General features: G+C 63.6%; 99 protein-coding genes, 1 tRNA gene and 1 pseudogene (1 of these 101 running past the window's edge). 43 read left to right on the top strand and 58 right to left on the bottom strand.

The features are described from left to right. Positions 1-51: 51 nt before the first annotated feature. The 3 genes from AC3WVQ_RS20510 to AC3WVQ_RS20520 form a co-directional block, all read right to left on the bottom strand. Positions 52-807 (bottom strand): alpha/beta hydrolase, encoded by a 756-nt coding sequence (locus AC3WVQ_RS20510; RefSeq protein WP_113189104.1) that lies wholly within the window; start codon positions 805-807, stop codon positions 52-54. 161 nt (positions 808-968) lie between these two features. Further along, positions 969-3,356, bottom strand: a complete 2,388-nt coding sequence (locus AC3WVQ_RS20515) for a thiamine pyrophosphate-binding protein (protein ID WP_113189103.1) — start codon at positions 3,354-3,356, stop codon at positions 969-971. Between the two features lie 50 nt (positions 3,357-3,406). Next, entirely contained in the window at positions 3,407-4,426 is a 1,020-nt protein-coding gene (locus tag AC3WVQ_RS20520) for a 1-aminocyclopropane-1-carboxylate deaminase (protein WP_492382944.1), read from the bottom strand. A 142-nt stretch (positions 4,427-4,568) separates the two neighbouring features. On the opposite strand from AC3WVQ_RS20520, the gene AC3WVQ_RS20525 reads away from it, so the two are divergent. After that, a complete protein-coding gene (locus AC3WVQ_RS20525; RefSeq protein WP_034787587.1) occupies positions 4,569-5,045 on the top strand; it encodes an Lrp/AsnC family transcriptional regulator in 477 nt (158 codons plus the stop codon). A gap of 93 nt (positions 5,046-5,138) precedes the next feature. Here AC3WVQ_RS20525 and AC3WVQ_RS20530 read toward each other — a convergent pair whose 3' ends face one another. Then, positions 5,139-6,974 (bottom strand): ABC transporter ATP-binding protein, encoded by a 1,836-nt coding sequence (locus AC3WVQ_RS20530; protein ID WP_492382945.1) that lies wholly within the window; start codon positions 6,972-6,974, stop codon positions 5,139-5,141. 47 nt (positions 6,975-7,021) lie between these two features. Next, positions 7,022-8,221, bottom strand: a complete 1,200-nt coding sequence (locus AC3WVQ_RS20535; RefSeq protein ID WP_034787581.1) for an aminotransferase class V-fold PLP-dependent enzyme — start codon at positions 8,219-8,221, stop codon at positions 7,022-7,024. Positions 8,222-8,423: 202 nt separating this feature from the next. Here AC3WVQ_RS20535 and AC3WVQ_RS20540 point away from each other — a divergent pair, with 202 nt between their 5' ends. Continuing rightward, entirely contained in the window at positions 8,424-9,230 is an 807-nt protein-coding gene (locus AC3WVQ_RS20540) for an IclR family transcriptional regulator (protein WP_034787939.1), read from the top strand. Positions 9,231-9,245: 15 nt separating this feature from the next. On the opposite strand, the gene AC3WVQ_RS20545 is transcribed toward AC3WVQ_RS20540, so the two are convergent. From AC3WVQ_RS20545 to AC3WVQ_RS20565, 5 genes are all read right to left on the bottom strand, one after another. Further along, positions 9,246-9,761 (bottom strand): RidA family protein, encoded by a 516-nt coding sequence (locus AC3WVQ_RS20545; RefSeq protein ID WP_051659103.1) that lies wholly within the window; start codon positions 9,759-9,761, stop codon positions 9,246-9,248. A 22-nt stretch (positions 9,762-9,783) separates the two neighbouring features. Next, on the bottom strand, positions 9,784-10,995 hold the full coding sequence (locus tag AC3WVQ_RS20550) for an amidohydrolase/deacetylase family metallohydrolase (RefSeq protein ID WP_112975257.1): 1,212 nt from the start codon (positions 10,993-10,995) through the stop codon (positions 9,784-9,786). 3 nt (positions 10,996-10,998) lie between these two features. Beyond that, entirely contained in the window at positions 10,999-11,868 is an 870-nt protein-coding gene (locus AC3WVQ_RS20555; RefSeq protein ID WP_034787571.1) for an ABC transporter permease, read from the bottom strand. Next, positions 11,868-12,809 (bottom strand): ABC transporter permease, encoded by a 942-nt coding sequence (locus AC3WVQ_RS20560; RefSeq protein ID WP_162727289.1) that lies wholly within the window; start codon positions 12,807-12,809, stop codon positions 11,868-11,870. The genes AC3WVQ_RS20555 and AC3WVQ_RS20560 overlap by 1 nt, the downstream gene beginning before the upstream one ends. Before the next feature lie 115 nt (positions 12,810-12,924). Beyond that, positions 12,925-14,454, bottom strand: coding sequence for an ABC transporter substrate-binding protein (locus AC3WVQ_RS20565; protein ID WP_492382946.1), 1,530 nt, complete (start codon positions 14,452-14,454; stop codon positions 12,925-12,927). Positions 14,455-14,676: 222 nt separating this feature from the next. Here AC3WVQ_RS20565 and AC3WVQ_RS20570 point away from each other — a divergent pair, with 222 nt between their 5' ends. After that, the gene (locus tag AC3WVQ_RS20570; protein WP_492382947.1) at positions 14,677-15,375 is read left to right on the top strand and encodes an aspartate/glutamate racemase family protein; all 699 of its coding nucleotides are present in this window, start codon (positions 14,677-14,679) and stop codon (positions 15,373-15,375) included. A gap of 36 nt (positions 15,376-15,411) precedes the next feature. On the opposite strand, the gene AC3WVQ_RS20575 is transcribed toward AC3WVQ_RS20570, so the two are convergent. Both AC3WVQ_RS20575 and AC3WVQ_RS20580 read right to left on the bottom strand, forming a co-directional pair. Continuing rightward, positions 15,412-15,705, bottom strand: coding sequence for a hypothetical protein (locus AC3WVQ_RS20575; RefSeq protein WP_034787562.1), 294 nt, complete (start codon positions 15,703-15,705; stop codon positions 15,412-15,414). A 233-nt stretch (positions 15,706-15,938) separates the two neighbouring features. Continuing rightward, on the bottom strand, positions 15,939-16,886 hold the full coding sequence (locus AC3WVQ_RS20580) for a LysR substrate-binding domain-containing protein (RefSeq protein WP_034787561.1): 948 nt from the start codon (positions 16,884-16,886) through the stop codon (positions 15,939-15,941). A 140-nt stretch (positions 16,887-17,026) separates the two neighbouring features. On the opposite strand from AC3WVQ_RS20580, the gene ycaC reads away from it, so the two are divergent. Next, positions 17,027-17,653, top strand: coding sequence for an isochorismate family cysteine hydrolase YcaC (gene ycaC / locus AC3WVQ_RS20585; protein ID WP_034787558.1), 627 nt, complete (start codon positions 17,027-17,029; stop codon positions 17,651-17,653). A gap of 77 nt (positions 17,654-17,730) precedes the next feature. On the opposite strand, the gene AC3WVQ_RS20590 is transcribed toward ycaC, so the two are convergent. Beyond that, a complete protein-coding gene (locus AC3WVQ_RS20590; RefSeq protein ID WP_492382948.1) occupies positions 17,731-18,912 on the bottom strand; it encodes an MFS transporter in 1,182 nt (393 codons plus the stop codon). A gap of 310 nt (positions 18,913-19,222) precedes the next feature. Continuing rightward, a complete protein-coding gene (locus AC3WVQ_RS20595) occupies positions 19,223-19,639 on the bottom strand; it encodes a DUF2000 domain-containing protein (RefSeq protein WP_060517708.1) in 417 nt (138 codons plus the stop codon). A 142-nt stretch (positions 19,640-19,781) separates the two neighbouring features. Here AC3WVQ_RS20595 and AC3WVQ_RS20600 point away from each other — a divergent pair, with 142 nt between their 5' ends. Then, positions 19,782-20,267: an Lrp/AsnC family transcriptional regulator gene (locus AC3WVQ_RS20600; protein ID WP_192339315.1), complete on the top strand. Its 486-nt coding sequence runs from the start codon at positions 19,782-19,784 to the stop codon at positions 20,265-20,267. Between the two features lie 12 nt (positions 20,268-20,279). Here AC3WVQ_RS20600 and AC3WVQ_RS20605 read toward each other — a convergent pair whose 3' ends face one another. Then, the gene (locus AC3WVQ_RS20605; protein ID WP_034787550.1) at positions 20,280-21,185 is read right to left on the bottom strand and encodes a LysR family transcriptional regulator; all 906 of its coding nucleotides are present in this window, start codon (positions 21,183-21,185) and stop codon (positions 20,280-20,282) included. 130 nt (positions 21,186-21,315) lie between these two features. Between AC3WVQ_RS20605 and AC3WVQ_RS20610 the strand changes: the two genes are divergently transcribed. Genes AC3WVQ_RS20610 through AC3WVQ_RS20620 form a run of 3 tightly spaced genes read left to right on the top strand, consistent with a single transcriptional unit; the run spans position 21,316 to position 23,066 of the window. After that, positions 21,316-21,795, top strand: coding sequence for a carboxymuconolactone decarboxylase family protein (locus AC3WVQ_RS20610; protein ID WP_034787548.1), 480 nt, complete (start codon positions 21,316-21,318; stop codon positions 21,793-21,795). A 56-nt stretch (positions 21,796-21,851) separates the two neighbouring features. Continuing rightward, entirely contained in the window at positions 21,852-22,604 is a 753-nt protein-coding gene (locus tag AC3WVQ_RS20615) for an SDR family oxidoreductase (RefSeq protein ID WP_492382949.1), read from the top strand. Between the two features lie 54 nt (positions 22,605-22,658). Further along, on the top strand, positions 22,659-23,066 hold the full coding sequence (locus AC3WVQ_RS20620) for a cupin domain-containing protein (RefSeq protein ID WP_440657450.1): 408 nt from the start codon (positions 22,659-22,661) through the stop codon (positions 23,064-23,066). Between the two features lie 137 nt (positions 23,067-23,203). On the opposite strand, the gene AC3WVQ_RS20625 is transcribed toward AC3WVQ_RS20620, so the two are convergent. Then, positions 23,204-23,692, bottom strand: coding sequence for an RrF2 family transcriptional regulator (locus AC3WVQ_RS20625; protein WP_492382950.1), 489 nt, complete (start codon positions 23,690-23,692; stop codon positions 23,204-23,206). A gap of 115 nt (positions 23,693-23,807) precedes the next feature. Between AC3WVQ_RS20625 and AC3WVQ_RS20630 the strand changes: the two genes are divergently transcribed. Both AC3WVQ_RS20630 and AC3WVQ_RS20635 read left to right on the top strand, forming a co-directional pair. Beyond that, complete coding sequence (locus AC3WVQ_RS20630) at positions 23,808-24,710, top strand: M23 family metallopeptidase (RefSeq protein WP_060517702.1); 903 nt, start codon at positions 23,808-23,810, stop codon at positions 24,708-24,710. 85 nt (positions 24,711-24,795) lie between these two features. After that, the gene (locus AC3WVQ_RS20635; protein WP_060517700.1) at positions 24,796-25,440 is read left to right on the top strand and encodes a LysE family translocator; all 645 of its coding nucleotides are present in this window, start codon (positions 24,796-24,798) and stop codon (positions 25,438-25,440) included. Between the two features lie 59 nt (positions 25,441-25,499). Here the strand turns inward: AC3WVQ_RS20635 and AC3WVQ_RS20640 are convergent, their stop codons facing one another. Further along, on the bottom strand, positions 25,500-26,771 hold the full coding sequence (locus AC3WVQ_RS20640) for a GGDEF domain-containing protein (RefSeq protein WP_162727288.1): 1,272 nt from the start codon (positions 26,769-26,771) through the stop codon (positions 25,500-25,502). 190 nt (positions 26,772-26,961) lie between these two features. Here AC3WVQ_RS20640 and AC3WVQ_RS20645 point away from each other — a divergent pair, with 190 nt between their 5' ends. Continuing rightward, a complete protein-coding gene (locus tag AC3WVQ_RS20645; protein ID WP_492383295.1) occupies positions 26,962-27,531 on the top strand; it encodes a methylated-DNA--[protein]-cysteine S-methyltransferase in 570 nt (189 codons plus the stop codon). Between the two features lie 130 nt (positions 27,532-27,661). On the opposite strand, the gene AC3WVQ_RS20650 is transcribed toward AC3WVQ_RS20645, so the two are convergent. The 4 genes from AC3WVQ_RS20650 to AC3WVQ_RS20665 form a co-directional block, all read right to left on the bottom strand. Then, a complete protein-coding gene (locus AC3WVQ_RS20650; RefSeq protein ID WP_492382951.1) occupies positions 27,662-28,927 on the bottom strand; it encodes an alkyl sulfatase dimerization domain-containing protein in 1,266 nt (421 codons plus the stop codon). A gap of 122 nt (positions 28,928-29,049) precedes the next feature. After that, entirely contained in the window at positions 29,050-32,106 is a 3,057-nt protein-coding gene (locus tag AC3WVQ_RS20655) for an AsmA family protein (RefSeq protein ID WP_492382952.1), read from the bottom strand. 99 nt (positions 32,107-32,205) lie between these two features. Then, positions 32,206-33,150, bottom strand: a complete 945-nt coding sequence (locus AC3WVQ_RS20660; RefSeq protein WP_404524547.1) for a DUF817 domain-containing protein — start codon at positions 33,148-33,150, stop codon at positions 32,206-32,208. A gap of 161 nt (positions 33,151-33,311) precedes the next feature. Beyond that, positions 33,312-33,794: a hypothetical protein gene (locus AC3WVQ_RS20665; RefSeq protein ID WP_051659098.1), complete on the bottom strand. Its 483-nt coding sequence runs from the start codon at positions 33,792-33,794 to the stop codon at positions 33,312-33,314. A 541-nt stretch (positions 33,795-34,335) separates the two neighbouring features. Between AC3WVQ_RS20665 and AC3WVQ_RS20670 the strand changes: the two genes are divergently transcribed. The 8 genes from AC3WVQ_RS20670 to AC3WVQ_RS20705 all read left to right on the top strand — a co-directional run bounded on the left by AC3WVQ_RS20670 (position 34,336) and on the right by AC3WVQ_RS20705 (position 46,414). Next, entirely contained in the window at positions 34,336-36,078 is a 1,743-nt protein-coding gene (locus AC3WVQ_RS20670; RefSeq protein ID WP_060517689.1) for a hypothetical protein, read from the top strand. 129 nt (positions 36,079-36,207) lie between these two features. After that, positions 36,208-38,244 carry a type I secretion protein gene (locus tag AC3WVQ_RS20675; protein ID WP_244496837.1) on the top strand — a complete coding sequence of 679 codons (2,037 nt, stop codon included), beginning with the start codon at positions 36,208-36,210 and terminating at the stop codon, positions 38,242-38,244. Positions 38,245-38,265: 21 nt separating this feature from the next. Continuing rightward, on the top strand, positions 38,266-40,731 hold the full coding sequence (locus AC3WVQ_RS20680) for a type I secretion system permease/ATPase (protein ID WP_060517687.1): 2,466 nt from the start codon (positions 38,266-38,268) through the stop codon (positions 40,729-40,731). 6 nt (positions 40,732-40,737) lie between these two features. Then, entirely contained in the window at positions 40,738-42,078 is a 1,341-nt protein-coding gene (locus AC3WVQ_RS20685) for an HlyD family type I secretion periplasmic adaptor subunit (protein WP_034787518.1), read from the top strand. Between the two features lie 522 nt (positions 42,079-42,600). Continuing rightward, positions 42,601-43,011, top strand: coding sequence for a hypothetical protein (locus AC3WVQ_RS20690; protein ID WP_090297111.1), 411 nt, complete (start codon positions 42,601-42,603; stop codon positions 43,009-43,011). A gap of 118 nt (positions 43,012-43,129) precedes the next feature. Next, positions 43,130-44,101 carry an aldo/keto reductase gene (locus tag AC3WVQ_RS20695; RefSeq protein ID WP_060604505.1) on the top strand — a complete coding sequence of 324 codons (972 nt, stop codon included), beginning with the start codon at positions 43,130-43,132 and terminating at the stop codon, positions 44,099-44,101. Between the two features lie 122 nt (positions 44,102-44,223). Beyond that, a complete protein-coding gene (locus tag AC3WVQ_RS20700; protein WP_492382953.1) occupies positions 44,224-45,975 on the top strand; it encodes an adenylate/guanylate cyclase domain-containing protein in 1,752 nt (583 codons plus the stop codon). A 58-nt stretch (positions 45,976-46,033) separates the two neighbouring features. Continuing rightward, complete coding sequence (locus AC3WVQ_RS20705; RefSeq protein WP_112771494.1) at positions 46,034-46,414, top strand: VOC family protein; 381 nt, start codon at positions 46,034-46,036, stop codon at positions 46,412-46,414. Positions 46,415-46,481: 67 nt separating this feature from the next. Here the strand turns inward: AC3WVQ_RS20705 and AC3WVQ_RS20710 are convergent, their stop codons facing one another. After that, complete coding sequence (locus tag AC3WVQ_RS20710; RefSeq protein ID WP_060604512.1) at positions 46,482-46,907, bottom strand: OsmC family protein; 426 nt, start codon at positions 46,905-46,907, stop codon at positions 46,482-46,484. A 173-nt stretch (positions 46,908-47,080) separates the two neighbouring features. On the opposite strand from AC3WVQ_RS20710, the gene AC3WVQ_RS20715 reads away from it, so the two are divergent. Further along, positions 47,081-47,563, top strand: a complete 483-nt coding sequence (locus AC3WVQ_RS20715; protein WP_159415689.1) for a methyltransferase family protein — start codon at positions 47,081-47,083, stop codon at positions 47,561-47,563. A 211-nt stretch (positions 47,564-47,774) separates the two neighbouring features. Here AC3WVQ_RS20715 and AC3WVQ_RS20720 read toward each other — a convergent pair whose 3' ends face one another. Continuing rightward, positions 47,775-47,921: a hypothetical protein gene (locus tag AC3WVQ_RS20720; RefSeq protein WP_156400696.1), complete on the bottom strand. Its 147-nt coding sequence runs from the start codon at positions 47,919-47,921 to the stop codon at positions 47,775-47,777. Between the two features lie 282 nt (positions 47,922-48,203). Here AC3WVQ_RS20720 and AC3WVQ_RS20725 point away from each other — a divergent pair, with 282 nt between their 5' ends. Both AC3WVQ_RS20725 and AC3WVQ_RS20730 read left to right on the top strand, forming a co-directional pair. Continuing rightward, positions 48,204-49,580 carry a GntP family permease gene (locus tag AC3WVQ_RS20725; RefSeq protein WP_034787501.1) on the top strand — a complete coding sequence of 459 codons (1,377 nt, stop codon included), beginning with the start codon at positions 48,204-48,206 and terminating at the stop codon, positions 49,578-49,580. Beyond that, complete coding sequence (locus tag AC3WVQ_RS20730; RefSeq protein WP_113080262.1) at positions 49,577-50,086, top strand: gluconokinase; 510 nt, start codon at positions 49,577-49,579, stop codon at positions 50,084-50,086. The genes AC3WVQ_RS20725 and AC3WVQ_RS20730 overlap by 4 nt, the downstream gene beginning before the upstream one ends. 136 nt (positions 50,087-50,222) lie before the next feature. Here the strand turns inward: AC3WVQ_RS20730 and AC3WVQ_RS20735 are convergent. The 7 genes from AC3WVQ_RS20735 to fdnG form a co-directional block, all read right to left on the bottom strand. Beyond that, positions 50,223-50,318 (bottom strand) — tRNA-Sec (locus AC3WVQ_RS20735). Continuing rightward, complete coding sequence (gene selB, locus AC3WVQ_RS20740) at positions 50,319-52,223, bottom strand: selenocysteine-specific translation elongation factor (protein ID WP_492382954.1); 1,905 nt, start codon at positions 52,221-52,223, stop codon at positions 50,319-50,321. It lies immediately after the preceding tRNA gene. Continuing rightward, complete coding sequence (selA, locus tag AC3WVQ_RS20745) at positions 52,220-53,596, bottom strand: L-seryl-tRNA(Sec) selenium transferase (protein WP_192356953.1); 1,377 nt, start codon at positions 53,594-53,596, stop codon at positions 52,220-52,222. Before selA ends, selB begins: the two co-directional genes overlap by 4 nt. Beyond that, a complete protein-coding gene (gene fdhE, locus AC3WVQ_RS20750; protein WP_060585583.1) occupies positions 53,596-54,507 on the bottom strand; it encodes a formate dehydrogenase accessory protein FdhE in 912 nt (303 codons plus the stop codon). Before fdhE ends, selA begins: the two co-directional genes overlap by 1 nt. Positions 54,508-54,609: 102 nt before the next feature. Continuing rightward, a complete protein-coding gene (locus AC3WVQ_RS20755; protein WP_034787487.1) occupies positions 54,610-55,299 on the bottom strand; it encodes a formate dehydrogenase subunit gamma in 690 nt (229 codons plus the stop codon). Further along, positions 55,299-56,285 carry a formate dehydrogenase subunit beta gene (gene fdxH, locus AC3WVQ_RS20760; RefSeq protein WP_060517666.1) on the bottom strand — a complete coding sequence of 329 codons (987 nt, stop codon included), beginning with the start codon at positions 56,283-56,285 and terminating at the stop codon, positions 55,299-55,301. The genes AC3WVQ_RS20755 and fdxH overlap by 1 nt, the downstream gene beginning before the upstream one ends. After that, positions 56,282-59,368, bottom strand: a complete 3,087-nt coding sequence (fdnG, locus tag AC3WVQ_RS20765) for a formate dehydrogenase-N subunit alpha (RefSeq protein ID WP_492382955.1) — start codon at positions 59,366-59,368, stop codon at positions 56,282-56,284. The genes fdxH and fdnG overlap by 4 nt, the downstream gene beginning before the upstream one ends. A 194-nt stretch (positions 59,369-59,562) precedes the next feature. Between fdnG and selD the strand changes: the two genes are divergently transcribed. After that, complete coding sequence (gene selD, locus AC3WVQ_RS20770) at positions 59,563-60,609, top strand: selenide, water dikinase SelD (RefSeq protein ID WP_371813662.1); 1,047 nt, start codon at positions 59,563-59,565, stop codon at positions 60,607-60,609. Between the two features lie 212 nt (positions 60,610-60,821). On the opposite strand, the gene AC3WVQ_RS20775 is transcribed toward selD, so the two are convergent. Then, positions 60,822-60,953 (bottom strand): hypothetical protein, encoded by a 132-nt coding sequence (locus tag AC3WVQ_RS20775; protein ID WP_256436337.1) that lies wholly within the window; start codon positions 60,951-60,953, stop codon positions 60,822-60,824. Next, a pseudogene (locus tag AC3WVQ_RS20780) lies at positions 60,932-61,877 on the bottom strand (adenylate/guanylate cyclase domain-containing protein); the annotation flags it as partial. The gene AC3WVQ_RS20775 and the pseudogene AC3WVQ_RS20780, both read right to left, overlap by 22 nt. Before the next feature lie 169 nt (positions 61,878-62,046). Between AC3WVQ_RS20780 and AC3WVQ_RS20785 the strand changes: the two are divergent. Continuing rightward, a complete protein-coding gene (locus AC3WVQ_RS20785) occupies positions 62,047-62,502 on the top strand; it encodes an SRPBCC family protein (protein WP_112975237.1) in 456 nt (151 codons plus the stop codon). Between the two features lie 196 nt (positions 62,503-62,698). Then, a complete protein-coding gene (locus tag AC3WVQ_RS20790; RefSeq protein WP_162728707.1) occupies positions 62,699-62,857 on the top strand; it encodes an intracellular growth attenuator family protein in 159 nt (52 codons plus the stop codon). Positions 62,858-62,955: 98 nt separating this feature from the next. On the opposite strand, the gene AC3WVQ_RS20795 is transcribed toward AC3WVQ_RS20790, so the two are convergent. Further along, positions 62,956-65,025: an ATP-dependent helicase gene (locus AC3WVQ_RS20795; RefSeq protein WP_192357078.1), complete on the bottom strand. Its 2,070-nt coding sequence runs from the start codon at positions 65,023-65,025 to the stop codon at positions 62,956-62,958. Positions 65,026-65,400: 375 nt separating this feature from the next. Between AC3WVQ_RS20795 and AC3WVQ_RS20800 the strand changes: the two genes are divergently transcribed. After that, the gene (locus AC3WVQ_RS20800; RefSeq protein ID WP_034789801.1) at positions 65,401-65,580 is read left to right on the top strand and encodes a hypothetical protein; all 180 of its coding nucleotides are present in this window, start codon (positions 65,401-65,403) and stop codon (positions 65,578-65,580) included. A 206-nt stretch (positions 65,581-65,786) separates the two neighbouring features. Here AC3WVQ_RS20800 and AC3WVQ_RS20805 read toward each other — a convergent pair whose 3' ends face one another. The 9 genes from AC3WVQ_RS20805 to hmpA all read right to left on the bottom strand — a co-directional run bounded on the left by AC3WVQ_RS20805 (position 65,787) and on the right by hmpA (position 77,840). Then, the gene (locus AC3WVQ_RS20805; RefSeq protein ID WP_112771487.1) at positions 65,787-66,101 is read right to left on the bottom strand and encodes a hypothetical protein; all 315 of its coding nucleotides are present in this window, start codon (positions 66,099-66,101) and stop codon (positions 65,787-65,789) included. Further along, positions 66,095-67,567 carry a siroheme synthase CysG gene (gene cysG / locus AC3WVQ_RS20810; RefSeq protein ID WP_192356947.1) on the bottom strand — a complete coding sequence of 491 codons (1,473 nt, stop codon included), beginning with the start codon at positions 67,565-67,567 and terminating at the stop codon, positions 66,095-66,097. The genes AC3WVQ_RS20805 and cysG overlap by 7 nt, the downstream gene beginning before the upstream one ends. Then, a complete protein-coding gene (locus AC3WVQ_RS20815) occupies positions 67,539-70,196 on the bottom strand; it encodes a nitrate reductase (protein ID WP_192356946.1) in 2,658 nt (885 codons plus the stop codon). The genes cysG and AC3WVQ_RS20815 overlap by 29 nt, the downstream gene beginning before the upstream one ends. Before the next feature lie 2 nt (positions 70,197-70,198). Beyond that, positions 70,199-70,534 (bottom strand): nitrite reductase small subunit NirD, encoded by a 336-nt coding sequence (gene nirD / locus AC3WVQ_RS20820; RefSeq protein WP_370689609.1) that lies wholly within the window; start codon positions 70,532-70,534, stop codon positions 70,199-70,201. Between the two features lie 4 nt (positions 70,535-70,538). After that, positions 70,539-72,989 (bottom strand): nitrite reductase large subunit NirB, encoded by a 2,451-nt coding sequence (gene nirB, locus AC3WVQ_RS20825; RefSeq protein ID WP_192356944.1) that lies wholly within the window; start codon positions 72,987-72,989, stop codon positions 70,539-70,541. Positions 72,990-73,006: 17 nt separating this feature from the next. Further along, positions 73,007-74,263: an MFS transporter gene (locus tag AC3WVQ_RS20830; RefSeq protein WP_112985563.1), complete on the bottom strand. Its 1,257-nt coding sequence runs from the start codon at positions 74,261-74,263 to the stop codon at positions 73,007-73,009. 325 nt (positions 74,264-74,588) lie between these two features. Continuing rightward, positions 74,589-75,803, bottom strand: coding sequence for a CmpA/NrtA family ABC transporter substrate-binding protein (locus AC3WVQ_RS20835; RefSeq protein WP_192356941.1), 1,215 nt, complete (start codon positions 75,801-75,803; stop codon positions 74,589-74,591). Further along, positions 75,800-76,402, bottom strand: coding sequence for an ANTAR domain-containing response regulator (locus AC3WVQ_RS20840; RefSeq protein ID WP_060528979.1), 603 nt, complete (start codon positions 76,400-76,402; stop codon positions 75,800-75,802). Before AC3WVQ_RS20840 ends, AC3WVQ_RS20835 begins: the two co-directional genes overlap by 4 nt. 223 nt (positions 76,403-76,625) lie before the next feature. Beyond that, on the bottom strand, positions 76,626-77,840 hold the full coding sequence (gene hmpA / locus AC3WVQ_RS20845) for an NO-inducible flavohemoprotein (protein WP_192356940.1): 1,215 nt from the start codon (positions 77,838-77,840) through the stop codon (positions 76,626-76,628). A gap of 288 nt (positions 77,841-78,128) precedes the next feature. Between hmpA and AC3WVQ_RS20850 the strand changes: the two genes are divergently transcribed. Beyond that, positions 78,129-78,638: an Rrf2 family transcriptional regulator gene (locus tag AC3WVQ_RS20850; RefSeq protein ID WP_404524521.1), complete on the top strand. Its 510-nt coding sequence runs from the start codon at positions 78,129-78,131 to the stop codon at positions 78,636-78,638. A 109-nt stretch (positions 78,639-78,747) separates the two neighbouring features. Here the strand turns inward: AC3WVQ_RS20850 and AC3WVQ_RS20855 are convergent, their stop codons facing one another. After that, positions 78,748-79,209, bottom strand: a complete 462-nt coding sequence (locus AC3WVQ_RS20855; RefSeq protein WP_089043044.1) for an Lrp/AsnC family transcriptional regulator — start codon at positions 79,207-79,209, stop codon at positions 78,748-78,750. 145 nt (positions 79,210-79,354) lie between these two features. On the opposite strand from AC3WVQ_RS20855, the gene AC3WVQ_RS20860 reads away from it, so the two are divergent. After that, positions 79,355-80,251, top strand: a complete 897-nt coding sequence (locus tag AC3WVQ_RS20860) for a DMT family transporter (RefSeq protein ID WP_348646563.1) — start codon at positions 79,355-79,357, stop codon at positions 80,249-80,251. An 18-nt stretch (positions 80,252-80,269) separates the two neighbouring features. Here AC3WVQ_RS20860 and AC3WVQ_RS20865 read toward each other — a convergent pair whose 3' ends face one another. From AC3WVQ_RS20865 to AC3WVQ_RS20875, 3 genes are read right to left on the bottom strand one after another with little or no spacing between them, the layout of a single operon-like run. After that, positions 80,270-81,421, bottom strand: a complete 1,152-nt coding sequence (locus AC3WVQ_RS20865) for an efflux RND transporter periplasmic adaptor subunit (protein WP_060606087.1) — start codon at positions 81,419-81,421, stop codon at positions 80,270-80,272. A gap of 15 nt (positions 81,422-81,436) precedes the next feature. Then, on the bottom strand, positions 81,437-84,580 hold the full coding sequence (locus tag AC3WVQ_RS20870) for an efflux RND transporter permease subunit (RefSeq protein ID WP_192356939.1): 3,144 nt from the start codon (positions 84,578-84,580) through the stop codon (positions 81,437-81,439). Then, complete coding sequence (locus tag AC3WVQ_RS20875; RefSeq protein WP_255381203.1) at positions 84,577-84,711, bottom strand: hypothetical protein; 135 nt, start codon at positions 84,709-84,711, stop codon at positions 84,577-84,579. The genes AC3WVQ_RS20870 and AC3WVQ_RS20875 overlap by 4 nt, the downstream gene beginning before the upstream one ends. A gap of 326 nt (positions 84,712-85,037) precedes the next feature. On the opposite strand from AC3WVQ_RS20875, the gene AC3WVQ_RS20880 reads away from it, so the two are divergent. Next, complete coding sequence (locus AC3WVQ_RS20880) at positions 85,038-85,640, top strand: TetR/AcrR family transcriptional regulator (RefSeq protein WP_060528976.1); 603 nt, start codon at positions 85,038-85,040, stop codon at positions 85,638-85,640. 10 nt (positions 85,641-85,650) lie between these two features. On the opposite strand, the gene AC3WVQ_RS20885 is transcribed toward AC3WVQ_RS20880, so the two are convergent. The 4 genes from AC3WVQ_RS20885 to AC3WVQ_RS20900 form a co-directional block, all read right to left on the bottom strand. Continuing rightward, complete coding sequence (locus tag AC3WVQ_RS20885) at positions 85,651-86,973, bottom strand: MFS transporter (RefSeq protein ID WP_060528975.1); 1,323 nt, start codon at positions 86,971-86,973, stop codon at positions 85,651-85,653. A gap of 48 nt (positions 86,974-87,021) precedes the next feature. Then, a complete protein-coding gene (locus AC3WVQ_RS20890) occupies positions 87,022-87,297 on the bottom strand; it encodes a metal-sensing transcriptional repressor (RefSeq protein ID WP_089042985.1) in 276 nt (91 codons plus the stop codon). A 450-nt stretch (positions 87,298-87,747) separates the two neighbouring features. Continuing rightward, positions 87,748-88,206, bottom strand: coding sequence for an SRPBCC family protein (locus AC3WVQ_RS20895; RefSeq protein WP_192356931.1), 459 nt, complete (start codon positions 88,204-88,206; stop codon positions 87,748-87,750). Positions 88,207-88,287: 81 nt separating this feature from the next. Then, complete coding sequence (locus AC3WVQ_RS20900) at positions 88,288-89,649, bottom strand: dicarboxylate/amino acid:cation symporter (protein WP_034789738.1); 1,362 nt, start codon at positions 89,647-89,649, stop codon at positions 88,288-88,290. A gap of 397 nt (positions 89,650-90,046) precedes the next feature. Between AC3WVQ_RS20900 and AC3WVQ_RS20905 the strand changes: the two genes are divergently transcribed. From AC3WVQ_RS20905 to AC3WVQ_RS20925, 5 genes are all read left to right on the top strand, one after another. Then, complete coding sequence (locus AC3WVQ_RS20905; protein WP_268087983.1) at positions 90,047-91,399, top strand: LLM class flavin-dependent oxidoreductase; 1,353 nt, start codon at positions 90,047-90,049, stop codon at positions 91,397-91,399. Positions 91,400-91,408: 9 nt separating this feature from the next. Continuing rightward, positions 91,409-92,293, top strand: coding sequence for an ABC transporter permease (locus AC3WVQ_RS20910; RefSeq protein WP_060528972.1), 885 nt, complete (start codon positions 91,409-91,411; stop codon positions 92,291-92,293). A 35-nt stretch (positions 92,294-92,328) separates the two neighbouring features. Continuing rightward, positions 92,329-93,312, top strand: coding sequence for an ABC transporter substrate-binding protein (locus AC3WVQ_RS20915; RefSeq protein WP_192356930.1), 984 nt, complete (start codon positions 92,329-92,331; stop codon positions 93,310-93,312). A 9-nt stretch (positions 93,313-93,321) separates the two neighbouring features. Continuing rightward, positions 93,322-94,092 carry an ABC transporter ATP-binding protein gene (locus AC3WVQ_RS20920; protein WP_034789724.1) on the top strand — a complete coding sequence of 257 codons (771 nt, stop codon included), beginning with the start codon at positions 93,322-93,324 and terminating at the stop codon, positions 94,090-94,092. 113 nt (positions 94,093-94,205) lie between these two features. Continuing rightward, positions 94,206-94,592 carry a hypothetical protein gene (locus AC3WVQ_RS20925; protein ID WP_268087980.1) on the top strand — a complete coding sequence of 129 codons (387 nt, stop codon included), beginning with the start codon at positions 94,206-94,208 and terminating at the stop codon, positions 94,590-94,592. Between the two features lie 112 nt (positions 94,593-94,704). On the opposite strand, the gene AC3WVQ_RS20930 is transcribed toward AC3WVQ_RS20925, so the two are convergent. The 4 genes from AC3WVQ_RS20930 to AC3WVQ_RS20945 form a co-directional block, all read right to left on the bottom strand. Further along, a complete protein-coding gene (locus tag AC3WVQ_RS20930; protein WP_268087979.1) occupies positions 94,705-95,727 on the bottom strand; it encodes an LLM class flavin-dependent oxidoreductase in 1,023 nt (340 codons plus the stop codon). Between the two features lie 133 nt (positions 95,728-95,860). Beyond that, entirely contained in the window at positions 95,861-96,175 is a 315-nt protein-coding gene (locus AC3WVQ_RS20935) for a cupredoxin domain-containing protein (protein ID WP_060585612.1), read from the bottom strand. An 8-nt stretch (positions 96,176-96,183) separates the two neighbouring features. Next, on the bottom strand, positions 96,184-96,705 hold the full coding sequence (locus AC3WVQ_RS20940) for a DUF4142 domain-containing protein (protein WP_268087977.1): 522 nt from the start codon (positions 96,703-96,705) through the stop codon (positions 96,184-96,186). A gap of 89 nt (positions 96,706-96,794) precedes the next feature. After that, positions 96,795-97,493, bottom strand: coding sequence for an RNA polymerase sigma factor (locus tag AC3WVQ_RS20945; protein ID WP_492382956.1), 699 nt, complete (start codon positions 97,491-97,493; stop codon positions 96,795-96,797). 315 nt (positions 97,494-97,808) lie between these two features. On the opposite strand from AC3WVQ_RS20945, the gene AC3WVQ_RS20950 reads away from it, so the two are divergent. The 3 genes from AC3WVQ_RS20950 (at position 97,809) to AC3WVQ_RS20960 (ending at position 101,393) form a co-directional block, all read left to right on the top strand. Continuing rightward, positions 97,809-98,219, top strand: a complete 411-nt coding sequence (locus tag AC3WVQ_RS20950; RefSeq protein ID WP_034789708.1) for a hypothetical protein — start codon at positions 97,809-97,811, stop codon at positions 98,217-98,219. Between the two features lie 325 nt (positions 98,220-98,544). Continuing rightward, positions 98,545-100,248, top strand: a complete 1,704-nt coding sequence (locus tag AC3WVQ_RS20955) for an amidohydrolase (RefSeq protein WP_034789705.1) — start codon at positions 98,545-98,547, stop codon at positions 100,246-100,248. Positions 100,249-100,454: 206 nt separating this feature from the next. Then, a complete protein-coding gene (locus AC3WVQ_RS20960) occupies positions 100,455-101,393 on the top strand; it encodes a LysR family transcriptional regulator (protein ID WP_060519278.1) in 939 nt (312 codons plus the stop codon). A 57-nt stretch (positions 101,394-101,450) separates the two neighbouring features. Here AC3WVQ_RS20960 and AC3WVQ_RS20965 read toward each other — a convergent pair whose 3' ends face one another. The 3 genes from AC3WVQ_RS20965 to AC3WVQ_RS20975 are packed head-to-tail and all read right to left on the bottom strand — an operon-like array spanning position 101,451 to position 103,922. Then, positions 101,451-103,283 carry a carbamoyltransferase family protein gene (locus tag AC3WVQ_RS20965; RefSeq protein WP_492382957.1) on the bottom strand — a complete coding sequence of 611 codons (1,833 nt, stop codon included), beginning with the start codon at positions 103,281-103,283 and terminating at the stop codon, positions 101,451-101,453. A gap of 11 nt (positions 103,284-103,294) precedes the next feature. Continuing rightward, positions 103,295-103,444 (bottom strand): DUF5989 family protein, encoded by a 150-nt coding sequence (locus AC3WVQ_RS20970; protein WP_089043047.1) that lies wholly within the window; start codon positions 103,442-103,444, stop codon positions 103,295-103,297. 46 nt (positions 103,445-103,490) lie between these two features. Next, positions 103,491-103,922, bottom strand: a complete 432-nt coding sequence (locus tag AC3WVQ_RS20975; RefSeq protein ID WP_034789693.1) for an SxtJ family membrane protein — start codon at positions 103,920-103,922, stop codon at positions 103,491-103,493. Between the two features lie 317 nt (positions 103,923-104,239). Here AC3WVQ_RS20975 and AC3WVQ_RS20980 point away from each other — a divergent pair, with 317 nt between their 5' ends. From AC3WVQ_RS20980 to AC3WVQ_RS21005, 6 genes are all read left to right on the top strand, one after another. Then, positions 104,240-104,407 (top strand): hypothetical protein, encoded by a 168-nt coding sequence (locus AC3WVQ_RS20980; RefSeq protein ID WP_156400694.1) that lies wholly within the window; start codon positions 104,240-104,242, stop codon positions 104,405-104,407. Beyond that, a complete protein-coding gene (locus AC3WVQ_RS20985; RefSeq protein WP_082566252.1) occupies positions 104,404-106,212 on the top strand; it encodes a sensor histidine kinase in 1,809 nt (602 codons plus the stop codon). Before AC3WVQ_RS20980 ends, AC3WVQ_RS20985 begins: the two co-directional genes overlap by 4 nt. After that, positions 106,173-106,856 (top strand): response regulator, encoded by a 684-nt coding sequence (locus AC3WVQ_RS20990; RefSeq protein ID WP_034789687.1) that lies wholly within the window; start codon positions 106,173-106,175, stop codon positions 106,854-106,856. The genes AC3WVQ_RS20985 and AC3WVQ_RS20990 overlap by 40 nt, the downstream gene beginning before the upstream one ends. Positions 106,857-107,238: 382 nt before the next feature. Continuing rightward, on the top strand, positions 107,239-107,652 hold the full coding sequence (locus AC3WVQ_RS20995; RefSeq protein ID WP_404524500.1) for a hypothetical protein: 414 nt from the start codon (positions 107,239-107,241) through the stop codon (positions 107,650-107,652). A 66-nt stretch (positions 107,653-107,718) separates the two neighbouring features. Then, the gene (locus AC3WVQ_RS21000) at positions 107,719-108,966 is read left to right on the top strand and encodes an SGNH/GDSL hydrolase family protein (protein ID WP_113505138.1); all 1,248 of its coding nucleotides are present in this window, start codon (positions 107,719-107,721) and stop codon (positions 108,964-108,966) included. Between the two features lie 25 nt (positions 108,967-108,991). Next, positions 108,992-110,074: an SGNH/GDSL hydrolase family protein gene (locus AC3WVQ_RS21005; RefSeq protein WP_440657433.1), complete on the top strand. Its 1,083-nt coding sequence runs from the start codon at positions 108,992-108,994 to the stop codon at positions 110,072-110,074. Positions 110,075-110,118: 44 nt separating this feature from the next. On the opposite strand, the gene AC3WVQ_RS21010 is transcribed toward AC3WVQ_RS21005, so the two are convergent. Then, positions 110,119-112,369, bottom strand: the 3' portion of a protein-coding gene (locus tag AC3WVQ_RS21010; protein ID WP_440657432.1) for an autotransporter outer membrane beta-barrel domain-containing protein. The gene runs 734 nt beyond the window's last position; 2,251 of the gene's 2,985 nt are visible here — the last part of the coding sequence; its start codon lies beyond the right edge, outside the window — the gene reads right to left on this strand; its stop codon occupies positions 110,119-110,121.

Genomic DNA, 112,369 nt, shown 5'->3' on the forward strand with positions numbered 1-112,369 from the left:
CAGCGGATCAGTGATCCGCTGCGAGGCCCGCTTGCCTGGATATCTTCGCGATCAGTCGGAAAGCGCTGTCGCCGCCTTCTCAATCAGTTCGGCGACGGCGGCCGGCTGGGACAGAAAGACCGCATGACTTGCCTTGACCTCGACCGTATCGCTGCCGGCACGCTTGGCCATCGTCCGCATCAAGTCCGGATGAATGGCCCGGTCTTCGGTCGCAATCAGCGCCCAGCTCTTCTTGCCCTTCCAGGCCGGTGCCGTGATCTTCGTCTCGAAGGCGGATTTTGCCGGGAAGACCTGGGAATGAGCCATGAAACGGGCTTCTACCTCGGGAACGTCGGCGGCGAAGTCCGCGGCGAAGACTTCCGGATCGAGATAGAGATATCCGTCGTCCGTTGCCGCGATGCCCTTGGTTGCAGCCGGCTTCCTAGCTGCCAGGTCAAGCAGAGTTTCGCCAGCATCCGGCTGAAAGGCTGCGACATAGACGAGGCCGGCGACGTTTTCGGAAGTCCCGGCTTCGGTGACGATCATGCCGCCATAGCTGTGGCCAACCAGGACCGATGGGCCGTCCTGAAGGTCGAGGATGCGTTTGGTTGCCGCGACATCGTCGCCAAGCGAGGTCATCGGCGGTTGGACGACCGTGACGGTGAAGCCTTTGGTGGTCAAAAGGTCGAAGACCTTGCGCCAGCTCGAGCCGTCGGCGAGTGCGCCGTGCACGATGACGACATTCTTGACGGGTTCGGCCAGGGCATGCCCAAGCGGGGCCGCCGCCAAAGCCAGGAGTGTGGCAGCCAGGAATCTCATCTTTCGCATTCTTAGGTTTCCTTTCCTTGAGAGCGGAGTGATTGTTCCCCGACAAGCGGCGTCTTCTTCGGGTGACGCTTCTGGATTTTGGAAGGCGCACGCATGCTCTGGCCGCGGGGTCCGCGGCGCATGATGGTGCGTCTTCGATCGTTCGGACGGCGATTGCCGAACTATGGGAAGAGGAGAGCCGCTTGTCCGGCAGCGGTTCGCCGGCCTGCCGTCAGCGCCATTGCGGATGCCGCGAGCGCGTTGCGGTCGAGCCGGAAGTGGCGGTAGAGATCGCCGATCGTGCCGGTCTGGCCGAAATGTTCCACGCCGTGCGCGATGGTGCGGTGGCCGGCGACGGCACCGAGCCACGAGAGCGCTGCCGGATGGCCATCGAGCACGGTGACGATCGCGCAGTGGCCGGGCAGCGGATCGAGCAGCCGCTCGATATGGCTTTTCGCACGGGGGTTGCCACGGGCCCGTTCGCGCTGGGCGGCCGTCCAACCGGCATTGAGACGGTCAGCCGAGGTGACGGCGAGCACGCCAATGTCGCGGCGGACCTCGCCTATAAGTCCGGCAGCGGCAATCGCCTCGTCGGCCACCGCACCCTGGTAGGCAATGACGACATCGCAGTTTGGCCCTGGCTTGCGCATCCAATAGGCGCCGTCGATTGCACCCTGGCCAAAATCATCGTCGACGCGCTTCAGCGGCTGTTCGAGCGGCTTGGTGGTGAGCCTCAGATAGACGGAGCCGCCGGTCTCGTCGCGCAGCCAGGTGCGCTCGTCCGGATCGTTGTCGCCATCGCGCTGCATGTAGTCGAAGGCCCATTCCATGATGACGGCGAGTTCGTCTGCAAAGGCTGGTTCGAACGCTGCCAGTCCGTCCTGGCTGATCCCGATCAGCGGCGTGCCGATCGACTGGTGCGCGCCGCCTTCGGGCGCCAGCGTCACGCCCGAGGGCGTGCCGACGATCATGAAGCGGGCGTCCTGGTAGCAGGCATAGTTGAGCGCATCGAGGCCGCGGCAGACGAAGGGGTCATAGACAGTGCCGATCGGGATCAGTCTTTTCCCAAAGAGCGAATGGCTGAGGCCGGCGGCGCCGAGCAATAGGAACAGATTCATCTCGGCGATGCCGAGTTCCACATGCTGGCCCTCCGGCGTGAACTCCCACTTTGCCGTCGATGGAATGCGGTGCTCGATGAAGGCGTCGGCGAGCGGCTGGCGGGCAAAGAGCTTGCGCCGGTTGACCCAGGCGCCAAGACTGGTGGTGCCGGTGACATCGGGCGACGTCGTGAGGATGCGTTCGGCCAGGTCCGACTTGCCCTTGGCGAGATCGTCGAGGATCTTGCCGAAGGCCATCTGCGTCGACACCTCGCGCTGGGTCTCAAACGCGATCGGCGGCACCTCGAGCCGGTGCTCGGCGTGGCGGCGTATGCCTTCGGCAAAGAAAGGGACCGCGGCGAGGAACGCCTGGAGCGCTTGACGATCCGCCACTCCGGCGAAAGGCTCCCATTCCTCGCCGCGCCCGACACCCATATGCGCCTGCCATTCGGCGAACTGGGTCGTCGTCATCAGGCCACCGTGATTGTCCTTGTGGCCGGCAATCGGCGTGCTCCAGCCCTTGATGGTATAGGCAAGGAAGCAGGTCGGCCGATCATGGTCGATCGCTGCGAAGGTTTCGGCCATCGTCTCGACGCAGTTGCCACCGAGGTTCTCCATCAGCGCTGAAAGCTCGGCATCGCTGCGCCGGTCGATGAGCGCCGAGACGTCACCCTGGTCGCCAAGATCGTCGGCAAGCCGCTTGCGCCAGACGGCACCGCCCATGAAAGTCAGCGCCGCATAGTCCTGATTGGAGCAACCGTCGATCCAGTCGCGCAGCTTCTCGCCGCCCGGTTCGGCAAAGGCCGCGCGCTGTAGCACGCCATATTTCACCCGCACCACGTCCCAGCCGAAGGCGTCGAAGATTTTCTCGACGCGCTCGAACAGTCCCTCGCGCACGATCCCGTCGAGCGACTGCCTGTTATAGTCGATGATCCACCAGCAGTTCCTGAGGTCGTTCTTCCAGCCCTCCTGCAGCGTCTCGTAGACGTTGCCTTCGTCAAGCTCGGCATCGCCGACGAGCGCGACCATGCGGCCGATCTTGCCCTCGCCCCATTGTTTGGCACGGACGAAATCCTGGACGATCGAGGCGAGCGCGGTGATGCCGACGCCGAGACCGACCGAGCCGGTCGAAAAATCGACATCGTCGACATCCTTGGTCCGGCTCGGATAGCTCTGCGCCCCGCCAAAGCCGCGGAAGTTCTCAAGTTTCTCGCGCGTCTGTCGGCCCATCAGATAGTGCATCGCATGGAAGACCGGCGCCGCATGCGGCTTGACGGCAACACGATCCTCCGGCCTGAGCGCCGAGAAATAGAGCGCCGTCATGATCGAGACGACCGAGGCGCAACTGGCCTGATGCCCCCCAGTCTTGATGCCGTCGACCTTCGGCCGGATGTGGTTGGCGTGATGGATCATCCAGTGGGAGAGCCAGAGCAGGCGCTTTTCAATAGTCTTCAGATGGGTCGTGTCGGTCATCGCCAGGTTCCGATGGAGAAGGACGTAAGGTGACAGTCTAGGCCAAGGACTCAGCCGTCCTTGTAGTAGTAGCTGTAGCCGTTGAGCGCCGGTGCGCCGCCGAGGTGGGCGTAGAGAACGCGAGACCCCTCCGGGAAGAATCCCTTGCGGGTAAGGTCGATCATCCCCTGCATGGATTTGCCCTCATAGACCGGGTCGGTAATCATCGCTTCGGTGCGCGCCGCGAGCCGGATCGCCTCGTTGGTTTCCTCTGATGGTACGCCATAGGCGGGATAGGCGTAATCGGGATTGATCACGATCTCGTTTTCGCGGATCGCCCTGCCGAGGCGAACCAGTTCGGCCGTCGAGTCGACGATCTTTCGAACCTGGGAGCGGGTCTGCTCGAGCGTGCCCGATGCATCGATGCCGATCACCCGATCGGCGCGGTCCTGTGCGGCAAAGCCGACGATCATGCCGCCCTGGGTGGAGCCGGTGACGACGCAGACGACGATGTAGTCGAAGGTGAAGCCAAGCTCCTTTTCCTGTGCCGCCACCTCTTCGGCAAAGCCGACGTAGCCGAGTGCGCCATACTTGTGCACCGAGGCGCCGGCCGGGATCGGGTAGGGCTTGCCGCCGGCATCCTTAACCGACTGGATCGCATCTTCCCAGCTCTTCCGGATACCGATGTCGAAACCGTCGTCGACGAGCCGACTGTCCGCCCCCATCAGCCGTGTCATCAGGATGTTGCCGACGCGGTCATAGACCGCATCATAGTGCGGCACCCATTTTTCCTGGATGACGACGCATTTCATGCCGATCTTGGCAGCAGTGGCGGCGACCATGCGGGTGTGGTTCGACTGCACGCCGCCGATCGAGACCAGCGTATCGGCGCCCGAAGCGATTGCGTCGGGCACGATATACTCAAGCTTCCGGAGCTTGTTGCCGCCCATGGCGAGGCCGGAATTGCAGTCGTCGCGTTTGGCGTAAATCGCGACCTTTCCGCCGAGCGCCGCCGTCAGTCGCGGCAGATGCTCGATCGGCGTCGGGCCGAAGGTGAGGGGGTAGCGTTCGAACTTCTCAAGCAGTGACATGATCCAGGCCTCCGTGTGAAAATTGTAGGAGAAGGATAGGCGAAGTCGCGTGAAAGGTGTTCTCTAAATTGCTGTCCAAATTTCGCTGGATAGAATAGAGTTCCGATCAAGTTTTGATTTTCTTCAATAAACGGGATAGATAATGAAAGATTCTTCCGATGATGATTTTGACCGGATCGATCTCAAGATCCTGCGTGCCCTGCAATCCGAAGGACGGCTGACCAACGCCGACCTTGCCGAGCGGGTAAACGTCAGTCCGGCGACCTGTCATCGGCGAACACAGAGGTTGTTCGAAGAGGGGCATATCACCGGTGTGAGGGCGGAGGTCGCGCCGGCAGCGGTCGGTCTCGGAGCGTTGGTGATGGTCGGCGTTGTGCTCGATCGTTCGACGCCCGAGAGCTTTGCGGCCTTCGAGGGCGCGGTGCTGGAGATGAAGGAAGTGCTCGACTGCAATCTCGTTGCTGGCGACTTCGACTATCTTTTGAAAATCCGGGTCCGAGACATGGCGGACTTCAACAAACTGCACGGTCAGAAGCTGATTGCGCTACCGGGGGTACGCCAGACGCGCACCTTCTTTGTGATGAAGGAAGTCAAGGAGAACGCCCGGCTGCCGTTCTGACGGTCGTCGAACGATTGGCCTTTCGCATCGAAGGGCACGCGAGACCCGGTACGTCTTCAGCGTGCCGGATGCGGCCCGATAGGTGCAACCCGGTCAGACCTGGACGAAGTGATCGTCTGCGACCTGCTGATAGCGCCGCGTTTCCGGAACGTAGTTGGGCGCGCGCAAGGGGCTCTTCAGCTCGTCGCTCGCGACATTGCGGCGCGCATGGCGTCGGGTCGGATCGGCGATTGGGACGGCGGCCATCAGCTTCCTCGTATAGGGATGCTGCGGATTCTCGAAAACCTGCGCGCGCGAGCCGATCTCGACGATCTCGCCGAGATGCATCACGGCGACCCGGTGGCTGACGCGCTCGACGACGGCCATGTCGTGCGAGATGAAAAGATAGGCAAGGCCGAGGCTCGCCTGCAGGTCGAGCAAGAGGTTGATGACCTGTGCCTTGATCGAGACGTCGAGTGCCGAGACAGACTCGTCGGCGACGATCAGCTTCGGGTCGAGCGCCAAGGCGCGTGCGATGCAGACGCGCTGGCGCTGGCCGCCGGAGAACTCGTGCGGGTAGCGGGCGGCCATGTCGGCCTGCAGGCCGACGCGTCCGAGCAGGTCGGCGACCTTCTCACGCGCCTGCCGTGCCGTGCCGAGCTTGTGTTCGAGATAGGGTTCGGCGATCGCGGCGCCCACCGTCATGCGCGGATTGAGGCTCGCGAAAGGATCCTGAAAGATCATCTGCATGGTGCGGCGCATTTCGCGCAGCTGCCTGCGATCCATTTTGAGGACGTCCTGGCCGTCGAGCGTCACGGAGCCGCTTTCCGGCTCGATCAGCCGCATGATGGCCCGGCCGGTCGTCGACTTGCCGCAGCCGGATTCGCCGACGAGCGACAGCGTCTCGCCCGGCTGCAGACTGAAGGAGACGTTCTCGATGGCGTGGACGCGGCCTTTGAGCTTGCCGAGCAAGCCGGCGTGGATGTCGAAGCGCTTGACGAGGTTCTTGACCTCAAGGATCGGCTTGCGGCCGGCCTGGACCGTATCGGTGGCTTCCGCCGTCGCCGAAGGCAGCCCGGTCGCGGCGTCGATCACGGGAAAACGCATCGGCTGGCTTTCGCCCTTCATCGAGCCGAGCATCGGCACGGCCGAGAGCAGTGCGCGGGTATAGGGGTGTTTCGCCCGAAGGAAGATGTCCTCGGTGTTGCCGGTCTCGACCGCGTCACCGCGGAACATCACCACCGTGCGGTCGGCGATTTCGGCGACCACGCCCATGTCGTGGGTAATGAAGAGCACCGAGGTGCCTTCCTCCTCCTGCAACACCTTGATCAGGTCGAGGATCTGGCCCTGGATGGTGACGTCGAGCGCCGTCGTCGGCTCGTCGGCGATCAGGAGCTTCGGCCGGCTCGCGAGCGCCATGGCGATCATCACGCGCTGGCGCATGCCGCCGGAGAAGCGGTGCGGGTATTCGTCGAAGCGCGAGGCGGCGGAGGGAATGCGGACCTTTTCGAGCAATCGGATGGTTTCCGCCCGGGCGTCGGCCTTCGACATTGGCCTGTGGCAGAGAAGGGCCTCGGAGATCTGGTCACCGATGGTGAACAGCGGATTGAGGCTGGTCATCGGCTCCTGGAAGATCATCGCGACATCGTTGCCGCGCACGCGGCGCATCTCAGATTCCGGCAAGTCGAGGATGTTGCGCCCGCCCATCATCACCCGCCCTTCGACGCGGCTCGTCTCCTTCTGCAGGAGCCGCATGATCGAGAGCGAAGTGACGCTCTTGCCCGAGCCGGATTCGCCGACGATCGCCACGGTTTCGCCGGGCGCGACGGTAAACGATATGTCCCGAACGACAGGCTTCCAGGCGCCGTCGACCAGGAACGAGGTCGTCAGGTTCTCGACGGAGAGAACGGGCGCCGTCGAACGGTCCGGCTGGGCTTTGGTCTCGGTCATCTCGTTTCCTCCGTCAGATGCTGCGCGTATCGTAGTTGGTCGTCGGGTCAGTCGGGCCAGCGCAGCAGGCCGGCGAAGCGGCGTGCGTTGCGTTCGGCGAGCGACGTGGCGATGATCTCGTTCGAGGCTCTCGCCTTGTCGAGCTCCTCGGCGAGGCGGCTGGCGACGATCTTCTCCTGGCCCGGATGCAGGTTGCAGGGGTCGAGGTAGAAGTAATTGTGCTCGGCCTCGTGGTCTCGCACGATGATCGGCGGCGCGCCGCGGGCCAGCGCATCGGCGAGATCCCAGGCGGTGATATGGGCTTCCTGCGGGTCGATGTTGACGCGCAGCCGGTCGAGCGGGTTGTTGGTCGGGTCGGCCTCGATCACCGGCTTGATGCCGGGACGGCCGTCGAGCGTCTCGCGCCAGAGGTTCAGGTAACCGGTTTCGCGCTCGCGGATGCCGGCATGGTCGCGGGTTTCCCAGGCTTGAAGTGCCGCCATCACGCCGAGCATGCTTTCCTTGCCCACCTTCATGCCGCGGCCGATGCCGAGGTTCTGCAGGAAGGTGTTGCGCACCATTTCCTTTTTGCCGGCGACGATGCCGGAGGTCGGGCCGCCCAGGAACTTGTGGCCGGAATAGAGCACGATGTCGGCGCCCTCATCGAGGAAGATGCGCAGGTCGTATTCGGAAGCGGCGTCGACGATGACCGGCACACCCTTCGAATGGCAGACCTCGGCAAATTCCCTGAGGCCGACGAGACCGTATTGCACCACGTGATGCGAGACGACGTAGACGGCGCAAGCGGTGCGCTCGTTGATCGCGCCTTCGATATGGTAGCGATAGGCCGACGTCGCCTGGCCGACGATCACCGGCTTGGCGCCGGCAAGCCGGATCGCCTGGTCGACGGGCGCGCCGTAGCTGACCACATGGCCCATCTGCAGAATGACTTCATTCTTGAGGCCGGTCGTATCCGGCAGGCGCTCGATGGCGGCAAGGTCGCTTCCGGTCATGGTGCCGGCAATGGCGAGGCTGATGCCGGCGGAGCAGGACGCCGTGATGAAGCCGGCCTCGGCACCCGTCAGCCGAGCAATCACCGGGCTCACCTTGCGCTGCAGGTCGTTGATCTCGACGAACTGCGGCAGTATGCCTGTCATGGCCGCGATCGCTTCCGGGACCACGATCGATGCGCCGAGGCTGGTCATCGTGCCGGAGACGTTGATAACGGGACGAAGTCCGAGAGCTTCGCGAATGTCACGGTCAGGCATAGTGGTCTCCATATGATTTTCTGGCGGTCGAAGCGGGTAGACTATTCCGTCTTCGCGGAATATCTACCATAGTAATGAAGTATGAGTGAGGCTTTGCGCTATCTGACGCGGCCGCCATCGGCGGCGCGGCGGCAGCGGAAGCCGAGATTTTACCGGCAGCACGCCCTTCGAGCGGTGCAGGAGTGAAGCAGTGGACAAGACGATGACCGGCGTCGAGCCGACCGACGATATGGAAACGACCGGCAAGCCGCGCCGCTCGCGCGTGAGCGGCATGGATCGCGCCTTGCAGGTGCTCGATTTCCTTTATGAGACGGGTTCCCCGAGTGGCGTCTACGCGATTGCCAAGGCTGTCGGCGCGCCGCTGTCGACCGCTTATGTCATCGTCGACGACATGGTCGAAAAGAACCTGCTTAGCCGCGATGCCGATGGGCTCGTCTGGCTCGGCGACCGGCTCTATCACTATGGCCTTGCCTATGCCCGCTCGCTCGATTTCCTCGGCGTCGCCACCCGCGAGATGCACGACCTCGGCCGTGAAGTCGCCGAGACGATCCAGCTTTGCGGCCGCGACGGCGACTACATGCAGGTGCTCGCCATGGCCGATGGTCCCGGCCATTTCCAGGTGACCTCGCGCGTTGGTACCCGCGTGCCGCTCAACTGGACGGCTTCGGGCCGTCTGCTGGTGGGGCATCTGCCCGCCGACGAACGGCTGGAGCTGTTCCGCCGCTGTGCACGAACCTCGCCGACCGGCCGCGCCGATATCGATCCGGCCGCGCTCTCCGCCCAGGCCGAAAGCGCGCTTTCCGCAAGGCTGTCGATCCAGGCGGGCGAATCCGACTATGCCGTCGCCTGCGTCGCAGCCCCGATCCTCGACGACAAGGGCAATTGCGCCGCCACGATCTCGATCGTTCTGCCCGAGCAGAAAATCCTCGACGATCGGGCGTTCTACGCCGATCACGTCAGGGTTTCCGCCGAGCGGATCGAGAAAATGATGGGCTGGCGCAGCCACTGATCCGACCTCCCGTCGTCACTCGTGCAGAGCGACGATCGCCTCGATCTCGACGGTGATGTTGCCGGGCAACGACCCGAAACCCACCGCCGAGCGCGCATGGCTGCCGGCCGCTCCAAAAACGTCCATCATCAGGTCCGAGCAGCCGTTGATGACGCGCGGATGTTCGGCAAAATCCGGAACGGCATTGACCATGCCCAGGATCTTGACGATGCGCTTGACCTTTCCGAGGTCTCCGAGCGCATCATGCATGACCGCAAGCAGGTTGATGCCGGTTAACCGTGCGTGGTCATAGGCGCTGTCGATGTCGACATCGCCGCCGACCTTGCCGGCGTAGAGATGACCGTCGGGCTCGCGTGGGCCCTGGCCGGAGAGATACAGGATGTTGCCTTCGCGCACATGCGTCACGAAATTGGCGATCGGCGGTGGCGCCGGCGGCAGGTTGATGCCGAGGGCCTGAAGGCGTTCGTAAGGTGAGACAGCGACGGGGCTGTCGTTTTTCGGGTCCATACTGTTCACGCGTTGTCCTGTCATTTCTGTATTCTGTCGCCCTGGCTTAGCGGTAGCTGAAGCCGTGGCTGTGGTCCGGGCACTCGATATGCTGCGGCTGGTAACGATTGGCGGCAACCACGTGGGTGCCCATGACCGCATAGCGCGGCTCGAAGAGGCGGTTGAGGTGCGCTTCGGCGCCGAGTGAATCGAAGACCCGAAGCTCGCTATCGACCAGGTCGAAGAGGGTGAATTCGGCGCGGGCGCCGACGGTAAGCAGATTGTCCATCGGCAGGCGGATGACCGAGGCGGGCGCTTGGGTCACGGCCTCGACCACCTTCTCGAACGGCATTCCGACGCTCAGGAGCTTCGACATGGTGGTGCCCAGGTCCCAGACAGACTGGTTCATGCTGCGCAGGTGCACGTCGGTGGAGATCGAGAAGGGGAGCAGACCGCGGGCGATCGCCACTTCCGCCACGCGGAAGGAGAACGAGGCGCCGCCGTGGCCGATGTCGAGGCGGATGCCTTCGCCGGCGCAGCGTTCGGCAAGCTCAAACAGGTCCTCGTCCTCGATGATGCTGGAACCGGCCTTGCCGTTGAAGCAATGGGTGACGATGTCGCCCTGCCCGAGGATTTCCAGAACCTCGTCATAGAGCGCCGGCGGTTCGCCGACATGCACCATCATCGGGATCTTCAGGATTTTGGCGATCTTCTTGCCGAGCTTCACCGGCGTCACGCCCCAGGAACCGGTGATGACGTGGCTGGCGCGCACCTTCAGGCCGACGATGTGCTCGCGGTTTTCCTGGTAGCAGGCGATGATACGGTCGATGTCGATCGAGCGGATGTCGGAGAGTTCGCTGACGCGGTTGCAGGCGACAAGCCCGATCGAGCCGAGATTGAGGAACGCCTTGATGCGCTCGCGCGACGGCTCGATGATGTATTCACGAAAGCCGTGGAAATTGGCTTCACCGGCCGAACCCGCGTCGACGATAGTGGTGACGCCGCGCTCCATGCCGCAAAGCTGCGGGCGCACAGAAATGTCGGTGCCGCCGTGCCAGACGTGGGCGTGCAGGTCGATCCAGCCGGGCGAGATCCAGGCGCCCTTGCCCTCTATGCGACGCACGTCGCCTGATGCCTCAAGGTTGGGGCCGAGGGCCGCGATGCGGCCGTCACCATCAACGAGGATGTCGACGGTCTCTGCCGGTGCGGCCATGCCGAAGGCGACGGGCTTCACCTGCCGGAGCAGGACCGCGCCGTTGCTGCTGGTTTCGTTAGCCATGACTTACAGATCCTTTCTGAGGCGGGGGTCGAGCATGTCGCGCAGGCCGTCACCGACCATCTGCAGCGACAGCACCGAGAGCACGATGGCGATGCCGGGGAAGAGCGTCACCCAGTCGGCCTGGCCGATATATTGCCGACCGGAGGCGATCATCGTGCCCCAGGTGGGGATTTCCGGGCTGACGCCGACGCCGAGGAAGGAAAGCCCGGCTTCGGCAAGCATCGCATGGGCGAAGAGGAAGGTGCCCTGCACGAGGACGGGCGAAAGCAGATTGCGCAGCACGTGACGCGTCATGATGTGTGGCGTCGAGATCCCGAGCGCGCGGGCCGCCTCGACATAAGGAAGCTCGCGGATGACCAGTGTCGAGGCGCGCACCACGCGGGCGAGCCGCGGCGCATAGACGATGCTGAGCGCGATGATGACGGTCGTCAGCGAGGGGCCCAAGGCCGCGACGAGCGCGATCGCAAGCAGGATGTCCGGGAAGGCCATCATCGCGTCGATGACGCGGGCGATCGGCGTGTCGAGCTTCGGAAAGAAGCCGGCGAGCAGACCGAGCACGACGCCGATCACGGTTGCAAGCGTGACGACCGCCGCACCGACAAGCAGCGACAATCGGCCGGCATAGATGGTGCGGGAGAAGACATCGCGGCCGAACTCGTCGGTGCCGAAGAACCATTGCAGGCTCGGCGGCTGCAGCCGGTTGACGATCGACAGCTTGCCGGGCGCATAGGGTGCGATCAGCGGCGCGAAGACGGCAAGCAGCACGAAGACGGTGAGCACGATCAGGCCGAAGGCAACGGTTTTGCGCTTCAACAGCCGGCGGACGAACTTGCGGCCTTCGCTCTCGGTGGGGGCAGATACGGTGATAGACATCAGTAGCGCACCCTTGGATCAACGAGGAGATAGAGCATGTCGATCGCGAAATTGATCAGCACGTAGAGCGCGGCAATGACGAGCAGCGCGCCCTGGATGACGGGATAGTCGCGGCGAAGCACGGCGGAGACGACGAGATTGCCGACGCCGGGCAGGCCAAAGACGGTTTCCGTGACAACCGCACCCGAGATCAGCACGGCGGCGGTGAGGCCAATGATCGTCAGGATCGGGATCAGCGCGTTTTTCAGTGCGTGCTTCATCACCACCTTGCGTTCGCCGAGGCCTTTGGCGCGGGCGGTGCGGATGAAATCGTCGCCGAGCACGTCGAGCATCGATGCACGGGTAAAGCGCAGGATCAGCGCCGAGGAGACGACGCCGAGCGCGATCGCCGGCAAGGTCAGGTGATACATGCGCTCGGTGAAGGAGGATCCGGGGCCGCCATAGCCGGAGACCGGGAACCAGCCGAAACGCACGGCAAAGACCTGGATCAGGATCAGGCCAAGCCAGAAACTCGGTATGCTGGCGGCGAGCATGGCAAGCGTTGTTGCCGCCTGGTCGACCAAGGAGCCGCGCCTGTAGGCGGCATAGATGCCGATCGGCAGCGCGATGGCGCAGGCAATCACGATGGAAAACAGGGTCAGGAAGAAGGTCGGCTCGGCACGCTCCGCCAGTGCTGACGTGACCGGCTGGTTGAGGAAGATCGACTGGCCGAGATCGCCCTGCAGCAGTTGTCCGATATAGTAAACATATTGCAGGCCGAGCGACTGGTCGAGGCCAAGCCGGCTGCGCAGCGCCGTAATGTCTTCCTGGGTTGCTTCCGGACCGAGCATGACGGCGGCGGGATCGCCGGGCGTCACGCGGACAATGACGAAGACGATCGTGACGACAATCGCCATGACGACGATCATGCCCATCAGCCGTTGGAAGATGTAGCGTAACATGGTGGCCTCGAACCTTTCCTGTGCGCTCCGCCGCAAGGGTGGAGTGACGCGCCCCTTCGAGCGGGCGCCAGGCGCATGGCCCGGCTGCCCGCCGAAGTCCCTTGGGAGGGGGAGCTTACTTCTTGATCGAAGCGTTCCAGAAGTACGGCCACGGGGCCGGCGAGACGCCCTCAAGCGTCTTTGCCTTGGCCGACAGCGCGTTGAAGTCGCCGATCTTGATGAACGGCACTTCCTCGAAGATCACCTTCTGCACGTCTGCCCAGAGCGCCACGCGCTTGGCCAAGTCGGATTCGGCGTTGAAGGCATCGACCGCCTTGGCGCGCGCCGGCGTATCCCAGTTGCCGGGCGCCTTGGTCGACATCATGCCGATGAGGGCCGGTTCCGGCAGGAAGGGGCTGTGGGTGATGTAGATGTCCCAGAGCGTCGGGTCGGCACGGCGCTGGGTCAGCGTCGCCCAGTCGACCACCTGCAGATCGACGGTAAAGCCGGCGAGCTTCAGATACTCGGCCGCGACCTGCGCCATCTTGTAATGGAACTCATACTGGCGGCTCGTCAGGATGCGCAGCGGCTCACCCTTGTAGCCGGCGGCCTTCAGGAGTTCGCCAGCCTTTTCCGCATCGGCGATGTTGTAGGCGCCTTCGGTGCCGGCATCGGTCCGCCAGGTAAACTGCGACGGGTAGAGAGCGGCGTCGAGCGCATAGAAGTCTGTGGTGCCGAAGGCTGCCGCCATCATGTCTTCCATGCTGAGCGAAGCGCGGATCGCCTTGCGCAGGTCGAGGTTCTTGGTCATGCCGTTGCCGGAGTTCAAGACAAAGACCGGCCAGCCGAAGGGCTGCAGCATGACGGGTTCTGAAGCGCTCGAACCCTTGACGCGTTCGAAGGATTCGACCGGCAGAGAATCGACATAGTCATACTGGCCGGAAACGGCCGCTTCGACGCGGGTGTTCGGGTCCGGAACCGGCACGAAGCGGATTTCGTCGGCATATTGGTGGCGGGCGCCGCCATAGCCGTTGGCTTCGCCTTCCGGCGACTTGTAGGCATCGTACCGGGTGAGCTGGATGTACTGGTCCGCCTTGCGTTCCTTCAGCTGGTAGGGGCCGGTGCCGACGAAATCAGTCATCGGCTCGGCCTGCTTTTCGGAAGGAAGCACGATCGCCGCGGAGTTGTTGAAGGCGAGCAGCGAAACGAGCGGCGCGTAAGGGGTGGTGAGCGAGATCTTCACCGTCAGCGGGTCGATCGCTTCGATGCCGGAAATCGTCGTTGCCGTCTGCTTGCCGCGCGAGGCGACCTTGGTCCAGCGCTCGAGCGAGGCGACGACGTCCTTCGAGTCGAGATCGGTGCCGTCGTGGAACTTGACGCCCGAGCGCAGCTTGATCGTGTAGGTCTTGCCGTCGGCGCTGATCTCCGGAAGTGCTGCCGCCAGAAGCGGGGTCGGCTTCCAGTCCTTGTCGAAGGTGTAGAGCGTCTCGAAGATGTGTTGCGAGACTATGCCGACGAGGTCGGCGGTCGATGCCATCGGGTCGAGGGTCGGCGGCTCACCGACCGTCGCGACGTTGATCACGCCGCCCTTTTCCTGCGCAAAGGCGAGAGTTGCCGATGCCAACAATGCGGTTCCGATAAGCAATGCGAGTTTAGTCGATTTCATATTTGCTCCTCCTCATGTTCCATAGTTATGCTATGTCGTTCTTTATTTTGGAATATAAAAAGGCACAAAGCCGGAAATGTCAACCGGCTGTCGTCGTCGTGTCACAACCGCCGGCAGCGGCGGGCCGGAACCCTTGTCCTGGAGGGTGCATAAGTGGGCGGGAGCTATCGCGAAGGCGCGGGATTTGTTAGCCCGGAGTCCGGATTGAAAAGGGAGAAGAGAATGAAGGTCATCGGCCTGATCGGCGGCATGAGCTGGGAGAGCTCGGCGGAGTATTACCGCATCATCAACGAGACGGTTCGCGCGCGCCTGGGCGGCGTGCACTCGGCGAGATCGCTGATGTGGTCGATGGACTTCGGCGAGATCGAGCGCCTGCAGCATCACGGCGACTGGCCGGCCCTGACGGGAGAGATGATCGCCGCAGCGCGACGTCTCGAGGCAGGCGGCGCCGATTTCCTGATGATCTGCACCAACACCATGCACAAGATGGCGGCGGACGTTTCGGCAGCCGTTTCAATTCCGCTGCTGCATATCGCCGACCCGACGGCGGAGAAGATCAAGGCGGCGGGCCTTCGCAAAGTCGGCCTGCTCGGAACGGCCTTCACCATGGAACAGGACTTCTACAAAGGTCGCTTGGCGGAAAAATTCGGTCTCGATGTGCTGGTGCCGGAGGCGGAAGACCGGGCGAAGGTGCACGAGATCATCTACCGCGAACTCGTTGCCGGTATCGTCAAAGACAGCTCGCGCGACGCCTATCGCGCCATCATCGCGCGGCTTGTCGATGCGGGCGCGGAAGCGATCATCATGGGCTGCACCGAGATCATGCTTTTGATTTCACAGGCTGATAGCCCGGTCCCGGTGTTCGATACGACCGAGATCCACGCGCTTGCTGCGGTCGACCTCGCGCTCGGGGACGCCTGACCACGGCCGACTGGCCGTCGGCCGTGGTTGCAAGGGCTAGTGCAAGGTGAATTCCCGGGGTTCGCCCGGAAACAGGCTGAGAAGTGCTATGCCCTGCTGCAAAAGCAGTTCGGCGGCTGGCAAGTCGCCGACCACCAGGTCGTCCGCACAGCCGATGATGATGTTGGCGAGGCTGATCGAGTTCTCGGCGAACCGGTCGTCGCCGATCTCGTAGGCCTTCTCGGCCGTTGCCTCGAGCGCTTCCGCTACCAGCGCCATCATGTTCGAGCGTTCATCCAGCGTCATGGCATCCAGTGTCTTGGCGTCGGGAGTTTTGGCAGTTGTCTGCATGATTACCTTCCCTATTGTTCAAGCCGAAATGGCCGCGCCGGCCGAAGCCGGGGGAAAAGTCTACGACTGGGGTGAGTCCAGGAGGGGAGCCGGCGTCGAACGCGGCTTCTCCAATAAGATCGTGCGTTGCGGCGCGATATGCAAGGAATGGCTACTATGCGGCCAGCGCATGGGTCCGCGGAGGGCGGCCGCCGGGGTAGCACGTCAAGGGAGCCCGTTGACCGCCGGATGCGTTAGGCCGTGATATGGGGTGGCCTTGCCGGCCATGCCAGGCTTTCGTCGATCGCCAGGCGATCGGCGGCGCATTCCTGGGCAAGAAAGTCGATGAAGGTGCGAACGGAGGGCAGTAGCCCGCGCCGCGAAGGAAAGACGGCGTGCACGACGCCGGACGCCGGGCGCCATTGCGGCAGCACGGGCACCAGCGTGCCGGCTGCCAGGTCCTTCCAGATCATCATCGTCGGCAGTTGCACGATGCCGGCGCCGTCGAGCGCCGCTTCGCGTAGCGCCGCCATATCGTCGGTCAGGAAACGTGGCTCGTGGCGGATGACGGCCCGTTCTCCATCGGCGCTTTCCAGCCGCCATTCATAGGTGTGCGTGGCCGAAGTCCAGGCAAGACTCGGCAATCCCGTCAGTTGCGCGGGCTCAGCGATCGGCGCCTTCAGAAATCCGGGCCTGGCGACGAGATATTGCGAACTGTCGTCGAGCTTGCGCATCACCAGCTCGCTTTTTTCGAGCGGCGGGAACCGGACACGGATCGAAACGTCGAAACCTTCGGCGATCACATCCACGCGCCGGTTGGTGCTTTCCAGCTGCAGGCCGATCCGCGGATGGGCGGTCATGAACCGGGCAAAGAGCCGGCCGAACTGGAACGAGATCAATGCGGTCGGGCAGCTCACCCGGATGATGCCCTGCGGCTCTCCCTGGTGCTGCGCGATGAAGGCATCGGCCGCTTCCGCCTCGATTAACACCGCGACGCAGCGCTGGTAATATTCGCGGCCGACATCGGTAACGAAGAACCGGCGCGGCGAACGCTGGATCAGCCGAACCCCGATCCGGTCTTCCAGCATCGCAATGCGCCGGCTCAGCCGGGATTTCTGCGTACCGGTTGCCCGTGCCGCAGCCGCAAAGCCGCCATGATCCACGACTTGGACAAAATAATAGAGGTCGTTCAGGTCCTGCATCGTTCTATTCATAGGACGCTGCGTCGAAATTCACAATCTTTTGGCGGCAGCGGTCCTGCAGTAGCTTACGTTCAATCACAGCAGATCGGCAACGAAGGCCGCTGGCGGTGATGAAAACAAAACGAAGGAAAGGACTTCCGATGACCAAGCCCTACGTACGCCTCAACAAGGATGATGTTGCCGTCCTGCTCGTCGACCATCAGACCGGCCTGTTGTCGCTGGTGCGCGACTTCGACCCGGACAAGTTCAAGAACAATGTTCTGGCGCTCGGTGATCTCGCCAAGTACTTCAAGCTGCCGACGGTTCTCACAACCAGCTTCGAGGATGGCCCGAACGGCCCGCTGGTTCCGGAGCTGAAGGAACAGTTTCCCGATGCGCCCTTCATTCCCCGTCCGGGCCAGATCAACGCCTGGGACAATGAGGATTTCGTCAAGGCGGTGAAGGCCACCGGCAAGAAGCAGCTGCTGATCGCCGGCGTCGTGACCGAGGTCTGCGTGGCGTTTCCGGCGCTTTCGGCGATCGAGGAAGGCTTCGAGGTCTTCGTGGTGACGGATGCTTCCGGCACCTTCAACGAGGTGACCCGCGATTCCGCCTGGTCGCGCATGACCGCCGCCGGCGTTCAGCTGATGACCTGGTTCGGCGTTGCCTGTGAGCTGCATCGCGACTGGCGCAACGACATCGAGGGTCTCGGCACGCTGTTTTCGAACCACATCCCGGACTACCGCAACCTCATCACCAGCTACAACACCATGGCGGCGCGCAAGTAAGACACGCCAGACGATGAACGACGAAAGCCCCGGCCTGGGATGGCCGGGGCTTTTCGTGTTGTCTGTTGCCGTGGCCTTTATGCGCGGCTGGCGGCCTGCTGGGCGTCGTCTTGCACGTCCAGACGGGCCGCGGGCTTGAGCCGGCCGGTCAAGAGCAGGCTGACGGCGAGGAAGGGCACGAGCACGCCAAGACCGAAGCGCATGTCGCTGTATTCGGCGATCAGGCCGATCAGCGGCGGCCCGAACAGGAAGCCGAGCAGCGCGATGAAGGACAGAATGGCGACGCTCGCGGCCGCCGGCCGGTCCTTCTGGTCGGCAGCGGCTGTGACGGCGAAGGGAAAGCCGACGGATACGCCGAAGCCCATGGCAGAAAAGCCGAGAAGCGCTGCCCAGGCGGCGGGGCTTACCACCACGAGAATGAGCCCGCTAATGCTGGCGATACCGCAGGCACGTGCCACCGCGACCGGGCCGTAGCTCGCCTTCAGCCGGTCGCCGGCAAAGCGCCCGGCAGCCACCATGAAGGCGAAGATCGAGTAGCCGAAACCGGCGCTGGCGCTGGAAAGCCCGAAGATGTCGCGCAGGAAAACCGCCGACCAGTCGGCGACGGCGCCTTCGGTCATGGTGATGCCAAAGACGAAGAAGCAGACGCCAAGCAATGCCCAGCCCGGCAGCTTGCGTCTGGAGGGCGCCGCTTCGGCAGCCGCGGCCTCGCCGGTCTTCAGGAGCGGCAGCTTCCGGGCGAAGTAGACGCTGATCGGCAACATGCCTGCCGCCGTCAGCGGCACCGCCCATTCCGGTGCCACGTGCAGCGCCGCGAAGCCGACGCCAACCAGGCTGCCAGTCATGATGCCGAGGCTCCAGAAGCCGTGGCAGGTGCTCATGATCAGCTGCCCGGAGTGCTTCTCGATCGCGTCGGCCTCGACATTGAGGCCGAGTTCGAGCGTCGTCAACGCTGCGCCGACGATGGCGAGCGCCACGAAGAGCACCTCGATGTTCGGGGCCCATGTCGGTAGCCAGACGAGCGCCAGAAAGACGACGAAGCCGTAGAGGATGGTCGCACGGCCGCCGATCCAGGCGACAAAACGGCCGGCAAACGGCAGGGTCAGCAGAATGCCGACGGGCATGCCGAGCAGCGCGATCGCCAGTTCCGCCGGGCCGAGGCCGAGCCTTTGCTGCACGTCGGGAATACGCGGCAGCCAGGCGCCGAAGGCGATCGGTTGCAGGAAGAAGATCAGCATGATGAGCCGTTGGTTGGTCATGCGCATTGTTCCCCGGATAGCGTGTCGCGCGATGCACCCTCGGCAGCGGGCGGGAGCCGTTGAGCCGATGCGGTATGTGAAGGAATTCTGATATTCTGAAAATTGTTTTCAGAGCTTGTCGCGCAGGGTGGGTCCCGTCAAGGCGAGAAGAGGCCGTCAAGTCGGAAAGCGCTGCCTTTCCGAGCGAATGGCTGTTGGTGTTGCGAATGTGTCGCCACCAATCCTGACATTGGTCTGGTTCCGGTGAAAAAAATGTACACGCCGGAAGCGGCGGGCTCCGACCCGCCGTGCCGTTGCGCGTGCTTTTGTCCTATCGCAGCAATTTCAGCGATCCCGTCAGCGATCTGACCCACTTCACGTCGCCGGCAAGACCGATGCCGTCGATCGTCTCCTGCGCGAGATCCCGTTCCGGAAATTGCGTCTCGTAGTCGGCATAGCTGTGCAGCGAACGCGCGAAGGCTGGAAACGGCACGACGACACGATCGTCTTCTTTCGGCAGTGCCTTCAGGAGCAGTGCACGGATCGTCGCGCCATCGGCCTGGAGGATCGGCACGGGCCGGTTGGAGCTGATGTCGATGGTGTTCTGCCTGCTGTCCGTCAGCCGCTGGTTACCGAGACCGGGCATCGCCGAGCCGATGCCGATGCAGATCGCGGCGATCGTGTTGGCGAGATGACCGGGTGTCAGTTCGGGATTGACGATGATGGCGAGGCGGGTGTCCTGAAGCACGTGGTCTGTTTCCTCTCTGTTTCTCAAAGGCTGTGTCGGCCGGGAGAGTAGACCGTGTGGCGGGGTAGTTTCTTTCGGATGTTGCGAGAAAATATCAAGATAAGGTAGATTCATTCCAGTATTGCCGAAAACGAGATAGAAGATGCCCGCCGCCCTGACACCCGCCGATGTAAAGATCCTGACCGCGCTGCAAAGTGACGGGCGCCTGAGCAACCAGGCGCTTTCGGAGGAGGTTGGCATGTCGACCTCGCCCTGCTGGCGGCGGGTACGGCAACTGGAGGACGACGGCGTCATCCAGGGCTACATGGCGGTACTCAATCGCCGGGAAATTGGCCTTGGGGTGCTCGCCTTCATCCGGGTAAAGATCGACAGCCATACGGAGGCGGAGGCGGACGCCTTCGCCGAGGAGGTGATGAAACTCGACAGCGTCGTTGCCTGCTACAGCATTGCCGGCGATGCGGATTTTCTCCTCCAGGTCGTCTCTGCCGATCTCGATTCCTATTCGGATTTTGCCATGAAGGTCGTGCGGCGCCTGCCGTGCATCAAGGAGATGCAGACGACCTTCGTGCTGAAGGAGATCAAGGCCTATGGCGGGCTGCCCCTGCGCGCCTCGGCCGGCCAGCGCTGACCCAAACCACGGTCAGGAGGCGGAGGCCATCAGCGGGTCTTCCCGGACCACCTGGACAAGGAAATCGAGAACGGTGCGCACGCGTAGCGGCACGTTTCTGCGCGAGGGATAGACGACGCTGATCGGCAGGCGCGCCGGCGGGAATGCCGGCATGACGTTGACCAAGCGGCCAGCCTCGATGTCCGGGCAGGCCAGGATATGGGAGAGGATCGCAAGGCCGTTGCCGGCGAGCACCGCGCGATGCACGGCCACGGCACTGTTGGCGACGAGCCGGGGCGCGATGCGCACGAAAACGTCGCCGGAGCCGTCGGAAAACGTCCACTGGCGGCCGTCGCCGGCGCGGCTGTAGCAGATGCATTCATGCTTCCCGACGTCGTCGGGAATCTTTGGCGCGGGGCGCCGGTTCAGATAGTCGGGTGCCGCCACCAGAAACGCGGTCGTCCAGCCGATCCGCCGGCAGATCAGGCCGCCCTCCGACACCGGACCCAAGCGAACCTCCAGATCGATGCCCTCCCCAACCAGTTCCGATGGTTCCTCGCGAAACAACATCTCTACGGAAAGCCCCGGATGACGGGCGAGCAGGGCGGCCAGGCGATCGCTCAGATAGAGCCCGAGCGGCGCGGGCACGGTGAGCCGCACGCGGCCCGCCACGAGGCCGGTCTCGCCGCAGGAAGCCTCGTTCAGAGCATCGACCGCCTCGACAACTTTGAGCGCCATCGGGATCATGTGTTCCCCCTCGGCGGTCAGCGCCAGCGCATTCGTCGTCCGGTGCAGAAGACGCATGCTCAGGTGCTCCTCGAGTGCCGAGACCTGGCGTGATACCGCCGGCTGGGTCAGGCCGAGATCGTTGGCAGCCGCGGAAAACGAGCCGGTCTCCGCCACCCGCAGGAAGGCTCTGAGCGCAGAAACGATGTCCATCCGGCTTCCCCCAAACGTTTCGACATAAGCCTTATGCGCCGAGTTTACCCCCGGCGCGCTTTACTGTCCATCGATTAAGGATATCTTGTATCCATAAGGATAACAGATGTCCTTAATTAGGAGCAAAGCCATGACCCAGCGCCTCAACTACGCCCAGCAGTCACCCGAGTTCTTCAAGAAAATCTCCGACTTCAGCCTCAGCCTGAAGGACAGCGTCATCGAGCAGACAATCCGCGATCTCGTCAATCTGCGGGCTTCGCAGATCAACGGCTGCGCGTTCTGCGTCGACATGCATGTGAAGGAGGCGAAGATCCACGGCGAGAGCGAATTGCGCCTCTACCACGTGGCAATCTGGCGGGAATCGAACCTGTTTGCGCCGCGCGAACGCGCAGCACTTGCCTGGACCGAGGTGCTGACGAAATTGCCCGAGGGCGGCGTTCCGGACGAACTCTATGAGCGCGTGCGCGGCCAGCTTTCGGAAAAGGAGATCTCCGATCTGACCTTCTCCATCATGGCCATCAACGCCTGGAACCGCGTCAGCGTCGCGTTCAAGTCCGTGCCCGGTTCGGCCGACAAGCTCTATGGGCTCGACAAGGCCGGGCTCAACTGAGCCCGCAGCAACCGTCATGCACGGCGGCGCGATGGGCGCCGCCGATGGAGGATCCCATGAAAATCGTCATCATCGGCGGAACCGGCCTCATCGGTTCGAAGACGGTCGAACGCCTGCGCAAGCGCGGACACGAGGTGATTGCCGCCTCCCCGAACACCGGCGTCAATACGATCACGGAAGTGGGGCTCGCCGAAGCGCTCAGCGGCTGCGACGTTGTCGTCGACCTCGCCAACTCCCCCTCGTTCGAGGACAGGGCGGTGCTCGAATTCTTCGAGACGTCGGGCCGCAATCTGCTTGCCGCCGAAAAGGCTGCCGGCGTCAAACACCATATCGCGCTTTCCGTGGTCGGAACCGAGCGGCTGCAGGAAAGCGGCTACTTCCGCGGCAAGCTTGCGCAGGAAAAGCTGATCGAGGCCGGTGGCATCCCCTACACGATCGTGCACTCGACCCAGTTCATGGAGTTCCTGAGCGGGATCGCGCAATCGGGAACCGTCGGCGACCTCGTGCGCCTGTCGCCGGCCTATGTGCAGCCGATCGCGTCAGACGATGTTGCCGATGCCATGACCGACGTGGCGCTTGCCGATCCCGTCAACGGCACGATCGAGATTGCGGGTCCGGAGCGCTCGCGCCTCAGCGATCTCGTCGCCCGCTATCTCAAGGCGATGGGCGACAATCGCAAGGTCGAGCCGGACCGGGAGGCGCGCTATTTCGGCGCTCTGCTCGAGGATGGCTCGCTTGTTTCCGACAACAATCCCCGCCTCGGCCGCATCACCTTCGAAGAGTGGTTCGCAACGGCACCCCGCAAGTAACCGAACCGGAGGCGCGCGCGTCGCGCATCTCCCTCATCTGAAAGGATTTTCGACATGATCAAGTCTCTCCTCACCACCCTCGCCGTTACCGCAATCCTGTTCGGGACCGCCGTCGCCGGTGACGCTGCCAAGGTGACGCTCGTCTATGAGCATGAATTACCGAACGTTCCGGGCAAGAGCATTAAGGGCGTTCTGGTGGAATACGGGCCTGGCGGCTCGTCCGATGCGCACACCCATGCGAGCACGGCCTTCATCTATGCGACGGTGCTCGAAGGCTCGATCCTCAGCCAGGTCAATGATGGTCCAGTCAAGGAATACAAGGCCGGCGAGAGCTTCTCCGAGAGGCCGGGCGACCGTCACGGCGTCAGCGCCAACGGCAGCAAGACCGCGCCCGCCAAGCTGCTGGCGGTCTTCGTCGTCGACACCGCCGAAAAGGAACTGACCTTTCCGATGACGAAGTGACGCCATGCCAAGGGCCGACTGCCGATCGCGCAGCCGGCCCTTCTTTCGGCCCAACCGTTGGGGCCAGCCAAGTTTGCCGGAGCATCTGCCGGCGCTGGCCTATCTCTACGCTTCGCCTGCTGGCGGCCGGGCGCCGCTCATCCGGCGCGTTCTAGCACCCAGGCAAAGCTTCGCTTCGAGAGATCGGCGGGAATTTCCTTCGAGAGGATTTCCATCAGGTCGGACAGGCGCACGCTTCGCAGCTTGTCGCGCCAGGCTTCGTCCGCCTCCCGCATGATGCGCGCCACCGCACAGGGGGTCTCGTCGCAGTAACCGGGCGCCCGGCAGGGATTGTTGGCCCGGATATTGGTGCAGACGAAGGTGCGTGACCTGCCTTCGACCGCCTCGACGATATCGAGGAAAGTCAGTTCCGCCGGCGCTTTCGCCAGCCGGTAGCCTCCCGAAGGACCGAGGGTCGTGTGGACGAGGCCCGCCTGTGACAGGCTCTGCAGCGCCTTCGACAGATACTCCTTCGGAAGTCCGTGGAATTCGGCCAGCGCCTTGGTCGATAGGTAGCGGCCCTCGGGCAGGCCGGCGAGAATGGCGCAACAGTGCAACGCCCATTCGACTTGGCTCTTAAGGATCATACGCTCTAACGATCTTTTTTTCGTCCGGCAGATGCCGTCCGCATCTATTAAGGACAAAAAATATCCCTATTCTTTCCCTGTGTAAACAGCGCCGCCATGTGCAACAGGAGGGATCATGGTCGTTGTCGTCGGTTTTCTGCTTGTTCTCAGCATACTGCTGCCGCTTGCCTTCATCTGGCGACTGTGGCGGCTGAATGAACCGACGCGGCTTGGCTGGCTGCTGGCGCTTGCAGAGACCGTCGTGCTGCTCACCCTGATCGGGCTTCTCAACCGCTGGGACATCGCCGGCTTCTGGACCCGGGCGGCGCTGGCCGCGCTCGCGGTCGCGGCGTCTTTGGTTTCGTTGCCCCGACATTGGCGCCGGCCCTGGCTGTCGCTGGATCGCGGAGCATTGGCGCGCAGCCTGGTGCCGACCGTAGCCTCTCTTTTCGTCTTCGGTGCAGCACTCGCCTATGTCGCCTGGGGCATCGGCTCGCAGCACGGTCCGCGCGGGCTATCGTTTCCGCTGGCCGGTGGTCGCTTCGTCGTCGCTCAGGGCGGCGGCATCGGCGTGCTCAATCATCACAGCGATCACCCGGTGCAACGGCATGCCCTCGACATCACGGCGATCGGCGACGCCGGCTTCCGGGCGTTCGGCCTGCTACCTAGGGATCCCGCTGACTATGCCATCTTCGGCAAGACCGTCGTCAGCCCGTGCGAGGGAGAGATCGTCGCGGCAGTGGATGGGCTGCCCGACCTGCCCCCGCCCGAGGCGGATCGGGGCAACCCGGCTGGAAACCACGTGATCGTTGCCTGCGACGGCATGCGGGTGGAACTGGCGCATCTGCGCAAGGGGAGCGTGACCGCCTTGATCGGGGCGCGGGTTCTCGCCGGCGATCCGATCGGCGCTGTCGGCAACTCTGGCAACAGCACGGAGCCGCATCTGCACATTCATGCCGTCGATGCCGGATCCGGAAAGGCTGTTCAACTGTCCTTCGACGGGCGTGTTCCTTCCCGCAACGCGCAATTCGCCAGGTGAGAACCGATGCGTGGTTGAGCGGGCGGTGCTTTACACGTTCGATCTGAACGGCCAAAGATAGGCCGCTCACGGGAGGAGCTCGTTCATGGACATCAGCACCATGGCTGCCTTTGCGGCCGTCACCTTCATCGCGGTGGTCACGCCCGGCCCGGACGTGATCCTGGCGATGGCCAATGGCTCTCGTTTCGGCATGAAAAAGGCGGTTGCCGGGATGATCGGCGTGCTCCTTTCCGACTTCTTCCTGATCGCCGCCGTGGCAGCCGGCCTCGGCGCCATCCTTGCCGCGTCGGAGTTCTGGTTCTCGGTCGTCAAATATGCGGGTGCCGGCTATCTCGCCTGGCTCGGCTACAAGATGCTTCGGCCCGGTAGAGCCGAGAAAGCGGAAACGCAAGGCGCCGAAAACGGCGATCTCGTTCGCACGGAATCCGCGCTTGCGATCTGCCGCCACAGCATGATCGTGGCCATCACCAACCCCAAGGCCTACCTGTTCTTCTCCGCACTGCTGCCGCAGTTCATCAACCCGGCCGCGCCGCAACTGCCGCAGTTCCTGGCGCTTACCGCCGTGTTCACCGTCGTCGAGTTTGCCGTCATGTTCGGTTACGCTCTTGTCGGCTTCAAGACGACGCAGTTTGCCGCCTCGTCGATGCGGCGCTGGATGGAACGAGGCTGCGGCGGCGCCTTGCTTGTCTCGGCTGCCTCGCTCGCGCTGGTAAAGCGCGTCAACGGATAGGCGGCGGGTCGCGATAGCGGGGTGCCCGGCCGATCGTTCGTTTTCGGGATGCGGAAGGTTCAGGAGCCGGTGGGCCGCCGTGTCGCAGCACTGCTTCTGGCAGGGCTTAATGATAGAAGCGTCGCCGCCGTTTCGGCGGGTGCGATCGAGCCCGCTGCAAACTGCGGCACGCCCGACGGATCTTCCGACCAAACGCTGTTTCTGCCGGCGGCCTTCGCGGCATAAAGCGCGGCGTCGGCGGCGGAAATGATCGCGTGCACATCCTTTTGCCGGTCGGCAAAGGCAATGCCGATGCTGACCGTTGCCGACAGCACGCCCTTGGTCGTGCTCAGCCGGCGCGCTTCGAGCGCGGTGCGAATGCTGTCGGCAATGGCGATCGCGTCGGCGCGATCCGCCTGCGGGAGGCAGGCGGCGAATTCTTCCCCGCCCATGCGCGCGATCAGGGCGTCACGCGGCACGGCCTTCGAGAGGATCCCGGCAAATTCCACGAGCACCTGGTCGCCCACCGCATGGCCGTAGCGATCGTTGATCACCTTGAAGTGGTCTATGTCGAGATAGAGCAGTGCTCCCTTGGCCGGTTGCGTGGCGAGATGGGTCTCCAGCTGCGCAAGGAACGAACGGCGGTTCGGCACACCCGTCAGCGCGTCGGTCTCCGAGGCGAGCTTGTAGCGTTGCTGGGTTCGCTCCTTGACCATGGCGAAGAAGGCGAAGCCACCGGCGAGGCTGTGAAAAAACAGCTCGAAGGTCAGCAACTGGTACCAGAGCGGCTGCGAAGTTCCCGCGGCCGTGTTGCCGGCGAGCGGCCAGATCAGGATCAGCGGGATGCGGGCGAGATAGAGCAGGCCATGGGTGGCGAACACGAAGGCGACGATGTAGGAGCTCGGGAGCTTGCGGAAATTCTCCGAGCGGAAGATCTCGTGCGCGATCAGCGCCGAATAGGCGAAGATCAGGATCGAGTAGAGCACGATCCGGCTTGTGACGCTCTCGCGAACATAGTCTGAAGAATAGGTGACGACGATCCACAGGAGCGGCCCGACGAGCGCGGAGGCGATCTTGAGCGGCTGATTGTCAAAGGCGCGCAAGCCCAGCCAGATCATCGCGAGCCCCAGCACCGCGAGCGCGTTGCCGAGCGAGATGGTGATAAAGTTGTAGCCGTCGCCGCGCAGCGTCAACAGGACGAAGCCGACTGCGCCGATGGCGAAGGCCAAGGACCACAGAAGCAGTTCGAGGCTTTTGCGCTCCTGCCGCCAGGCAAAACCGAAGAAAGCGGCGAAGATCACCAGCGTTACGAACGAACTGAGCATGATCGTCGGGGTATGCAGGATGTCCACCATCGTCTCCTGATGTTCGCGCGAAACCATGCCCGACAAGCGTAAAGCTTTCGCAAATGACGGCATTTGGTGGCGTGCGCGGCTCCGGGCAATCTGTGCCAAAACGGCGGTCGCGTAGGCAGGAAACGGGTTGAATTCGGCGGCGTCCTGCACGATTTTTGAGGGAGGCGTACAAGTGGAGGCGAGGCCGATGGGTCAGGCGTTGCATCGTTATTTCATCTTTGAGACCGCGGCCGGTTTCTGCGGCATCGCCTGGAACGATGTCGGCATCACGCGCTTTCAACTGCCGACCGGCACGCTAGAGGCGACCGAGCGGCTGTTGCTGCGGCGGCTGCCTTCCAGCGAGGCGTCGGAGCCGACGCCGGTAATCCGGGCGGCGGTGGAAGCCGTGCGGCACTACTTCGAGGGCAGGGAGGTCGATTTCTCCGGCTTCGCGGTGGATCTGCAAGGCCAGGATGAATTTTTCCTGCGCATCTATGCGGCCGCGCGGGCGCTGCGCTGGGGCCAGACCACGACCTATGGCGCGCTTGCCAAGGAACTGGGCGTCGGGCCGGAAGCAGCACGCGATGTTGGCCAGGCCATGGCGAAGAACCCGGTATCGCTGATCATCCCCTGCCACCGGGTGCTGGCCGCCGGCGGCAAGATCGGCGGGTTTTCAGCGCCGGGCGGTTCGACCACCAAGACGCGCATGCTCGAACTGGAAGGCGTCCATTTGGAGGAGCAACAGGCCAAGCCCGCACAGCAGTCTTTCGGCTTCTGATGTGAGGCTGCTCCAGCGCGTGGCGCCTAAAGCCTGTCGCGTCACAAAGGATTCACACGCCAGACTGTAAGCTCTTGTTTTTATGCGTCTCGTTGCCGCAAAACCGATGCACAGTTTTGCGCGACATGCATTAGCCTTTGGAGCGCTGCTCGGCCTCGCGTGCGTAAACCGCGAGGAAGGCCTTCCCCATCAGCGAATTCTCGTTCTCGATGCTCTTTCGCAGGACCGCGGCCCGAATTGCCTGAATGGCCCGGTCGTCGGGTGCGGCTGCGCTGGCGAATTCCACGAGTTGCACCGCGAGGCGAAAATTCCCAGCCTCCGATAGGTGCGTGGCCCGCTCCGCAAGCTTTTCGGCGCCGCCGGCAAGAGCGGCCAGTTCCGATGCGAGATCGGCAGTCCTCGGCGGCTTGAGATGGGCCGCGTCACCATCGAACCAGCCGGCATAGAAGTGATAGATGCCGCGGACGAGGAATTCCGGGTCGTCGTATTTCGCTGCCAGATAGGGTTTGCCCAGATATGCCTCGGGCACCTTCACCGCATGCAGAACCGCGTCGAGGCTGGCGCCCCTGTTGAGGAGCGCGAGCGTTTCACGCACGAGATGCTCGAGCGCCTCTGCCCCGTGGCGCAGCATCTCGGCCGCGCGCTCTTCGCCAAAGACGACCGGACCGTGACCGGGAATGAGGAGCGCCGGAGCGAGCGCCTCCATCCGCCGAAGTGCCGTCGCCCAATCGGCTGCATAACGCTGCACCTTGCGCGGATTGCCGGCGTTCGGAAACACCCAGATGACGAAATCGCCGCTCGCAAGGACACGTCGTTCCGGTAGCCAGACGAACGTGGCATCGTCGGTTTCGCCTCTGCCGTGAAAAAGTTCGATCCGCTCGCCACCGACGGACAGTGACAGGGTATCGTCATAGACCGCGTCCGGTCGCCGCTGACCGATTGGGTAGATGTAGCCCGGTTTGTTGAACTGCTGGCTCTGCGCGATGCTGTTGTAGCCATGCGAAGCCTCGTAGCGCTCCATCCGCCGCTTCACGTTGCGGTGGGCGACGATCCGCGGGCGCGCTAGCCCACGCGCATCCGCTTCCTGGTCGATGACCGTGATCCCGCTGGTATGGTCGATATGGCCATGCGTGAAGATGACGGTGTGTATGGGGCTGTCGTCCCAGGAGCGTATGACGTCGAGGGTCTGCTTTGCCGTTTCCGGCTTCGCGGTGTCGATCAGGACCAGACCTTCGCTGGTACGGATGGCCGTCACGCTGCCGCAGAAGTAGGTCGTGTGGACGGTGATGATGTTGTCGGCGACATGGGTGATGGCGCCGTGCGAGACCGCGGCGGTCCATTCTTCCATCTGAGCCGTGCCGTCCCACAGACGCTCGAACAACGGGTCGTGTCTCATGGTCTTTCTGTCCTCGAAGCAATCGCCGACAGCTTTAGCATTGCCGGCCGTGGTTGGAAGCCGGCACGTGTGGTCTTGTGGACATGCCTCAGGTTTTGGGCTGCATCATCTGAGACGCTCGCTCATTGAAGAAGCTTGAACAGCTTTCCCAAAGTGCCGCTGTCCTGTGCCGGTTGCTCGGCTTCTGCAGCGGGTTGCTGCTCCGGCTGCGGCGTTTCCGGCGCCGGCTGTTCCACCGCCGTGTCGGGCGGAGCTTGCCCATCGACGGGCGGTGCCGCCTCGGGCTCGGTGCCGCCACCGCCGATGATCTGCTCGATGGAGAGCTCGCTGCCTTCGTCCTTCGGCTGCTTGCCGATCGCACCGCTGAGGATGTCGCGAAGCTTTCCTCCCTTGCCGTCCCCGGACAGAAGCTCATCGAGCCCCAGCTTGCCGGTCGGCAATCCGAGCTTCTTCAAGGTCGAAAGCGCGGCATCGGGGTTTTTCAAAAGGCCCGAAAGGTCGGGATAGATGCGCGGAGCGGCAAACGACCCTTCGATGACGACGGGCACGCCGATGCCTTCGGTGGCGATGTCGGCGCCCTGGCCCTGCAAGGATGCGACCACGCGGGGATCGAGGCGGAAGTTCAACTGGTCCTCCGGCAGGTTTGCCTCGCCTTTGCCGCTCATCCGCACGAGGGGGCCGACGAGCTTGATGTCGTCGGTGCGCGCAACGCCGTTCTCGATGGCAAAGGATGCCCCGAGTTCGGTAAAGCCGGTCGCCTTGTTGTCGTTCTGCTTGAAGCCGGAGGACATCAGGCCGACGAGATTGTTGTAGACGTCGGCAACGTCGATCCCGCGAATGGCGCCGTCGGAGAAACGGACCTCAGCCGTGCCCTTGAGCGATCGCTTGAGCGTGCTGGTCGTGCCGCCGGCGCCTGCAATGTCGAACGTCGTCTGCAGCGCGCCTTCGAGATGCTTGAAGTTTGCAAGGTCGGTGAGCAGTGGTGCGGCCGAGGCGCCCGATATCGAGGCCTTCACGGCGATAGACGGCTCCGTGCCGGATCCGTCGGCGGTCAGGCTCGCGGCCACCTGGCCGCCATAGAAGGGGCTATCCGGAATGTCGAGGTTCGCGATGCCCTCGGAGATCTTCAGGGAAGTTGCGACCGGCCCGACGACGACGCGGCCGTAGGCGAGTTTTTCGGCATCGACCTTGATGGAGGCATCGATGGAGCGAAGTGCGGACAGATCCAGCGGACCATCCGGGGCAGGGCCACCACTCGCTTTGCTTTTGGCCTTCGCCTGCGGCGCGGCCGAAGGCGCGCCGGCCAACCGCGCGAGGTCTAGTTCCTTGAAATGGAGCGCGCTCGAAATTTTGAGCGGTGTCCCGAGTTCGACCGCGCCATTGCCGCTTCCTTCGACCCCGTTGACCGAGAGCGTGGCCTTCTGGAATGCGACGCCCGCAGCGCTTGCCTTCACGTCGCCATTGAAGGCGAATTGCGTGATGCCGCCCGCGTCGGCCTGACCGATCCAGGCAAGAAGCGCTCGCAGGTCTGCGGCCGCGAAGTTCAGCTTGCCGGCGTAGCTGCCCGCAAGCGCCGCCTTGCCATCCAGCGCAAGCGTCGCTTCCTTCGTGCGCAGGTCGAGCTTCAGCGGGATGTCGCCCGCACGGGCATTGGCGTCCATGAGCAGGTCGCGGACCGGTAGGGTAAGATCGATCTCGGCCGGTTTGCCCCGCCACACGAGGCTGCCCGCAAGACGCATTGGCTTGGCCAGGCCCTCGATCTTGAGGGCGAGTTTCTTTGCCTTCACCTCGGCCATGGCCGGATCGGCGATGCCGGGAATGACGATGGTCGCGTCACGCAGGCTTGCGCCGCCGGTCACGTTGATCGTCTTGCGCACAGAGTTCGCGCTCAGTCCGCGAAACGCGAAGGCCGTGTCCATCGTCACGGTTCCCGACAGCGGTACCGATTGGCCGACCAGAGCCGCGAGTTTGGAAACGTCGAGCCCGTTGCTGACGACGCGGCCCTGGAAAATCGGCTCGGCGGCGCCGACGTCGGCGGCGAGATCGGCGGCAACACTGCCGGCGTCGATGCCGAGATGCTCGAGCCGCCCGGTCAACTGCCCGTCCTTGAGGGTCGCCGTCAGCGCGACGTCGGATGCGGAAATGTCACCAACGGCAAGGGCGCCGACATTGACGCTGATATCGGCGTCAAAACCGGCCAGCGCCTGCAGGCCTGCAGCTGCCTTGGCCTTGTCCGTCCGGCCTGCCGGTTCCTCGGGCTGGGAGGAGGATGCGGCCGTCTCGCCGTCATCGAGAAATGCGCTCAGATCCAGCCGCTCGGCGTTGAGGTCGGCGAGGAACCGCGGGCGGCTGCCCGGCACGAGCAGCGCGTCGAGTCCGAGCGCTTCGTCGCCGATCGTAAGCTTGCCGCCGCGGATCTGGTAACCGCCATTGGCATTCAGCGCTACCTGGCCGCTGGCAGTCAGTTCGGTGAGCCCGGCCGCAAGCTGGTGCTCGGCCTCCAGGGAAAGGCTGAGTTCGGCAGGCTTGTGCTCGAGCAGCGGACGCAAAGGCGAAACGGCAAGCGTGACATCGTAGCGCCGGCCATCGACGCCGGCGCCGGCCGAGAGCGACAATTCGCCATCGATATCCGGAACGGCGAGCGTAAGATCGAGATCGCTGACGACGTCGACCGAACCGCCGGCGCCCTCCTGCCGCAGCGTTCCCTCGCTGATCGAGATCTTGTCGATGGCGCTTTTCTCGAGGAAGGCGACGAGGGCGGCGAGCGGATCGCGCGTTTCGCCCGTGCTCGCCTGTCCCGCCTCAGCCCCCCCGTCTTGCGCAACCGCTGCGGCCTCTGCCTTCGGCCGCAGCGCCACGACAGGGCGTACAAGCCTTACTTCCCTCACGTGCAGGCGGTCGGACCATAGCGAGGAGAGCGTCACGGAGCCCGCGACTTCGCCGATCTCGGCGGTCATGCCGTCGGCATCGAGCGAGACGTTTTCGGCCACCACCGCCAGATGCGGGACGACGGAAAGTCTGACCGGGCCGTTGAGCGCGATCGCGCTGCCGGTCGCGTTCGAGAGTTGCCGTCCCAGTTCGGCGCGCATCCAGTCGCTCGAAACGAAGCTGGGCAGGATCATGACTGAAACGACAGCGAGGACGCCGAGCGCCAGCAGGCAAAGAAAGAAACGCCGCATGTTTCCCCTCGTTGCGAAAGCGATTGATTCGGTATCGTTTTCCAGCGCGCGCCGTTTTGCAACTCCTGGGGCGATCTGCCTTCTCGTCGTACGGTTGCGCTATCGCGCGCCGACACCCTTTCCGGCGATGGCTGCATCGCCCATCTCGACGGCTGTACTCTCGGCCACGGCTGCCGGAGCGGCAACCGCGCGCGGACGATGCACGAGCGTGACCAGCACGAACGACAGGATCATCAGCAGATACCAGGCGCCGAGCTTTTGCACGGAGACCAGCGTCCAGCCGGCATGCTGCGAGGGATAGATCCAGGCCCGCGACCAAGTGCCGATGTTTTCGGCGAACCAGATGAAGAGGGCGACCAGCAGGAAGCCCACGAGCAGCGGCATGCGGTGGCGAAAGCGGAAGACGCGATAATGCACCGTGGTGCGAAGGAAGAGGATCGCGGTCAATCCGAACAGCGCGTAGCGAAGGTCGATGATGTAGTGGTGGCTGAAGAAGTTGACATAGATGGCAAGGGCCAAAAGCAGGGTCGCGATGAGCGGCGGATAGTTGCTGTAGCGCATGTCGAGAATGCGGGTCACGCGCGCCAGATAGGAGCCGACGGCGGCATACATGAAGCCCGAAAACAAAGGCACGCCGCCGATGCGGAAGAAGCTTGGCTCCGGATAGATCCACGAGCCGACGGAGGTCTTGAAGATTTCCATCAGCGTGCCGACGACGTGGAAGATCAGGATGACCTTGGCCTCGGCGATGGTCTCGAGCTTGAAGACGAGCAGTGAGATCTGGATGGCGATGGCGCTCAGGAACAGGAAGTCGTAGCGGGCGAGACCACTGCCTTCGGGCCAGTAGAATTTCGTTGCCAGCATCAGGGCCAGCATCGCGCCGCCGAAGAGGCAGGCGAAGGCCTGCTTGATGCCGAACACCAGAAATTCGGTCAGGCCGCCAAGGAAGCCGCTTGCCGGAAGCCGGTCGAGCACGCCATGCGCCGCAGCGTCGATGCGCACCTCAAGGCTCGTAAACCGCCTCTCCTCGGGTTGTCCAACCATCCGCATCGCCTCCTTTTGCCGTCGCTGCTGCGATGGCCTGACAATGCGGTTGAATTGTGGATGGCCGGAAACCGGGCCGTGTGGAGGTGGCTGCCGCGCATCCGCCACCAGCGGCGGCAGCAGGATTGCGGCATGCCGCCGTCTGCGCTCGTGGCGGGTGATCAGCGCGGGAAGGCGTAGCGGTCGACGATCGCCCAGATTTCCCGGTTGACCTCCTGCAGCTGCTCGATCACCTCGTTGATCCGCGCGATCTCCGCCTCGTTGATCTGCTCGATCTTGCCGTACTTGATCGTGTCCTTGCTGTCGAAGATCGCCATCAGTTGCGTGCTCGCCTGATCGCCGGTTTCGTCGAAGGAATAGATGCAGTGGCTGTACTTGTTGCGGAGTTTTGCCTGCCGGCCAAGCTGTTGGGTAATCGAAAGAATTTCCTGCCGCTGCGCGGCAGGCGTCTTTCCCATCTTGGTCAGCCGCTCGACGAGTTCGATGCGGGCCCGCGTCGTGTTCAGCGTCAGGAAGATGACGATCGCGGTTTCCTTGTCGACCCGGGCGAGGCCGGCGATGAGGTAGATGAGCAAACTCTCCGTATTCGTCCACGTGTAGTTGAGTTGTCCGATTAAGAGGAGGATTTCGTGAAATCTTGCCATGGGCCTTCCAGTGCTCGCCGGTTGCCAAATGCCACACCACTGCTCGTCAGAATACTGCATTCCTGCGTCCAGTAAATTCGTTCTGACGATGGTCGCGCAGGCCCGGAAATGCGGCGCTCGGGCCCTCTCCGGCGCGTGGCCAGCCGTCGGGTGACGGCCATATTTTGCCTAGCCCACGGGTGAAGGTTTCTGCGTCTCGTCGCTAGCCCGCGAAGGTTAGCCCGAACTGACAACTTACAATGCGTGTCGGTTTTAGACAGAGTCTCCTCTGCAACCGGCGAGCAGGACGCACTCAGGCCCCCTTTGGGCAAGCTCTGCATCGAATGGAATACCCAGTTGGGAACCTGTTCCGGTCCTCTCGACCAAGTAAGGGGAGAGGCAACAAAAGCGATCAAAGTATCGACAGATGGGCGACTAGGCGCCCGGAGGAAAACACCGTTACTGAGTTCAACAAGTCCAACACGTAGCCCGCGCATGGCCCAAATCCGCGTAAGAGAAGAATGCGGCTCGGCTGTCGCGGCCTCAACTCGAGGTAATCGTCATGAGTAAGGACAAGAATATCCTGTGGCCATGGGATGACAGCCAGTCTCAAGATCAAGACCAGGGACAAGGACAGGGCCAGGGTCAGGGACAATTGCAGGCGGAGCTGCAGGGCCAGCTTCAGGGACAGGGACAAGGCCAGGGCCAGGGGCAAGACCAGGGACAGGGCCAGGACCAAGGTCAGGGCCAGGATCAGGGACAATCGCAGTACAGCGAGTCCTACAACGGCAATCTCAACGGCAACGGCAACCTCAATGGTAACGGCAACGCCAATGCCAACGGGAACGGCAACCTGAACGGCAACGGCAATGCCAACCTGAACGGCAATGGCAACGCCAACCTGAACGGCAATGGCAACGCCAACCTCAATGCCAACCTCAACGAAAACAGCACCCATGTCGACGTCGACAGCAAGACGACCGTCGACGTGGACGTCGATCTCGACCTGAGCGGCTACAAGCCGTCCGACGACGACTTTGCCGATATCGACAACTCCTCGATCCACGGCATGGCGAACACGAGCTTCAAGGACATCCTGAACGGCTCGATGAACGGCAACAGCAACGTTGCCAACGTGTTCAGCCAGAACGCCATCATGTCGGATGACGACAGCGCCTCTGACATCAACAACAGCGGCACGCTTAACCAGAACGGCAACGCCAATGCCGGCGACGCCCGCTCGGGCGACGGCATTCAGGCCGGCGCAGACGGTGGTGAAGGCGGAAGCAAGGCCTATGCCAACGGTGGCGACGGCGGCGATGGCGGCCATAGCGTTGGTGGCTTCGCGGGCGCTGGCGACGGCGATGGCGGCGACGCAGACAACAATGCCGATGCAACCGGCGGTGCCGGCCTTGGCGGCATTGCAGCCAGTGTTGGCGTTGGCGGCGGCAGCTCCAGCGGTGACGCGAACGGCGGTACGGCGACAGCCGGTGCCGGTGGTGCAGGTGGTGCCGGCCTCGGCGTCGGCCTCGGTCTCGGTGTCGGCCTTGGTGTCGGCGCGGCAGCCGGCGGCGACGGCGGCAGCAATGGTGCCGGCAACGGTGGCACAAGTGGCGACGTCACGAGCGGCCCGGCAGGATCTTCGGATGCAGGTGACGGCGGCGATGCCGGCGGCTTCATCCTTCCAATCCTGAACCTCGGTGGCGACGGTGGCGACAGCAACGGTGGCAACAGCGTAGCGGTTGGCGATACCGGCAGTGCTGACGGTGGTGATGCCGGCGATGCCGGCGACGGCGGCGGCGCTTTGGGTGCTGGTCTTGGCGCGGGTGCTGGCTTCGGCGCCGGTGCAGGCGTCGGCGGTGCCGGCGGCGGTGGTGGCGATGCCTATGCCGGTGGCGGCTCTACGGGTGACTCGACCGGTGGTGACGGTACCGGTGGTGCAGCGACCGGTGGTCACGGCCTCGGCGGCCTCGCGCTCACGGGTTCGTGGGCAGCCGGCGGCGACGGTGGCGATGCCTACGGTGGCCATGCACTCGGTGGTGCCGGCGGTGCCGGCGGCGCGGGTGGCTTCGCGACGAACGGTGATGGCGGTGCGGGTGGCAGCGCCGGCATGTGGGGCTCGTACAATGGTGACGACAGCTTCGTCGAAGGGCTCTCCTCGGCTTCGGCAGACGCAGTTATCGACACCAACGCCTTCAACCAGCAGATCGTGCTCGGCGCGAACCTGCAGGGCAACACGATCGACATGACGGTCGTCGGTGGTGATTACACGACCACTGCCGTCGGCGACGACGACAACACCTGATCGGTGAGGGGGCGTCGATCCGCGTCTCGCGGGATCGACCCGAGAATGACTGCGCGGGAAGCTCTCGCGCAGTCAGGCACGACCCGGCAAGCCGGCGGGGACTGCCGACGACAAGAGGAGGGCCTGACCTTGTATTCCGCAAAGATCACCGAGGCCATTGCCCATTTCATCGGTCTCTTCGAACTCTCTACCGAAGAGGCGCGTCTGCGTGAAATCCATGAGAAGTTCGACCCGGATCGCGACGTCCACAAGGATCCGAAGGAGCTCGTTTCTGCGCCGGTCAAGGTGCACGCACCTTACGATCTCGACGACTTCAACCCCGACGTCCCGTACAAGCCGGTCGGACCGGACATCTTCATGCCGATACCGGACGGCTATGCTGGGGTGTCCTTCCCCGAATACCCGATTTTTGGCGGCTCCCTTGGCCGCGCCAGCTCGGAAGCCTTCCTGCAGGGCGCATCGCCGAGATCGGCCTCGCAGGTGGTCGAGCCGCACATCAACCCGCCGGGCTCGGTGGTGGTCTACAGCAACCAGACCGCCGAGCTTTCGGACAATGATTTCGTCAGTGTCGGCGGGCATGGCCTGAAGTCCGGCCTGCAGATCGACAACAGCGCGACGATGGCCGAGCTCATCGACGCGACGCAGAGTATTTCGCTGCTCGGCGAGACGGATGTCGCCGGCTCCAGTGACGCGATCGCCAGCCTCGTTGTCGGCACGGCCGAGAGGCTTGAGGCATTCTCCACCGGCGGCGAAGCGGAGGCCGGGGGGCTGAGCGTCACCCATTTTTCAGCCAGGGCCAGCACGCTCGAAGGCATCTATGTGAACGGCGTGATCGTTGAGGAAGCGCCGGTTCTCAAGGATCACCTGCCGGACCCGGACGAGGCTTCCGATGCGCCGGACGAGCCCGAACTGTCGAACGACGGGGTCGAAGTCGAGGGCGGCATCGCCTATGGCGAGGGTGCCGTCGCGGTCGACACTTCGGTCGAGCTGGAAGCGGGCAGCAACACGCTGGTCAACTCCGTCGTCATCACCAGCGACTGGCTGCAGGCCGAAGTGCTGGCGGTGGCCGGCGACCACGTCGAACTCAACGCGATCGTTCAGGTCAACACCCACTATGACAGCGACCTCGTCAGTTCCGCGCTGAGCGGCAACAATATTGAGCAGCATGCTACCCAGGCGTTCAACATCGCCATGTTCAAACATGTCGAGCCGGCGCAGACGACGCATGCCGACACCGCCGACTTCCCCAAGGTCTGGGCCATCACCGAGGTCAAGGGCGACCTGATGATGGTCAACTGGCTCCAGCAGTTCACTTTCATGTCGGACCAGGACACGGCGATCCTCGCGGCTTCGGGCTCGAAGCTTTCGATCGTCGGTGGCGACAACACGGCGGCCAACCAGATATCGCTGCTGGAGCTCGGATACCGCTTTGACCTGATCTTCGTCGGCGGCAGCGTCTTCGACGCCAACATCATCCAGCAGACGAACATCCTGCTCGACAACGATCTGATCGGTGCCGTCGGCGGCTTTCACACCAGCGGCGCCGGTTCGGTCTCGACCGGCGGAAACCTGCTTTGGAACTATGCCGGAATCGTCGAAGCTGGCAGTGCAGGCCCGGTCAATCCGATGTCGGACGGTTACCTGTCCGCGCTGCAGGATCTGTCGGAAGGCAAGAAGCCGTCGGGCGACGACTTTCTGCATGATCCCGCCTTTGCCGGGCTGAATGGCCTGAGGGTGCTCTACATTTCCGGCGACCTCATCAGCCTCAACTACATCCAGCAGACCAACATTCTCGGCGACAGCGATCAGGTGACGCTGGCGATGAACGCGCTCGAGGCGCGCCCGGACGCGGACTGGACCATTTCCACGGGCTCGAATGCTCTGCTGAACTATGCCGGGATCGTCGATGTCGATACGGGCAAGACGATCTATGCCGGCGGCGGCGCCTATTCGGACGAGGTGCTCATCCAGGCGGAGCTGGTCAAGAACGATCCCTATCTCGGTAGTCAGAACCCGGATGCGCTGGTCAGCGAAGCGGTCGTCTTTCTCGGCGACGACATGCTCACTCCGGATTTCGGCCACCAGCCGCAGGATCAGATCTCGCCGAGCCATGGGCACGGCATCGATACGGCCAGTGCCGACCCCATGCACAGCATGGTCGCCTGATGGGAGTGCGGGAGGATAGTCATGACCGACCGCACCAATCCGTCTCGGCCAGTGTCTGCCGAAACCGGCGCCGATGCCGCTTCGCGTGCGGAGGAAAACGGAACACGGCCGGAAGCATCCGGCGCCGACGCCGCGCGACGGCAGTTTCTGCGCAAGCTCAATCATCAGGAACACGTTCTGGACCGTGCTGTTAGGGAGATCGACGGGGTGGCGGACCAAATAAGAAGAGTGGCGGCAAACGGCGCCGGCGAGGATGGCAACTGGACCCCTTCACCCGTTTCGCCTCTTCCCGGATCGGGCGTTGCCGCAAGGCCGGTACAGATCACCGGTCCGACACCCGGCCTCGCACCGGCGCGCGCTGCTGCACCGGCCGCACCGATCGGGGTCGCGCAGGCGTCACGCGCACAGATGGGAACGCCACGGGCGGATGCCGCTGAGACGGTCAACGTCACGTCGCGGCCGTGGCCTCCAAAGACCGAGCCCGTGGCCAGACCCGAGCCGGCTCTGCGCGGCGAGGCGACGGTCGAGCGCCGCCCGTTGCAGGAGGAACCAAAGCCGGAACCCTGCATCGAAAAGCCGGTCGGAAAACCGGTTGCCTGGCCGACCGCGGAGATGAAGGAGAGATATTCGCCTTCGGGCATGGTGGTGATCGAAGCCGACCGTGGGCCGATCAAGGCCGAGCCGCGGTCGCCCGACAAAGGTGGCGGATCGTCCGACAAGGGCGGCGGCGGAGGCGGTGGAGGGGGCGTGTTCCACAAGCGCCTTGGCCCGGTCGATTTTTCGGCGAGCCTCAGCGCTGGTCTCAAGGCGATCCGGCAGAACCTGATGATCGTCATGCTGTTTACGATCGTCACCAACATCCTCGTGCTTTCGATCCCTGTCTATCTGTTCCAGATTTCGGACCGGGTGCTGACCAGCCGCTCGGTCGACACGCTGGTGATGCTGACGGCGATCATCGTCGGCGCGGTGCTGCTGCAGTCGGTTTTCGACGCCATTCGCCGCATGATCCTGATGCGCACCGCCGTGGAGGTGGCCGCGCAACTCGGCGCGCCGATCCTGAGCGCGGCAGCGAGAGCCGCCCTGCATAGCAACGGGCGCGAGTACCAGACGCTTGGCGACCTGCAGCAGCTTCGCTCCTTCCTCGTCTCCGGCACGCTGCTTTCGTTTCTCGATGCGCCGATCGCGCCGCTCTTTCTGGTGGCGGTCTTCCTCATCCATCCGCATCTCGGGATAATCGTCGTCACCTCAGCCGTTCTCCTCCTCATCGTTACGCTGTTGAACCAGAAAGCGACGGCTGCGGCGTTCGGCGAAGCGACCAATTTCCAGACCAAGGCCAACCTTCACCTCGATTCGATGTCGCGCAACTCCCAGATCATCAACGCACTGGCGATGATCCCGGAGGCCGTGCACATCTGGGGCAAGGACATGGCCGGTTCGCTCAAGGCCCAGGTGATGGCGCAGGACCGCAACATCGCCTTTGCGTCGCTGTCCAAGGCGGTGCGCCTCCTGACGCAGGTGACGATGCTCGGTTGGGGCGCCCATCTCGCCCTCAATGGCTCGCTCACCGGTGGCATGGTGATTGCGGCCTCCATCATCGCGGGCCGCGCGCTTGGACCTATCGAAGGCGCGATCGAGGGATGGAGCCAGGTCATCCAGTCGCGTGCTGCCTATGGGCGCATTTCCGCGCTGCTGAAGACGTCACCGCTCAATTTCGAACGGTTGAAGCTGCCGCGGCCCGAAGGGCGCCTTGATGTCGAGCGCCTGCTTTTCGTTCCGCAGGGCACCAAGCGCGTGGTGCTCAACGGAATTACCTTTGCGCTGGAGCCCGGCGATTCGCTTGCCGTGATCGGCAGTTCCGGTGCCGGCAAGACGACGCTCGGCAAGATGCTGGTTGGATCCATCCTGCCGACGTCGGGCAACGTCCGGCTGGATCTCATGGACCTGAGGAACTGGGACCAGCGGCAGTTCGGCGAAAGCATCGGCTACCTGCCGCAGGACGTGCAGCTGTTTCCCGGCACGATCAAGGCCAACATCGCCCGCATGCGCGAGGATGCCACCGACGCCGACATCTACGCCGCTGCCAAGCTTGCCGATGTTCACGACATGATCGCCATGCTGCCGCACGGATACGAGACCGTGGTGGCCGCCGACGGCTCGCCTCTATCGGGCGGCCAGAAGCAGCGCGTCGCCCTTGCCCGCGCCTTCTTCGGCAACCCGCGCATGGTTGTGCTCGACGAGCCCAACTCCAATCTCGATACCGCCGGCGAGGCGGCGCTGACGCGGGCGCTGACGCATGCCAAGCGTGAGAAGATCACGGTTGTCACCATCACTCAGCGACCGGCGCTTTTGAACAGCGTCGACAAGGTTCTGCTGCTCGTCAACGGCACGGTGGCGCTCTTCGGCATGCGCCAGGACGTTCTCAAGGCACTCGCTTCGCGTGGGGTGAATACCGAAGGCAACCCGCTCGAACAAAACCAGCTTCCGTAGGCGATCATGAGCGACATGGCCAAAGTACAGGATCTGACCTGGTACGCAGAGGTTCCGCGTTCAATCTGGCAGCATACGATGATCGGCCTGGTGCTGATCGTCGTGACCTTCGGCGGCTTTGGCCTTTGGGCCTTCACCGCGCCTCTGGCGGCAGCCATCATCGCCCAGGGCAGCTTTGTCGCAACCGGGCAGAACAAGGTGGTCCAGCACTTCGAAGGCGGGATCATCAAGGATATTCTGGTGAGCGAGGGCGACCGCGTAACCGTGGATCAGCCGTTGGTGCGGCTGGACGAAACGGCCGCACAAGCGAATGAGAGGCAGTATTTTCTGCGCTGGGCGCGGCTGGAGGCGATCGTCGCCCGGCTGACCGCGCAGGCGCACGGTTTGAAGCAGATCGTGCTGCCCGCGGTTCTCACGGAGCACGTCAAGAAAGATCCTGAGATTGTCCCGATCGTGCAGAGCCAGGAGCTCAATTTTCAGACCTGGAGGAGCAAGCTCGACAGCGATATCGGACTGTTGAAGCGGAATATCGAGAGCCTGGAGTTCCGCTCGCAAGGTTTTCAGGAGCAGCTGAAATCGGTGCGCGAGCAACGAGTCCTGCTCGAGGAGGAATACATCGGCAAGAAGACGCTTTTGGCCAAGGACCTGATCCGCAAGACGGAGATCAAGACCATCCAGCGCGCGATCGCCGATGCAGAGGGCCAGATTGGCCGTCTGATGTCCGAAGTCTCGGAGACCGGGTCCCAGATCCTCAAGCAGCAGCAGCAGGTCAACCAGACCGAACAGAGCTACCAAGAGGCTGCGCTCGACGAATTGCAGAAGGCCGAGGGTGAACTGGACACAGTGCGTGAACAATTGCGCGGCGCCACCAATGTGCTCCGCCGCGCGACGATCAACGCGCCGGTGACCGGCACGGTCATCAGGATGCATTTTCATACGTCCGGCGGCGTCATCGAGAGCGGCAAGCCGATCATGGAAATCCTGCCGGCCGATGTACCGCTCATCATCGAGGCGCAGGTGCTGCGCACCGACGTCGACAATATCCGGGTCGGCGAGAAGGCGACGGTGCGGCTGACCGCGCTGAACCAGCGCACGACGCCGGTCCTCAATGGGCAGGTCTTCTACGTGTCGGCGGACGCCCTGCCGGTGCAGACGCATGAGGGCACGCGCGAGGTCTACCTGGCGCGCGTCAGCCTTCCGGCAAGCGAGCTTGCAAGAGTTCACAATTTCGTCGTGACCCCCGGCATGCCGGCGGAAATTCTGATCCAGACGGCGGAGCGGACCTTCTTCGACTATCTCACCAAGCCGATCCGCGACAGCATGGCGCGCGCCTTCATGGAAAACTGACGGTTTCGCCCGGCAGCAGCGCCTACGACGTCGGAGTACGGGCGGCGTGCAACCCGTTTCCGCCTGCCCGCGTGTCGCCTGAAAGCACTCGCGTTTCGCCGGCATCACCGGCCGTTCGATCGCATTTGCGGCGGCTCTGGACCGATGCGCCGGTATTGCGCTGCGCGCATAGCGCATAGCTGGCTTGCGCAAAATCCGCCTACGATTTGGGCAGAAACCCTGTATATTCACCTCATCGAAGCAATGCATCTCCTCCCGCAGAGCTTCGATGCGGTGAACGATCTCCTCCTCCCATGGATCGTTCACGAGATCAGCGCCACTCCTCCTCCCAGGCTGCTGATCGATTTTTAGAGAGCCTGCCGCTCCTCCCGCGGCGGGCTCTTTTGTTTTTCGGCAGACGCTGCCGGCAATTGCGTCCTTCAAGTGTCGAATTCGTCGACGCCACGCCCCCGTGATCAACAATGCATGCCCGCGCACGGAACCAAAGTGCCCGGTTAGCGGTTACGCCTGTGGAGGTGCGTGATGTCTATCCGGCACGTGAAATCCGATCCGCAGTCGAAACCACAGCGCTGGGCGTTTCACCATGGCGCAGGGCGCCTGCGGGCAGGAGACGCGACCCGCGACGGGTCGACGACGCAGGAACGGTTGTCTCCCGTGGTCGACGCCGGCGACGGCGGCCTGGTGGCGCCGGATCTTTCGGGATCTCTCGCCCCTCATCGCAACCGGCAGCCGCCGCCGCACGACTACAGCCGTCCGGCGGTCGGTCGCGATGCGCTGGCTTCCATCCGCGACATGCGCGACGAAGACTGCAGCGGCGGGCCGATCTGGGTCGCCTTGCTCGGCGACAATACGAGCGAGGGCATGCGGCAGTTCATGGGGCTCGTGCTCGCCTTCATCTTCCTGTCGGCCGTTTTCTTCTGGTTTCTTGCCTAGGACGTATGAGGCAACAAAGCCGCCGTGGCCGTGACATTTTCCCGGTTGACGGTCGATCGCTGAAGCCTAGATAACCGGCGGTATCCCGTCCTCCTTCCCCAATGCCAGCGAGAGCGCCATGCACTACAGAACCTTCGGCCGTACGGGCCTGCGCATTTCCGAAATCGGTTACGGTGCCTGGGGCATCGGCAAGAGCCATTGGCAGGGCGCGCGCGACGACGAGTCCGCCCGCGCCCTCAACCGCGCAGTCGACCTCGGCCTCAATTTCATCGACACCGCACTCGGCTACGGCCAGGGCCACAGCGAGAAGCTGATCGGCGCCTTGCTGCGCGAGCGGTCGGAGACGATCCATGTCGCCACCAAGATCCCACCTAAGAACATGCAATGGCCGGCGCACGCCGGCACCCCGGCCGAGCAGACCTTCCCGGCCGACCACGTGATCGCCTGCACCGAGACGAGCCTGCGCAATCTCGGTGTCGAGACGATCGACGTGCAGCAGTTCCATGTGTGGTCGGACGAGTGGGTAGGCCGCGGCGACTGGCTGGAGGCTGTCGAGCGGCTGAAGCGCGACGGCAAGATCCGCTTCTTCGGCGTTTCGATCAACGACTACGAGCCGGACAATGCGCTCCGGCTGATCGAGACCGGCGTCGTCGACAGCGTGCAGGTGATCTACAACATCTTCGAGCAGGCGCCGGAAGAAAAACTGCTGCCCGCGTGCCTGAAGCACAATGTCGGCGTCATCGTCCGCGTGGCGCTCGACGAAGGTGGTCTGACCGGCCAGATCCGCGCCGATACCGTCTTTCCCGAGGGTGACTTCCGGGAAACCTACTTCCGGGGCGAGCGCAAGCGCGAGGTCGAGGAACGAACGCAGAAGATCGTCGAGGATCTGGAAATCAAGCCCGACGCACTGGCCGAGACGGCGCTGCGCTTCGTTCTCAGCCACCCGGCCGTATCGACGGTCATTCCCGGCATGCGTTCGGTGCGCAACGTCGAGCGCAACTGCGCCATCGGCGACGGTGCCGGCCTGCCGGATGCGCAGCGGGCGAAACTGACCGCCCACCGCTGGCGGCGCAACTTCTATCGGGATTGAAGCCGCCGTTTCGCCGCCTGTCATCGACGCTCCCAGGGATCTGTCGGCTGCGTGGCCGCGTCTTCAGTGCCTCGCCCGTCCGGATATGCTATCCATAGGGGTGCTGGAGCCTGGGGGCGCCGATGGAACAAAAGCTCTCCGTCATCATGGCCGCGGACGTGGTCGGCTATAGTCGGCTGATGGAGCTCGACGAGAAGGGCACGCTTGCGACCCTCATAGCTCATCGGCAGGAGCTGTGGGACGTCGCGGTCGCCGCGCATCACGGGCGCATCGTCAAGCTCATCGGTGACGGCATGCTGATGGAGTTCCGTGCCGTGGAAGACGCAGTTCTCTGCGCGGTCGAGATCCAGCGGGGAATGCAGACGAGGAACGCGGGTACGCAGCGGGATCGCCGGATCGAATTTCGCATCGGGATCAATCTCGGCGATATCCTGTTTGAAGACGGTGACGTTTACGGTGACGGCGTCAACGTGGCGGCGCGCATCGAGAGCCTCGCCAAGCCGGGTGGCATATCCGTCTCCGCCTCGGTTCACGACACGCTGGGCGGTCGCCTGGACATCCGCTTCGAAGACACGGGCGCGCAGGCGTTGAAGAACATCGGCCGCCCCGTCCACATCTACAATATCGTCATCGACGACGGCGGATCGGAGGGGGCGGCGCTGATGGCGCCACCGACACAGGAGATACGGGAAAATCCCCCCGTCAAGTCGAGCCGGACGCATCTCTATGTGTCGCGCTTTGCGAATTTGAGCGGCAATCCCGATGAGGATTATTTCGCGGCCGGCATCACGCAGGACGTCGTCGCGGCATTGTCGCGGTTCTCCGGTTTGAACGTGATCGTTCGGTTGCCGCGTCCCGAGCCGCAACCTCAGGCACGCACAACCTACTACACGCTCGAAGGCAGCGTCAGGCGCGCTGCCGACCGGGTCAGGGTCAATGCCAGTCTGACCAATGCCACTGCCAGTCTGACCAATGCCACTGGCGAACACATCTGGGCGGAGAAATACGATTTCGACCTTGTCGACATGTTCGATGTCCAGGACGAGTTGTCCCGTTCCATTCCGGCTGCCTTGAATGTCAAAATCGAAGAGGCCGAACGATACCGGATTCTCGCCGAGCCGCTCAAAGGATCAAGCGCCTACGATTTCTATCTGCGTGGCCGGCACATTGAAAAAAGCCTGAAACCGGATGAGGTCAGGCGGGCAAAGGAGATGTTCCTGGCCGCGGTCGACGCTGATCCAGCCTACGCCCGCGGATATCTCGGGCTGGCCTGGCTGGATATACGCAAACTGAAATGGAACGAGCGTGCCGACATGGAAGCGACGCTTGCCAGTGCCTTCGCATCGGCAAGCAAGGCTTTGGAGCTCAGTCCCTGTGACGCCGATGTTCACTGGGCGCTCGGCGTCGTCCATTTGTGGAGGGGAGAGGCAGAACGCGCCATCGGTTGTTACGAGCGTGGGCGCGAACTGGCGCCGAACAATTGCGATCTTCTTGCGGAATATTGCGATGCCCTGGGGTATCTCGGTCTGTTGGAGGACGCGATCAGGATCGGGGAACTGGCCTTGCGGCTGAACCCCAGTCGTCCGGACTGGTATTTCTGGAACATCGCGGCTGCCAGGTATCTCTCCGGCCAGTACACCGAAGCGTTGGCTCTGCTGGAGAAGATGGCCGATCTTGGTTCGGCCTACCGTTTGCTGGCGGCGACCTACGCGCAACTCGGGCGCCTTGAGGATGCACGTCGCGCCGCGGCGGAGCTCCTGAAACTCAATCCGGAATTCTCGATCGAGCGATACGGTTCCCGTGCACCCTACCGGGATAAGGCCTTGCTTGCGCGTTACGTTGAAGGATTGCGGCTGGCCGGACTGCCGGAGTGAGTTCGGAACGGCGTGAGGGAGCCGCATCGGCCGGCCGGGTTTACTTGGAGGAAAAGCAATGTCGGAAACAGTCAATGTCCGCTACATGGTCGACGACGTCGAGGCGGCGATCGCCTGGTACACGACCCACCTCGGCTTTTCGCTTCTGTCGAGCTATGCACCGGCTTTCGCAGATGTGCAGCGCGGTGCGCTGCGGCTGCTGCTGAGCGGACCGACGAGTTCGGCCGGCCGGCCGATGCCGGACGGCGAGAAGCCGGGGCCGGGCGGCTGGAACCGCGTCCATCTCCTCGTCGATGACCTCAACGCCGAAGTGGAGCGGCTGCGCCGTGCCGGCGTCATGTTCCGCAATGACATTGTCACCGGTCCCGGAGGGGCGCAGATCCTTTTGATCGATCCCTCCGGAAATGTTGTCGAACTGTTTCAGCCCGCGCGACGATAGCGACCCGCGCGCGCGCGGGTCGTCGATGCGCTCGCACCGCTGGGGATGCGAGCGCCAGGTCGGGCTCTCAGCCGGCGCTGGTGTCGACCACTTCGAAATCGTGGGTGATCGTCGCGGTCTTGGCGAGCATGGCCGAGGCCGAGCAGTATTTCTCGATCGAGAGCGAAACGGCGCGCTCGACCTTGTTGACCGCAAGTCCGCGTCCCTTGACGATGAAGTGCATGTGGATGCGGGTGAAGACGCGCGGTTCCGTCTCGGCGCGGTCGGCGTCGAGTTCGACGACGCAGTCTTCCACCGGCTCGCGGCCCTTCTCCAGAATGTGCACGACGTCATAGGCCGAGCAGCCACCGGTGCCGATCAGCACCAGTTCCATCGGGCTCGGTCCCGGGGTGCGCCCCTCTTCGCCGAAGGCGGTTCCCAATACGACTTTGTGGCCGCTACCAGACTCTCCGACGAAGGTCCGGTCTTCCACCCATTTGACGCGTGCTTTCATGTGTCTCGTCCTGTTGTAGCCATGGCATGATCACGGACCCAGACAGAGCCGATGATCCTCCGTTCACATAGCGTCTTGGAGGGTTTTCGCAAATGGCCCGCATCCTCTAAAATGGCAGCCAGCGCCATCGGTGCGGGGACGGACGGCGCGGAAACCAGACCAAAGGTGTTTTGATGAACGAGACGACGGGAAATGCGCCTGACCGTTCCGGCGCCATGATCCATCCGCCGATCGCCTGGGTGATGTCGGTGGGCGGTGGCCTCGTGCTCGACCGGCTCTACCCGTTGCCGTTCGTGCCCGCGACCGTGCCGGACGCCCTCGTCGGCGGCATCATTTTTCTCGCCGGTCTCGCGCTTTTGATCTGGGCGGCGGTGAGCTTCAGGCGTGCGGGAACCGAAATCCAGATCCATCGCCCGACATCGGCGATTGTCGAAGCCGGTCCCTACCGCTTCACCCGCAACCCGATCTATACTGGCATGTTTCTCGGCCTGATCGGCTTTTCCATCATCTTCGACAGCCTGTGGCTGCTGATCCTACTGGTGCCCTTCTACTTCGTCATCCGCTATGGCGTCGTGGCGCGCGAGGAGGCCTATCTTGAGCGCAAGTTCGGCGACGTCTATCGGGTCTACAAGGCGCGCGTCAGGCGCTGGCTCTGATTGCACAAATCGGCATGCTCCGCGGCGATGAAACGGGTCCGGACGTCGCGTCGCAGCACTCGCGATTTCGGGTGGATGAGTCGGCAGGCCCTCGATTGATCATAGCCGAGGCGGCTGCGCGTGTGCCTAGGGGGTATTGCCGGGATGGACTTGAACGAGCGTCCATCCCGCTGGAACACGAAAGGTGGTCTTTCGTGCAGAAGGTCGGGCCTTATCTCGGCGCTACGATCCCGTGATAGTAGTCGCCGTCACCAGCTTCATAATCGGCGGCGTAGCCGCCACCGCCACCGCCGCCGCCGCCGGTCTGGGAGCATCCGGCGAGGGCGAGAACCATTGCCAACAGGATTGTAGCGCGCATTTATTCTACCTTTCAGTTGAATGATCACGACAGAGGCTGCCGAGTTGCTGCCATACCTAACACGCCCGGTGGAGTATGATCGAGCGCGTGTGGCGATGTGTGCCTATGGCAATGCGCCGCGCCTCAAGCGCGCGATCGCCTGTCGACGGCGATCGTTAGCGCCAGGCCACAAGCCCTTCTTCATACGGCCGTATCTCCTGTGCCCACCTCTTTCAGGTAGGTTGCTGTGAAGGGCCATAGACTATATGGCCCTTGACCTCACTTCCGGAACAAGGAGGACACATGACTTCGATCGAACCCGCCTACGGAACCGCGACGCTCCTGCTGATCGCGGCGGCAGCCGTTGGCCTGCTTCTTTTTCTTATCCTCCGGTTGCGCCTGCATGCCTTCGTCGCTCTGGTTTTGGTCAGCCTCTTGACGGCGCTGGTGACCGGCATCTCCTTCGCGGACGTGGTCCCGACCCTCCTGCAGGGCTTTGGCTCGACGCTTGCCTCGGTGGCGCTGCTCGTCGGTTTTGGCGCGATGATCGGGCGGATGCTGGAGGTCTCCGGTGGCGCGCAGGTGCTCGCGGATCGGCTGATCGGCCAGTTCGGACCTGAGCGCGCGCCTCTCGCGCTCGGCGTCGCCTCGCTGCTGTTCGGCTTTCCGATCTTCTTCGACGCCGGCCTCGTGGTCATGCTGCCGATCATTTTCAGCGTCGCAAGCCGCTTCGGCGGCTCGGTTCTGCTTTATGCGCTGCCTTCGGCAGGCGCCTTTGCGGTCATGCACGCATTCCTCCCGCCCCATCCAGGCCCGGTGGCCGCCAGCGAATTGCTGGGGGCGGATATCGGCCTGCTCGTGCTCGTCGGCCTCGTCGTGGCGCTGCCCACATGGTATCTCGGCGGCTATCTCTTCGGCCTATGGGCAGGCAAACGCTTCGAACTGCCGGTGCCAACCCTTCTCGGGTCGCCGAACGAGGCGGCGCACGACGAAGTGCCCCCGTCTTTCGGCACGGTGATGCTGGTGCTGCTGCTGCCGCTCGTGCTGATCTTCCTCAATACCGGCCTATCGACGCTGGCCGCCGCCAAGATGATCGACGGCGGCGCATTGTGGGTCAGCATCCTGCGCATGGCCGGGCAGACGCCCGTCGCCCTGCTGATCACTGTGCTCGTCGGCATGTGGGTCCTCAGCGGCGAGCGTACGCTCAAGGACATGGAAAAGCTGATGGACGGGGCGCTAGGCCCGATCTGCGGCATCATTCTCGTTACCGGAGCCGGCGGCATGTTCGGCGGCGTGCTGCGAGCAAGCGGCATCGGCCAGGCGCTCGCCGGCAGCCTCGAGGCGATCGGCATGCCGCTGATCGTCGCCGCCTTCCTCATCTCCACGGCCCTGCGCGTGGCGCAGGGTTCGGCGACCGTGGCACTGACGACGACGGCGGGCCTTCTCGCTCCAACGGTCGCGGCAACGACGGGGCTCAGCCCCTTCGACCTGTGCTTCCTCGTGATCGCCATCGCTTGCGGCGCGACGGTGCTGAGCCATGTGAACGATTCCGGCTTCTGGCTCGTCGGCCGCTTCCTTCAGATGGATGAGCGGACGACGCTCAAGACCTGGACGGTAATGGAAACCCTGCTCGGGGTGATTGGTTTCGCCTTCGCGCTTGTGGGATGGTGGCTGCTATGAGTGAGGACCTTCAGCATGTCGTGGTGATGGGCGTATCCGGCAGCGGGAAGACCACTGTCGGCGAGGCGCTGGCCACAAGGCTCGGCTGGCGTTTTGTCGAGGGCGACAGCTTTCACCCGCCGGAGAACGTCGCCAAGATGTCCGCGGGCATTCCGCTCGACGACAATGACCGTGAACCCTGGCTGCGGGCGCTGGCCGCAGAAATTGCCAAGGACGAGGCGGCTGGCAGCCCTTCGGTGGTCGGGTGCTCGGCCCTGAAACGGTCCTATCGCGACATCCTGCGCACGGGCGCGCCGCGCGTCTGCTTCGTGCATGTGCACGGCGACCGCACCGTGCTGGCCGACCGACTCTCGCATCGGGCGGGACACTTCTTCCCGGCTTCCCTGCTCGACACTCAGCTTGCGACCCTCGAGCCGCTCGGTCCGGACGAGGATGGCGTCGTCGTCGACGTGGCTCTTCCAACAGCTGAGCAGGTCGATCTAGCCATCCAGGGGCTGGGCAACTAGCCCAGCCGCGCTTGCGCTTCTCACTTCGGCGGACAGTCGCTGTACGGCGGGGACGGGGCGTGCAATCGCGCATTGAAGGCGAAGCGATCCCTGAACGTCCGCGCATCCCGCAGCCTGAGCTCCAATGCGTGAGCGCTGGCGGAGGGGAGTGGGGGTCGAACCCACCCAGGACAGGCTCGCTGCCCCAACCGGATTTGAAGTCCGGCCGTCCCACCGGAGACGATTCCCTTCCTCAGCGCGCAAACAGGTCGCTGCGATGGGGATTTATGCGACGCAGATCTCCCCTGCGCAAGGTCAGGCCGAGCCGGTCGTAGAAATCGAGGACCTCGATGGCGACCTTGCGGCCGTTGTGGACCCGGTCGCGAAAGCTGGGCGCGGTGAACCAGCCGTCTTCCGCCTGTGCCGCCACATCGAGCACGATGGCCGCCATCTCCTCAACGACGGCGCGGGCGAAAAAATGGTCGTGCGCGATCTCGTGGGTCTGCCCGAGCCTCTGGGCGAGCTTCAGCACGCGCCGTATGTCGCGCTCGTCGGCATTGAGAAGGGCCGCGAAATCGCGCACACGCGGTGGCCGGAAGCGGCTATCGTCGACGAGGTGCGGATGGATCCGCTGCCACAGGTCCTCGTCCGCCGGCGACAGCCGAACCTCGTGGCCCGGCAGGCGCAGGAAGGCGCCGTCAAGCACGATTCGACCTGCCGCGGCTTCGTCTCGGAGGAACGCGAGGAAGCTTGTCGTCGGCAGGCGCGGTTTGAGCAGGAGCCGCAACCGTTCGCGACCGATCCCGGCAAGCTCCGGGTTTTCTGCGTGGAAGGCTGTGAGTGTGTCAGTCAGGTTCGCCCGCAATCCGTCCGCTGCTGCGGACGAGAGCGCGTGGTCGCCGATGGCCCTCGCCCCGGCGGCAATCAGCAGCCGGGAAAGCGTGTCCTCGCCCAGGCCACGGTCGCGCTGGAAGGCCGCAAGCTCGATCGGTGCCAGGTCGGACAGGTCGGAAAGGGCCGCCGCCGGGTCCTCGTTGCCAGAAGCGGTAAGGAAGGCCAGGCGCTCCGGCGTGCCACGCTTTCGCGCCGGCGGGCGCAGATCGAGAAAACGGCCACCGCCGATGGTCCGGATGGCCGAGGTGTCGCGCAGGATGAAGCGGTCGCCGATGGTCGCGGCGATGGGGCGGTCGAGGACCAGTTGCACGAGGCCTTGTGTCCCGGGATCGAGCGGGCCGGCAAGAGGCACGATCCGCACACCGACCTCTGTCGCATGGGTGTGCAAGCGTGCGGGAAACCAGGTGCCGATCGGCTTGGCCTCCGAGGCAAGCACGCGGACCTCCGCGTCGATCCGGTCCGTCGGTGCATGCAGTGCCGGGGCGAGGACCACGTCGCCGCGCCGGATCGCGTCCTTCGTCACCCGTTCGCCGGCGATATTCATCGCGCAGCGTTGGCCGGCAAGCCCCTCTGCTGCTTTCCGGTTCTGCGCATGGATCCCGCGTATACGGGCGGTCAGGCCGGACGGGCTGACCGTGACGCTATCGTCGAGCTTCGCACGGCCGCCGAGCACCATGCCGGTCACGACCGTGCCGGCGCCCGCAAGCGTGAAACTGCGATCGACGGCAAAGCGCAGCAGGCCGGCATCGTTGCGTGCGGCGGTTTCCGCTTCGGCGGCGGCGAGCCCCGCGCGCAGGACCTCGATGCCTTCGCCGGTAAGGGCGGAGACGGCAAGGATGGGCGCGTTTTCCAGACCGGTGCCGGCGAGGGCGGTCTGGATCTCCGCGGTTACCTCCGCGCGCCGCTCAGGCCCGGCCAGATCGGCCTTGGTGAGCGCAACGAAACCTCTGGTGATGCCGAGCAGGTCGAGGATCGCGAGATGCTCGCGCGTCTGCGGCATGACGCCGTCGTCGGCTGCGACCACCAGCAGCGCGAAATCGATACCGCCAGCGCCGGCAAGCATCGTATGGATCAGCCGCTCGTGACCCGGCACGTCAACGAAGCCGGTGACCGTCCCGCCGCCGAGGTCGGTATAGGCAAAACCGAGGTCGATGGTGATGCCGCGGGCTTTTTCCTCGGCAAGGCGGTCGGCGTCCGTGCCGGTCAGGGCCTTCACCAACGCCGTCTTGCCGTGGTCGATATGCCCTGCCGTCCCGACGATCATAGTGCTGCCAGGGCCGCGATGAGCATCTCGTCGCTTTCCAGGCAACGCAGATCGAGGACCAGCGCGCCATCACGGATATGGCCGACGACCGGGATGGGCAGGGCGCGAAGCCGTGCGGAAAGCCGTTCCGGCGCGTCGCCGCCGCTGCCTGTCAGCCGCAGGCCGGCGCTCGGGATCGTATCGACCGGCAAGGCGCCGGAGCCGACCTGGCTCTGGCACGCGCAAGCTGCTGCCGAATAGCTGTGCGGCTTGAGCAGCGCATCGATTGCCGGAGCGAGACGGGCCGCCTGTGCGCCGATGTCGGCCTCCGGTCGGGAAAGAAAGCGCAGCGTCGGCAGCCGCTCCTTCAGCCGATCGGGATCGCGATAGAGCTTCAGTGTCGCTTCGAGCGCGGCGATGCGGATCTTGTCGAGACGAACGGCGCGTTTGAGCGGATTGCGGTTGATGGCGGCGATGAGATCGCGCCGACCGACCGCGAAGCCCGCCTGGGGGCCGCCGAGCAACTTGTCGCCCGAAAACGTGACGAGATCCGCGCCTTCGGCGACGGCTTCCGCCACCGTGGGCTCGCGTCGCAATCCGAAGATGGAGAGATCGATGAGTGAGCCCGAGCCGAGGTCGTTCAAGAGCGGCACACCGGCCTTGCGGGCAATCTCGGCCAGTCTTGGCGCCGGCACCTCGGCGGTAAACCCTTCGATCCGGTAGTTGGAGGTATGGACCTTGAGGATGACGCCGGTCTCAGGCCCGATCGCGCCCTCATAGTCACGCGGATGGGTGCGGTTGGTGGTGCCGACCTCCACCAGCCTGGCGCCGGCGCGGGCCATGATGTCGGGCATGCGGAAGGCGCCGCCGATTTCGATCAGTTCGCCGCGCGAGACGATCGCCTCGCGTCCGTCGGCCAGGGTATTGAGCGCAATCAGCACGGCGGCGGCATTGTTGTTGACGATTGTGGCGTCCTCGGCGCCGGTCAGTTCGCAGAGCAGGCCACGCAGATGATCGTCGCGCTGACCACGCCCGCCGCCGTCAAGGTCGAACTCCAGCGCCAGCGGGTTGGCCATCGCGGCGGTTGCGGCGCTGACGGCTTCTTCGGCCAGGATGGCGCGGCCGAGATTGGTGTGCAGCACGGTGCCGGTGAGGTTGATGAGCGGGCGAAGGGCGGAGCGGGCGGCGGCCGCCAGCTCCTCGGCGACGCGGCGCGGCAGGTCGGCCGCCAGCGTTGCCCCATCGTCGCCCGCACGGATTTTTTCCCGCGCGATCTCAAGCCCGGCGCGGACGGCGGTGACGACGGCGAGACGGCCATGTTCTTCCGTCAGCGCCAGTCCCTCTGGCGAGGTCAGCATCTGGTCGACCGAGGGAAGCACGCGAAAATCCTGCATCAATACCCCGCGAGATAGGGGTTGAAGCCACCGCGGCGAAACTCGGTCTCCTTCATCAGGATATCGAGGCCAAGGCTGCCGACGTCGTCGGCGATCGGCTCCAGGCTCGGGTTTTTCACCTGGTAGAAGATCTTGACCCAGGCATGGCATTCCCGACAGGTCTCAGCCTTTACCGTCGCCTCCGAGGTCTCGACCGAACGATAGCTGATGCCCTTGGTCGAACCGCAACAGAGACACTTCACCCGCACCTCGTTCCATTGTGTGGCGCAGCAGGCGCAGGCGGCATAGCGCACGTTCTCGACGCCCTGCGTACCCACGACCGACGACGTCGCCGGCCGGCCGCCGCAGGCGGGACAGACGCCGAGGCTGACAGGGACGAGCGCTTCCGCATCGAGCGTCGCGGCGAGCCGCGCCATGTGCACCTGCACCGCGGCCGCGACGAAGAGATGGGGAGCGGCGCTGTCTTCCGGAACCCGATCCGATAGGATGTTGGCGAGCAACCAGTGCCGGTCGCCGTCCTCTGCTGCGCGTACCGCATCGAGCGCCAGGCGGGCCGGGTCGGGCATGGCGAGATCGGCAGCGCCTTCGAGAAGCGCGTCGAGGGTTGCGGAAAGGCCGGGGTCATCGACAAGCGCCATTCGGTCGAACGGCGGCATGGCGGCGCGTGCGGCCTCGGCGAGGCGCGCCGATGTGGGCGCCGCGACGGGCGGAAGGGTCACGACCAAGCGAGCCTGAAGTTTGGAGAGCGCCGCGAGGAAGGTGAGATACGGCGCAAGCGCGTTGCTTTCGGCGAGAAACGCGAAGCGGCGCGCGCGTGTCTGGAACAGTTTGACCGGCTCGGGCAGGAAAGCCAGCGGCGGTTTCGGCACGCCGCCAATGAGGGAGGGATCGGGTTGTACGTCTTCTGCCATCGCATCTCCGGCGATCCGACAGAGACGCCGGATCAAGCAGCATTCACGGTGCTACAGCGACCTTTGCGCGCCTGACAGGACGCGCGGCGCTGTAGGAGACCTTCACTTTGACGGGTCGGAGCCCTGGCGTCCAGCCAGTTCGCGCAGCCATTTGCGATGATGCCGAAAGGCCCAGCCGCCGGTGACGGTGCCGCGGGTCATGGCCCTTATCGTGCCGCGCGTCCAGATTGCCGCATAGACATGGACGATGAAGATCAGGATCGTGAAAAGCGCCGCCAGCGCATGCACCGCGACCGCGATGCGGCGAACGGGGATGGAAACGAGGTCCGGGAAGTACTGCTCCCAGATCATGATGCCGGTCGTCACGAGCACGACGATCAGACCGGACATGCCCCAGAAGACCATCTTCTGGCCGGCATTGTATTTTCCGAGTTCGGGCAGGCTCTCTTCGTTGCCTTGGAGTAGATCACCGAACTTGCGGCTCCATTCCACATCCTCGCGCCGCGGCAGATTGAGCTTCCACATCTGCGCAAACAGGAGGAGGAAGCTTGCGACGAGGATAAGTCCGACGATCGGATGCAGCCATCGCGTGGTCTGGCCGCCGCCGAAGAGGCCGGTCAGGAAAAACAGCGACGGGTGGAAGAAGGAAAGTCCGGAGATCAGAAGCACGATCATGCAGGCGGCGGTGACCCAATGGTTGAGACGGGTATAACCACGATAGCGATTGACGGTGACCGGATGCTTCGTCTCGATCCTGTCGCCGGGGGCCGAATAGATACGTTTGTCAGCCATCACGCCTCCCTGCCGCCTTGCGGGCGGTTGCGATCCTCGACGAGTTCCTCCGCCTCGCCTTCCTCATGGGCGGTCACCTCGTTCGGCCGGGCGAAGATGCCGTGCAGCACGGCGCCGGCGGCGGCAAGTCCGGCAACGGCGAGGCCGACGGTCTTAGCCGGACCCTTCCAGCCGCGCACCACCGGCGAAATCTGCGGATCCTCCGGCAGCCCGGAATAGAGCGACGGTTGGTCGGCATGGTGCAGCACATACATCACATGCGTTCCGCCGACGCCTTGCGGGTCGTAGAGGCCGGCATGATCGTAGCCGCGCGACTTCAGGTCCTCGACACGCTCGTTGGCAAGCGTGACCATGTCTTCCTTCGTGCCGAAGGAAATCGCCTTGGTCGGGCAGGCCTTGGCGCAGGCCGGTCCTTGTCCAACCGCCACGCGGTCCGAGCAAAGCGTGCATTTCTTCGACACATGCGCGGTCTTCGAGATGCGCGGAATGTTGAAGGGACAGCCGGCGATGCAATAGCCGCAGCCGATGCAGTTGTCGGAGATGAAATCGACGATGCCGTTGGAATATTGCACGATGGCGCCCGGTGCCGGGCAGGCCTTGAGACAGCCGGGATCGGCGCAGTGCATGCAGCCGTCCTTGCGGATCAACCACTCGAACTCGTTGGTAACCGGGTTCTCGTATTCAGTGAACCGCATCAGCGTGAACATATCAGCCGTCAGGTCATGCGGGTTCTCGTAGACGCCGACATTTTCCTCCAGGTCCGGATGGGTGTCGTTCCATTCGATGCAGGCGGACTGGCAGGCCTTGCAGCCGATGCATTTCGACACGTCGATCAGCTTGGCGACCGGGGTCAGCTGTCGTTCGGGTGCCGGCACGTTGCTTGTTGCCGAAGCCTTGACGACGTCGCTCGGCAACAGGTTCGACGCCAGCGGTTGCAGCGGCGGGTTGGCGGCGGCCGTTACCGGTTCCGGTGCGCGTTCGCTCATGCCGAAGCTCCTTCTTCCGCCGCCGGTTCGATGTTGACCAGGAAGGCCTTGAACTCCGGCGTGTCGATATTGGCGTCGCCGACGAAGGGGGTGAGGCTGTTCGGGCCGAAGCCCTTGCGGGCCGCACCCATGAAGCCCCAGTGCAAGGGAATGCCGACCACATGGACCGGCTTGCCGTTGCAGATCAGCGGACGAATTCGCTTCGTCACCACTGCCTTCGCCCAGACCTCGCCACGTGCGCTCCACACGCGCACCCGCCCGCCCTTGGTGATGCCGCGTTCAGCCGCCAGCTCCTCGCTGATCTCCACGAAGAATTCCGGCTGCAGCACGGCGTTGACCCGGCTGTGCTTGGTCCAGAAGTGGAAATGCTCGGTGAGGCGGTAGGATGTGGCAACGAAGGGGAAGTCGGTGCTCGTGCCCAGCTGTTGCAGGTCGCCTGGAAAGATGCGCGCGACGGGATTGCCGCGAAGTTTGGCGTTGAACGGATTTTCGACCGGGCTTTCGAACGGCTCCATATGTGTTGGGAACGGCCCGTCCCGCATCAGCTTGCGGGCAAAGAGGCGGGCGGTGCCCTCCGGCGTCATGATGAACGGCATCACCGCCTCGGGCTTTGCCGTCACCGCTATGTCGGGAACGTCGAAGCCGGCCCAACGCTCGCCGTTCCATTCGATCAGTTTACGCGCCGGATCCCAGGGTTTGCCCTGGAGATCGCAGGACGCGCGATTGTAGAGGATGCGGCGATTGGCCGGCCAGGCGAAGGTCCATTTGAGGAAGGTGCCGACATCGCCCGGATCGCTGTTGTCGCGCCGGGCCATCATGTTGCCTTCTTCCGTCCAGGAGCCGGCGTAAATCCAGCAGCCCGACATGGTGGATCCGTCGTCACGCATCACGCCGAAGTTCGGCAGGAGCTTGCCCGCCTCGACCAGCACCTTCGTCGGATCGGTCGGGTCATAGAGCGTCTGCAGCGCCCGTCCGTTCATCTCCTGGGCAAGCTCGGCCGGTTCCGGCTCGTAAGGGTCCTTGTAATCCCAGGCAAGGTTCAGGATCGGCTCGGGACAGACCCCGCCTTCCTTGCGGTAGAGTTCACGCACCCGCAGGAAGATGTTGGCCATGATCCAGGTGTCGTGCTTGGCGTCACCAGGCGGTGTCGCCCCCGGCCAGTGCCATTGCAGCCAGCGGCCCGAATTGACAGTGGCGCCCTCGTCCTCGGCAAAGCAGGTCGCCGGGAGTTGCAAGACCTCCGTCATGATCTTGGCGGAGTCCACCTGGTTGTAGATACCGTGGTTTTCCCAGAAATGCGCCGTCTCGGTCTGCAGCGGGTCGATTGTCACGAGCAGTTTCAGCTTCGACAGACTCTCGGTCAGCTTCGCCCGATTGGGGAAGGACAGAAGCGGGTTGAAGCCCTGGCAGAAGTAGAGGTTCACTTCGCCGCGGCTCATCATGTCGAACATCCTGAGGATGTCGTAGTAGGGGACATCGAGCTTCGGCAACCAGTCGAAGCCCCAGTCGTTTTCCTTCGTGGCAGCGCTGCCCCACATGGCCTTCAGGAAACTGACCATGAATTTGGGGGTGTTCTGCCAATAGCTTGTCTGGCCGGGAACGAGCGGCTTGTTGCCGCGCGTCGACATGTAGGTGGTGTAGTCCGTCTCCTTTTCCGTCGCGAGGTTCATGTAACCCGGCAGGGAGTTGGAAAGCAGGCCGATGTCGGTCAATCCTTGGATGTTGGAGTGACCGCGCAGCGCGTTGACGCCACCGCCCGGCAGGCCGACATTGCCGAGGATGAGCTGCAGCATCGCCATGCCGCGGATGTTCTGGGCGCCTTTCGAATGCTGTGTCCAGCCGAGCGCATAGAGCGAGGTCATCACCTTGTCGCGCGCCGACGTCGCGCCGATCATCTCGCAGATCTTCAGATAGCGATCCTTGGGCGTGCCGCAGATATTTTCCACGAATTCCGGTGTGTAGACTGCGACATGCTCTTTCAGGAGGTTCCAGACACAGCGCGGGTCGGTGAGAGTCGGATCGGTTTTGACCGTTCCGTCCTCGTTGAGCTGGTAGTCCCAGGCGGTACGATCGTAGTCGCGCTTCTCCTCGTCATAGCCGGTGAAGAGACCATCGGCCCAGCCGAACTCCGGGTTCACCAGATAGGTGGCGTTGGTATAGTTCTTGACGTAGTCCCACTGCACCTTGTCGTTCTCGATGCAGTAGCGGATCGCGCCCATCAGGAAGGCGATGTCGGAGCCGGGGCGGATCGGCGCATAGACATCGGCGACCGAGGCCGTGCGGTTGAAGCGCGGATCGACCACGATCAGCCGGGCGCCGCGATGATGCTTGGCTTCCGTCACCCATTTGAAGCCGCAGGGATGAGCTTCGGCCGCGTTGCCACCCATGACGATGACGAGGTCGGTGTTCTTGATGTCGGTCCAGGCGTTCGTCATTGCGCCGCGGCCAAATGTTGGAGCCAAACTGGCTACCGTGGGGCCGTGTCAGACGCGTGCCTGGTTGTCGAAGCCGACGACTCCCATAGACCGGACGGTCTTGTAGGTCAGCCATCCCGTCTCGTTGGTGCCGCCCGACGCCGCAAGGAAGCCCATCGTCGTCCAGCGGTTGACGGTCACGCCGGCCGCGTTCTTCTCGATGAAGTTCTTGTCGCGGTCGTCCTTGATCGCTCGGGCGATCTTGTCGAAGGCATCTTCCCAGGAGATGTCCTGCCAGGTGTCGGCGCCCGGAGCGCGGTGACGCGGCTTCGTGGCGCGGGTCTCAGACTTCACGAAGTCCTTGAGCGCCGCGCCCTTGGGACAGAGCGTCCCGCGGTTGGTCGGATGATCGGCATCGCCCTCGATATGGATGAGCTCCGCCTTCTCGCCGGCGGAAAGATCACCCTTCGAATACATCAGGATGCCGCAGGCGACCGAACAGTAGGTGCAGACGTTGCGGGTCTCGGTGGTGCTTGCGAGTTTGAAGGCACGCACATGGGCGGCTGTTGCGGCCTCGGCCGCTCCGAAGCCCATGGCGCCGATCGTGGTGGCCGCGGCTCCTGCGCCAGCGAGCTTCAGGAAACTGCGGCGGGAAAGATCGATGTTCATTGGAGGTCATCCTCTTCCATGCGTATCGGTCTTACCGGGATGGTCGAACCTCAAGGCCCTGGTGTCAAGAAGGAATTGAATGGCATTTGCCCCGAAAAGTCATGGTCTTGCCCGGGATCATCGGTCATGATCGCGAGCTGCGACAGGGCCGCCTTTGACGCAACCGTATGAAGGGAGTTCCAACCGTGAGCAGTATTTCCGCTTCTGCCGAACCGCGCCTGACCTCGCTTGCCCATGGCGGCGGCTGCGGCTGCAAGATCGCCCCGGGCGTGCTTCAGGACATTTTGCGCGGACGGGTACAACTGCCGGTCCCGCCGGAACTTCTGGTCGGCATTGAGACCTCGGACGATGCAGCGGTCTATCGCCTAAACGATCACCAGGCGGTGGTCGCCACCACGGACTTCTTTATGCCTGTTGTCGACGACCCCCACGATTTCGGCCGGATCGCCGCGACGAATGCCATCAGCGACATCTACGCCATGGGCGGAACGCCGATCTTCGCACTGGCGCTGGTCGGCATGCCGGTCAACGTGCTCTCGACGGAAACCATTGGCGCCATCCTCGACGGCGGGGCGGCGGCCTGTCGGGCGGCCGGCATTCCGATCGCCGGCGGCCACACGATCGATTCCGTCGAGCCGATCTACGGTCTCGTCGCGATCGGGCTCGTCGATCCGGCCCATCTCAAGCGCAACAGCGGAGCCGAGCCGGGTGACGTGCTGATCCTCGGCAAGCCGCTCGGCGTCGGCATCTTTTCCGCGGCGTTGAAAAAGGGCGCGCTCGATGAAGCCGGCTATATCAGGATGATCGAAAGCACCACGCGCCTCAACACGGCCGGACCCGATCTCGCGCGGCTTTCCGGCGTGCATGCCATGACGGACGTGACGGGTTTTGGCCTTGCCGGCCACGCGCTCGAAATGGCGCGCGGGTCGAACTGCCAGGTCCGGGTCGACTGGTCCGCCGTTCCCCTTCTGGAAGGTGCTTTCGATCTGGCTGCCGCCGGGTTTGTCACCGGCGCCTCCGGGCGGAACTGGGCAAGCTATGGGCAGGACGTGGCCTTTGCCCGCGAGATGGGCGCGATCGACAAGGCGCTGCTTTGCGATCCACAAACGAGCGGCGGCTTGCTCGTCGCCTGTGACCGGTCGTCCGCGCAGGCGGTGCTCGACCTGTTCGACAAGCACGGTTTCGGCGCGGCGGTGATCGGGGAAACTGTGGCCGCGCCGGCGGGATTGGTGATCGCGTAGCCTTTGGCGCTTACCCGGCCCTGCCGAGCTTGGCTGCGTCTCTCTAAGCCAAATCTCGCGTCGACCAGAGTGGTCGCAACGTCTTTCGTCGGGACGGGTTGGTCCCGGCGATGATCGTTGTATTGCGGCCGGGCTGTGTCGGCCGCAACAAGATGGATGCGGAGGCACGATCTCGCCACGCCGTGACGGTTGGGGTGCGCTTCTGACCCCGGCTATTGCTCGGCAGACCGGAGCGCGCCGGCATCGTACACGACCTTGCCGCCAAGCAGGGTCAATACCGATCGGATGGTATCGATCTCGTCAACCGGCATCGTCATGTAGGGCTTGTCGAGTACTGCCGGCACAGGCCACCCTCCAGGCGGCTGACGAGATTGACCGCCGGGCCGATGGCTGTGAAGTCGAGCCTATCGGCGGCACCTATATTGCCCCAGAGAATGTCGCCGAGGTGCAGGGCGACGCCGAAGGAGAGCGGGCGGTAGCCCCTCGGCCTGCCGGGCCTGGTCGAGATGCGCCATGCCGGCGCGCGCGGCGGTGACCGCGCGCAAGGCTGCGTCGCAGGCTTCGCTCGGCGAGCCGCTCACCGGAAAGATCGCCAGAACGCCGTCGCCGATGAATTTCAGCACCTCGCCGCCAAAGGCATGGATCGCGCCGGCGAGGCGATCGAACCAGGCGTCGAGGGCCGCGATCACCACGGCGGGTTCCGATGTTTCGGACAGCGCCGTGAAGTTGCGCAAATCGGCATAGAGTAGGGCCGCGCGAATGGTTTCGCCGGTGCCGCGGGTGAGCGCTCCGGCGCGGACACGGGCGGCGCTGCGGCGGCCGAGATAGGCGTCGAGCAGAGCGGTGAGCGCGGCCCGCTCGGCGAGAACCGCCAAGGGCGCGACGGCAAAGCGCGCGACATCACCAAGCCGCGCCGTCTCTTCCGGGCCGAACGGGCGCGTCCCGGCCCAGCCGAGCGACGCGCGTTCATTCCCCGAACCGGTCGATTGTTGCAGCAGTGGCCCGAGCCCGGCCAGCCACTCCTCTCCCGCCCGGTCGGAGACGGCGCCGGCAAAGCCCAGGCTCTCGATCACCACGCCGGTCTCGGCTCGCCAAAGCCAGGTGCGGCGGGCGATGATCGGATGCGGCACGGCGAGCGTAAGCGCGCCGCCCGAGAGCGGCAGACCGTCGGCGACGAGCTGGCGGCCAAGGTCGGACAGGAATCGGTCTGGCTCCTGCGAGGCGCTTGCCTCGTCCACGAGCCAGGCAAGGGGGGCGGACAAATCCATGCCGAAGAGGATAGGGTCGAGCGCCCTATGGACAAGCCCTTTCCCGCCGCCGCGCTGCGCGCAAGTCAGGGGCGGACGGTGGCGCCGTCCGCCCCGGCGGTCTATGATTGCGGCAGCCTGCAGAAGGACTCTCAAGCCGCAGGCAGGCCAATCAGCAAAGGGAAGACCGATGCCAGAAGCCCTCGTCGTCCGCCGCGAAGCGCATATTCCGGCGCCACCCGCCGCAGTGTTCGCTCTTTTGACCGACCCGGAAAAGATCCTGCGCTGGATGGGAACGGAGGCCGACACCAAGGCGGAGCCCGGCGGTCTCTATCTCGTCAACGTGACCGGGGCCCGTTTTGCCCGCGGGTCTTTCCGCGAGGTCGTGCCGGTGCATCGGCTCGCCTATAGCTTCGGCTGGGAAGGCAGCGACATTGTCCCGCCCGGCTCGAGCCTGATCGAGAGCGACCTGATCGAGCAGCCGCCCGGAACATTGCTGCGCCTTACGCAAACGGGTCTGCCCAGCGCCGAACAATGCGCCGGCCATGCGGAAGGCTGGGCGCATTATCTGGAGCGGCTGGGCCAGGTTGCGTCGGGCCGCGATCCAGGCCCCGATCCCTGGCTCGGCCGCGACGGCGCGGCTTGATGCAGACGTCCCTTGCTTGCCACGACTGGTCCTGAAGGCTTGACGACGGCGCTGGAATGCCATGTTGCTTGGGATTGGCGCGAACCTGCGTTCACATCTTATTGATGCCAAATCAGGACGTTAGGCGGCATATGTCGTTGCGGTGCGCTGGCTGAACGCACCGGGACATGTATGAGTTTAGTCGGGATGGGAGCGAATGGACGACAACAACATCATCAAATTTGAACGACCAAAGCCGAAGAAGGAGGCCAGCCCTGTGCCGCGGAAGGCGTTGATTTGGCTGGCACTGATAGCCGCCTTGGTTGCGGTGTGGTCGTACTATCAGTTTATCGCGCCGCCGAGCTTGCCAGGCTAACAACGCTACAGACCGGCGGTTGGCGAGCGGCACGCGCTCCTCGCTTGGTCTGTCTGCAGACACGAGCGCACAATTCGCGAGCTCGCCACCGCCTTCGCTCACTTCCACATGGAGCGCATGCGGGCGCCGACGTCGATGCGGATCTGCTTGGCGCTTCGCTCGCTGGCGCTTGCCGAGATCTTCGGCCAGCTCGTCGTCTCGAAAAACTGAAGCAATGTCGCCGGGATGAAGCGGGTTCGCGAGGCGTAGACATGCCGGTCGCCCTGGGCGTTCTGGCCGTGGGTGAAGAAGCGCTGCGGCGTCACCAGGGAGAGATGATCGCGTGCCCGTGTCATGCCGACATAGAGCAGCCGCCGCTCCTCTTCGAGTTCGGCAGTTGTGCCCACGCCGAGATCGGACGGAATGCAGCCGTCGACGACGTTGAGCATGAAGACCGAGCGCCATTCCTGGCCCTTCGCCGAATGGATGGTCGACAGGATCAGATAGTCCTCGTCGAGCAGCGGCACGCCCGCCTGGTCGCTCGTGGCATCGGGCGGGTCAAGGGTCAGCTCGGTCAGGAAACGTTCGCGGTTCTGGTAGCCGCCGGCAATCTGCTCGAGCTGCAGCAGGTCGGCCTTGCGCGTGTCGGCGTCTTCATGGATCCGGTCAAGATGGGGCTCATACCAGGCGCGCGCAGCGCCAATCTCCTGCGGCCATCCGGGCTCGGCCCGTCGCAGACCGGACACCAGGTCGACGAAGCCGGTCCAGTTCTCGCCGGTCTTGGCGGGAGGCGGGATCTCAGCAAGAGCCGCGAGCGGTTCCGGATCGGCGGCGATCGCATCGAGGATCTTTCCAGCGGTCTGCGGGCCAATACCGGGCAGCATCTGCAGCAACCGGAAACCTGCGACGCGATCACGCGGGTTCTGCGCGAAGCGCAGGACTGCGAGCAGGTCCTTCACATGGGCGCTGTCGAGAAACTTCAGGCCACCGAATTTCACGAACGGAATGTTGCGGCGGGTGAGTTCGACTTCGAGCGTTCCGCTGTGATTGGACGAGCGAAAAAGCACCGCCTGCTGCTTCAAGGCGATACCGATCTCGCGGCCAGCGAGAACCTGCTCCACGATGTAGGCGGCCTGATCCGCTTCGTCCTTGACGGCGACGAGCAACGGGCGCTGCTCCGATTGCCTGTCCGTCCAGAGGTTCTTGGTAAATCGCTCCCGCGCCAGGCCGATCACGCCGTTCGCAGCGGCGAGGATCGGCTGCGTCGAGCGGTAGTTCCGGTCGAGGGTGATGACGTCGGCAGGCTCGGGCGAAAAGGCGTTCGGGAAATCGAGAATATTGCGAACCGTCGCAGCCCTGAAAGAATAGATCGACTGGGCGTCGTCGCCAACGACCGTCAATCCGTGGCCGCCGGGTCTGAGCGACATCAGGATCGACGCCTGCAGCCTGTTGGTGTCCTGATACTCGTCGACAAGAACATGATCGAAGCGTCCGCCGATATCTTCGGCAAGCTCCGGATCGGAAACCATCTGCGCCCAGTAGAGCAGGAGATCGTCATAATCGAGCACGTTCTGCGCCTGTTTGGCATCGACGTAAGCCGCAAACAGCGCCTTGAGCTGTTCGTCCCAGCCGGTGACCCAGGGATAGGCCGACTTCAATACGTCGCCAATCGAGCTTTCGGAGTTCACGACGCGCGAATAGATCGAAAGGCACGTTCCCTTTGTCGGAAACCGGCTTTCCGTCTTCGAGAAGCCGAGCTCGTGGCGCACGAGGTTCATCAGGTCGGCACTGTCCTCCCGGTCGTGGATCGTAAAATCCAGGCCGAGACCGATTTGTTCGGCATAGATGCGCAGGATCCGGGCACCGATGCCATGGAAGGTGCCGGCCCAGGAGAGCGCGTCCGTCATGACTGAAGCGTTGTCGCCAAGGACCTGGCGGCAGATGCGCGCGACCCGGCGGGTCATCTCGGCTGCTGCGCGTCGAGAAAAGGTCATCAGCAGAATGCGGCGCGGATCGGCACCGTTGACGATGAGATGCGCGACGCGGTGGGCGAGGGTATTCGTCTTGCCGGAGCCGGCACCGGCGATGATGAGAAGCGGGCCGCCGACCTGTCCTTCCGGCAAGCCGATACCGTGCTCGACCGCCTCACGCTGGCGGTCATTGAGTTTTTCGAGATAGGCGGCGCTCATGCGTTCCCGTTCGTTTTCGTCGCACTCAGTCACTGCCCGCATCGATTTGCATCCAAGAGACGGGCAGGAACAAAGAAAGAACTAGCAATTTAGCATCCAGATGAAAACCCTGACGTCGCCGAGTTTTCCCTCCTGCAACGTCGGAATGTCACTCTTCCAAGGTTTTGATGACCTGCGAGATCGCCGATGGGCTTGATTGCTGCAGGTAAGGCCAATCGGCCCTGGATCGAGATCTGTCGCGGGTGATCGCCGGCTTATCGATCGGCCTATACCTATGGCTGTGCGCCGCACGAAGAACGCGCGACGGCTTGTGGCCTTATATAGTAGATTAGAAATATGCTCTGCTCCTGCGTCCACTCGAAAGAGGAAGAGCACATGGACGAACGGAGCGTTGAAAATACCTGCGAGGCCACCGGCTCGACCGCCGAATTGCAGGAGATTGCGCGCAAGCTGGCGTCGCTCGCCCAAGAGATCAGGTCAATTGCAGCGACCCCGCTCGGCGAAACGGTCGTACTCGACGAAAGCGGCGATGGATCGGAAACGGCAGTCGACTGATGTCGGCCGCGGGGCAGCGGCTTTACTTGTTCGGTACAGGCATTCATTCCTCAATTGGGGGATGGCCGTGATCTGCCTGCGCGCTTAGAACCAGCCTACGGTGGCGACCTTGGGATATTCGGGACGTCGATACGAGGCGACGCCTTCGAATATCCCTTGGCGCGTCAGCAGACGCTGGTGTCTGTTCAGGGGCAGCATTGAGCTCGTCACGCTACGACCGTCATCGTCATTTCGATGTAGGCGGCAAGGCACAGGGCTGAAGCCAAGATGCCCGGCGTTGAAGGCACGGCTTGCATTATTTTCGCGAAGAACATACCGCCGGCGATGAGCAATCCGCCGAAAAGCAGACCGTGTTCTGCAACAGCGAGGCCGATGGCGCAGAGGTTCACGGCACTCGCAACCATGGTGAGGGGCGCTGCGGCCAACGCACCGTTCGATTGAGCCAGGAAGATGAGCCTGAAACGCGGCCAGCTGAGGCCGATGGCGAGAACGAGAAACACCAGGGACATGCCCATCAGCATGCTCCTGCGAGAGTGCGCTCGATCGATCCGGCCTGGTTGTCTCGGGCCGAAAACACGTCGCCGACAGCGATGAGGACCGGGTTGTCGTAGCCGATCTCCCCTATGCCCTCCGGGATTGTGGCGAGCATGCCTCGCCAGCTGCGTTCCGTCGGACGGCTGACATCGCTCATGATCACGGCCGGTGTTTCAGGTGGACGGCCTTCGCCGATAAGCTTTTCGGCAATCAGCCCCGCCGTTCGGCCACCCATGTAAAAGACCGCCGTGCTGCGCGGATCGGCAATGCCTGCCCAGTCGACATCATCGGGCAGGCCCCCGTGGCGGGAATGGCCGGTCACCAGCCGAAGCGACTGTGCATAGTCGCGATGGGTCAGCGACAGACCGAGACGGGAGGCCATGGCGCTTGCGGCAGTGATGCCGGGGATAACGTCGACGGGAATGTTCTCGCGGTCGAGATGGGCGATTTCCTCGCCGGCCCGGCCGAAAACCATGGGGTCGCCGGATTTCAGTCGCACCACGCGTTTCCCAGCCTTGGCGAGCTTGACCATCATGGCGTTGATGTCTTCCTGCCGGCAGCTTTCGCGGCCGCCGCGCTTTCCGACGAGCATGCGCTTTGCCTCCCGCCGGGCGAGTTCGAGCACGTCTGAAGAAACGAGGTCGTCGAAAAGGATGACATCGGCCGCTTGCAGCGCGCGCACGGCCTTCAGCGTCAGGAGTTCGGCATCGCCCGGTCCCGCGCCGACCAAAGTCACGTGACCGATGGCGGGGGCTCCCGCGAGCCTTTCGGCATCAGCAAGAAGCACCCCGCCTACGCCCTCCTCCGGCGTATCCATGGTCGAAAAGACGCGATCGGCAAAACGTTCCCAGAAGAGGCGGCGCCGGGGACCGGGTTCGATTACGCGGTTCACCGCTCCACGAAGAGACTGGGCCAGCGCTGCCCAGGCCTTCAGGCTTTTCGGCAGCAGCGTCTCGATCTTGCGGCGGATCGTCTGGGCGAGGATCGGGGCGGCGCCATCGGTCGAGATTGCAACGATGACGGGCGAGCGGTTGACGATCGAGCCGAACTGGAACTCGCAGAAGTCCGGCTGGTCGATGACGTTGACCGGAACGCCCGCCGCGCGGGCGGCGGCGAAGAATGCCCGCGCCTCCGCCTGGTCCTCGCAATCGCCGACGGCGAGCGCGGCACCGTCAAGATCGGCGGGCGCCCACAGCCTGCGGTTTAGCGTGACGCTGGCGGTGGGGTGTTGCGGGGTACGGCCGGCAAATGCCGCGAGCGCCTCGTCGTTCCCTTCAGCGTAAAGGTCGACGCGGGCGCCGCAGGCGGCCAGAAGCTCGGCCTTCCACATCGCTCCGTCCGTTGCACCGGCCACCACGACGCGCCGCCCCTCCAGCGCCCAGAAGACGGGCAGCTTGGCGAGCGCCTCCATGCGGGCGGGTCCGTCACTCTGCGGCTGCTGCAAGACATCCATCGATGATCCCCCTGATTTCGGCGCGGCACGAGCCGCAATTGGTTCCGGCATTGAGCGCCACGCCGACGGCCTCGACGCTGTGGCAACCGCCGCGTACGGCCGCGACGATCTGGTTGACGCCAACACCGAAGCAGGAGCAGACGGTGGCGCCGGGATCCGGCTTGTCCGCCCCCGGACGGCCCGCGACGAGCGCGAAGCGCTTGCGCAGATTGGCGTGGTTAGCGCCGAGTTGTGCGATCGCCCAGTTGCGCGCGACGGCGACCGGTTCGCGCGCGAGGAAGAAGGCCGCGAGAAGCTGCGGACCATCGAAGAAGGCGAGCCTGATGTCGCCGGTCTGTGCATCCGCATAGCCGAGCGGCTCTACACCTTGCGGGATCGCAAGAACGCGGCGGCACCAGCCGGCCCAGTCGTCCACCGGCTCGGCAAAAGCCAGTTCCAATCGCCAGCCGCCAGCCGCCTTCGCCAGCGCCCAATAGGCAGCATCCGGATCGACCGGCTTTGCCAGCGAGACAGCGAAGGCGTAGTGCGTCGCCTTGAACTTTCGCGCGGCGACCGCAATGTTCTTCGATGCCGGCTGGCCGGAAAGACAATCGGTGATCGGCGGCACGAGGACATCGATGCGTGCCTTCGCCGCAAACTGGTCGTTCCAGTGCATCGGCGCGAAGATGCTGCCGCGCGCCTGGCGGTCGGTGATGAGCGCACGTACGAACGCCTTGCCCTCAGGGCTTTCGATCTCGATAAGGTCGGCGTTGCCGACGCCGATCTCCATCGCATCACGCGGGTGCAGTTCCGCAAACGGTTCGGCGATATGGGCCGAGAGGCGCGCGCTTTTGCCTGTGCGGGTCATCGTGTGCCACTGGTCGCGAATGCGGCCGGTGTTAAGCGTGAACGGGTAATCGGCATTGGTGCGGTCGGTCTCTGCCGGGCGAACGGCCACGAACCGGCCTCTGCCGTCAGCGTGATAGAAGTTGCCCGCCGCAAAGAAACGGCTTTCGGCGCGCTTCTGGCCTTCCCGTTGGGGCCACTGGAAGGGCGTCAGCCCGTCGTAGTCCTCAAGCGCAAGATCGGCATAGGCTCCAATGTCGAAATCGCGGCTGCCGGCATTTTCGAAGGCCGAGAGCGCGGCATGTTCGCGGAAGATCGCGGCGGGCGCTTCGTAGGCGAAAGCATCGGTATGGCCCAGGCGGCGACCGACCTCGGCCAGTTGCCACCAGTCCGCCCGGGCTTCTCCCGGTGCGGCGAGGAACGCCCGCTGGCGCGAGATGCGGCGTTCGGAATTGGTGACCGTGCCGCTCTTTTCCCCCCAACCGAGCGACGGCAGCAGCACATGCGCGTGGCGGGCGGTATCAGTTTCTTTCAGGATGTCGGAAACCACGACGAAGGGACAGGCCCTGATCGCGGCCTCGACGGCGTCCGCTTCCGGCATCGAGACGACGGGGTTCGTTGCCATGATCCAGAGCGCCTTGACGCGACCGTCTGCCACCGCCCGGAAGAGATCGACGGCCTTGAGCCCCGGATTTTCGGCAATCTTTGGCGAACGCCAGAAGCGCTGGACGCGATCGCGATCACCGGCATCTTCGATCGCCATGTGTGCGGCGAGCATGTTCGCAAGCCCGCCGACCTCGCGGCCGCCCATCGCATTCGGCTGCCCCGTCAGCGAGAACGGCCCCATGCCCGGCCGGCCGATGCGGCCGGTCGCAAGGTGACAGTTGAGGATCGCGTTGACCTTGTCGGTGCCCGAAGACGACTGGTTGACGCCTTGGCTGTAGCAGGTCACGACCTTCTCGGTTGTCGAAAACAGCCGGTAGAATTCGCGCAACTGCATCGCCGGAAGACCGGTCCGCTCGAGCACGTCGTCGAACGAAACACCGCCCGCTGCGAGCAAGGTATCACCGAAGCCGGCCGTATGCGCCGCGACATAGTTCTGGTCGACGGCATTGCTGGAAACCAGATGTGAGAACAGCCCGACGAAGAGCGCCACATCGGCGTCGGGCCGGATCGCGAGATGCAGGTCTGCGATATCGGCCGTCATGGTGCGGCGCGGATCGATGAGAACGATTTTGAGGCCCGGCCGTTTCGCCTTGGCGGCGGCAAGGCGCTGGTAGAGGACGGGGTGGCACCAGGCAAGGTTCGATCCGGTGAGTACGACCAGATCGGCCAGCTCCAGATCCTCATAGGTCCCGGGTACCGTATCCGAACCGAAGGCACGGCGATGACCGGCAACCGACGAGGACATGCAGAGACGTGAATTGGTATCGATGTTGGCGGAACCGACAAAACCCTTCATCAGCTTGTTGGCGACGTAGTAGTCTTCGGTGAGCAACTGGCCGGAGACGTAGAAGGCGACCGAATCCGGGCCGTGTTCGGCAATCGTTTCCGCAAAGCGTGCGGCGACGAGGTCGAGCGCTTCGTCCCAGCCAGCCTGGCATCCGTCGATCTCCGGATGCAGCAGCCGACCGTCGAGGTCGAGGGTCTCGGCGAGTGCGGACCCCTTGGAGCACAGCCTGCCGAAATTGGCGGGATGGTCGGCATCGCCGCGCACGGCGACGGCGCCGTTGTCATCGACCGTCGCGATGACCCCGCAGCCGACGCCGCAATAGGGACAGGTGGTCTTGACCTCCTTTTCCATGGTCATTCCGCCGCAATCAGCAGGCTTTCGAGCGCAATGAACAGCGCGCCGCCGTCAATACGCACCGGAATGGTGCGCACCGCGCCTTCGTCGGCCCCGAGCGCCTTGCCGGTTTCGAGCGAGATCGCCCAATTGTGCAAGGGGCAGGTGACCGCCTTCGCGTGGACGATGCCTTGTGACAGCGGCCCGCCCTTGTGCGGGCAATGGTCCTCGATCGCGAAGACCTCGTTTTCGGCTGTGCGGAAGACGGCGATCTTGCCCTGAGGCGTCTTCACGCAGCGCGCGCCTCGCAGCGGAATGTCCGAGATGTCGCCGATCGGGTGCCAGGTCATGTTCATCATCTCACTCCGCAGCTTGGGGGAAGCCGACCGTCGCCATCGGCCGGAACTCGTGTTTGTCCTTGCCGGAGACGCGCTCCGACCAAGGGTCGACCTGGGCGAATTTCTGGCTGAAGACGAAGCGGTCGAAATAGGCCTTGCGCTTGTCCGTATCGTCCATGATCTGGCGGCGGATCTCGTCGAGGCCGACTCGTTTCGCCCACTTGTAGATGCGCTCGAGATAGCGGGCCTGCTCGCGGTACATTTGCGTCAGCGCCACGATGTGTTCCAGCGCCTCGTCCTCGCTTTTCACCAGGCCAAGTACCTCGGTGCCCTTGATGTCGAGCCCGGCAGCACCGGCGAAATGGATCTCGAAGCCCGAGTCGACGCAGATGACGCCGATGTCCTTGCAGGTGGCCTCCGCGCAATTGCGCGGACAGCCGGAGACCGCCATCTTCAGCTTGGCGGGCGTCCAGGAACCCCACATGAACTTTTCGATGCGGATGCCAAGCCCGGTGGAATCCTGCGTGCCGAAGCGGCACCAGTCCGAGCCGACGCAGGTCTTCACCGTGCGCAGACCCTTGGCATAGGCCTGGCCCGAGATGAAACCGGCCTTGCCGAGATCGGCCCAGACGGCCGGTAGATCTTCCTTTTCGATACCGAGCAGGTCGATGCGCTGGCCGCCGGTCACCTTCACGAGCGGGATTTCGAACTTGTCGACCACGTCGGCGATGGCCCGCAGCTCGCCGGAATTGGTGACCCCACCCCACATGCGCGGCACGACGGAATAGGTGCCGTCCTTCTGGATGTTGGCGTGAACGCGCTCGTTGATGAAGCGCGACTGGTAGTCGTCGGCATATTCGTCCGGGAAATCGCAGACGAGGTAGTAGTTGAGCGCCGGGCGGCACTTGGCGCAGCCGCAGGAGGTCTTCCATTCCAGCTCTTGCATGACCGCGGGAATGGTCTTCAGGCCCTTGGCCTTGATCAGGCGACGTACGTCGTCGTGGCCGAGATCGGTGCAGCCGCACATCGGCTGGACGGCGGCCGGACTGTAGCTCTCGCCGAGCGTCAGCGTCATCAGCTGTTCGACAAGGCCGGTACAGGAGCCGCAGGAGGCCGATGCCTTGGTATGGGCGCGCACCTCGTCGAGCGACGTCAGGCCCTTGTCGGCAATCGTGGAAACGATCTTACCCTTGCAAACGCCGTTGCAGCCGCAGATTTCCGCATCATCCGGCAAGGCTGCAACGGCCGCCATAGGGTCCAGCGGAGCGCCTCCCTGGAAGGCTTGGCCGAAGATCAGGGTCTGGCGCATCTCGGAGACGTCGGTCTCCTTCTTCTTCAGATCGTTGAACCAGGCGCCGTCGGATGTTTCGCCATAGAGCACGGTGCCGATGATGCGGTTGCCCTTCAGCACCAGCCGCTTGTAGACGCCGGCCGTGGCGTCGCGCAGGACGATCTCCTCGCGGTCGTCGCCATCGGCAAAGTCGCCGAGCGAGAAAAGTTCGATGCCGGTGACCTTGAGCTTGGTCGGCGTGTCGGAATGGACAAAGGCGGCGGAGCGGTCGCCAGCCAGATGCGAGGCGGCGACACGGGCCATCTCGTAAAGCGGCGCGACGAGGCCATAGACCATGCCGCCCACTTCCGCACATTCGCCGAGCGCCCAGATGCGGCCATCCGAGGTCTGCATGCCCTGGTCGACGACGATGCCGCGGTTGATCGCAAGGCCGGCCTCCTTCGCAAGGCCGACACTCGGCCGAATGCCGACGGCCATGACGACGAGCGTCGCCGGAATGATGCGGCCGTCGTCGAGCTCGATGCCTTCGACCCTGCCGTTGCCGACGATCGCCTTGGTGTTGGCCTTGCAGATAATCTTGATACCGCGGCCTTCCAGCTCCTTCTCAAGGAGATAGCCGGCGGCCGGGTCGAGCTGGCGGTCCATCAGCGTCGGCATCACGTGAAGAACGGTGACGTCCATGCCGCGACCGGCAAGGCCGGCGGCCGCTTCAAGGCCGAGCAGGCCGCCGCCGATGACGACGGCCTTTTCGCGCGACTGGGCGGCGAGCAGCATGGCCTGCACGTCATCGAGATCGCGATAGGTGATGACACCGGGCAGGTCCTTGCCGGGCACCGGCAGGATGAACGGCACCGAACCGGTCGCGATCACCAGCTTGTCATAGCTCTCGGTCACGCCATGGTCGGAGGTCACGGTTTGGGCATCGCGGTCGATCGCGACGATGCGATGACCCTTGTAAAGCGTGATGCCGTGTTTGATGTACCAGCCGTCGCCGTGGATGATGATCTCTTCGTAATCCTTTTCGCCCGACAGCACCGGCGACAGCATGATGCGGTCGTAGTTGACGCGTGGTTCGGCGTTGAAAATGGTCACGTCGTAGTGCCCGGGCGCCTTTTCCAGCAGGTGCTCCAGCATGCGCCCCGGCGCCATGCCATTGCCGATGATGACGAGTTTCTCGGTCATGGTCTGTCCTTGTCTGTTTACGCGGCAGCAGCCGTCGGCAGGGTGAGCGCGCGGCGCTCCATCTGGCGGATCGAAAGATGCATCCACAGGAGCGATGCGACGACGACGGCAAAGAGAAGCAGGAAGCAGCTCGACCACAGGCCGGTCGCGTCCTTGAGCAGGCCGAAGGCGATCGGCAGCACGAAGCCCCCGAGCCCGCCGACCATGCCGACGATGCCGCCGACCGCCCCGACGTTTTCCGGGTAATAGGCCGGGATGTGCTTGTAGACGGCGGCCTTGCCAAGGCTCATGACGAAGCCGAGCACGAAGACCGTGACGATGAAGACGGCAGGCGTAATGCCGAAGCCGTGGCCCTCGCCGGCGGCCGGCAGCGACAGGATCAGTGTTGCCACCGCCGAGATGCCGAGCATCCAGTACATGACGCTACGCGCGCCCTTGCGGTCGGAAAGCACGCCGCCGAAGGCACGGAAGACGCTGCCGGGGATGGAGTAGGCGGCTGCGACCATGCCCGCCACGGCGATATCGAAGCCGTAGACGCCGACGAGATAACGCGGCAGCCACAGCGAGAGGGCGACGAAACCGCCGAAGGCGAAGAAATAGTAGAGCGAGAAACGCCAGACCTGGGCGTTCTTCAGCGGTGCGAACTCCTGGAGCAGGCTGCGCTTCGGCGCTTGCCGCTCGCGGCGGCTGCGGAAGGCCGGATCGTCGCTTGTCGTGAACCAGAAGACGAGTGCCGTGACGACGAGTGCGGCCGCCCAGATCTCGGCAACCGTCTGCCAGCCCCAGGCAATGAGGACGAAGGGCGCCAGGAATTTCGTCACCGCCGCGCCGACATTGCCGGCGCCGAAGATGCCAAGCGCCGTGCCCTGCTTTTCCGGCGGAAAGAAGGGCGAGACATAGGCGACGCCGACCGCGAAAGAGCCGCCGGCAAGACCGATGCCGAGGCCGGCGAGCAGCATCTGCGGATAGGTGGTGGCGTAGGTGAGCAGAAAGGTCGCAAGGGCTGCGGCCAGCATCGTCAGCGTATAGACGAGGCGCCCGCCGTAGCGCCCGGTCCAGACGCCGAGCAGGATGCGCACCAGTGAACCGGTGAGGATGGGCGTGCCGACCAGCAGGCCGAACTGCGCTTCGGTGAGCGCGAGGTCCTGCTTGATGCGGATGCCGATGATGGCGAAGATCGTCCAGACGGCGAAACAGATCGTGAAGGCAAAAGTGGACATCCACAAAGCTGTGGCGGGTTCGCTGGCGGATAATGGCTGCTTGTTCTCAGACATGGCTTCTCCGAGGCCCGACAAGGTCGTGCCGCTCCATCTTGGGGGTGAAAAACAAAAAGCCGCTGGCCAGGTATGCCCGACACGGTTCGCTCCGTGTGCGCAATCCTGATCAGCGGCTTTGCTGGTAGGGCGCCCGTCGTTGGACACCGATCTCTTGGCCCGAGGGCCTGAGAATATAAAAGCAATCAGCGTGCCAGTTTTGGCAAGCTATTGATCTAAAAGAAAAAGTGAAATCGTCGGCCTGGCGTCATCCCGGTGGGTGACATTCCTTGGTGCAGTGCGAAGCCATTTTTTGTGCAATGCGCATAAATTAGGCGTCGCGCATTCAGCCTGCAGACTGGGCAGCGATGTAGGCATCGAGGTCGTCGGGATCGAAGCGTCCGCCATCGAAGAAACCATCCGGCCCGAGCGTCAGCGCGCCCGATGAGCCGACTGGGGTTTCGACGGTCAAGGCGCCTTCCACCTTGGCGCTTGCCGACGGCATGGCGATACCAAGGTGCTTCAATGCGGCGCGGTAGATGTCCGGCCGGTAGGTTTCCGCGGCGATACGCTGGCGCTCTGCCGTGTGCTCGATCTGCCGCCAGCGCACCATCTGGGTGTAGAACCAGAGGGCATGGCTCTTCCAGGGGAAGGTCGCCGCCTTGGCATTCGGAACGAAGAAATCTCTGACCACCCGGACCTCACCGCCGCCGACCGGCAGGGTGCCTTTGAGGGCGGGAAGAAGCAGTTCGGCGTCGCGCCCCACATAGGCAGGCTTTGCCAGAAGGGTCGCGAGTGCCTCGTGGTTATCCGGGCGGGCGCACCAAATTGACGCCTGATGAAGCGCTACGAGCAAGGCGGCCATCGCCTCCGGGTTGGCCTCCCCCCACTTTGCGTTGACGCCAAGCACCTTCTCGGGGCTCGACCGCCAGATCGCCGCCTTGACGGTGGCGAGATGTGCGCCGCGGCGAAGCACGCCGAAGGTGTTCCAGGGCTCGCCGGCGCAATAGCCGTCGATCACGCCTTCGGCGAGCGCATCGCCCATGTCGGGCGGCGGCAGCACGACGATCTCGATATCACGGTCCGGATCGATGCCACTCGCCGCCAGCCAGTAGCGCAGTTCGTAATTGTGCCCGGAATAGGGATGCACGACGGCAAAACGCAGCGGCGCGCCCGCCTGCGTATCGATCGCCTTGCGCAGGGCTGCACCGTTCGCGCGCGCATCGAGATCCGTGGTCGCGCCGTTTTCCGCCATCCTTTGCCAGAGCGCCGGAGACACCGTCACCGCATTGCCGCCGAGACCCAGCGACATCGGCACGATCATTTCAGGGGCAGGCACATTGAGGCCGAGATTGCCGGCGATCGGCATGGGACCGAGAATATGCGCCACATCGACATGGCGAACCGCAAGCCGGTCGCGGATGCTTGCCCAGGAGCGTTCGCGCAGCAGGGTCAGGTCGATCCCCTGTTCTTCGGCAAAGCCCATCTCGCGGGCGACAACGAGCAAGGCGCTGTCGAGGAGCGGCACGAAACCGGCGGTGATGGCGTGGCGCGTCGTCATTCCTTTCCTCCCGGATCGAGCAGGCTTGCCGCCGTGACGAGGCTTTGGGCGATGTCGACGATCTTGCGGTTCTGGTTCATCGCCGTGCGGCGCAGCAGCGCATAGGCCTCTTCCTCGGAGAGCCCGCGCGAGCGCATCAGGAGGCCCTTGGCGCGGTCGATCACCTTGCGGTTTTCCAACTCGCCGCGGGTTTCTTCCAGCTCGCGGTTGAGGCGGGAGAATGCATTGAAGCGGCTGATCGCCATCTTCAGGATGGGGCGCACCCGTTCCTGCTTCAGACCGTCGACGATATAGGCCGAGACCCCGGCCTCGACAGCCGCCTCGATGGAGGCCTCGTCGGACTTGTCGACGAACATCGCGATCGGGCGCTTCACCGCGCGCGAAAGCTGGAAGATGCTTTCCAGCATGTCGCGGTTCGGGTTTTCGAGATCAATCACGATGACGTCGGGATTGAGGTCCGCGATGCGTCGCGCCAGGCCGTGCATATTGTCGATGACGGTCACATGGTCATAGCCCGCGTCGCGCAGTCCGTCCTCGATGATGGCGGCGCGGATGCGATTCTCGTCGATGACCAGGACGTTTAGTCTGCTGTACTGCATGCCACGACCGCATTCTGACCAAGCTTGACCTGCCGTGTCGGCTCTTTTTGCAATGCAGCATGGCGGGTCCGAAAGCAAGGGTGATCTTTCGGATGGCGTTCACGCACAGGCGGGACTGCCAGATACTCGGCGTAGATCGACATGCCGCGGCGCGAGCGCCGCGCTGCGGCAATGAGGAGATCAAGCTCTTCCACGGTCCGTGAAAGTGCCGACCGAAGGCATTTTAGGCTGCAATGAGTTCGTCGGATGGGCCGAAGAACTCATAGTGGACCCGCTCGCTGGAAACGCCTTCCCTGGCAAGAGCCGGGACGAGCGCACGAAGGAACGGTTTGGGGCCACAGAGATAGAATTCGGCATTGGCGATCGGCGTGTGCTTGCGAAGCCATTCCGCGGTGATGAAGCCATCGAAGTCGTGCGACAGCCCCACCGCATCCCCGTTCGCCGGCGCGCTATAGAAGCTGCTGATCGTGATCTTGCCATGTGCATCGGCGAGTTCGCGAACATGCCGATCCATGGCATGCGTGCCGCTGTTCAGCGCGCCGTGGACGAAGTGCGCCTCGAGGTTCGGATGTTCCTCGGCGATCGTCTCGAGAATACTGACCATGGGGGTCAGGCCGACGCCACCCGACAGCAATACGACAGGTGCTTCCGGCGCTTCAGGGAGGAAGAAGTCGCCGGCCGGCGGGGTCGCGCTCAAGACCGTGCCGACGGTCGCCTGATCGTGGAGATATCGGGATCCGCCTTGCCCGTGCGCCTCGCGCTTTACCGAGATGCGGTAGAAGCTGTCGTTCGGCCCGCTGGAGATCGAGTAGTTGCGCTTCATCTCCAGGCCATTGTCCAGTTGGAAGCGAAACGTCAGATATTGGCCGGGTCTGTGGCGCGCAACGCGACCGCCGTCCTTGGGTTTCAGGATAAACGAGGTGACGACGTCGCTCTCGCGAACTTTTGAGGCGATGACGAAATCTCTCCAGCCGTTCCAACCGCCCGAGCGCTCCATCAGTTCGCCGCGTATGGCGGTCTCGCGCTCCTTGAGAATATCGGCCAGGAACCAATAGGCCTCGCCCCATGCGTTGAGGAGCTCAGGGGTCGCCGCACTCCCGAGCACATCCTCGACGGCGGCGAGAAGAGCCTTGGCTACAAAGGGATAGTGCTCTGGAAGGATATGGTAGCCGATGTGCTTGTGGGCGATCCGTTCGACCACCGGGCCAAGCACGCCGAGATTATCGATGTTCTGCGCATAGGCCAGAATGGCGGCGGCAAGCGCGTTAACCTGTGAACCGCCTTCGCCCTGATTGGCGTGGTTGAACAGCGCGCGGATATGATCGTCACGGAAGAGGCGGGCATACATGCTCTTCGTGATTTCCGTTCCGTGGGCCGCGAGCGCCGGAGCGCTGGCTTTCACGATCTGGACAGTCTCGGGGGAGAGTGGTTTCGGCATGATTTTTCCTTTCGGTGGGACGTATCAGTGGGGGCAGGTTGGTGATCCTGGAAATGCAGCCGGCAATTCACCGGGCCCGGTGATCGGGAACTGTGTCCCAATCTCTCGCGGCCGCGAATCCCGCGCTCAAAATCCTGTTAATGCGGACTTCGCCCTGGAAGCATTCGACGATCATCCTGATCTCAGCTCCGGCTACCGTTCGCGCGTTCATCGCAAATGACCCTTAAAGATGTATCTAAAATGCATCTATTCGCTTGCGATCAAAGATGCTAATCAAATGCATGTTTTTTGAACGGACTTTTTGACGCAGATCCCGCGATGAGGCTCACGAAATACACCGACTATGCGATGCGCCTGATGATCTATCTGGGCTCCCAGCCCACTGGGCTCAGCTCCATCCGGGAGATATCCGATACCTTCTCGGTCTCGCAGAACCATATGATGAAAGTGGTTCAAGACCTCGCGAATGCGGGGTTTCTGGAGGCTGTACGCGGCCGGAACGGCGGTATCAGGCTCGCTAGGGCTGCGAACGAAATCAATCTCGGCGCTCTCCTCCGGCACACGGAGGAGTTGTCCGATCTGATCGATTGCCGAGGTTGCCGCATCGCTCCGGCCTGCAGCCTGCCGTCCGTCCTTTCGGAAGCGACGGCCGCCTTCGTCGCGGTCTTCGACAAGTACACGCTCGCGGATCTCGTCGAAAAACGCTCGACGCTCGGCGTGCTCCTGGGTTTCCGGGCAGCGTTGCCGGGCGAAGATTGCAGCCCGCGCGCGTTAGGTCGCCAGTCGCTCGAGGAATAATAACGCCCGGCACCCCAATGACTCGCCGCGGCCTGCTACTTCACGTCCGATTTGAGGTTGCGCCGCTTTGCTGGGGCGAACCTGGCAGTGGCCGGAGCCCGCCTGAGCATCAGATCGGCAGCAGCGCGTCCGGCTTGACGTCGCCGACCGAGGCGTAGGTGTGCGTCTCCCTGACGCCGGGCAGGGGCAAAATCACCCGTTCGAGAAAATCCTGGAATAGCGACATGTCGGCAATGCGCGCCTTCACCAGATAGTCGAACCCGCCGATCACCATGTGGCATTCCAGAACTTCCGGCGCCTTTGCAACAGCGTCAGAGAAGCGCTCGAAGATATGCGGGGCGGTATGGTCGAGGCGCACCTGGATGAAGACGACGGTGCCCCGGCCGATCTTCTTCGGATCGAGGATCGCTCGCACGGCCTTCACGTAACCCTCGCGGAAGAGGCGCTTCACGCGCTGGCTCGTGCCCGTTGGCGACAGGCCGACACGCTCTGCCAGCTCCAGTGTGGTCCGCCGGCCATCTTCCTGCAGCAATCTCAACAAGGTGCGATCGATGGTGTCGAGGCCTGCAATTTCGTTCTTCACGCTATTTGGTTCATGAAAGAGTGATAATCGCTTAGATTCATTGAAATCAGTGTATTTTGACGCGGCCGTTCGCGCAATACGGTGCTTCTGTCGAAGCCGCCGGGTAAGGCTTCCGCAATGTGGAGAGACGGGCGTGCAAAGTGTTACGATGGGGGAGGGCGACCGCAGCCGGCGGCTGGCGATATGGGCAGGGGTGGCGGTCGTCGCAATCACCACCTTACAGTTCGTGGCCGCCCGGTTCAGTCTGCGCGAGCATCTGACCGCCGCCGACATCGTCACCTTGCGGTTCTCTGGCGCCGCCCTGGCCTTCCTGCCGGTGTTCCTCAGCCTCGGCTTGCCGAAGTTGATGCAGCTTGGCTGGCGCAAGGCAACCGTGCTGGCGCTGCTGACGGGGCTGCCCTATCCGCTGATCATCAACCAGGGACTTTCGCTGGCACCGGTCGCCCATGCGGCAGCACTCTCTCCCGCCGTAATCGTCTTCTTCTCGTTCCTGTTTTCCCGTCTCGTCTTCAAGGACAAGGCCTCCGGCACGCGCCTTGCTGGCGTTGCCACGGTCATTGCCGGCCTTTTGCTGTTCGTGCTCCAATCGGGCGTCGCCGACGCCGGGACATTGCGCGGTGATCTGTTGTTCGCCGTTTCGGGGTTGATGTTTGCCACCTTTGCGGTGCTGGTGCGGCTATGGTCCGTCGACGCCGTGACGGCGACGATCGCAGTAGTGTTCTTCTCCTGTCTGCCGTTGCCCTCGCTGCACATTCTGGCGCCCAGCGGGCTCGCTGCCGCCTCTTTCACCGAAATTGCCACGCAATTCGTCATCCAAGGCTTTCTCGCCGGAGCGCTCGCGAGCGTTCTCTACACCTATGTCATCCGTCAATTGGGTCCGCAGCCTGCGTCGCTGTTCATGCCGTGCGTCCCGGTGACGACGACCGCGGCGGGGGTCGTCGTTCTCGGTGAAGTTCCGACGCTGCTTCAGGTCGTTGCCATTGCCGTCATCACGTTCGGCATGGTCTTCCCGATCCTGAAAAGGGCGTAGGCCGGGCCGGCGACCGGCCTATTTCTGCGCCTGCTCGGCCGGCATCGGTTTGACCGGTGCGCCCGGGAAAATTTTCTGCAGGTTTCCCGCGATTACCTGGTCGCCCTCCGAAACCCCTGACGTCAGGCCGATGAGGTCGCCGCTCGTCGGCCCGAGGGTGACGAGCCGCTGCTCGACCGTTTCCCCCTTGCCGACGACATAGATGTATTTGCCGAGCTGGCTCGAGCCGAGCGCCGTTTCCGGCACCATCAGCACGTTCGGCTCGTCGCGGATCTTCAGCCGGACGCGGACATATTGGCCGGGCAGCAGGGAAAGATCAGTATTGTCGATCGTCACGCGCGCCACCACCGTTCCGGTATTTCCCTCGACCGTGTTGTTGATGAAGGTGAGGTCGCCGCGATAGCGCGGTTCCTTGTCGCCAGGCAAAAGCACTTCCGCCTGCACTTTCCCCTTCGCCCGGGCCTTCTGGATGTCGGCGAGTTCTGTTTCGCTCGGGTTGAAGGAAACATAGATCGGCGAAAGCTGCACGAGGTTGTTGAGCGGTGTCCCGGCGGTGTTGCTGACAAGCGTTCCCTCCGGCGCCTGGTCGCGGCCGAGCCGGCCGGCAAAGGGCGCGTGGATTTCGGTGTAGTCGAAATTGATCTCGGCGGTGCGCACCGCCGCCCGCGACATCTCCAGTGCCGCTTCGGCCTGGTGCACAGCACTCTGGCGCTGATCGAAGCTGTCCTTATCGAGGTAACCCGTCGTGGCCAGTTCGTTGCCGCGGTTGAGATTGGAGCGGAGATAGGCGAGCGACGCCTGGTCGCGCTCGACCTGGGCCTTTGCCTGATCGAGCGCTGCCCGATAATCGCGCGGGTCGATCCGATAGAGCAGATCACCTTCCTTCACATCCGAACCGTCGGGCACCGCCTGCGACTCGATATAGCCCGTGATCTTGGCGCGGAGCGTCACGTTGCGGATCGCTTCGGTGCGTGCCGAATAGTCGAGATAGATCGGAATGGTTTTCTTGACGACCGAGGCGACGGGAACGGGCATAGCCTGTTGCGGCGGACCCACCGCCGCACCGGCGTCGCCGCCCTTCAGCTCGAAGCCGCCGTTCTTGTAGTGATAGGCCGCAGCAAGGGCGGCGACCACGACCGCTGCGGCAAGGACCAGTCTCGAACCACGCATGTCAGGCTCCAATTCCTATTCCGCCGCCTCCGGCTCGTGACGCTGGCCGATCGGCTGCGAGGACGTGCCTTCGCGCCATTTTTCGATGACCGCGTAGAAGACCGGGACGAAAATGAGTGTGAGGATCGTCGCCGCCAGCATGCCGCCGAAGACGGTGGTGCCGATTGACTGGCGGCTGGCAGCACCTGCGCCCCTGGCATACATCAGCGGCAGCACGCCGAGAATGAAGGCGAAGGCCGTCATCAGGATCGGCCGCAGCCGGAGACGCGCCGCTTCCGCGGCGGCTGCGACGACGTCGAGCCCTTCCTCGCGTCGGCGTCTTGCGAACTCGACGATCAGGATGGCGTTCTTGGCGGCAAGTCCGACCAGCATCACGAAACCGATCTGCGAATAGACGTCGATCTGCATACCGCGCAGCCAGAGCGCCGAGAGCGCGCCCAAAAGCGCGAGCGGCACTGACAGCAGCACCATGAAAGGCATCGACCAGCTTTCATACTGGGCGGCCAGGATCAGGAAGCAGAAGACGAGGGCGAGCGCAAAGACGAGCGCGGCGATCGAGCCTGCCCGGATCTCCTGATAAGTAATGCCGGTCCACTCGAATGTGTAGTCCCTGGGCAGCGTCGTTTTTGCCACCCGCTCCATCGCCGCCACCGCCTGGCTCGAGCTGAAGCCGGGTGCTGCCGCACCGTTGATCAGCGCCGAGGGGTAATTGTTGTAGTGGGTGATGGTCTCCGGGCCGACCGTCGGCTTGAAGGTTCCTAGCGTATTGAGCGGCACCATTTCCCCCTCAGTGTTGCGCACGTAGAGACGAGAGAGATCGGTGGCCGAGGCGCGTGCGCCCTGATCGGCCTGCAGCGTCACGCGGAAGGTGCGGCCGAAGATGTTGAAGTCGTTGACATAGAGCGAGCCGAAATAGATCTGCAGCGTGCTGAAGATATCCGGAAGGCTCAGGCCCAGCAGCTTTGCCTTGTCGCGGTCGAGGTCATAGTTGAACTGTGGGCTCGAGGTGCTGAAGGTGGTGAACAGCTGGTAGGGATTGATTTCCGGCTGCTTGCGCGCCTCGGCGATCAGCGCCTGCGTCGCGTCGTTCAGCGCCTCGGCGCTGCGGCCGGCAAGGTCCTCCACCTGGAACTCGAAGCCACCGGTAGCACCTAGCCCCTGGATCGACGGCGGGTCGAAGGCGAGCACCAGCGCGTCCGGGATCTGCAGCAGTTGCGGCATCACCGCTTCACGCAGCGCCGAGGCGCCTTGTTCGGGCGGCCGCTCGTCCCATGGCTTCAATACGGCGAATTGCACGGCCGAGTTTGACTGGGCGGCGAAGGACAGGAAGTTGAAGCCGACGACCGAACCGACGAAATCGACGCCGGCGGTGCCGCGCAGGATCTCTTCGGATCGCCGCGCGACCGCCTCGGTGCGTTCGAGCGAGGCACCATCGGGCAACTGGATGACGACGAAGAAATAGCCCTGGTCCTCGACCGGCAGGAAGGTCGAGGGGATCCGCTGCCATAGCGCATATGTCGAGGCGATCGCGGCGAGGAAGACGGCAAACAGCGCCCAGCGCCAGCGCACGAGCCCGGCGACGCTGCGCGCATAACCGTGCGACAGGGCGTGAAAACCGCTGTTGAACCAGCGGAAGAGGGCAAAACGCGGCTCGCCGCGATAGCGTAGGAACGCGGCGCTCAGCGCCGGACTGAGGGTCAGCGAGTTGAAGGCGGAAAAAGCGACGGAGATCGCGACCGTCAGCGCAAACTGGTTGTAGAGGCTGCCGGCGACGCCCGGAATGAAGGCGACGGGGATGAAGACGGCCAGCAGCACCGCGGTCGTCGCGATGATCGGGCCGGTCACCTCCTGCATCGCCTTTTTGGTGGCCTCGAGCGGCGGCAGCCCGGCCTCCAGCTGGCGTTCGACGTTCTCGACGACGACGATCGCGTCGTCGACCACAAGCCCGATGGCAAGCACCATGCCGAGCAGGCTCAGCATGTTGAGCGAGAAGCCGAAGAGATACATGACGACCAGCGTCGCGATCAACGAAACCGGAATGGCGATCGTAGGGATGATCGTCGTGCGCAGGTTTTGCAGGAAGATGAAGACGACGAAGACGACGAGGGCGAGCGCCTCGAGCAGCGTGAACACGACATCCTTCATCGCCGCCGAGACGAAACGCGTGGTGTCGTAGAACATGTGGTAGGCGATGCCCGCGGGGAAGCGCTGCGACAGCTCGTCCATCTTCGCCTGCACGCGGGCCTGCAGGTCGAGCGCGTTGGAGCCCGGTGCCTGGAAGACGGCAAGCACGACGCTTTCCTTGCCGTTGAAGGTGACCGACGAGGAATAGAGCAGCGCGCCGAGCTCGATGCGCGCCACATCGCGCAGCCGCGTCGTTGCCCCCGTCGTCTGGTCGGCGCGCAGCACGATGTCGCCGAACTGGGACGGGTCGCTCAAGCGTCCGAGCGCGTTGATCTGCATCTCGAAGGGCGTGCCGGCCGGTGCCGGCGATTGCCCGATCTTGCCGCCGGCGACCTGGATGTTCTGCTCGGCAATGACGTTCTGGACGTCGACGGCGGTAATGCCGAGATTGGCCATGCGATCCGGATCGAGCCAGACGCGCATCGAATAGCGGCGCTCGCCGAAAAGCTGGACGTCGCCAACGCCCGGCAGGCGTTTGAGTGGATCGAGGATCTGCAGGTAGGCGTAGTTGCTGACCGCGGCGAAATCGACCGAATTGTCGGGCGAATCCAGGCTGACGAGCACGGTGAAGTTCGGGATCTGCTTGGCGATGGTCACGCCGGTCTGGTTGACGAGGGCCGGAAGCGAGGAGGCGGCCTGCGAGACGCGGTTCTGCACGTCGAGCGCGGCGACGTCGATCGGATAGCCGACCTCGAAGGAAATGATGATGCGCGACGAGCCGTCGTTCGAGCTGGTCGAGGTCATGTAGAGCATGCCGGGCACGCCGTTGATCTGCTGTTCGAGCGGCGTCGTCACCGTGTCGGCGACCACCTGGGCGCTGGCGCCCGGATAGTTGGCGGCAACGACGATCTGCGGCGGCGTGACGTCGGGAAATTGCGAAATCGGCAGCAGGAAATAGCAGATGCCGCCGGCGAGCGTCATGATGATGGCGATCGCCGATGCGAAGATCGGCCGGTGGATGAAGAAGTCGATCATGGGGCCGATCCTTTGGGAGCGCCACCATCGCAGCAGGCGGCGTGGCGGAAACTCGGCACCGGCACGCCCGCCGCGCGGACCTTGCGGTCAGCGACGGTCTCCCCAGCCTTCAGCCCATCCAGCATGCGCATCATAAGGCTCCAGCACGAGATCATGACGGGCCGATCCGGTCCTAATCACGACGACCAAATCACGAGCGTTATCGAATCTAAAAAGTCTCTGCGGTGTGCGCTCTGGCTAAAAGACGCCTGGCGACCGCGCTCACCGACACTGCGCATGAAATTTTTCTGCAGTTACCGCCGCCGTTTCCGGAAGAGGTCTTTGCCGCAAGCGGATGCTCCTCGATTTGCCACGGTGGCGAAAATGTTACTGGTCGGTAACATCGTCGCATGTTATCGACCAATGACAGGGCGTCAAGGGGCAAGATTTTCCGCGCCGTTCACGCCGGGCCACTGCGATGACAACGGATTTCTGCAAACCATCCCGTCGTTCGCCGCGCGATCGCATCGTCGAGGCGGCGCGTGATCTCTTTCGCCGCCGCGGCATTCGCGGAACCGGCGTCGATGCGATTGCCGATGCTGCCGAGAGCAACAAGATGACGCTCTACCGCCACTTCAGTTCGAAGGACGAGCTGATCGTCGAATGCCTGCGCCATGCGGGAATGGAGATGGATGGCTTCTGGCGCGAACTGGAAGACCAGCACCCGGGCGACGGTCTCGGTCAGCTCAGGGCCTGGGTCCGGCGTATCGCCGAGCACCTCGGCGAGGACAAGTGCCAATGCGAAATGATGAGCGCCGCCGTGCAGCTGACCGATGAGGATCACCCCGGCCGCGAGGTGATCCGCCTCTTCAAGGATGCGCAGCGCGACCGGGTCGTCGAGCTGTGCCGCCGGGCCGGCATCGCCGACGCAGAGCTGCTCGGCGACACGCTGCTGCTGCTGATCGATGGCGCGCGCGCCGCGCAGCAGAGCAGCGGCGCCGAAGGGCCAAGTGCTCGTTTCGCCGAGATCGCCGATGCGGCGATCCTGTCTTTTACCGGCAACAGCACCGCTTCCAAGTAGCGGCCGTTGCCTACCGCTGGGCTGGCCAGTCCGGGTGATGGCTGTCGATCACGAACACATGGGTGTGGCGGTGGCCGCTGCCGACGCGCGTCGCACCGGCAAGATGGGGGTGATCGCCCGCCAGCGCATGATGGGTGTGTTCGATTTCGTCCGGGTCGGGCGCGGGCCAGAGCCGGGCGGCCGCGGCGACGGCGCCGATGGCGATGAGGCCAAGCGCGATGAAGGTCGTGCCGAGCCCGGCGGTAGCGCCGAGCCAGCCGGCCAGCGGATAGGTGATCAGCCAGCAGGCATGCGAAAGGGCGAACTGCGCTGCAAAGAGCGCCGGCCGGTCTTCGGGCTGGGCGGAGCGGCGCAGCAACCGGCCGGACGGCGTCTGGGTCAGCGAGTAGCCGAGACCGATGGCGAGCCACAGCGGCAGCAGAGAAGCGAAATTTGGAACGAGGGGCCCGATGAACAGGCCGGCGACGAGGATCGTCGCCCCGGAAAACATTGCGAAACGGTCGGGCGTCCTGTCGAGCAGGCGCGGCAGCATCAGCGCGGCAATCATCGAGCCGCAGCCAAAGGCGGCAAGCGCGATCGCCGTGTCGGTCTGGGTAAGGTCGAAGCCGGCCTGAACCAGCACCACCGTGTTGACGATGACCATCGAACCCGCCGCCGAGACCGCGAGATTGAGCGCGAGCAGGCCGCGCAGCCGTGGCGTCGAGAGATAAATGCGCAGACCCCGTGTCGTGCGGTCGTAGATACCGCGCCGTTCCGCAGCCTTCGGGCTTGGCAGCGCGACGGACACGACGAAGGCGGCCGAGGCGAGGAAGCCGATCACCGTGCCGGCAAACAGGTCGTGGAAACTGACGACGGTAAGCAGTGCCGCGGCGAGCATCGGGCTTGCGACGCTTTCGAGATCATAGGCAAGCCGCGAGAGCGACAGGGCGCGCGTGTATTCCTTTTCATCCGGCAGCACGTCGGGAATGGTCGCCTGGAAGGTGGGGGTAAAGGCGGCCGAGGCCGACTGCAGCACGAAGATCAGGACATAGACCTGCCAGATCTCGGTCACGAACGGCAGGAACAGCGCCACGGCGGCGCGCACCAGATCGAGGCTGACGAGCATGGCACGGCGTGGAAGCCGTTCGGCGAAGGCGGCGGCGATCGGCGCTACGCCGACATAGGCGATCATCTTGATCGCGAGCGCCGTCCCGAGCACCGCGCCCGCTTCGGCGCCGGCCAGATCATAGGCGAGAAGGCCAAGCGCGACGGTTGCGAGGCCGGTACCGATCAGCGCGATCACCTGCGCCAGGAACAGGTGGCGATAGGTGCGGTTTGCGAGGATCTGCAGCATGATGATTGGGCCTCGCTCGGTGGCGGTTTGTGGCAGCGGATTTGCTGCTCAGAGGTATTTCGTGATCGCCTTGAACTCGTCGATGGAGTGGCGCTGCTCGTGCGGAAGCGCCCCGATCGTGTCTTCAAGGCAATGGTCCAGGTGATCCTGGATCAGGGTTCGCTTCGCCTGGCTGATCGCCTTCTCCACTGCGTGGAGCTGCTGGGCGATGTCGAGGCAGGAGCGGCCGCCTTCGATCATGGTGATGACGCTCTTCAGGTGTCCCTCCGCGCGTTTCAGCCGCTTGACGATCTCGGGATGGGTGTCGTGTCTGTGCTCGCTCATGTCATATCCTATCCCCCTGGATAGGATATTTCAAGGGAGTGATTTTTCGATGGTTGCTGCGGTGTCCGAAGGCGGGCGGTGCTTTCGTCTCTCATCTTCACGTCCAGCACATCTGAGACGCGCGTCGCCGCGTTCCCTCATGTGACGCACCTATGCCACGCGACAGGGCGGGGCAGAGGTTTGGCGGTGTTATCCGGCGCGCCGATGCGGGAGCCGGCCGCACTTTCACCGGGAGGACTGGATTCGCGAGGAGCCTGCTACGGGACAGTTGAAACCGCTGCCGCTGAAGGAAGGGTCGGAGCGTTGGGGCGCCATTTATCTGGTCTATCCGGATCCAGATGCGGCGGGACCGGGCGCCCAGCGCCTGGGCGAAATCATCAGGCACGAGGCACGCGCCTGGCGCAATAGTCGTCCGTCTGCGCGTCTTTCCGGAATGTGCCCGCCGTTGCTTTAGGCCAGCCTCTTCGAGAGGCCGCGGCGGCCGCGCTCCATCACCACCCCGTGGTTCCAGCGAAAGACGGGTCTGAGGATAAAGGAAAGACGGACCATCCAGGGCTTCGTGACTGTCACGATCCAGTCATAGCGAACGCGGCAAGCGCTGGCTTCGCCTTGCAGGGTCCAGCGGCCGATGCCGTCGAGTTCACCCAAGGCCCGGCCTTCGATGAAGAGAGGCGGCTCGACTTTGGTGGTCTCGATGTCGAAGACCAGTTCGTAGGGGAGTGCCGTCGACCAGCGCATGCGCCTGACGGCGCCGACACCATGTTCGTCCCCCTCGTTTAGCAGCGTAACCTGCTTCACCGATGGCCACCACTCGGGCCAGCGTTCCGGCGTGCTGAGTTCACGCCACACGTCTTCAAGCTGGGAGGCGATCGTCCATTCGGTGACGAGATGAAAGTTGGTCGACGACATCGCTGATCCCTCAACAGGCGGAACGCCTGAAGTATAACACGGCATGCGGACCTTGCGGCCCGCATGCGTCGTTTCACGCCGTCAGGCAGCGCGGGCAGCGGCGCCAAGCGGTTCCAGGTCGTCGAGCACCTTGTCGCCGTTGTAGACGGTCTCGTCGAGAATGCCTTCGCGCTTGGCGACGATCGTCGGCACGAGCGCCTGACCGGCGACGTTAACCGCCGTGCGGCCCATGTCGAGGATCGGGTCGATGGCGAGCAGCAGGCCGACGCCTTCGAGCGGCAGGCCGAGCGTTGAAAGCGTCAGCGTCAGCATGACAGTCGCGCCGGTGAGGCCGGCGGTTGCGGCAGAGCCGAGCACCGAGACGAAGACGATCAGCACATATTCCTGGATGCCGAGCGGCAGGCCGAAGAACTGCGCGATGAAGATCGCCGAGATGGCCGGGTAGATCGCGGCGCAGCCGTCCATCTTGGTGGTGGCGCCGAGCGGCACGGCGAAGGCGGCATATTCGCGCGGCACGCCGAGGCTCTTTTCGGTCACTGTTTCGGTAACGGGCAGGGTGCCGACGGAGGAGCGTGAAACGAAGGCGAGCTGGATCGCCGGCCAGGCGCCGGCAAAGAAGCGCGAGGGCCTCAGGCCGTGGCCGACGAGCAGCGCCGGGTAGACGACAAAGAGCACGATCGCAAGGCCGATATAGACGGCAGCGGTGTACCAGCCGAGCTGCGCCAGCGTTTCCCAGCCGTACTGGGCAACGGCGCGACCGAGCAGGCCGATCGTGCCGATCGGCGTCAGCCGGATAACCCACCAGAGGACCTTGCGCACAATCGCGAGAAGCGACTGGTTGAAGGCGAGGAACGGCTTGGCAGCATCGCCCACCTTCAGCGCCGCGGCGCCGACGGCGATCGAAACGACGAGGATCTGCAGCACGTTGAAATTGAGCGAGGTGGTGGCACCCGTGTCGGTGACCTTGGTGCTGGCTTCAAGGCCGAGCATGTTGGCGGGCACGAGGCCCTTCAGGAAATCGAGCCACGAGCCGGAATAGGAGGGGGCCTTGGCAGCTTCCTGCGAAACGGCCGAACCGATGCCCGGCTGAATGATCAGGCCGAGTGCGATGGCGATGACGACGGCGATGAGAGAGGTGATCGCGAACCAGAGCAGCGTCTGCCACACGAGCTTGGCGGCATTCTGCAGCGTCGCCAGGTTGGCGATCGAGGCGACGATGGCGGTAAAGACGAGCGGCGGTACGAGCGCACGCAGAAGCTGGACGAAGATCGAGCCGATCGTCTGCAGGGTGACCGTCAGCCAGTTGGCATTGCCGCTGGCATCGACGCCCATATTGCGGGCGATGAGGCCGAGCAGCAGGCCGATGACCATGGCCGCCAGGACTTGGAACCCGAAGGAAGCATAGATCGGCTTTGGTGAGGATTGGGTGGTTGCTTGGGACACGTCTTTCACTCTCATTGTGTGGCGGCGGCCACATTTTTAGGCAATGGCCGCCGCAAGTGCCCGAAAAATAGTCGAGTATTCTGGTCGAGATAAGAAAACCTTTGGCTCGAAAACTATTCCAAGTGGAATATTTTCCCGGATCAACCGCGCACTCTCGCTCCGACCGGATTGCGCCTGAGGGCGGCGAAGCGGTCATCGATCTCTAAACCGGGCGAACTGACGAAAAACATTTCAATCCCGGCACGTCTCGTTAAAATCCTCTTTCTCTATAAAATTAGTATATAATGTAACCTGTCTGTCGTGGCCGGAGTTCGCCGCGTGTTGCGGAGCGCCTTGTGCGCTTCGCCCTCGGCAGGGTGATCTCCTCGAGTTTAAAGCGAGACAGGAGAGGATTGAGATGACACGCAAGATCCGGCTTGGAGCCTTTCTTCCCGGCGGCGGGCAGCATATTGCCGCCTGGCGCCACCCCGACCAGCCAGCCGACGGGGCGACCAGTTTCGAGTTTCACAAGCAGCTGGCGCTGACCGCCGAACGTGGTCTGTTCGATGCCTACTTTCTTGCCGACGGGCTGGCGATCGGCTTCGGTGGCGCGCGAGAGGGCGGCAATGCCCGTGTTGCCGGCTTCGAACCGGTGACCCTGTTTTCGGCGCTGGCGCCACTCACCACCCATCTCGGTTTCATAGCCACCTCGTCGACGACCTATGAGGAACCCTATACGACAGCGCGCAAGTTCGCGTCGCTCGACCTCATTTCCGGCGGTCGCGCCGGATGGAACGTGGTGACGACCACGGGTGATCCGACCGCCCAGAATTTCAACCGCGACACGCAGCTTCCGCATGCCGAGCGTTACCGGCGCGCCGCCGAGCATGTCGATGTGGTCAAGAAGCTCTGGGACAGTTTCGAGGACGATACCTTCATCCGCGACAAGCAAACGGGCGTCTTTTTCGATCCGGCGAAGTTGCACGACACGGATCACCGCGGCGAGCATTTCAAGGTCCGCGGCCCGCTCAACATTTCGCGCTCGCCGCAGGGGCATCCCGTCATCGTGCAGGCCGGCCAGTCCGATGATGGCAGGGGCCTTGCCGCCGCCACTGCGGAGGTGATCTTCACGGCGCACCAGCACATCGAAACGGCGCAGGAATTCTATCACGATATCAAGGCCCGCGCCCGAGGCCTGGGCCGCAACCCGGACCACATCCTGGTCATGCCCGGTGTCTCGCCCTTCGTCGGCCGTACGGAAGCCGAGGCGCGGGAGAAATACGAACGGCTGACCTCGCTCATCGTCGAGGAGGACGGCATCGGCCTGCTCAACGGCCTGACCGGCGGAACGCTCGATCTCCGTGGCTACGACCTCGACGGGCCGCTGCCGCCGGCGCCGCCGACCGAGGGCATGAAGAGCCGCCAGGCGCTGATCCGCCAGATCGCCGACGAGAACAACTTCACCATTCGCCAGCTCTACCAATGGATCGCGTCGGCGCGTGGCCACTACACGATTGTCGGTACGGCGGGGCAGATCGCCGATACCCTGCAGGAATGGTTCGAGAACGAAGCCGCCGATGGCTTCAACATCCTGCCGCCATGGTTCCCGACGGCGCTCGACGACTTCGTCGAGCTGGTGATCCCGGAATTGCAGCGTCGCGGCCTGTTCCGCACCGCCTACGAGGGCAGGACGCTACGCGAAAACCTCGGCCTGCCCGTTCCCGTCAACCGCTGGACTGCCGCCCGGTCGGCCGTTCAAGCAGCGGAGTGAGGTGTTGCCATGTCCTATGAAACCATCAACCCCTCGCTTGCGGCAGGCTTTGCAACGGCGCGCCGTGAGGCTCTGGCCAAGAGTTCCACTTCGCCCGCCGCGCATTCCCGGCCGAACTCCGTGCCGCGCTGGCGCCGCCTGCTCGGCGCAATCGTCGCCCGCTACGGCCTCGTGCTTGCGTTTCTGGCCTTCTGGCAGGTTGCAAGCACCGTGGGCTGGGTCAACGCGGCGGTGTTTCCGCCGCTCGACGTGATCCTGTCGGCCCTTTGGGACGGTATCGCCGGCGGCGCGCTGCTCGACGACATCGCCATCAGCCTGCAGCGGTCGGGCATTGCCTTTGCAGCCGCCGTCGCGGTGGGAATCCCGCTCGGGCTGTTCATGGGCCAGGTCCGGCTTGTCGAACAGGCACTCGACCCCGTCCTGCAGCTTTTCCGCCAGACCTCGGCCCTGGCGCTCTACCCGGTCTTCATTCTGCTGCTCGGTCTCGGCGAAACGTCGAAGGTCTTCGTGATCTTCTGGGCGACGCTCTTTCCGATCCTCCTGTCGACGATCGGTGGGGTCAAGGAGGTCGACAGGAAGCTGATCGAGATGGCTCGCACCTACGGCGCCGGCTCGCTCGCCGTCTTCCGCCGCGTGGTTCTGCCGGCCTCCGTGCCTGCGATCTTCGTCGGCCTCAGGCTCTCGGCCACGACCGCGTTGCTGCTTCTGATCGCTGCCGAAATGATCGGAGCGAACAAGGGCATCGGCTTCCAGGTGATGAACGCCCAATACAACTTCCAGATCCCGCTGATGTTTGCATCGATCCTGCTGCTTGCCCTGCTCGGTCTCGCCGCCAATGCGCTGCTCGTTCTCATCCAACGCAATCTCTGCCGCTGGTCTGCGCCGAACGCCTGACCGCCTTACCAGTTCCCCTTCGAAAGGATATCGAGATGACCTTCCACCCCCGCAATCTTCTTCTCTCGGCAGCCGTCACACTAGGCCTTGTTTCACCGGCGGCCGCTGCCGACGCGGTCACGCTTCGCTATCTCGCCAGCCAAGGCGGTCTGTCGGCACATGAACTCGCGCAGGAACTCGGCTATTTTGATGGAACCGGCATCACGATCGAGAGCGTCGGCTACGCCACCGGCGGCCCGGCATCACTGATCGCGCTGGCCTCCGGCGACGTCGAGATCGGCAGCGCGGCGACATCGGCCGTGCTGAACTCGATTATCAGCGGCAACGATTTCGTGGCCGCCTATCCCTCCAACGGCATCAATGACGAAGTGCAGTCGATTTTCTACGTGCTGGAAGACAGCCCGATCAAAAGCATCAAGGACATCGCCGGCAAGAGCATAGCGGTGAACACGCTCGGTGCGCACCTCGACTATACGATCCGCGAGGCCTTGCACTCTGTCGGCCTGCCGACAGATGCCGCCAACCAGGTGGTCGTGCCCGGTCCGCAACTGGAACAGGTCCTGCGCTCCGGCCAGGTGGATATCTCGGCCTTCGGCTATTGGCAGACGACCTTCGAGGGCGCGGCTCGTAAGAACGGTGGTCTGCGCGCGATCTTCGACGACACCGACGTGCTCGGCGAGATCGCCGGCGGCTTCGTCGTGCTCAGACGCGACTTCGTGAAGGAGCATCCGGAGGCGGCAAAGACCTTCGTGCTGCAGTCGGCCCGCGCGCTCGACTATGCCCGCGAACATCCGCAGGAAACAAAGGACATCCTTGCCAAGGCCCTGAAGGCCCGCGGGGAAAATCCTGAGATCGCCCAGTACTTCCGCGGCTATGGGGTGCGGGCCGGTGGCCTGCCGGTCGAGCGTGACCTCCAATTCTGGATCGACGTGCTGGTGCGCGAAGGCAAGCTCAAGCAGGGCCAACTGGCGCCAAAGGACGTTCTCTTGGCCGTCGACGGCGCAACGGCCAGCAACTGAGGACGTTCCATGAGCGTTACCCAGAACCCTCGCCGGGGAGAGGTGACGATCCGTCACCTCTCCAAGTCCTACCGCCTGAACGGCACGCCCTTGCCTGTGCTTCGGGATATCAACCTTAATATCCGCTCCGGCGAGACGCTCGCTATCGTCGGCGCCAGCGGTTCGGGCAAGACGACCCTGCTTCGGGTGCTGGCGGGTCTTGAGGATCCGGATGCCGGAGAGGTGCTGATCGACGGAAAGCTGACGAGAGGTGTCGGCACCGACCGTGCCGTGATCTTCCAGGAGCCGCGGCTCCTGCCCTGGCTGACGGTGCTCGACAATGTCGGCTTCGGGCTGGAGACGCGTGGTCTTTCCCGTGGGCAGGCGCGAGACCGGGCGCGGCGCTACGTGCAACTGGTCGGCCTGCAACAGTTCGAAGACGCCTATCCGCGGCAATTGTCGGGCGGTATGGCGCAACGCGTCGGCATTGCCCGGGCGCTTGCGGTTCAGCCGGAAATCCTGCTGCTCGACGAGCCGCTGGGCGCGCTGGACGCCATGACCAAGATCAGCATGCAGCAGGAGTTGGCGCGGATCTGGCGCGACGAGGACGTGACGACCGTGCTCGTCACCCATGATCTCGAGGAGGCGATCTATCTCGCCGACCGTATCCTCATCCTGCCGCGCGAAAAGGGCGGCGAACCTCGGCTGATCGAGATCGACCTGCCGCGGCCGCGCGACCGCAGCGCCAGCGCCTTCGTGCGCCAGCGCGAGGAACTGCTCGGCATCTTCGGACTGCACTAAGGTCGCGTGCGGAACGGTTGCAGCGATTACGCGTTATTCTCTCTCGACGTTCGCATCCACCGGGGGCGATGCTGCCAGATGGTCGGATGCTCAGCCGAGACAGGAGCAACGCCATGAAGCTTTCGAACGGAATGTCATTCGCCGCAATCGTTTTTGCCCTTGGCACGGCAACACCGGCGCTCGCCAACGGCTTCTACACCGGCATCGATCCGCACAATCCGCCGGGCACCCAGAACCGGGTGCTCTACGGGCAACCCTACTATGTCGAACCCGCGCCCGGCCCGGTCTATGTCGAGCCTGTAGAGCCGCAAGTCTATGTCGATCCGATGCCGACTGGCAGCATCTATGTCGATCCGTATGTCGATCCGGCGCCGGGTTATGCCTACCGCCCGCCGGCCCGCACGCTGGGTGATGCCCGCCAGCGCTATACGGGCGAGTATCAGAGCGGCGGACAGGGCGACTACTATCTGGGCGTCGCGCATCCGCCGCAGGTTCCCTGAAGAACCGGCTAAGCGAAGGGGCGCGGCAGTACCGCCGCGCTCCCTGATTCGGCCGGGTGCCTGAATTCAGATGCCTATTTCAGATGCCTGGAGTTTGAGGCGTCGCCTGTCGCTAGCGCCAACCAAGTGCCGGCGCGACATGCTTGAGGATCGCCTCGATCACATGGGCGTTGTACTCGACGCCAAGCTGGTTCGGGACCGTCAGGAGCAGCGTGTCGGCCTCGGCAATCGCCCCGTCCTTTGCCAGTTGCTCGACCAGCACGTCGGGTGGTGCGGCGTAGCTGCGCCCGAAAATCGCCCGCGTCTTGTCGTCGATGAAACCGATCTGGTCTTCCTGTTTGTTTCCGCCACCGAAATACATGCGGTCGCGATCGTCCACCAACGCAAAGATGCTGCGGCTGACCGAGACGCGCGGCTCGCGCATGTGCCCCGCCGCCTTCCAGGCTTCCCGGTAGGCGCGGATCTGGTCGGCCTGCTGGACATGGAACGGCAGCCCGGTTTCGTCATCCTTCAGCGTCGAGCTCTGCAAGTTCATGCCGAGCTTGGCGGCCCAGACGGCTGTGGCGTTCGAGCTTGCGCCCCACCAGATGCGTTCTCTGAGGCCCGCGGAATGCGGCTCGAGGCGCAGCAGGCCGGGAGGATTGGGGAACATCGGCCGCGGATTGGGTTCGGCGAAGCCGTCGCCGCGCAGGACGTCGAGCAGCACTTCCGCGTGCCTTCTTGCCATGTCGCTCTCAGTCTCGCCCTCGGACGGCTGGTAGCCGAAGTGGCGCCAGCCATCGATCACCTGTTCCGGCGAGCCGCGGCTGATGCCGAGCTGCAGCCGTCCGCCGGCGATGAGGTCGGCCGCACCCGCATCCTCGGCCATGTAGAGCGGGTTCTCGTAGCGCATGTCGATGACGGCGGTGCCGATCTCGATCCGGCTCGTCTTTGCACCGACCGCCGCCAGAAGCGGAAACGGCGAGGCGAGCTGGCGGGCGAAGTGATGAACGCGGAAATAGGCGCCGTCTGCGCCGAGTTCTTCGGCCGCAACGGCGAGATCGATCGATTGCAGCAGGGCGTCGCCCGCCGATCGCGTCTGCGACTGCGGCGAGGGCGTCCAGTGTCCGAAGGAAAGAAAACCGATCTTCTTCATGGCCGTGCCGCCTCCTCGATGGAACCAGACGCTTCCATGGCATAATTCGGTTTCCGGATACAGCCGGTGTCCGGTGACTTCGCCGTGAACGGCGGCGCGTGGGGATGCGCTCGCACCGCCGTCCTCAAGTCTTTCATCGCACCTGCAGGCGCGCTTTCATATTCGGGTGAAAGCGGCAGGTATAGTCGAAGGTTCCGGCCTTGGTGACGGTGAGTGTCGCCATCTTTTTCGGTGGTATCACCACGTCGAAATCACCCTTGGCCGTTGCCGTGTGCGCCATGACGTCCTTGTTGTCCCACTCGATCACGTCGCCGACGGCGGCGCTGATTTCAGCGGGCGAAAACACGAGCTTTTCGATCGTCACCCGGATGGTCTCCGCCCACGCCGATGGCGCAGCCAGCATCAGAGCCAGGCCGAAAAGGGCGCCAAGGCTTCGCTTCCGGATCATGGCGCGGCCTACTTCATCATCCCGGCGACATGCTCGGCATGTTGCTGGTGCCCCTGGAACAGCTTGAGCCCGGTCTCCAGCAGGTCCTTGAGCTCGGCATTCTTCGCGGAGGGAATAAGCAGGGTTTCAAGCGCGCCATTGACCTGCTTGTGGTAGGCCACCTCGTTGGCGACATAGGCCTTGTCGAAGTCGGCGCCGCTCAGCTTCGCCAGCTTTTCGCGCTCTTGCGTGGCCGCTTTCGTCAGCGCGCGGCTGGTGTCGTTGTCTTCGGGCGTCACCTTGAGCTTCTTGACGAGATCGAGGGCCTGCTTGTTCACGACCTCGTGGTCGCGCAGCATGTCGTTGGCAAACCCGATGACCTCCTTGTCCTTCGAGACTTTCAGGGCCTGCTTGGCGGCCTCGATATCGATGACGCCGGCGGTATAGGCGATATGGGCGATTTGCGGATCTGTGACCTTCGTGTCGGCTGCATGGGTAGCGCCACCGATGAGACAGGCGACGGCGAGGGCTGAAGTGAAACGGGCATACATCGGGAACTCCTTTTCCGGCCGCAAGTGGCACCGGTCTTGATGGATGACACCCGTTGGATGCGCGCCGCAGTCAAAGGTTCCCGAAAATGTCAGCCTGATAGCCCGAGCCGGTGCATGACCGCCTCCGTCAATCGCGCGCAGCGACGTCCGGCGAAGGGAAAGGCATTCATGAGCACCGGCCCGACCTGGCGATCGATCTGCTGACGGACGAGCTGACGAGCCCGGTAGAGGCGGCTCCTGACCGTCTTTGGGTTGATGCCGAGGAGGGCAGCGGTTTCTTCGACGCTCATCGCTTCGATGACGCGGGCGGTAAAGACCAGGCGGAAGGCTTCCGGCAAAGCGTCGGCGGCCTCTTCCACCAGCCGCAGGATCTGACGCTGCGCGAGGCTGCGTTCCGGATCGTCGGCGTTCGCAGCATTGGGAAAGGGTACGATCTCGGCGCCGGCGTTGTCCGTCGCAAGCGGAACCTCCCGTCGCGTCGCCGACCGGCGCAGGCGTCCGAGCGCCTCGTTCAACACGACCCGATGCAGCCAGGTGGCGAGGCTGGCATCGCCACGAAACGTTTCGAGGTGTTCGAACGCGCGCAGATAGGCTTCCTGCACCACATCCTCGGCGATGCTGTCGTTGCGCACGACGGCGCGCGCGATGCGAAAAAGCCGCTGGTTATGCCTTGTCATGATGATCCGGAAGGCTTCCGGATCCCTCGCAAGCGCACGCTCGACGAGAGTCTCGTCCGTCAAATGGTCCGCTTCCGCCGTGGCGGGTTTTGTCTGCACGGCATCCTTCATCATCCACCTCCAAACCACCGTTTGATGCGGATCGGGCAAAAACGTTCCCGAGAAAACATACGCCGCGTTAGCGGCAACCGAAATAGGGGCAGGGGCGTGCTTCCAGTCGCGAGGGTGTCTCTACGAAGCGGCATTTCGCGTGTTTTCGCCAGCGGAAGTTGGGTCTTGGGGCGCTGTTCGCGCAGCGGTATTGGCAAGCCCTCTTTTTTTCTCTGGCCAGGGAACTGGGGTTCCCTCTGGCGAGTTTGAGGATCGGCGACCCCGGTGTGCAGGGGCGCGTATCGCGGTCGCATCTTCGCACTAGGAGAGACGACGATGAAGCATCAAACAATAGAACAGTTGCAGGCGCTCGCCGAAATTCGTCCCGATCCCGTCATGACGAGAACGGAACGGCTTCAGCGTTGGGCCGAACTCTTGGAAAGCAATCCCGATCGCCGGCTTGGCACGCTTTCCGGTACTGAACGTGCGACTGCTGCCGTGCGTCAGGCCATGCAGGTCAACGGTTCGCCCATGACCGTCGCCTTCGAGGATACGCAATTGCGCCTCGCGGGGCTCGCAGACGACAGCTACGGCGAAGCAAAACGCTTTTTCGAAATATCGGATCATCAGCTGCACGACATCGTCTGCGACTGCAATTTCGGTAGTTCGGTGCGGGCTGCCTATGCCGCCCGTCGGGTTCGCGCGGCCATTGGTCTCTGGCCGCGTCTGAAGGCGCTCTTTAGCTGAGGGCTGAGCCCATCGGCCAGCCTCGGGGGAAGCCAGGGCGCCAGCCGGAAGCTTCCCTAACCTCCTGTTTCTCGTAAGCGGCGCGGCCTCGCTTTCGCGCCCGGTAAGGATATTGCGCCCGACTGGGTGGCAAACCTGGTTTTGGTCAGCCCGAGCCGATGCGCACCGCGTTGCAACGGACACAGTGTGGTCGTCGCGCGGCATGGCGCAAACCTAGCCCGAGGGAGTATATCGCGATCCTCCCCTCTTGCAGCATCATCCCCTCAACGCCGGTGCCGCGCGGCTCGCCGGGGGTGGAGGGATGTAGCCGCGGGAGGAGGATTTCATGACATTGGCAGCAGTAACCCGGGCTCTGGGTGCAACGTCCGCGCTGGCGATCCTGGTCGGCACGGCGCAGCCGGTTTGGGCCGCACCCGATCTGATCGTGCTCAACGGCGACGTGCGCACGGTGGACCAGGGCAAGCCGAAGGCACAGGCCTTCGCAATCGAGAACGGCAAGTTCACCGCAGTCGGCAGCAACGACGAGATCAAGGCACTGGCCGATGCCGAGACCAAGGTGATCGACGCCGGCGGCAAGACCGTGACCCCTGGCTTCATCGACGGGCATACGCACCTCACATCTGGCATGGACATGGTGACCGGCGTCGACCTCTCCTACATCCCGGACAAGAAGACCTGGCTCGAAAAGATCAAGGAAGCCGATCAGCGCCTGCCGAAGGGCGTCTGGCTGATGGGCGGCGGCTGGGACTACACGCTCGGCGAGGGCAAGCTGCCGACAAAGGAAGACCTCGACGCCGTGGTGCCGGATCGCGTGGTGGTCCTGCGAGATATCGATTTCCATTCCGTCTGGGTCAATTCCAAGGCGCTCGAAGTGGGCGGCGTTACCGCGAAGTCGGAAGTCGAAGAGGGCGGGCAGGTGCTCTTGAACGACAAGGGCGAGCCGAGCGGCATCCTGCTCGAAAAGGCCGGCGACCTCGTCGAGAAGCATCGTCCGGTGGCGACCGACAGCGAGCGGCGGGCAGCGCTGCTTGAGACAATGAAGTTTGCCAACAGCCTGGGGATCACCGGCGTCAACGACATGTCGGATCTCGCCGCCGTGCACGACTATGCCGCGATCCTCTCGGAAAAGAAGATGCCGCTTCGCGTCTGGTACGGCTTCTTCGAAGGAGATCCGAAGAAGATTGCCGCAGCGGTCAAGGATCGCGACGAGGTCGACAAAGCGGCCGCCGATTCCGGCGAGCAGGAGGTAAAGGGGCCGATGCTCAAGCTCGGCTACACCAAGTCGGTGATCGACGGGGTGCTCTCGACCCGCACCGCCTATATGCATGAGGACTATTCCGACCAGCACGGCTGGAAGGGCAAGCCCTTCGAGACCAAGGAGCAGCTGGCGGCGGCAATCAAGGCCTCCAACGAAAACGGCTTCCCGACGGCGGTGCATGCGATCGGCGATGGCGGCGTCAGCCTCGTTCTCGACGCTTTCGCCGAAGCGTCCGTGCCCCGGCCGCAGCCGAACCGTATCGAGCATATCGAGGTGGTCGAGACCAAGGACATCCAGCGCTTCAAGGATCTCGGTGTCGTCGCCTCGATGCAGCCGAACCATGCGACCGGCACGATCGGTAAGTACATCACCGAACGCATCGGTACCGATCGCGAGCCGCGGGCCTATGTCTGGCATTCGATGCTCGACGCCGGCGTACCGCTGGTGTTCGGTTCGGACTGGCCGACATCGCCGCTGAGCCCGCTGACTCAGATCAACGATGCCGTCTTCCGCGAGAGCCCCTTTGGCTTGGGTGACGGTCCCTGGCACCCCGAGCAAGCGGTCACCTTCGACCAGGCCCTGCATGGTCTCACCCAGGCGGGTGCCGACATGACGCCTTGGGGCGGTGAGATCGGCTCGATCAGCGTCGACAAGTGGGCGGATTTCGTCGTGATCGACGGCACTCTGTCCGATCCACTCGACCGTTCGATCCGCGAGCGCAAGGTGGAGGCGACCTATCTCGCCGGAAACGAGGTCTATCGCCGGCCCTGATCGGGGGCGGCAGCGTCCTTCTCTTGCCGGTCGCCGTGCGAGGACACGTCGATCGGCAGCCTTCCCACCGATCCAGATCACGCTCGGCCGGCGCTACCAGCGCCGGCCGATCTGCCGTTCAGGGCCATGGTGCACTAGCTTAGTGCCTGAAAATTCATAATAATTGCGCTTCACTTTGGAGCTTATCAAGCTAAGGACGCGATGGAATGGCGTTGGACTCGTTGGACGTGCGGCTGCTGCGGATCTTCGTGACGATCGTGGAGGCGGGTGGTTTCGCGGCTGCACAGGGCGAGCTCAACCTGTCGCTCTCGACGATCTCCAACCATATCTCGGCGCTGGAAAGTCGCCTGGGTCTGATCCTCTGCCAGCGGGGCCGGTCCGGTTTCCGTCTTACCGAGGAGGGGCGTGCAGTCTACGAGGAGGCCAAGCGCCTGTTCGGCACGATCGACCAGTTCGATATCCGCATGAAGGGGCTGCAACACCGGCTGAACGGCACGCTTTCCGTTGGTCTGATCGACAACACCCTGTCCGACCCGGCCTCCCGTCTGACCCGCGTCTTTGCGCGGATGACGGATGAAGCGCCCGAGGTGGCGCTTTCGATCGTCACCCGACCGCCGCATGAACTGTTGCGCGACGTGATAACGGGCGAGCTCCACATCGCGATCGCGAGCTTCCCGCGCACGACGCTGGGGCTCGAATATGTCGATCTTTACGAGGAGACGCAGCGCTTCTATTGCGGGGCCGAGCACCCGCTGTTTTCCCGCGATGACAGCACGATCGAAATCGACGACATCCGGTCCTACAATCTGATCGGTCGCTCCTACTGGAATGCGCGCGACCTCAAGATCTTCTCGATCGCCAATCCGCGCGCGACGGTCAGCGACATGGAAGCGGAGGCGCGGCTGATCCTTTCCGGGCGCTATCTCGGCTATCTGCCCGATCACTTCGCCAGCCGTTATGTCAGCGAAGGGTTGCTGCGGCCGATCCGCCCGGACCTCTTCAGCTACAGGGCGCCATTCCAGGCAGCCTTCGACAAATCGCGGGCGAAATCGGGGCTGGTGCCGTTTTTCGTCAAGCTGCTGACGAGCGAGTTCGGCGTCGCGCCCTCCGGCCGAAGCGCCTCGCGGCTGCGTGCCGGACGTTAGAACGCCGGGTCGCTGCTGCGGCCCGGCGTTCTGAAGGAACAGATTACGTGGCCGGTTCTAGTCGAGCTCGAAGTTCTCTTTGTAGTCCTGCTTCAGGTGCTCCGGCTGGTTTTCCTTCTTCAGGATGCAATTGCCGACGACGAGGCGCTCGATCTCCGTTCCCATGAAGCAGCGATAGGCGTCTTCGGGATTGCAGACGATCGGCTCGCCACGCACGTTGAAGCTGGTGTTGACGAGCACCGGGCAGCCGGTGCGCGCCTTGAACCGGGTCAACAGCTCCCAGTAACGCGGGTTGGTCTCGCGGTGCACCGTCTGGATACGGGCGGAGTAATCGACATGGGTCACCGCCGGTATTTCCGAGCGCGGCACGTTGAGCAGATCGATGCCGAACAGATTTTCCTGCGGGTGATTGGCGTGCAGGCGGCGGCTTTCCAGGACGTCGCCGACAAGCAGCATGTAAGGGCTGTCGGTGTCGATATCGAACCAGTCCGACAGGTCTTCACGCCGGATCGACGGAGCGAAGGGACGGAAGCTCTCGCGATACTTGACCTTGAGATTGAGCATCTTCTGCATCGTCGGCGAACGGGCGTCGCCGAGGATCGACCGTCCGCCGAGAGCCCGCGGTCCGAATTCCATCCGCCCCTGCATCCAGCCGACCGCTTTTTCCTCGGTCAGCGCCGAGACGGTGGAGGAGGTGATCTCTTCGTCCGAGAGGACCTCGAAGTTCGCCCCGGCGTTGGCAAGCCGCTGCTCGACTTCACCTTGCGCGAAGGCCGGTCCCAGATAGCCGCCCGACATGGAATCGCTCTCCTTCACGACACGCGCGCTTCCAAGATATTCGTGCCAGACCGAGAGGGCCGCCCCGAGGGCGCCGCCCGCATCGCCTGCGGCGGGCTGGATCCAGATATCGTCGAAGATCCCGGCCTTCAGCAACTTGCCGTTCGCCACGCAGTTGAGCGCGACGCCACCGGCAAGGCAGAGGTTCTTTTCGCCTGTCTGGCGCCGGGCATAGCGGGCGAGCCGCATGACCGCCTCTTCGGTCACGACCTGCACGGAGGCCGCAAGGTCCATCTCGCGTTGGGTCAGCGGCGATTCCGGCTTGCGGGGTTCGCCTCCGAAGAGGTCGTGAAAGGCCGGCGAGGTCATCTTCAGGCCCGTGCAATAACCGAAATAGTGCTGGTCCAGACGGAAGGAGCCGTCGTCCTTGAGATCGATCAGGTTGTCGAGGATCGTCTGCGCAAAACGCGGCCGCCCGTAGGGCGCAAGCCCCATCACCTTGTACTCGCCCGAATTGACCTTGAAGCCCGTGTAATAGGTAAAGGCCGAATAAAGCAGGCCAAGGGAGTGCGGGAAATGCAGCTCCTTCAGGAAGTCGAGGCGATTGTCATGGCCATGGGCAAGCGATGTGGTGCACCACTCGCCGACGCCGTCCATGGTGAGGACTGCGGCTGAGGCGAAGGGCGAGGGAAAGAAGGCGCTCGCTGCATGGGACTGGTGGTGCTCGGTGAAAAGCAGCGAGCCATCCCATTCCTTCTTGCCGACAAGCTTGCCGAGATCCTTGCGCAGCATCTTCTTCTGGAAGAGCTTTTCCTTGATCCAGACCGGCATCGCCACGCGAAACGAACTGAAGCCTTGCGGCACTGTCGCAAGATAGGTCTCGACAAGCCGCTCGAACTTCAGGAACGGCTTTTCGTAGAAGACGACATGGTCGATGTCGTTCATGGTGCAGCCTGCTTCCGACAAGCAGTACTCTATTGCCCGCGCCGGAAAATCGGGGTCGTGTTTCCGGCGCGTAAAGCGCTCTTCCTGTGCAGCGGCTACGATGCGCCCGTCTTCGACGAGCGCGGCCGTGCTATCGTGGTAAAAGGCCGAGATACCGAGGATACGCACGATGGTGCCGCCTAGAACAGCGTATAGATAAAGGGGGCGACGGCCGTTCCCTGCGTCAGTACCACCAGGGTTCCGAAGATGGTCGTCATGACCAGGATCGGCAGCAACCAGTATTTCTTCCGGTTGCCCATGTAAGACAGGAGTTCCCTAGCAAGGTCCATTTTCGTGTCCTCTGTCCGATACAATAAGGGATAGGTTCTTCAAATTTCAGAACTGGTTTTTCATCGTTGCCTGGGCTGCTTCGCCCTGTGGCTTGTCGATCCAGTAGGTCTTGGCGTTCTTGTCGAACTGTTCGGTCAGCGCGTCATTGCCGCGAAGCCTGAGATAAATGCCGATCGGCACGAAGGTCGTGACGTAGATCAGGAACATCACGACCGGATTGACGATCTTGAACAGCACAAGGCCGAGCCGCATCCAGAGATGGTTGGCGCGTGTCAGGGTCGAAGGCGCGATCAGGGCCAGCACGACCAGAACCACGCCGATCAGGGCGAGCACAGCCGTTACGGTCGTAATCTCGGAAGCCCGCCACCATTTCACGAGCGCGATCAGGGTAAGGATGCCACCGACGGTGTAGCCGAAACTTCTGTTCGACGGTCCTTCCGGGGGCTTCTCGTTCAGTGGTCCGTGAGAAATGCTCATTGCTATCCACCTCAAAGCGGTTAGCTAAAAAACGCACAATTTTCATTGTGCCGACGAATGAAAAACTCTTTAGTCATTTATATTGGGAGAATATGAGCGGCAAATACTGGGGTAGGTCAATATGCCAATGGATATAGAGGGTCATATCCGGCTTACGATTCTTGGCGCGATCTTCTGATACTCGGGTTGATGTCCGCCGGTCGGCCCTGTTCCAGGGCTTGCCTGCAGCAGTGCAAGGTTCGTGTGGTCCGGGCGCGCGCGCGTAACCTTGGCTATACTGGTGGCGAATGCATTTGAGCGCTGGAAGAGACGAGCGTATGCTGACGACACTTGAATATGCTGATTGCAGCGGCTGCCAGGGCCGTGCCGTCCTCGTCGTCGAAGATGCGGTCGGCGACGGTCGGTGGCCGCGATTTGATTTATTCTCGCTCGTCACGCGCAGGGTTGTTTTCAAAGGGGCGGCGCAGAGCGGAGACTTGGCATGAAGCTAGAGCCGTCAAACCGTTTCAGCGCCCGCCGCGTGAGCCCGACGGCGGCCGCTCCACCACACGGTGCCGGCGCGCCGATGGATCTGGACCAGGCGTCCGGCCGCAAGGTCTGGACGAACACCTTCCGAGCTCGTTCCGACAAGGTGATCGCCGTCGGGCGCATTCTGCTGGCGCTCGGCAGCGTCTGGATCGCCTGGCTCGATTCCGTTCACGTGCCGCTGCCGCCAGAGCCCATCTACTTCCTGCTGATCGGCTATCTCTTCTATGCCATCGCGGCCGCCTTCCTCGTCTGGCGCACGGAGATTTCGCGCGTGCGCGGCACGCTGGTGCGTCACATCATCGATGTCGCGGCGTTTGCGATCTTCATGTCGATGACCGACGGCCCGGCAAGCCCGTTCTTCATGCTGATGCCGTTCACTTTGCTGTCCGCGACGCTGCACTGGCGCTGGCGCGGGGCGCTCTACACCGGTCTCGTCTGCCTGGCGGCCCTGCTCTACCTCGGTTACTTCGATGCCGGCGATATGCTCGATCCGGATGCCGATACGACGACGAACGCCTCGCGGATCCTCTTCATCTTCGTTGCGGCTGCGCTGCTCGTCTGGCTGGGCGCACACCAGGAGGCGGTCCGGGCCGAGCTTCTTCGGCTGGTGCAGCGAACACCGAGCCAGCCGCGGGGACGCGAGTGGCCGGCGCGCGCGGCCCTCGATTATGCCGCCCATGTCATGCTGGTTCCGCGGGCCCTCTTGTTGTGGACCGATGCGGAGGAGCCCTGGACCTATGCGGCCCTGTGGAACGAAGGCGAACTCGAGGTCATGCAGATGCCGCCCGATGCCTTCGGTACCTGGACGGACGAAAAATTGCTGCGCAGCAGCCTGCTTGTCACCGAGGCCGCGCGTGGTCGCGTTCTCGTGCATATCGGCGAGGGGCGGTTTCATCAATGGTCGGATCCCGATCCCCCGATCTCGCCAGCGCTTGTGGAAGCTTTCAACATCAACGCCGCGGTCTCGACCTTTTTCCAGGTCGACGATCTGCAGGCGCGCCTCTTCGTTCTGGAGCCGCCTGCGCTCACGCTCGATGACGTGGCGATCGCGGAGATCATCGCCGACAGGATCAAGGCGCTGTTCGAACAGGCGATCCTGGTTAGACGCCTGAGTGACGAGGCGGCCGTCGACGAGCGCATCCGCATCGGCCGCGACCTGCACGACGGGGTGCTTCAGGCGCTTGCGGGCACAGCACTGCAGCTTCAGTCGCTGCGCAAGCTCAAGGATGCGGGGCCGGATGTGCTTGCTGAACGCCTCGAGGCCATCCAGGCGATGCTGCTCGAAGAACAGCGGGAGCTTCGCGGCTTCATCCGCGCGCTCGAGCCGGGTGGCAATCTCCAGGCTACCGGCGAAATGCAGCTCGAGCGTCAACTGGAAGCGGTGGCCGCACGGCTGCGGCAGCAATGGCAGATCGACGTCTCGATCGCCTTCGACCCGCCGTCCGGCATCGACCTGCCGCTGGCGCTGACCTACGAGCTTGCGCGCATGACGTCCGAAGCGACCGCCAACGCGGTCAGGCACGGCGGCGCGCAGAAGGTCAGGATCACGCTCAGCATCGACAACGGATCGATCGTGCTGACGATCGACGACGACGGGGTCGGCTTCGGTTATGGTGAGCGTCTTGACCATGCCGAGCTTGAACGAGAAAAAATCGGACCGCGGAGCCTGCGTGAACGGGCGGCAGCGCGTGGCGGAAAACTTGCGATCGAAAGGATAGCGGAATGGACTCGAGTGGTCGTCATGCTGCCAATGCCGCAATAGCGTTGCGCGCGGTCGTCGTCGACGATCATCTGATCGTGCTCGACGGGCTGCGCCGGCTGATCGAGACCGTGCCTGGCTGGGAGGTGGTGGCGACCTGCGAGCGTGCGACCGATGCGCTGCAGGTTCTGTCCGAGCGGGGCGCCGATATCGTCGTCGCAGATCTTCGCATGCCGCATATGGACGGGCTCGAATTCATACGCCGGGTGCGCAGCGCCCACCGACAGCAGATCGCGATCGTCATCCTGACGGCTGATATCGGTGACGATCAGGTTGCCGAAGCGATCCGGCTCGGAGTGAACGGCATCGTCCTCAAGGAACAGGCCCCGGACACCCTGCTCGACTGCATGAATGTCGTGGCCAGCGGCAAGACCTATTTCCAGGATCAGGCGCTGAAGTCCGCGATCGAGCGGATACGCGCGCAGGAGGCCGTTGAGACCCGGGGCGTCGACCTCCTGACACAGCGCGAGATCGAGGTCTCGCGGCTGGCGGCCTCGGGGATCCGCAGCAAGGAGATCGGTGCCCGGCTCGGCATATCGCCGGGCACGGTCAAGCTGCATCTCCACAGCATCTACAGCAAGCTCGGAATCTCGACGCGCGTCGAGCTGGCCAATCTGGCGAACCGGCTCCCGAAGAGCCCACTATGACGGCGTCGCCCGCGCTTGCAGGCCCCCTGCTTCTGGCCTGAGCCTCCCCTTTCGAAAACATCCAGCCAGCGACGAGACGCCGCGACCGGCGCTTTCTGCCGCAAGCGAACTGTAAGAAACAGGGCCGGAGTATATCCATCTGGATATATTCAGAACGAAAATCCTAGGATAGAGTTCGGAATTGTAAGGCGTCTCCGGCAGAGAAGTGAAACCTCCGAAGCTCATGTCGCTATATAACGAATAAGTTCATGTTTTCGTATTCTGAAGATACTGACGGTGTTCTTCTCTGTTCCGGAGAGCCACTATGCATGTTCAAAGTGTTATTGAAATAGCTGAAACAGACGGTCGGCTTCCGGTCGAGATAATCATAAAGGGTTATCGTTTGAGCCAGAAGCGGCTTACCGTCTTCGTTTTAAACGAGGTGACGCCGGCCGCGGTCAACCGGATCCTGGATCCCGTGGTGCCGACGTTGCCTCTTTTCATTCCCGGCGTGCTTTACGTCAAGATTTCGGATGATGCCCGCGTGCGGGAAGCGGTCGAGACGGCGGATGTCGTCTATGCCGCGACCAGCGTGTTTCGCGATCAGTTGACCGGCTACGGGACTTTGCCCGGGCTGCTTCGACCGATCGAGCTCCTGCGGCCGGATTCCTCCAAGCGCATCCGGCTCGCAGATACTGGCGAACACGCAGGCTCCGACGAACCGAAGCGTCCCTCCGTCGCAAAGACATCGAGGCGCACGACCACCTATCTCGCCAGCCTGGCACGGTCCTATTGGCGCGAGGCCGGAAGCGCCTGAACCGGGCGATGCGGCAATCATCCGAAATGCTTCAACACAGATCGCACAATCAAGGTGTCAGCTGACATGCCCCGAAAAGCCGAACGTCAGGATGCGCTCAACAACAACAATCCGACGGCGACGCCTGCGGATTTCATCGATCAGAACAAGCCTCAATCGAGCGGAATCCTGCAGCGCATGCGCCGTTCGCGCAATTTCGGCGGTGTCATGGATGGGCTGATCATTCTCGTTTCGGGACTTGTCGCCATTCTGCTGTGCGAACTGCTGCTGCGTCTGGTGCCGAGCCTGCAGCTTCCGGTCGGCGAGGGCGAATATGTCTATTGCGGCGTGCCGCGGGGGCGGCATCAGTCGCACGCGCTCTACGGCTATACGGAAATACCGGGCAACAGCTACTTCGAGCGTTTCAGCCCGCTCGATCCTTGGAACCGCGTCCAGATCAACCGCGACGGTTTCCGCGACAATGCGACGGGCACGGGTTCGCCGGTGTTCGTCCTCGGCGATTCCATGGTGCGCGGCTCGCTCGTCAAGGAAAGCGAAACCTTCAGCTCGCTCCTGAACGCATGGCACCCGCAACTGCTGCTCAAGAACTACGGCACCGGCGGCTACGGCCAGCCGAACGAGATCCGGGTCTATGAGGACAAGGGCCACAGCATCCCTCATAACCTCGTCGTCGTCGGGCTCTCGCTCAGCACCGACCTTGAGGACAATGCCGAGCGTGCGGTTCTGACGCCCTCGTCCGTCGATATCACGGTCGAGCCGGCCGGTAGCGGAACCAAGAAGCCCAGCCTCGCTTTGCAGGCACACCTGTACCTGTGGCAGAACAGCAAGCTCTACAACTGGTTCTACTCGACCCTGCTCAGACCCTATGTCGGCGACCGGGCGTCCCGGCGTGACATCGGCCATGCGATCGAGCTGACGCGGCGCCTGTTCGTCCGGCTTGCCGACGATGCCCGCGCCAACGGCGCCGAGCTGCTCGTCGTCATCCTCCCGGGCTGGGCGGAACTGGTTGGTCGCGACGACGGCCTGCAGCCGGAAAAGCAGCGCGAAATGATCAAGGCGCTCGCCGCTGCGACGCCCGGAGTGTACGTGGTCGATCCGACCGAAAAGCTCTCCGCCAACGATCCGATGAAAACCTATGGCATCGGCGACAAGCACCTTTCTCCGCTCGGACATTTTCTTGTGGCCGAGGCGATCGACCAGTGGCTGGTCAATGATTGGAGCGGCGGCAAGGGCCTGACGGTCGGCGAGCACCAGTTCGTAAAAACCGCTCCGGTGGAGCCAGATTGCCTGAAGTTTTCTCAGGTCGGACAGTAATCGGCGGACCTGAAAGGAAGATCCGATGAATTCCAATGTAACACGCGTCGTTCAAATGGAACAAAACAGCGTCCGGAAATCCTCCATTCTCAAGCGAGCCCTGCTTGCGGTTCTCGCGACGGCTTTCAGCCTCGCCCTCTGCGGCCTCATGATCGAAGGCATGGCGCGCACCGTCTTCGACAACGGCATGGATTTCGACCTCGAGATGTGGAAATACGCCCGCGACCTGAAACGAGTCAGCGCCGAGCCGGCGATCGGCCACGAGCATATTCCCAATTCGAGCGGCGTCTTCATGGGTGTGCCGGTCGGCATCAACTCGATCGGCCTGCGCAACCGCGAAATCGGCCTGGTTGCCGCGGGGACGACGCGGGTGATGATGCTCGGGGATTCGCTGACCTTCGGCTGGGGCGTGAAAGAGGAAGATACCCCCTCCAGGTTGCTGGAAACGGTCCTCAACGGCGGCAGCCAGGGGGCGCCGAAATACGAGGTGATCAACACCGGTGTCGGCAACTACAACACCCAGATGGAAGTCACCTATTTCATGACCAAGGGCATCGAGCTCAAGCCGGATGTGGTCGTCCTCAACTATTTCATCAACGATGCCGAACCGACGCCGCGCCGTCACGAGGTCGGCTGGGGCGAGTATTCGCAGGCCTATGTCGTGCTCGCCTCGGCGGTCGACAAAATCTCGCGCATCTTCCTCGGCCGGGCGGACTGGAAGGCCTATTACCGGGGCCTCTATGAAGACGACCAGCCCGGCTGGACGGAAGGGCAGGATGCCATGCGGCGGCTGATCAGCTTCTGCCGCGAACACGGCATCAAGCTCGTGCTCGTCAACTATCCCGAACTGCATGAAGTCAAGCAGTATCCGTTCCCGGAAGTCACCGGCGCGGTCGAGAAGATCGCCGAAAGCGAGGGGGTTCCCTTCCTCGATCTTCGCCCCTCGGTCGAGGATCTCGTTCCCGAAACGCTGTGGGTATCGCCATCGGATGCGCACCCGAACCGGATCGCCAACGAGCGCTTCGCCGCCGCGATCGCCGGAACGCTGGAACGCTCCTATCCGGACCTCTTCGCCGGAGCCGGATCGGTCGCCAAGGTCCAGCCGTGAGGCCAGCGACCGGCTGCTGCACGTCCTGGTTGGAGACATGCGCGTCAAAAATCGACGATCAGGTTTGCGCGGCCGGCACTCGACCGCGCGCCGTCGCCGAATTCGCCGAGATAGGTGATTGCCAGCCGCGCGGATTTGGAGAGCCGGGCGGAAATGCCCGCTTCCACCACCAGCGCATCGCGCGCGATGGGAACGCCTGCGATGGTGAAGGGGCTGGCACCGGCAAAGGCAAGGCGCGCGGACGGCGAAAGGTCGCCTTCCGCATGGCGCCAGCCGAGCATGCCGGAGGCTGAGATCGGCATTTGGTCTACCGGCAGATTCGCCCACCAGCGCACGCCGATGGTCGTAAGCATGGCGTCGTCAGTGGCACCTTCTGCCGAGAGCGCCGCCGAACCACCGTTTTCCTTGAACGAATCGGTATCGAGATAGACATAGGCCAGGTTTGCGAACGGCTGAAGCCTGATGTCGTCTGCGCTGAGCGTGAAGGAAAGGTCGGCGAACACCTGGGCAACAGTGCTGTCGTAGTCGGCGGTCAGGCGGTCTGTGAACGAGCCGAAGGCGAGGTCACGCTCCGACGAAACCTCGTTGTGGCTATAGATCGCGCCGCCTGCAAGGTTCAGCGCCCCGATGTTCCCATATCCGTAGAGGCCCGCATGGTAAGCATCGACACGCGCCTGCGGCTGAACGGTGAGATGGCTGTAGCCGAGGATCCCACCGAGGCGCCAATCGTCGGAAACCGCCGTATCAGCGCCGACGAGGACACCCGCCGTGCGGTTATCGATAGCGGCTGCGTTGCCGTCACCGGACAAATGGCCCGCGCCTGCAAAACCCGACGTCCAGAAGACGGCGTCCTCGGTTTCCTGAAGGGTCGAGACGGTCGAGCCCGCGCGCTCCAGAATGGCGTCCCGCGGAAAACGGCTGTCCCACATCAGCGCGCTCTTGACTGAGGCGTGTACCTCGCCGCTCAGCTGGGAAAAGGCGCTTGCGGCTGTTGCATCATCCAGCGAGAGCACGGCCAGCGTGAGCGGGCTCGTGACGCTCAGCGCTTCGACAGCGCTTGCTGCGGCGCGCCCATTGGCGGTTTCTGCGAGGTCCGCGAAGGCAACGTCGTTCCGGTCGAGCCTCAGATCGATGCCGGTGGCGCCATAGGTCAGCGTCGGCGACAGGAACGCAAGATTGCTTGTCACCGCATCGAACCGGCCGCTGACAGTGCCGGCGGAAGCGATCGTGTAGCTCGTCGACGGGTCATAGACGCCGCTGCCGGCGAGGACCGCTAGCCTGCCGCCCTCAAGCGAAAGCGTGCCCGAAACGGCCAGGCGGTCGGATTGCCCCGCCGCATCCACATCCACCTGATAGATCGAGCCCGAACGGAACGTCAGGTCGCCGTTGACGGTGGCAACCGCGATGCCCGGGCCGGGAGAGACCACGCCGCCGGCATTGACCGTCAGGCTGCCGACGATGCCGCTGCCGGACAAGAGACCGCCGTCGAAGATTTCGACTGTCCCGGCGACTGTGCCCTGGTTGACGAGAGCGCCGCCCGTGATGTTCGCCGCGCCGCTGATCGTGCCGGTGTTTTGGAAGAGGCCGCCGCTGTTTGCGAGCGAAGCGATGGTTCCGTCGTTCGACCCGGTGCCGGCGTTGGAAACTGCCCCGGCAGTCGCGCCGCTGTTATTGGTGAAAGTGCCGTTGGCACCGATCTCGACGTCGGCGAGCGCCGCATTGTTGACGACGCTGCCGCCGGCGACGGTTGTCTTTCCGGTCACCGTGCCGTTGCCGTTGTTGGTGAAGGATCCGCCATCGTTGCGCACGGAAGCGATGGTTCCGGCATTGGACAGGGTGCCGGCGTTGGTGACGTTGGCGGCCACGGCGCCGCTGTTGTTGACGAAGGTGGCCGCGGCCGCGACGTCGGCGTCGGTGACGACGAAATTGTTCGTCACGGTGCCGCCTGTAACCGTCGTCTTGCCGGTGACTGTGCCACCGGCATTGTTGGCGAAGTTTCCGGCTGTGTTGTTAAGTCCGGCGATCGTGCCGGCATTGGACGCGGCGCCGCTGTTGGTGACCGCGCCGGCGCTTGCCCCCGACGTGTTCGTGAAGGTGCCGCCCGCGCCGACGGTGACCGTACCAAGGGTCCCGTTGTTGGTGACGGCGCCGCCAGAGACCGTGGTTTCGCCGGTCACTTCGCCGCCGAAATTGTTGGTGAAGCTTCCGGCGTCGTTGCGCACCGATGCGATGGTGCCAGCGTTCGAGACCGTGCCCGCATTGGTAATCGCGCCCGCCGTTGCGCCATCGTTGTTG

Source organism: Ensifer sp. EB106-05-01-XG146 (genome assembly GCF_058791875.1).

What these genes read in the sequence shown, in the direction of transcription:
- AC3WVQ_RS20565 (WP_492382946.1), bottom strand. Translation starts at nt 14,454, where the DNA reads ATGAAATCGACTAAACTCGCATTGCTTATCGGAACCGCATTGTTGGCA.
- AC3WVQ_RS20605 (WP_034787550.1), bottom strand. Translation starts at nt 21,185, where the DNA reads ATGGACATCGTTTCTGCGCTCAGAGCCTTCCTGCGGGTGGCGGAGACC.
- AC3WVQ_RS20990 (WP_034789687.1), top strand. Translation starts at nt 106,173, where the DNA reads ATGGACTCGAGTGGTCGTCATGCTGCCAATGCCGCAATAGCGTTGCGC.
- AC3WVQ_RS20840 (WP_060528979.1), bottom strand. Translation starts at nt 76,402, where the DNA reads ATGCAGTACAGCAGACTAAACGTCCTGGTCATCGACGAGAATCGCATC.
- nirB (WP_192356944.1), bottom strand. Translation starts at nt 72,989, where the DNA reads ATGACCGAGAAACTCGTCATCATCGGCAATGGCATGGCGCCGGGGCGC.
- AC3WVQ_RS20610 (WP_034787548.1), top strand. Translation starts at nt 21,316, where the DNA reads ATGACCCAGCGCCTCAACTACGCCCAGCAGTCACCCGAGTTCTTCAAG.
- AC3WVQ_RS20975 (WP_034789693.1), bottom strand. Translation starts at nt 103,922, where the DNA reads ATGAGCATTTCTCACGGACCACTGAACGAGAAGCCCCCGGAAGGACCG.
- AC3WVQ_RS20530 (WP_492382945.1), bottom strand. Translation starts at nt 6,974, where the DNA reads ATGACCGAGACCAAAGCCCAGCCGGACCGTTCGACGGCGCCCGTTCTC.
- AC3WVQ_RS20710 (WP_060604512.1), bottom strand. Translation starts at nt 46,907, where the DNA reads ATGAAAGCACGCGTCAAATGGGTGGAAGACCGGACCTTCGTCGGAGAG.
- AC3WVQ_RS20895 (WP_192356931.1), bottom strand. Translation starts at nt 88,206, where the DNA reads ATGTCGTCGACCAACTTTCATCTCGTCACCGAATGGACGATCGCCTCC.
- AC3WVQ_RS20535 (WP_034787581.1), bottom strand. Translation starts at nt 8,221, where the DNA reads ATGCCTGACCGTGACATTCGCGAAGCTCTCGGACTTCGTCCCGTTATC.
- cysG (WP_192356947.1), bottom strand. Translation starts at nt 67,567, where the DNA reads ATGGATGTCTTGCAGCAGCCGCAGAGTGACGGACCCGCCCGCATGGAG.
- AC3WVQ_RS20540 (WP_034787939.1), top strand. Translation starts at nt 8,424, where the DNA reads ATGACCGGCGTCGAGCCGACCGACGATATGGAAACGACCGGCAAGCCG.
- AC3WVQ_RS20615 (WP_492382949.1), top strand. Translation starts at nt 21,852, where the DNA reads ATGAAAATCGTCATCATCGGCGGAACCGGCCTCATCGGTTCGAAGACG.
- AC3WVQ_RS20680 (WP_060517687.1), top strand. Translation starts at nt 38,266, where the DNA reads ATGACCGACCGCACCAATCCGTCTCGGCCAGTGTCTGCCGAAACCGGC.
- AC3WVQ_RS20690 (WP_090297111.1), top strand. Translation starts at nt 42,601, where the DNA reads ATGTCTATCCGGCACGTGAAATCCGATCCGCAGTCGAAACCACAGCGC.
- AC3WVQ_RS20720 (WP_156400696.1), bottom strand. Translation starts at nt 47,921, where the DNA reads ATGCGCGCTACAATCCTGTTGGCAATGGTTCTCGCCCTCGCCGGATGC.
- AC3WVQ_RS20630 (WP_060517702.1), top strand. Translation starts at nt 23,808, where the DNA reads ATGGTCGTTGTCGTCGGTTTTCTGCTTGTTCTCAGCATACTGCTGCCG.
- AC3WVQ_RS20580 (WP_034787561.1), bottom strand. Translation starts at nt 16,886, where the DNA reads ATGCAGGACCTGAACGACCTCTATTATTTTGTCCAAGTCGTGGATCAT.
- AC3WVQ_RS20970 (WP_089043047.1), bottom strand. Translation starts at nt 103,444, where the DNA reads ATGGACCTTGCTAGGGAACTCCTGTCTTACATGGGCAACCGGAAGAAA.
- AC3WVQ_RS20790 (WP_162728707.1), top strand. Translation starts at nt 62,699, where the DNA reads ATGGACGACAACAACATCATCAAATTTGAACGACCAAAGCCGAAGAAG.
- AC3WVQ_RS20755 (WP_034787487.1), bottom strand. Translation starts at nt 55,299, where the DNA reads ATGGCTGACAAACGTATCTATTCGGCCCCCGGCGACAGGATCGAGACG.
- AC3WVQ_RS20930 (WP_268087979.1), bottom strand. Translation starts at nt 95,727, where the DNA reads ATGAAGAAGATCGGTTTTCTTTCCTTCGGACACTGGACGCCCTCGCCG.
- AC3WVQ_RS20660 (WP_404524547.1), bottom strand. Translation starts at nt 33,150, where the DNA reads ATGGTTGGACAACCCGAGGAGAGGCGGTTTACGAGCCTTGAGGTGCGC.
- AC3WVQ_RS20625 (WP_492382950.1), bottom strand. Translation starts at nt 23,692, where the DNA reads ATGATCCTTAAGAGCCAAGTCGAATGGGCGTTGCACTGTTGCGCCATT.
- AC3WVQ_RS21000 (WP_113505138.1), top strand. Translation starts at nt 107,719, where the DNA reads ATGCCCCGAAAAGCCGAACGTCAGGATGCGCTCAACAACAACAATCCG.
- AC3WVQ_RS20700 (WP_492382953.1), top strand. Translation starts at nt 44,224, where the DNA reads ATGGAACAAAAGCTCTCCGTCATCATGGCCGCGGACGTGGTCGGCTAT.
- AC3WVQ_RS20805 (WP_112771487.1), bottom strand. Translation starts at nt 66,101, where the DNA reads ATGCTGATGGGCATGTCCCTGGTGTTTCTCGTTCTCGCCATCGGCCTC.
- AC3WVQ_RS20885 (WP_060528975.1), bottom strand. Translation starts at nt 86,973, where the DNA reads ATGCTGCAGATCCTCGCAAACCGCACCTATCGCCACCTGTTCCTGGCG.
- AC3WVQ_RS20890 (WP_089042985.1), bottom strand. Translation starts at nt 87,297, where the DNA reads ATGAGCGAGCACAGACACGACACCCATCCCGAGATCGTCAAGCGGCTG.
- AC3WVQ_RS20515 (WP_113189103.1), bottom strand. Translation starts at nt 3,356, where the DNA reads ATGACCGACACGACCCATCTGAAGACTATTGAAAAGCGCCTGCTCTGG.
- AC3WVQ_RS20925 (WP_268087980.1), top strand. Translation starts at nt 94,206, where the DNA reads ATGAAGCTTTCGAACGGAATGTCATTCGCCGCAATCGTTTTTGCCCTT.
- AC3WVQ_RS20670 (WP_060517689.1), top strand. Translation starts at nt 34,336, where the DNA reads ATGAGTAAGGACAAGAATATCCTGTGGCCATGGGATGACAGCCAGTCT.
- AC3WVQ_RS20955 (WP_034789705.1), top strand. Translation starts at nt 98,545, where the DNA reads ATGACATTGGCAGCAGTAACCCGGGCTCTGGGTGCAACGTCCGCGCTG.
- AC3WVQ_RS20550 (WP_112975257.1), bottom strand. Translation starts at nt 10,995, where the DNA reads ATGGCTAACGAAACCAGCAGCAACGGCGCGGTCCTGCTCCGGCAGGTG.
- AC3WVQ_RS20865 (WP_060606087.1), bottom strand. Translation starts at nt 81,421, where the DNA reads ATGCGTGGTTCGAGACTGGTCCTTGCCGCAGCGGTCGTGGTCGCCGCC.
- nirD (WP_370689609.1), bottom strand. Translation starts at nt 70,534, where the DNA reads ATGAACATGACCTGGCACCCGATCGGCGACATCTCGGACATTCCGCTG.
- hmpA (WP_192356940.1), bottom strand. Translation starts at nt 77,840, where the DNA reads ATGCCGAAACCACTCTCCCCCGAGACTGTCCAGATCGTGAAAGCCAGC.
- AC3WVQ_RS20600 (WP_192339315.1), top strand. Translation starts at nt 19,782, where the DNA reads ATGCCCGCCGCCCTGACACCCGCCGATGTAAAGATCCTGACCGCGCTG.
- AC3WVQ_RS20910 (WP_060528972.1), top strand. Translation starts at nt 91,409, where the DNA reads ATGTCCTATGAAACCATCAACCCCTCGCTTGCGGCAGGCTTTGCAACG.
- AC3WVQ_RS20950 (WP_034789708.1), top strand. Translation starts at nt 97,809, where the DNA reads ATGAAGCATCAAACAATAGAACAGTTGCAGGCGCTCGCCGAAATTCGT.
- AC3WVQ_RS20620 (WP_440657450.1), top strand. Translation starts at nt 22,659, where the DNA reads ATGATCAAGTCTCTCCTCACCACCCTCGCCGTTACCGCAATCCTGTTC.
- AC3WVQ_RS20835 (WP_192356941.1), bottom strand. Translation starts at nt 75,803, where the DNA reads ATGACGACGCGCCACGCCATCACCGCCGGTTTCGTGCCGCTCCTCGAC.
- AC3WVQ_RS20650 (WP_492382951.1), bottom strand. Translation starts at nt 28,927, where the DNA reads ATGAGACACGACCCGTTGTTCGAGCGTCTGTGGGACGGCACGGCTCAG.
- AC3WVQ_RS20725 (WP_034787501.1), top strand. Translation starts at nt 48,204, where the DNA reads ATGACTTCGATCGAACCCGCCTACGGAACCGCGACGCTCCTGCTGATC.
- AC3WVQ_RS20785 (WP_112975237.1), top strand. Translation starts at nt 62,047, where the DNA reads ATGCCAGAAGCCCTCGTCGTCCGCCGCGAAGCGCATATTCCGGCGCCA.
- fdhE (WP_060585583.1), bottom strand. Translation starts at nt 54,507, where the DNA reads ATGGCAGAAGACGTACAACCCGATCCCTCCCTCATTGGCGGCGTGCCG.
- AC3WVQ_RS20980 (WP_156400694.1), top strand. Translation starts at nt 104,240, where the DNA reads ATGCTGACGACACTTGAATATGCTGATTGCAGCGGCTGCCAGGGCCGT.
- AC3WVQ_RS20960 (WP_060519278.1), top strand. Translation starts at nt 100,455, where the DNA reads ATGGCGTTGGACTCGTTGGACGTGCGGCTGCTGCGGATCTTCGTGACG.
- fdxH (WP_060517666.1), bottom strand. Translation starts at nt 56,285, where the DNA reads ATGAGCGAACGCGCACCGGAACCGGTAACGGCCGCCGCCAACCCGCCG.
- AC3WVQ_RS20870 (WP_192356939.1), bottom strand. Translation starts at nt 84,580, where the DNA reads ATGATCGACTTCTTCATCCACCGGCCGATCTTCGCATCGGCGATCGCC.
- AC3WVQ_RS21005 (WP_440657433.1), top strand. Translation starts at nt 108,992, where the DNA reads ATGAATTCCAATGTAACACGCGTCGTTCAAATGGAACAAAACAGCGTC.
- AC3WVQ_RS20935 (WP_060585612.1), bottom strand. Translation starts at nt 96,175, where the DNA reads ATGATCCGGAAGCGAAGCCTTGGCGCCCTTTTCGGCCTGGCTCTGATG.
- AC3WVQ_RS20800 (WP_034789801.1), top strand. Translation starts at nt 65,401, where the DNA reads ATGGACGAACGGAGCGTTGAAAATACCTGCGAGGCCACCGGCTCGACC.
- AC3WVQ_RS20665 (WP_051659098.1), bottom strand. Translation starts at nt 33,794, where the DNA reads ATGGCAAGATTTCACGAAATCCTCCTCTTAATCGGACAACTCAACTAC.
- AC3WVQ_RS20695 (WP_060604505.1), top strand. Translation starts at nt 43,130, where the DNA reads ATGCACTACAGAACCTTCGGCCGTACGGGCCTGCGCATTTCCGAAATC.
- AC3WVQ_RS20655 (WP_492382952.1), bottom strand. Translation starts at nt 32,106, where the DNA reads ATGCGGCGTTTCTTTCTTTGCCTGCTGGCGCTCGGCGTCCTCGCTGTC.
- selA (WP_192356953.1), bottom strand. Translation starts at nt 53,596, where the DNA reads ATGCAGGATTTTCGCGTGCTTCCCTCGGTCGACCAGATGCTGACCTCG.
- AC3WVQ_RS20685 (WP_034787518.1), top strand. Translation starts at nt 40,738, where the DNA reads ATGAGCGACATGGCCAAAGTACAGGATCTGACCTGGTACGCAGAGGTT.
- AC3WVQ_RS20730 (WP_113080262.1), top strand. Translation starts at nt 49,577, where the DNA reads ATGAGTGAGGACCTTCAGCATGTCGTGGTGATGGGCGTATCCGGCAGC.
- AC3WVQ_RS20555 (WP_034787571.1), bottom strand. Translation starts at nt 11,868, where the DNA reads ATGTCTATCACCGTATCTGCCCCCACCGAGAGCGAAGGCCGCAAGTTC.
- AC3WVQ_RS20945 (WP_492382956.1), bottom strand. Translation starts at nt 97,493, where the DNA reads ATGAAGGATGCCGTGCAGACAAAACCCGCCACGGCGGAAGCGGACCAT.
- AC3WVQ_RS20520 (WP_492382944.1), bottom strand. Translation starts at nt 4,426, where the DNA reads ATGTCACTGCTTGAGAAGTTCGAACGCTACCCCCTCACCTTCGGCCCG.
- AC3WVQ_RS20940 (WP_268087977.1), bottom strand. Translation starts at nt 96,705, where the DNA reads ATGTATGCCCGTTTCACTTCAGCCCTCGCCGTCGCCTGTCTCATCGGT.
- AC3WVQ_RS20570 (WP_492382947.1), top strand. Translation starts at nt 14,677, where the DNA reads ATGAAGGTCATCGGCCTGATCGGCGGCATGAGCTGGGAGAGCTCGGCG.
- AC3WVQ_RS20795 (WP_192357078.1), bottom strand. Translation starts at nt 65,025, where the DNA reads ATGAGCGCCGCCTATCTCGAAAAACTCAATGACCGCCAGCGTGAGGCG.
- AC3WVQ_RS20880 (WP_060528976.1), top strand. Translation starts at nt 85,038, where the DNA reads ATGACAACGGATTTCTGCAAACCATCCCGTCGTTCGCCGCGCGATCGC.
- AC3WVQ_RS20830 (WP_112985563.1), bottom strand. Translation starts at nt 74,263, where the DNA reads ATGTCTGAGAACAAGCAGCCATTATCCGCCAGCGAACCCGCCACAGCT.
- AC3WVQ_RS20875 (WP_255381203.1), bottom strand. Translation starts at nt 84,711, where the DNA reads ATGCGCATGCTGGATGGGCTGAAGGCTGGGGAGACCGTCGCTGACCGC.
- ycaC (WP_034787558.1), top strand. Translation starts at nt 17,027, where the DNA reads ATGACCAAGCCCTACGTACGCCTCAACAAGGATGATGTTGCCGTCCTG.
- AC3WVQ_RS20920 (WP_034789724.1), top strand. Translation starts at nt 93,322, where the DNA reads ATGAGCGTTACCCAGAACCCTCGCCGGGGAGAGGTGACGATCCGTCAC.
- AC3WVQ_RS20525 (WP_034787587.1), top strand. Translation starts at nt 4,569, where the DNA reads ATGAAAGATTCTTCCGATGATGATTTTGACCGGATCGATCTCAAGATC.
- selB (WP_492382954.1), bottom strand. Translation starts at nt 52,223, where the DNA reads ATGATCGTCGGGACGGCAGGGCATATCGACCACGGCAAGACGGCGTTG.
- AC3WVQ_RS20645 (WP_492383295.1), top strand. Translation starts at nt 26,962, where the DNA reads ATGGGTCAGGCGTTGCATCGTTATTTCATCTTTGAGACCGCGGCCGGT.
- AC3WVQ_RS20905 (WP_268087983.1), top strand. Translation starts at nt 90,047, where the DNA reads ATGACACGCAAGATCCGGCTTGGAGCCTTTCTTCCCGGCGGCGGGCAG.
- AC3WVQ_RS20575 (WP_034787562.1), bottom strand. Translation starts at nt 15,705, where the DNA reads ATGCAGACAACTGCCAAAACTCCCGACGCCAAGACACTGGATGCCATG.
- AC3WVQ_RS20545 (WP_051659103.1), bottom strand. Translation starts at nt 9,761, where the DNA reads ATGACAGGACAACGCGTGAACAGTATGGACCCGAAAAACGACAGCCCC.
- AC3WVQ_RS20635 (WP_060517700.1), top strand. Translation starts at nt 24,796, where the DNA reads ATGGACATCAGCACCATGGCTGCCTTTGCGGCCGTCACCTTCATCGCG.
- AC3WVQ_RS20715 (WP_159415689.1), top strand. Translation starts at nt 47,081, where the DNA reads ATGAACGAGACGACGGGAAATGCGCCTGACCGTTCCGGCGCCATGATC.
- AC3WVQ_RS20815 (WP_192356946.1), bottom strand. Translation starts at nt 70,196, where the DNA reads ATGGAAAAGGAGGTCAAGACCACCTGTCCCTATTGCGGCGTCGGCTGC.
- AC3WVQ_RS20560 (WP_162727289.1), bottom strand. Translation starts at nt 12,809, where the DNA reads ATGTTACGCTACATCTTCCAACGGCTGATGGGCATGATCGTCGTCATG.
- AC3WVQ_RS20915 (WP_192356930.1), top strand. Translation starts at nt 92,329, where the DNA reads ATGACCTTCCACCCCCGCAATCTTCTTCTCTCGGCAGCCGTCACACTA.
- AC3WVQ_RS20985 (WP_082566252.1), top strand. Translation starts at nt 104,404, where the DNA reads ATGAAGCTAGAGCCGTCAAACCGTTTCAGCGCCCGCCGCGTGAGCCCG.
- AC3WVQ_RS20510 (WP_113189104.1), bottom strand. Translation starts at nt 807, where the DNA reads ATGCGAAAGATGAGATTCCTGGCTGCCACACTCCTGGCTTTGGCGGCG.
- AC3WVQ_RS20590 (WP_492382948.1), bottom strand. Translation starts at nt 18,912, where the DNA reads ATGACCAACCAACGGCTCATCATGCTGATCTTCTTCCTGCAACCGATC.
- AC3WVQ_RS20705 (WP_112771494.1), top strand. Translation starts at nt 46,034, where the DNA reads ATGTCGGAAACAGTCAATGTCCGCTACATGGTCGACGACGTCGAGGCG.